The following is a 111,946-nucleotide window of genomic DNA, read 5'->3' on the forward strand; positions in this document are numbered from 1 at the left end:
CAATCGAACTGGAACCGTCTGGAAAGTCGGGCCGCAGTGGGTGACAGCCCCGTACAGGTAGGAAAGATAAGAGACTCGAGTAGGGCGGGACACGTGAAATCCTGTCTGAACATGGGGGGACCATCCTCCAAGCCTAAGTACTCCTACATGACCGATAGTGAACCAGTACCGTGAGGGAAAGGTGAAAAGCACCCCGACGAGGGAGTGAAACAGACCCTGAAACTGGACGCCTACAAGCAGTCGGAGGGCGCAAGCCTGACGGCGTACCTTTTGTATAATGGGTCAGCGACTTCGTCTCTCGAGCAAGCTTAAGCCGATAGGTGTAGGCGCAGCGAAAGCGAGTCTTAATAGGGCGACTGAGTTCGAGGGATGAGACCCGAAGCCGGGTGATCTAGCCATGAGCAGGTTGAAGGTGCGGTAACACGCACTGGAGGACCGAACCCACGTCTGTTGAAAAAGACGGGGATGACTTGTGGCTAGGGGTGAAAGGCCAATCAAACCCGGAAATAGCTGGTTCTCCGCGAAATCTATTTAGGTAGAGCGTCTCGTGAATACCCATGGGGGTAGAGCACTGGATGGGCTAGGGGGTCCCAACGACTTACCAAACCTAACCAAACTCCGAATACCATGGAGTAATGCGAGGCAGACACACTGCGGGTGCTAAGGTCCGTAGTGAAGAGGGAAACAGCCCTGACCGCCAGCTAAGGTCCCTAAGTTATCACTAAGTGGGAAACGATGTGGGAGTGCTTAGACAACCAGGAGGTTGGCTTAGAAGCAGCCATCCTTTAAAGAAAGCGTAACAGCTCACTGGTCAAGCGCTCCTGCGCGGAAAATGTAACGGGGCTTAAGTGATACACCGAAGCTGCGGATTCGATCTTTGATCGAGTGGTAGCGGAGCGTTCCGTAGGCCGATGAAGGTGGACCCGCGAGGGCCGCTGGAGGTATCGGAAGTGAGAATGCTGACATGAGTAGCGATAAAGAGTGTGAGAGACACTCTCGCCGAAAGTCCAAGGGTTCCTGCGCAATGCTAATCAGCGCAGGGTTAGTCGGCCCCTAAGGCGAGGCAGAAATGCGTAGTCGATGGGAAGCAGGTTAATATTCCTGTACCAGTGGGTAGTGACGGATCTCGTGTGTCGTCAGTCCTTATCGGATTGAACTGGCGGCGAAGAGGTCCCTGGAAATAGCTCCCACGTGAGACCGTACCCCAAACCGACACAGGTGGACTGGTAGAGCATACCAAGGCGCTTGAGAGAACTATGCTGAAGGAACTCGGCAAATTGCTCCCGTAAGTTCGCGAGAAGGGAGCCTCTGCATTGGGCAACCAGTGTGGAGGGGCACAGACCAGGGGGTGGCGACTGTTTACTAAAAACACAGGGCTCTGCGAAGTCGCAAGACGACGTATAGGGTCTGACGCCTGCCCGGTGCCGGAAGGTTAAAAGGAGGAGTGAGAGCTCCGAATTGAAGCCCCGGTAAACGGCGGCCGTAACTATAACGGTCCTAAGGTAGCGAAATTCCTTGTCGGGTAAGTTCCGACCTGCACGAATGGCGTAACGACTTCCCCGCTGTCTCCAGCATAGACTCAGCGAAATTGAATTCTCCGTGAAGATGCGGAGTTCCCGCGGTCAGACGGAAAGACCCCGTGCACCTTTACTACAGCTTGACAGTGGTATTAGCGATTATTTGTGTAGGATAGGCGGGAGTCTATGAAACCAGGGCGCCAGCTCTGGTGGAGACATCCTTGAAATACCGCCCTGATAATTGTTGGTATCTAACCGCGGCCCATGAACCTGGGTCCGGGACCCTGTCTGGTGGGTAGTTTGACTGGGGCGGTCGCCTCCCAAAGAGTAACGGAGGCGCGCGATGGTGGGCTCAGAGCGGTCGGAAATCGCTCGTTGAGTGCAATGGCATAAGCCCGCCTGACTGTGAGACTGACAGGTCGAGCAGAGTCGAAAGACGGCCATAGTGATCCGGTGGTCCCGCATGGAAGGGCCATCGCTCAACGGATAAAAGGTACGCCGGGGATAACAGGCTGATGATGCCCAAGAGTCCATATCGACGGCATTGTTTGGCACCTCGATGTCGGCTCATCGCATCCTGGGGCTGGAGCAGGTCCCAAGGGTTTGGCTGTTCGCCAATTAAAGCGGTACGTGAGCTGGGTTTAGAACGTCGTGAGACAGTTCGGTCCCTATCTGCCGTGGGTGTCGGAAAATTGAGAGGAGCTGCCCCTAGTACGAGAGGACCGGGGTGGACGTATCTCTGGTGGACCTGTTGTTGCGCCAGCAGCATAGCAGGGTAGCTATATACGGAAGGGATAACCGCTGAATGCATCTAAGCGGGAAGCCCCCCTCAAAACCAGTTTTCCCTTGAGAGTCGTGGAAGACCACCACGTTGATAGGCCAGATGTGGAAGCGTGGCGACACGTGAAGCTGACTGGTACTAATTACTCGATTGTCTTGATCTTGAAGATGCTCATGTCCGGCGAACGCTTCGTCGAACAAAGCAACACCTCGAAAATACAGATCAGAATGTCTCTTCAATCCTTGGATCTAACGCGCTGACCGGGTGGTTATTGCAGGGGGACCGCACCCGTTCCCATCCCGAACACGGCCGTTAAGACCCCTAGCGCCGATGGTACTGCATCTTAAGGTGTGGGAGAGTAGGTCGCTGCCCGGTCTGCACGCTAGATCCAAGTCCTCCATAACATGATCAAACATAACGCCCCCGCGCCAAAAGCCGGGGGCGTTCTGCTGTCCAAAATCCACTCACATCCCAACAAAACAAACACAAGACCAGCCGCCTGCTGGCCCGTAAGGGCGCAGCCGCACGTTCGCGATGAAACGCAAGCGGGGTCCAAATCGGTCAGAGCGCGCCCTCAGGCCCGTTCACGAAGCCACAGGCTGGCAATCGCCTTGACGCCCTCTTTCACCGGCTCGCCGGCATGCAGGCTGGTTTTCTCGCAGCTGCCATCGGCCGCGACATTGTCGAAGCTCAACGCATCGCCGCGACGGCCGCTCCAGCGCACATCGAGGCGTGGGAAGACGGTATCGCCGCCGGTAAATTCCTCATTCAGCCGGACCAGGCTTGTCGCGATCCGCTGACCGCGCCGGGAGAGGTCCTCGGCGGCGTATCCGCTTGAATCGAGGATGAAGTCGAAATGGGCGCGATACTCGTCTCCAGGCCGATAGACGATCACAGCCAGGGCTTCGCCATGACGGGCGGGGTGGCCGGCGAGGGCAGCCATGCGCGACTTGATGGCCCAGGACACCAGATCCATCGCCTGTTCCGGCATCGGCGCCGTCAGGGAGCTGCGATAGGGATCACGCTCGAGATTGCCCGTCTTCGGGTTGATGATCTGGGCCGGCTTGAGCAGCGGGGCCGCGCCGACCGTGAGGTAGTCGCAGACACTCGGCGCGATCGCGCCCGTCCAGCGTTCGATGCGCGGCGAAGAGTTCAGGCCTTCGCCGCCCGTAGCAGGCCCGGTCAGGGCCGTTTCGATCGCCGCGAGGGTGGCGGCCGCGTCGACCGGCTCGCTGCCTTCTGTGCGGGCTGGCTCGGCCGGTAACTTGGCGCAGCGGGTCATCAGCCCGCCGGCCATCGGGTGGCCCGAATTCGCCAGTCCGGGACCGAGCGTATCGAGGCAGGCAAAGCGGTGGCCGGCTTCCAGCGACTCGCGCATCAGCGCGGCAATGGCAAGACCGGAGCCAGCCTCCCCGGCCTCTTCCAGCCAGGTGTGCCCGGCGGCCGTCCGGCCAGACATGATGGCCAACAGGCCAAGCTCGGTAAGGGCGACCCAGTCGCCGCGCGCGCTGTCGTCAAACCGGGTCGAGAGGGCAGCGGCCCAGTCCGGTCCGGTCGCGCCGAGGCCGGCAGCCCGGAAATAGGCCAGATGGCGATCCCGCATCACGCCACGCGGCGCCGCCTCGAGCGCCTTGCGGGTGCGGGCGGCAATATCGGCAGGCGCTTCCGGCATGCCGCTGAGCTGGACGAGAAGACCCATCGCGGCCTCATCGCCGGTCAGGCTGGCGGCTTCGACGGCGCCAATGGCCTCCTCAAGGCGGCCTTCATGCCAGTCATGGAGGGCCTTGCGGGCGATCTCGCCGGGTGTTTGGGGTGTTGCGGTCATGGCATGAGTTTAAGCCATGCTTTTGATAACAGGCCAAGCGCAGCTATGCTGTTGACCGTACACGGATCGCAGCTTACACACGCGCTCCCGGCACACGATGGTGTCGGCCATCCTGATGCGGGGTGGAGCAGTCCGGTAGCTCGTCAGGCTCATAACCTGAAGGTCGTAGGTTCAAATCCTACCCCCGCACCCAAAGTAACGTTGTTAAATCAACGCATTACGTGAAACGCCCCGAGAGAGTTCTCGGGGCGTTTCTTTTTGCCTCGACACTACCTCAACAAACTGGCGCGGTGTCAGTCCCGGGAGGCCTGGTCCCCGGTGACATGAGACCCTCGGGTCCCTCGTTTATTTCGAGAGTCTGAGCCTTTCATAGTCCATGGTTTGAGATGTGGCGAGCGTGCCGGGAGCGGAGCCCCCGCGTGGCTCGAGCGACCGGCACGCTGCGGGTGTTAGCCCGCCCAGTGATGAGTGAGGCCGGTGGTGGTTATAGTCATGCCGCCAGCGCGCCAGCACCTTGCGGGCATGGGCGAGGCTGTCGAACACCTCTTCGTTGAAGCATTCATCGCGCAGCTAGCCATTGAATGATTCAACGGACCCGGTCTGCTGCGGCTTGCCCGGCGCGGGGTTTTTTCTTGTCTGGTTGCCTGGCGGGCCGCCCTAGTTGCCCTTGCTGGTCAGACCCATTCGTGTCGCGTGCCAGCTGGCTTCGGCGCGGGAGGAGATGCCGAGCTTTCGGTAGATGGACTTGATATGGCTGGCGACGGTGCTCTCGGCGAGGCCGAGATCGGTGGCGACGTCGCTGTTGCGCAGGCCCCGGCCGATCAGACCCAGAACGTCCTTCTCGCGCCCGGTGAGGTCTTCTTCGGGGTCGGCGGCCGGACCGGTGAAGCGGAAATGCTCCATGATGCGGCGGGCGATCGAGGGGGAGAGGGCGGGGGTGCCATCGGCCAGCTGGACCAGCTGCCGGGTCAGCATGCCGGCGGGGTGCTCCTTGAGCAGATAGCCCTGGGCGCCGGCCGACAGGGCCGCGACGATATGGGCGTCATCGCCCATCACCGTGGTCACGATCGGGATGGCCTGCGCATTGACCAGACGCAGGCTGCGCAGCACTTCCAGGCCGGACCCGTCGGGCAGGCCCAGATCAATAAGGGCGATGTCGCAGTCCTGCCGGGCGGCCGCGGCGAGACCGGTCCGCATGCTGTCGGCCTCGATGACCTCGCAGTCGGGGAAGGCCGCCGCGGCGATCTCGCCCAGCCAGCGACGGGTTTCGGCGACGTCTTCGACGATCAGGACCCGGGTCATGCGCTATCTCCCTGCAGGGGCCGGCCTGTGGCTGCTATGGCGGTGTCGGTGCCGGCTGTGGTGATGGCTGCGGTCGCATTGGCGAGCGGGAAGCGCAGCTCGATGCGGGTTCCGGGACCGTCGGTGGTCAGGCTGAGCTGTCCCTTCAGGCCTTGCGCCCGGCTCTGGATATTGGCGAGGCCATGGCCCTTTCCATCACCGGCCGGGTTCAGGCCGCGACCATTATCGGCGAGGATCAGGGTGGCGGTATCGCCCTCGCGGTGCATCGCGATGTCCATTCGGCTGGCGCCCGAGTGCTTGATCGTATTGCTGACCGCCTCGCGGATGATCGATCGCAGCGCATGGGCCCCGCCGGTCGACAGGCTCGGCGCCTGGCCGATATCCATCGACCAGTCGAGTGACATCCCGACAGCTTCCAGACGATCCGCTGTTTCCAGCCGCAGGTCGGCGAGGGTCTCGTCAAGATCAAGCCCGGGCGTGGATGCATTGTTGATGATGTCGCGCAGATCGGTGAGTGTCTCGCGGATCATCAGGTCCTTGCGGTCATGATCGGCCGAGTGCAGGGCACCGAGCAATTGCGCACCGATATTGTCATGCATGTCGCGCGCAATCCGTCCGCGTTCTTCCGCGACCCCGCGGTCGTAGGCATCGCGACTGGCCTCGGCAAGGATCATCAGGTCGATCAGGCGGCGGGCGACGTCGAGTTGGGACGGTCCGAACAGGCCACGCCCGGCCCAGGGGAAACGCAGCACCAGCGCCGGGATGCCGGCTAGTGCGGGCAGGTGGAGGGCCAGGCCCTCCTCGCGGATTTCGGGGGTCTCGACGGGCACGGGGTCGGTGCGGGTCTCCAGCGTGTTGAAGGTCTCGCTGACCAGCTTCGCCCAGCGCTCGGCACGGCGTGGACGGGCCGGCTCGAGCGCGACTTCGACGACTGCGCCGAACAGGGCGTCCTCGCGCAGGCGGCTGCGTGGCATGAAGCGGCGGGCAAGGGCGTCGCGCATCGGCAGATAGGCGAAGGCGACCAGCAGCAGGGACAGTCCGAAGGCCGAGCCCTGTCCGATCGGCAGCGCGAAGATAAGCAGCGCATCAAGGGCGATCAGGACTGCCGTTCCGGCTGAATAGAACAGGATCCGGAAGGCCCACTCGCCGAGTTCGAACAGTCGGAAACGCCGCAGGCCCGCGGCGACCCCGAGATAGATCAGACCGAAGAAGGAGAATGAGTATTCCGCACGCATCAGGACTGGATAGCCGAACGTGCTGGGGATCGCATTGAGGACAATGAAACTGCCCGCCCCGAAAAAGACGGCGAGCCCGAACCAGATCGTGATGGCGTGGGCGGTCGGATCGCGGCGTGTCGCGATGAACTGAAGGCCGACGGCGATCAGGATCCCGAGCATTTCCAGCGTGGTGATCATGTGGACGCTGGCCAGGGCCGGTGGCAGATGGTCCATCAAGGCGAGGGCTGTCCAGAGAGCAAAGAAGAGGCTGATGACCAGGGCTGCGGGGCGTCCGGCTTTGAGATGGCCCGGATACACCAGGAAGAGCGCGATGAAGGTGATGCCGAACACCGAGGCGCCCAGCCCGTTGAGCACCATCAGGACGAATTTGGTGTTGTCGCCCAGCAGGATGCCCTGCACGTCCATCGCACCGGCGGCGAAGGTGAAGGTCAGCGTGGCCAGGCCTGAGAGTGCAAAGAGGCGCGTCGCCAGGTCGCGCGGGCGCAGGGCCCAGACCCATCCGGACAGGATGGTCGCGCCGAGGCCGACAACAAGCTGGGGCCAGAGCCGGATCGGCTGTTCGAAGAGCGGGCGGATGCCGCCATCCGGCTCGGTCGGACGGATGGCCAGCCACAGCACGGCGGCCAGGGCGGTTAGCCCGATCGCGATCACCAGCGACAGCCGGACTGCCGGCGCGGTCAGCGCAAGTCTGGTCTTCATGCCTGTCGCGTCAGAGCGCGTCTGCGCGGTCGTGTTCTCGGCCACCCTGTCCTCGCTGGCTGACTGCCCGTTCCGGTATAGCCCATCAGACGGGCCGCCCCGCTCCCCTGAACGGGGGATGGCTGGACCTAATACAGCGCCATACCGTTTTGAAATCTACCGGGGATTGCCTGCTTGCCTGTCCAGGTCATGCGGGCGCCGTCATGGTGGGCATGGGGGCGCGATTGTCGGCCCGGTGCACACTGCGCATATCCGGTGGTCCAGGCTCTCCGGGCCAGAGCGCCCGACTCGTGTCCCTCACTCGCGGGCGGTCTCATGCCCGGCCTGTGTGCCCTGAAAGACAGGCCGGGACGGACCACCGGATACACCGCCGGTCTGCGAGGGCCGCTAACCGCGGGTCGCGAGAATATGGCTGAGGTCGGCGAGGTCGGCCTCGATATCGCGGCACCGGACCGGTCGTTCGAGAACCGCCTGCAGTGCCGGCGGCAGCGGGACGCTCTTGCCGATCACCGGCTCCACCGTATCGGCAAACTTGGCGGGATGCGCGGTCGCGCCGATGATCCAGCGCCGCTCCGCACGGGCGTCATTGTCCAGCCGGTGCCAAGCCTCAAGCCCGGTCGCGGTGTGCGGGCAGGCGATATAGCCGGTCTCGTCGAAACTTGCCCGGATGCGGTTGCGGATCGCGGCATCGTCAACGCGGACCACGCCGGCAATTTGCCCGTCTGGCAGGCCCGCGAGGCGCTCGAAATTGCTCGGCGCGCCGACATCCATGGCATTGGCCAGCGTGGCGATGGAGGCGCGTCCGGAATACTGGCCGGAGGCAAACCAGTCCGACAGGGTCGCATTGGCATTGGTGGCGAGGACGACCGGACCGATCGGCAGGCCGCAGGCGCGGGCCAGGACAGCGGCAAAGGCATTACCCAGATTGCCGGTCGGGATGATCAGGCCGGGCGCGATCCCGGTCTCGGCGCAGGCGTCCAGTGCGGCGCGCGCCCAATACGTCATCTGCGGCAGGAAGCGGCCAATGCTGATCGAATTGGCAGACGTCAGATTATGGGCGCGGCTGAGCGCCTCATTGGCGAAAGCCGATTTCACGAGCGACTGGCAGGCGTCGAAATCCCCGCTTACCCGCACCGCCTCGACGGGGGCATCCCAGCAGCACAGCTGATGCTCCTGGAAAGCCGAGATCCGTCCGGCGGGGAACAGGATCACCGCGCGCGTACCGGTGACGCCCTCGGCGGCACAGCCGACCGCGCCGCCGGTATCACCGGAAGTGGCGACCAGCACTGTCGCCGGCCCGTCGGTAGACTGCCCGAGGGCTGCAAAGGCGCGGAACAGGAAGCGGGCGCCGAAATCCTTGAAGGCACCTGTCGGTCCGTGGAAGAGTTCGAGAATGTCCGGCGCATCATCCGCCTCGCCCAAGCGGACGCGCGGGCAGGCAAAGTCGAAGGCATCTGCGCATATCCCGGGCAGGGCCGGCCCGATGACGCTGTCGGCAAAGAAGGGGGCCAGAAGGCGCGCCGCCAACGGGGCCAGACCGGGCGTGTCGGTAAAGTCCGCCGCGCTGAAAGCGGGCAGGGTTTGCGGCATGTAGAGGCCGCCATCCGGGGCCACGCCGGCGCGCAGCGCGGATGCGGCATCGACATCGGGCGCGGATCCGCGGGTCGAGGCATATCTCATTCCACCGACTCCACGCGCAGCCCGGCCGAGTCGATGGGCGCGTCATAGGCGTTGGCGTCGCAATCGGCGGCGCGGAAGGCCTCCGCCATTGCCCGTTCGACCGCCGGCAGCTCGTCCTCGAGGGCCCAGGCGAACACGGAAGGCCCGGATCCGGAAAAGGAGCAGCCCAGGGCACCGGCGGCGAGCGCGGCGTTCTGAACCGCTTTCAGTTCGGGAAGAAGGGGCAGGCGCTGCGGCTCGATGAAGATATCGGTCAGGCCGGCCCGGACCAGCTCGAGATCATTGATGGCGCAGCCGGCGACGAAGCTCGCCATGTTGCGGGCATGCTCGACGGCGATGTCCTTGGCGATGGTCGGGGCCAGCAGTTCGCGCGCGCGCTGGGTCTCGACCTTGCGGTCGGGGTGGAAGAGGATGCAGGCGACGCCGGCGGGCAGGGGCATGCGGCGGATCAGCGGCGGATCGATCCGCCCGGCCACGACAAGCCCGCCCATCAGCGCTGCCATGACATTGTCCCAGGGCGGCGGATCGGCCGAGACTTTCTCGCCCTCCATCGCCAGGGGCAGGAGGTCGGACAGGCTGAAGGGTGATCCCAGGAGCGCATTCATGGCCCCTGCCGCCGCGACCGCGGAGGCTGCCGAGCCACCCATGCCGGCGCTGAGCGGAACACCCTTGTGGATGTCGACAACGACCCCGAAGGGTGCCCCGGCCGCCTGCAGGACGGCGTTGGCTGCAGCCAGCGCGCAATTGTCTCCGACGGCGTCCGGCAGGGCTTCGACGAGGCCTGACACGTGGCCCAGCCGGACGCCGGGCGTCTCGTCGCGGCGGACGGTCACGGTGTCGCGCACGGCATCGAAGGCGAGGCCGAGTACGTCAAAGCCGACGCCCACATTGCCGATACTGGCCGGTGCGCTTGCCCGTGCCAGCGATGGTTTTTTCGTCATGCCACAGTCCTCGAGGACATTCGACGGACAGGGCTAAGCGGATTCTCGGCCATGCGCGATTGGGGCTTGGACGGCAGCAGCGTCTCGCGCTGGATATCCATGATATCGGCGAAAATTGCCTCGGATGTTGGCCAGCGACCGGCCCCCTTGCCGAATACGCCGAGCTGGCCGGTTGGCAGGTTGAGCAGGGCGCCATTGCCTTCATTGACCAGGCCAGCCAGCGGATGGTCCGGCGCGAGCGCGCGAATTTCCACGCGGGCCTCGACACCGCCGTCCGCATTGGTCCCGCACCAGGCGACTTGCTTGAAAACCAGGCCTTGTTCATTGACCGCCGCGATCCGGTCTGCGGACAGGTCGCTCAGGCTTTCGCGGCTGATCTGGTCGGGGTGGAGGCCGACGCCGAAGGCATGTCGCACCAGAATGGCGAGCTTGTCGGCCGCGTCATGGCCATCGATATCGGCACTGGGATCGGCCTCGGCAAATCCGAGCCGCTGGGCTTCTGCGACAGCCTCTGCGAGAGGAACGCCCTTGCCCAGCTGGCCGAGGACGAAGTTGCAGGTCCCGTTGAGCACGCCTTCCACCGAGAGCAGGGTCTCGCCGGCGACGACCAGGTCCACCAATTCCAGGATCGGGACCCCGCCGCCGATCGTTGCGGAGTATCGCAATGACCGGCCGGCCGCCTCGGCGAGGTCGTGCAGGCGTTCGAAGTCGAGCGCGAGGACGGCCTTGTTGGCGGTGACCAGGTGGGCGCCCTCGCGCAGGACACTCTGGGACAGGGCACGGGCGAGGGACGTGCCGCCAATCGTTTCCACAACAATGTCCGGCTCTCCGGCCAGCGCCTTGGCGGGGTCGGCGGTGAAGCGGAGCGCTGTCGGAGCGCTGGCCTGGTGATGGCCCGGATCGCGGACCAGGACCGGGTTGAGGGTGAAGCGTCCGGGATGAGCAAGGAGGTGCGAGCACACGCCGGCGCCGACCGCGCCATGGCCAAGCACCGCGACCTTGAGCGGCGCCATCTCGAGCCCGTCGCCTTCACGCTTGGCGACGGCGGCGATCCGCGTCGCATAGGGGCGGCCCAGCGCCGCGACCTCGATCACCACATCCTGTTCCTTGGCCCGTGTGATGGCCTTGTCCTGGACCAGACCCCGGCTGACCTTGGCGGCCTCGTCATAATCGAGCTGGTCCAAACGCTTGGCATTGGCGACCTTGGCCGGATCATCGGTATAGACCCCGTCGACATCCTTGATCAGCCGGACCCGGTCGGCGCCCAGCCAATGGGCGAATTCGACCGCGGTCAGATCCGTGCCACCCCGACCCAGGGTAACCGGTCCGTCCACGCCTTCGCCGAAGAAACCCGGCGCCACGATCACATCGACCGATGCAAAGCGCGCCAGGACCCGTTCGGCATCCAGCCCCGTCAGGTTGGCGTCGAGAGCCTCGCCGTCTGCCTTCAATCCCATCTCGTGAGGGTCCATGACGGCAGCAGGGATGCCCGAACGTTCCAGCGCGAGACCCATCAGGGCCGCCGATTTGAGTTCGCCGCAGCGGACGAGGCGGGCCAGAAGGGCGTCGCTACAGCCCTGGCCGACATCATCGCCAACACCGAACAGGGCATCGGTCTCGCCATCCAGGGCCGAGACCACGGCGACGACTTTCTCGCCGACGCGGACATGCCGGTAGATCTCATGGGCGGCACGGGCATAGTCGTCGGGTTTGAAGAGGACGGAGCTGCCGAATTTGAGCACGCTGAGTTTGAGGGGTCGGCTGGGTTGGTCTGGCAAGGCCATGGGTCGGGTCCTTCGGGTCGGGTCGTGAAACTGTGAGGTCTGGGATGGGTCTGGGTCTGGGTGAAAATCGGGCACAAAAAAACCCGCTCGCCGGACGGGGAGCGGGATGGGTGTGTTGCGGTGATCTGGTTCCGCTACGCCACGCCGGCCGCCCCCCTGGTCCAGGAGGTGGTCATGGTAATCATGGTGGTGGTACCGAGGCCGCCAAGGAGGGCGCAGCCGGTCGTCACCGAACCCGGACGGGTCGGCTGGCGGCGGCTGATCATGTCCATGGCGACGGCCATATCGACTAATCCTCGGAAGCGCGGGGACAGCAAAAATGCTGCGCATGCAAAGTTCACTGACAAGAAATGCGCAAAAATTTCTCTCCGTCAAACCATTTCTGGCATGTTTTCTGTAATTTGCTGCCGGAAGCCCGATGTGCAGGCATGTTTTTCTCCGCACAGGCGAAGCCGCTGCGCCGGTTTCACCAGCCGCCGCGCATCACGAAGCCGGTCTGTCGTGCGGGGTGGCAGGAAGCGGTCAGCACGGGCATTCTGCCCGTCATGGGGCGATCGCGGAAACGGATCCGGGCGCCGGGAGGACGCGTCATGCTCCGTATCATTCTGGCCGTTTTCGGGGGCGTCATCGCCGGCGGTGTTGCAACCGCCTTGCTGGAGGCGCTGGGTTATGTCGCCTTTCCCCTGCCGGAAGGGCTTTTTCCGACGGATCTGAGTGATGGCGACGCTGTCCGGGCGGCTCTGGCGGCGGTGCCCGACATCAATCGTCTCGCTGTGGTGGCTGCCTGGGGCGGGGGCGCCCTTGTCGCCGGCTTTGTGACGACCCTGCTGGCGCGGTCGAGCCATCAAGCTCTGGCCATGCTGGCCGGTGGCGGCTTGCTGTTTGCCGGCCTGAGCAACCTCATCTACACGCCGAGCCCGCTGTGGATGTGGGCCCTGGGGCTAGCTGTCTTCCTGCCGATGGCCTGGCTCGGTTATCGCCTGGCGCCAAAGCGCAGCTAGGTCGTCGGGTCAGACCCAACAAAAAAAAAGCCCCGACCGATGGGCGGGGCTTTCTCGTGTCTGCGACCCGCTGGGGGCTTATTCGGCCGCCGTCAGCTCGCGCACCTTCGGGGCCGCGGCGCGAACATAGGGCGCGACATGGTCTTCGAAGGTTTTGAAGTTCTCGTTGAACATGGCGACCAGCGACGCCGCGCGGGCGTCATAGGCGGCCTTGTCGGCCCAGGTTGAACGCGGGTCGAGAATGCCGGAGTCCACACCCTCCACCGCGATCGGCACCATGAAGCCGAAATTCGGATCCTCACGGAAGGCGGCGCCATTGAGCGAGCCATCCAGGGCGGCATTGAGCAGGGCGCGGGTGGCCTTGATCGGCATGCGATTGCCGGTGCCATAGGCGCCGCCGGTCCAACCGGTATTGACCAGCCAGCAATCGACATCGTGCTGGGCGATCAGCTCGCGCAGCAGGGCCCCGTATTCGGACGGGTGGCGCGGCATGAAGGGCGCACCGAAACAGGTCGAGAAGGTGGCGGACGGCTCGGTCACGCCTTTCTCGGTGCCAGCGACCTTGGCGGTGTAGCCGGACAGGAAGTGGTACATGGCCTGGGCCGGGCTCAGCTTGGCGATCGGCGGCATGATGCCGAAAGCATCGCAGGTCAGCATGATGACATTCTTGGGATGCCCGCAGCGACCGGTCTCCGAGGCGTTCGGGATGGCCGAGAGCGGATAGGCACCGCGGCTGTTCTCCGCGAGGCTGTCATCGTCGAGGTCAAGGACGCGGGTCTGCGGGTCCATGACGACGTTTTCCAGCACCGTGCCCCACATTTTCGTGGTGGCGTGGATTTCCGGTTCGGCCTCGGCCGAAAGGCGGATCATCTTGGCGTAGCAACCGCCCTCGAAATTGAACAGGCCGTTTTCCGACCAGCCATGCTCGTCATCGCCGATCAGCGTGCGGCTGGCATCGGCCGAGAGTGTCGTCTTGCCGGTCCCGGACAGGCCGAAGAAGATCGCGGCATCGCTGCCGTCTTCCTTGGCGTTGACCGAGCAATGCATCGGCATGATGCCCTTGGCCGGCAGCAGGTAGTTGAGAATGGTGAAGACCGATTTCTTGGTCTCGCCGGCATAGGAAGTGCCGCCGATCAGCACCATGCGGCGCTCGAAATCGACACCGATCACGGTTTCCGAACGGCAGCCATGTCGGGCCGGATCAGCTTTGAAGCTGGGCAGGTTGATGATGGTGAACTCGGCCTCGAAACCGGCATACTCATCGGCCGCGGGAACGCGCAGGAGATGGCGGATGAAGAGCGAGTGCCAGGCCAGCTCGTTGACCACGCGCACCGGCAGGCGGTGGTCGAGGTCGGCGCCGCCGAACAATTGCTGGACGAAGAGTTCCTTGCCAGCCATGTGCGCCTGGAAGTCGGTCCACAGCGCGTCGAAATGCTGCGGGCTGATCTCGGCGTTATTATCCCACCAGACCTGGCTTTCGGTCTCGCTGTCGCGGACCGTGAACTTGTCCTTGGCCGAGCGGCCGGTATGGGCGCCGGTCTTGACCACAAGGGCGCCACCTTCGGCGACCTCGGCCTCACCGCGGCGCACCGCTTCTTCATAGAGACGCGGCTCATTCCAGTTGAGATTGATGGTCCCGGCCTGGATTCCCAGTGCGTCGAGACCGCCATCAAGACGTTCGGACTTGGACATGTTTTTTCCTTACCCCAGTGCGCCCGCAACGCTTTGATCGTGCGCTGTCGGGCTGGACACCCGTTCACCCGGAGAGCGCCCCGAAACGGGGCAAGGCCGGGCCTTCCTTCGACGGCGGTCGCAAGTCGCTTGCCAGTCCCGCCAAATGCTCATGGTATGGGGCCGGTAGCAGATCGACCGTGTCCGGAAAAGCCAAAAAGGCACGGTCCAAATTCGCAACAGAGGTGGTTGAAGTTCATGTTATCGCGAACATTATTTCTGGTGATTGCAAATTTTTCTTTTCTTTGCAGCAACATCGCGGAGGCTCAGCCTGTGCCCATCATGCAAGAGCAGAAATCCCATTTTCTTCAACTCGCGCTCGACTGCGTTGACCGCGAATACCCGAACAAGATTTCGCACGTGCTGCAGTCCGACTCGGACGCCCGCACCCCGCGCGACATGCATCCGGCTTTCTATGGTTGCTATGACTGGCATTCCGCCGTGCACGGACATTGGCTGATCGTTCGCCTGTTGCGGGGCGGGCTGGACGCGGACGTAGATGCCGCAGCGACGGCGGCGCTCGACGGGCATCTGAATGCGCAGGCGATCGCCGGCGAGATCGCCTATTTTGACGGTGAGGGGACCGCTTCGTTCGAACGCCCCTACGGGCTTGCCTGGTTGCTGCAACTGGGCCTGGAGCTGCGCGAGTGGGATGATCCGCGTGCTGCGCGATGGTCAGAGGCGCTGGCGCCGCTCGAGCAGGTCGTCGCCGATCGCTATCGCACCTGGCTCCCCAATCTCGCCTATCCGATCCGGATCGGCACACACAACCAGTCGGCCTTCGGTTTCGCCCTGGCGCTCGACTGGGCCCGGACGGTCGGGGATGCGGAACTGGAGACCCTGCTGGTCGAGACCAGCTTGCGTTTCCATCTCGAGGACCGGGCTTGCCCGATCAGCTATGAGCCGTCTGGCGAGGATTTCCTCTCGCCTTGCCTGATGGAAGCCGACCTGATGCGCCGGATCCTGGACCAGGCCGCGTTCGATGACTGGCTGACCGGCTTCCTGCCGGACATTCCGCTCGACGGATCAGCCGACTGGCTGGAACCGGGCATTGTGCTGGACCCGAGTGACGGCAAGCTGGTTCATCTGGATGGCGTCAATCTCTCGCGGGCCTGGAATCTCGAGGCTATCGCTTTTGCGCTGCCGTCGGGCGATGCACGCCGGTACAGCCTGCTCGCCGCATCGGCGCGCCATCTGGAGGTCGGCCTCGCCTCGGTGACGGGGGATGATTATGCCGGTGGCCACTGGCTGGCCAGTTTTGCGACCTATGCCGTGACCGGTCGGGCGGTCGAGTCGCCGCGCTAGACCGGCCTCAGTCCGGCAGCGGAATATGCTCGCTCTCGCCCGGCGGCAGCCGGAAGCGGCCGTCGGCGGGGAAACCGGCCGCGGCCGCCGCGGTCCAGTCCTCGCGGGCCTGCTCGATCGCCTCGCGGCTCGACGCGACGAAATTCCAGTTGATATGGCGCGGGCCGAGCGGGTCGCCGCCGCACAGCATGACGCGGCTGTTGGCCTCGGCGACCAGTCGTCCGCCTGAGTTGTCAGCCAATACCGCCATCTCGCCGGGCGCGATCGGGGCGCCATCGAGCGTGGCCTTTCCCTCGACAAGATAGACGGCCTTTTCGGTGTGTTCGATATCGAGCTCGACCGCGCTGCCAGCCGGAAGTAGGCCGTGCAGATAGAAGATGGGCGAGAAGACCTCGACCGGGGCTTCATGACCCCAGGCGGTTCCCAGGATCAGGTTGAAACGCCCGCCGCCGCGCTCGAACGCGGGCAGGCTGGCGGCCTTGTGGTGGTGGAAGGCTGGCGGCATGTCCTGCAGGCTCTCCGGCAGGGCGACCCAGGTCTGGATTCCGAACATGCGGTGACCGGTCCGTCGTTCGGCATCCGGGGTGCGTTCGGAGTGCACCACGCCGCTTCCGGCCGTCATCCAGTTGACGTCACCTGGACGGATCACAAGGTCCTCGCCGAGACTGTCGCGATGACCAAGGGCGCCGTCGAACAGATAGGTCACGGTCGCCAGGCCGATATGCGGGTGAGGGCGGACGTCGATACCGTCGCCCGGCGCAAACTCGGCCGGTCCCATCTGGTCGAAGAAGATGAAGGGGCCGACCATGCGGCGTTTGGCATAGGGCAGGACGCGGCGGACTTCAAAGCCCCCCAGGTCACGGGTCTTGCCCGCGAATTGATGCTCGATGTGTTCGCCCATCTCCGGGCCTCCGACTGATCATGGCAGCGCGACCTCACAGTCGCGTGGCTTGCGCCCGCCGCTGCGGGCTTCATAGTGTCTGATAAATGTGTCGGGAGGACTTCATGAAATCAATTATCGCGCTCGGAATGACAGTGTTTCTGTCTGCGGAGACACTCGCCCAAGCCTCGTTCGAACTGCCGGCCGACAAGGCTGCGACGGCGCAGGGGCTGGTCGAGACGGCGCTGGAAAGCGACCTCGCCTACGAGATCGTTGAATCGCTGACAACGCAGGTCGGCCCGCGTCTGGCCGGCTCGGAAGCTGAAGCCCGGGGACGGGCCTGGGGCGAAGCGCTCGGGCGCGAGCTCGGTTTCGACCGGGTCAGCATCGAGGAATTCACCATGCCCTACTGGGAGCGCGGCGAGATGGAGATCGTCATGACCGCCCCCTATGAGCAGGCCCTGTACGGGTCGGCCCTCGGCGGTTCGGGACGCTCCCCGCGGCTCGGCGCGGTGAATGCGGAGATCGTCTATTTCCGCAATATCGACGCGCTCACCGCAATCGAGGACGGTGCGCTGGACGGCAAGATTGCCTTTGTCGACGGTGATCCCATGGTGGCGTCGCAGACCGGCGCCGGCTACGGCCCGAGCAACCAGCGCCGCCGGATTGGCTGGCAGCATGCCGAGCGCGGCGGGGCTGATGCCCTGGTGGTGCGTTCGGTCGGTTCGGACAGCCACCGCATGCCGCATACCGGCATGATGAGCTCGATGGATGGCGAATGGGCCGACATCCCGGTAATCGCGATCTCCAATCCGGACGCCGATCATCTGCGCCGCCTGCACAATTCCGGTCAGGACATCGAGATGCGGATCCGCTCCACCGCCGGTTGGCGCGGTGAGGTCAGCAGCGGCAATGTCGTGCTCGACCTGATCGGACGCGAGAATCCCGAGGAGATCGTCCTGATCGGCGGCCATCTCGACAGCTGGGACCAGGGGACGGGTGCGGTCGATGACGGCGCCGGCGTCGCCATCACCACGGCCGCGGCCGCCCTGATCGCGCAGCTGCCCGAGCGTCCGCGCCGGACGATCCGCGTCGTCATGTTCGGGGCCGAGGAAGTCGGCCTGCTGGGCGCGCGCGCCTATGCCGAGCAGCATGCCGATGAAGTCGACAACCACGTCTTGGCCACCGAGTCCGACTTCGGCGCGCGCTCGATCTGGCAGCTGGTCTCGAATGTGTCGGAAGAGGGCACGCCGGCCATTGACGCCGTGGGCGGTATTATCGGCCCGCTCGGCATCATCCGCGGCGGTTCCGATGTGCCCGGTGGCGGCCCCGATATCATTCCTCTGGCCATGATGGGCGTACCCACCGTGCGCCTGAACCAGGACGGGACCGACTATTTCGATCTGCACCACACGCCGGATGACACGCTCGACAAGATCGATCCCGACGAGCTGGCCCAGAATGTCGCCGCCTATGCCGCGCTGGTCTATCTGGCCGCCGAGCTGGACGTCGATTTCCGCACCCGTGACAGCGCCTCCGCAGACGAGTAGCGGTTACACGCCACGGTGAACGTCACGACGAGGCGAGCGGGCTACCGATGGTGGCCCGCTCGTTTCGTTTTGCCCCTGTTTCGCCCAGATTGATCCTGAATTCTCCGCAAACGGTCGCGCTTTCGACGTATTGGCGAACTACCCCTTAACCATTCGGGCGCTGGGGGCGTCGGATGCGAGGGATAACAGCCAACCCGGCCACGGACCCGAAAAGGGATCGGCCGACGGGGGATCTGATGCGTACGACGACCGGCAAAGCCAAGCGGAAACCGTGGTTTTCCTAAATTCTCATCATTGTCGCACTGGCCAGCGTGATCACCCTGTTCAATTCAGGGGCGCTCAATGCCGGCCGTGGCAGCTTCGGCCTGTTCGTCACCGATCTCTTTGATTCCGTCCTGATGGGGCGCGCTGACGCCGAGCCGCAAAATCCGGCTGCCGTAACGCTGGCGGACATTGGCGAGAGTGATGGCCTCTTTATTTCCGGCTAGCCCGCCTATGCCACCGTCAATCTGCCGGTCCTGCGCGATACCGATGTGAGTCAGGTGCGCCTGGTCCTGCAGGGCACGCAGGACCTGTCCGAGAGCGCGATCGCGGCGATGCGTGTCGTCGTCAATGGCGAGCGCGTGCTGGAGCGCGTTCTGGTGCCGGGGACCCGTGAGTTTCGCTGGGTCATCGCCCTTCCCGAGAGCGCCCTGCACGGTCAGGACCTCAATGTCGGTATCCAGCTGCACGGCGATCTGCCGGATGCGCTGTGCCACAATGACCGCTCGATCGGGGCCGTGGTCACCCTTGATGCCCGTTCCGGCATCGAAATGGATCTGAACAGTGCCGTCTCGTCCCTGCGCGATGTGGTCAGCCTGCTGCCGGCAGAAGTGACGATCGCAGTGCCGGCGACGGGTGAGGCCGATTTCGTGCCGCTGGCCATGCGCCTCGGCGCCCGGATGACCCAACGCGGCTATGCCGTGAAATTCATGGATCTGGAGTCGCTGGACCGGTATCGGCTGGCCTCGCGCGGCCTGATCCTGCTGGGCACCGCTGACCAGCTGGCGGCCAGCGGATTTGACCGCTTCGTCGATGACGCCGGTCACGGGGGTGCGGCGACGCTGTGGCGCCAGGGTGATTTCGTCCATCTTGGCCTGACCGAGCCGAACCGCATGGACGTTGCCGATTTCATCACCTCGGACATGCTGCGCATTGCCCGCACGGCTTTCGTCTCGCCCTCGCAATACGTCGAATCCCACGACGATGACCTGATGACGCAATTTGGCGATATCGGGGTCGATACGTCCATCCAGCGCATCGCCGAATCGCGCAGCTGGGATATCGGCTATGGCCTCGCCAGCCTGCCGGAGGGCCGTGTGCCGGATCGCCTGCGCTTGGCCATTCGTCTGCCGGAAGGGCCCGGCGACTTCACCAACCTGGTCCATACCGAGCTCAATGGCGTGCTGGTCGACAGCCGTCACATGGAGACCGGGCGGCTCAACACCTTCACGCTGACCTTGCCGCACGACGTTCAGAATCTGCGCAATGATCTCAACGTGACGGTCCAGCGTCACCGTGAAGCGGGGGCTGCACCATCACGGCGCGTCGCTACCCGGTTCAGTTGCTGCCGGAGTCCGGCTTCCTCTATGACGAGGAAACCGTGCCGCTGGCCGGTCTGGCCGGACTGCCGCACCTGTTCCGCAACCGCGTCTCCCTGCGATTCCCTGCGGGCCTGCTGGGCACTGAACGTCTGGCTGCGCTGAAGCTGGGCGCGGAAGTGGTCGCGAGTTTCGTGCCGCTGACGGCCCAGATCGACTTCGACTATGTCGATCCCTCATCCGGGGTCGCCAATGCCGCCGTCGAGCCTTTCATCGCGATCAACCATGCACCGTCCAATGTGGTGCTGCCGGTTGGTGTCGATGGCGACCGGATCGAGATGCGCAGCACCCGCCGCGTCAACAGCGCCGATATCCGTTCGGTGTCCAATGTCGCCATTCTGCAGGCGGTTACCGCCACGCTGGCGCAACCGGGCCCGGGTCAGATCGACCGTGTCGTGGACGTGCCGGGCCTGGTCGCCCATGCGCTGGGCACGCCGCCCTCTCTGATGCATGCCGCGATCGGCCAGGAGCCCGTGGCCATTGTGCATGATGATGGCGCGGTTCTGACGCTCGACTGACCGTCGCGGCGATCCTGTCGATCCTCGCGGTGACTACTCCGCGATGATGGGTGGCTTCTCGAAGCGCTCGATCCGCTCGCCCTCGGGCACGGCCAGGGGTTTGGGCGGCTCGAAGCGGCGCTCCTTCGCCGAGCCCGGATAGACCAGGGTCAGCGTGGCGCCGAGCGTGTAGTAGGAGCGCAGCAGGCGGAAGGCCATGTAGGCCGGCATGTAGAGGATTAGGTCCGGGCGGCGCCAGAAGGCAACCACCGCGCAGGCCATGATGAAGGGCATGCCGAACATGACCGCCAGCACGGTGGTCAGGTGCGGGTGGTCATAAATCCCGCCAAACAGGAAGAACAGCACCACGCCATAGATGGCCAGTGGTGCCATCATGGCCCGGCGGGCCCCATTCATCAGCGTGAACGGCAGGACCACCGCCCCGGTGATCAGATTGCCCTGGAACAGCATTTCGCGATTGTGGGCGGTGACGTGGTAGAGGCTGCGGAACCAGCGTGTGCGCTGCTCGCGCAGGAAGTCCATGCTGTCGGGAACCTCGGTGCGGAATTTCACCCGCGGGTCGGAGACGGCGCGATAGCCCAGATTGGTCATGCGCAGGACGATGTCGGTATCCTCGCCATTCATCTCCTCGACAATGCCACCAGCCTCCATCAACACGTCGCGGCGATAGATGCAGAACATGCCGGGAATGCCCAGGATTCCGTTGAACGCTCCGAGGGCGACCTGGAAATAGCCATGCCGGTTGAGCACTTCGATGGTGCGGAACTTGTCGAGCAGGCCGGTCTTCTTGAGCGGTAGTGGCAGCCCCCCGACGATGCCAACAGTATCGCTGGCGAAATGCCGCATCGCGATGCGCAGCGATTTCGGATCGATCTGGGTGTCGGCGTCGATGCGGACGACATAGTCCTCGGTGATCAGTTCGAGCCCGTGATTGAGGGCCTTGGCCTTGCCCGGGATGAGGCTCTCGATGACCTCGCCCCGCGCGCACCGACATTTCGCGATGGCCTGACGGGCCCGCTCCGCGGTATCGTCGCTGGAACAGTTTTCCATCAGCAGGATCCGCACGGGCCCGTCATAATGGGCGGCCGCCTCGTCGATCGCGTCGATGGTCTGGGCGATCAGATGGCTTTCATTATGGGCCGGGATCAGCACGGCGACGGGCGGCGAGAAGGCGCGCCGGCGCGACAGGGCGTTTCGCGCCGTGCCGAGGGCGGCCAGCTGCACGGTGAAGAATTGCTGGGCCAGGAAGACACCCGGTCCCATGCCGCCGAGCAGGGCCAGATTGCGCAATTGCTCGACCTCGGCACCGTAGAGCGTGAGCGCAATGACCGCTCCGATTGCCGAGACCAGAGCCGCCAGGCTGACCAGCCAGTACTCATAGTGGCGACCGCGTCGACGGACCGGTGATCCGCAGGGGGCGGGCAGGCGGGCCTGGTTGAGGACGGTGTGCGGGAAAATCGCCAGCCCTGCCAGTCCAACGAGGATCTGCTGGACGGCGACGGGCCAGACGGCATCGGCCTGCTGCCAGGACAGCAAGGCCGCACCGTCGACAATCGCCGCGATCACGCCCAGCTTGAACAGGAAGCTGAAACCGAGCCGGAGCCGGGCGAGGATCGGTCCGTGCGCGTAGGCCGCATAGACCAGAAAGAAGATCACCAGGAAGATGCGGATCGGCAAAACGGCGTTGAAGCGGTCGGCGGTGAAGAAAATCAGGTCGGTCGGTACGCTGCCCGGCCAGCGCGCATTGGCCCACGCAGCCGCGGAGAGGGCGAGCACGGTGAGCGCCAGGAAGCTGATCAGAAAGCCGTCGGTCACCGAGCGGTCACGCTTGACGCTAATCCCTTTCGGGGCGCTGTCGACCGAGCGAAAGAAGTCCGCAGGCCGGGCCGATTTGCCCGGTCTGGAGCGGTCCTGACGATCCTTGCCTGCCATGCCTGCTCCTGCCTCGTCCTGACGCCCGTTTCGAGTTCCGGTCGGACAATGCGGTTGACCGGTCCGACCCCTTCATTGACCAGGACGTGCTGGAGCCGCAGGGCGCGACCGATCTGGTCACCGGCTTTGACAGCAATAACTGGCTGCGGATCGTCAAGTCGGTCGGCGAGGGACGGGTCTGGCGCTTTGAGCAGCAGGCCCGTTTGCGGCGCTATGATGAGCGCGATGATCTCAATTCCTTCCTGCTGACGCCGCGGATCCAGTATTGGGCACCTGTTGGCGAAAACTGGCAGATGCGGGCCAGCGTGGAAGGCTCGGTCCTCAATCGTGATGGCGACCGCCACTACACGCGCCTGCAGGCCGAGGGCCAGCTGCGCTATCGCGGCGATGCGGATCGCGAGACCGTGCTGCGCCTGCGTACCAACCAGTATGATTTCGGGGACCAGGTCGTGGCCGGCCTCGACCAATCGCAATGGCGCGCCGGGATCGAGCAGTATGGCTATGGCGAGCAAAGGCGGTCGGGCTGGTACCTGGCCGGTTTCTACACCATGGCGGACGCCGATGCGGACCGGTTCAGCTTCTCGGAAGCCCAGCTGCGGGCGCGAGCCTGGTGGCCGCTCGACGAGCAGACCCGAGGTGAGCTGCGCCTGGAGGCGTCACAGCGCGATTATGACGGCGTCTTTTCTGCCCTGCAGGCATTCAATCGTGAGGACACACGCTGGCGCGCAACCGGTCGGGTCGAGCACGGTCTCGGCGACCGGGTCACGCTGTTCGGCGAAGCCGGCTATGTCGACAATGATTCGAATATCGCGCTGCGCAGCTATTCCGGCGCGGTCTTCCAGGTCGGTTTCCGGATCGAGAACCGCTAGGGCCGTCTCGGCCTAGCTACCGACAATGCCGTACGCACCGCCACGTTCAATTGCCGCCTTGTAGGCCGGTCGGGCCTGCATGCGCGCGACATAGGCCATGATGTTCGGGTGGCGCGAATCCACCCCGCCGCGTGCGGCTGCCGCTTCCAGCGGGAAGGTGAGCTGGATGTCGGCGCCGGAGAAGCTGTCGCCGGCGATGAACTCGCGGCCTTCGAGCTTGGTGTCGATAAAGCCAAACAGGGATTCGAGCTCCGGATTGACGAAGCTGTCGCGCATTTTCTTGGCAACCTGGCGAATGATCGGCTTGGCGAAGAAGGGGGCTTTAGACTTGTCGATCTGGTCGCTGAGCAACTTGATCAGCAGGGGCGTCATCAAGGAGCCCTCCGGAAAATGCATCCAGTAGACATAATCCCGATGGACGGCGGTGCCGGCCTCCGGCTTCAGGGCCGGGGCGTAGGTGTCCACCAGATATTCCACGATGGCGCCCGACTCAGCGACCACAATCTCGCCATCGGTGATGACCGGTGACTTGCCGAGCGGGTGGATGTCGCGCAGGGCCTTCGGCGCCCGCATCGTCGTCTCATCCCGCATGTACTTCTTGATCTCATAATCAAGCCCGATTTCCTCCAGCAGCCAGAGAATACGCTGGGATCGGGAGTTGTTGAGGTGATGGACGGTGATCATGAAGCTCTACCTAGCTGACGGGACACCCTGCAGACTTAGGTGCCGCTGCCCGAAAGGCAAAGTGCTTAGCGGTTGAAATCAGTCAATCTGCCCGTCGATCGGGTCTGGGGCCGGCGGATGCCAGTCGCCCCGGGGTGTGTCGAGCGCGAGGCCGAGGTGGCTGAGCAGGTGTTCGAGCGCGTCCACCGGCCCCGCTTCGCCGTCTGCAAGATCCAGTAGGGTGAAGCGGGAGAGGGCGATGACATCACCGACATGGGTGTGCCCGTGATCGGCGAGACGAAAGGCGAATTCCATCAAGTGGCGGTGGCGGGCGCATAGCGTGACAACGTCGCGGTCGAGCAAGGGTTCGGGTTTTGGCGGTGCCAGCGAACGCGGCTTGGGCGCGGCGGTCTCGTTATCCCTGCCATCGGCATCCCTGTCATCGGCGAAAAATGCCATGGAGAACCCCATCAATTGCGTGTCTGTCGACATCTGACACAACATATTGTGGGCCGGGTTGGGTGGCCGAGAAATGCATATTCTATGCATCCACCGGGTTTCCCTGTGGAAAACCCGGCATTGGCGGTCAGGCATGCGGGAGAGGTGCGATTGCGGGGTTAGATATCGGTCCAGTGCACCGACACACCGAGACGACGGAAGACCTCGTCCCAATAGTCCTGCAAGGCGCCGTGCTGCTCGGCTTCCCAGCTGTCGCGCGGGATCAGCCGGATCTCGAGGTCAACCCCCCGCAGGGCATCGCCATAGGTGTCACGGATGGCCAGGGCGACGGTGTCCGCGGGCGGGATGCGGGCATCCAGGGCACCGCGGCGGCGGCCATACACCGAGAAAATGTCTGAGTTCTGGAGCATGTCGGAGACCAGGACGATGCGTCGGCCGGGCACGCTCGCATTGAAGCCTGGGTCCTGGGTGAGCCGAGCGAGGGCTTCGATGATGGGGCTCGACGGGGCATCCTTGGGCAGCACCAGATCGGCGAGGGCGTTGTCCAGCGGAGCGGCGAAGAGCGCCTCGTAGCGGGCCTGGATGCGTTCCGGATTCCGATACAGCGGATTGACCTGCTCGCCGGCGCCGGGATTGCACAGCGAGAAGCTGTTGGTATTGCGCAGCTGGCCGCTCTCATTCAGCTCGTAGAGCGACAGGCGTTCGCCAACCGCCAGCGCGTCCCGTTCCGACAGGATCGTCGTCTCGATGCCCTCGGCCTGTTCGGGCGAATAGAGATCGGTCTTGTCGATGACGACAACACGGTGTGGTGGCACGGCGCCGGCTAGACACAGGGTCTGGCTGTCATACTCCTCAGGCGTCAGCGTCAGATAAAGATAGGTGATGCCGCCCAGTACCGCGGCAATGATGGCCAGGTTGAACAAGCCTATGGCGTCGCGTCCGGACATTCCCCGCCCCTTCCGTCGCTAGCAATGTGAACGCGCGCCATCGCGACGCGCGAGGGCAGCTTAGCTGCGCTCGCGCGGCCCGGCCAAGTCCTGACAGATCTCGTCGAGCAGATTTTTTGCCTCGACCAGCTCTTCCAGCTCCGGCTGGGACAGTTTGGAGGCATTCTTCCAGCCCGCTTCCAGCGCTTTCTCAAGGTCGCGTGCCGCGCTTTCGAGGCGGCGTGTGACACCACCATAGCCGGGGATCGCATCATCAAAGGTGCGGCCCTTGAAGGCGGCGATGGCGGCAAAGGTCGTGCCCAGGATGAACAGCAGCAGGGCTTCCAGCGTCTGCAGGCCGAACGGGTTGGCCCGGGCCTCGATCACCGGTGTCAGCACAGTCCCGGTCATTTCGGCACCGCCGAGTGCCAGGGTCGCGGCATTCAGTTCCAACAGGTCACGATAGTGGGCAGCGGTCAGGTTGAGCATGACCAGCACGACTGCGCCGACCACAACGCTCAGACCGGCCAGCCCGGAAATGATCGGGCGGTTGCGGTTGGACATGTGACGCAGGCCGATGAAGCCGATCAGGAAGAAGGCCGCGATCACATTGGTGAAGGAGACCGTGATGGCTTGCAGCCAGCCGCCCAGAAGGCCCAGATCGGAGCCTTTCGAGAAGAAATAGGCATTGGCGAGGCCCTCGAACAACACCAGCGTCGCCAGAACCGAGAAGTGCAGGATGTGCGAGCTCGGATAGATGGCCGCCCGGTCGATCGGCTTGACGTCGGTTTTTTCCGTTCCCGCAGTGTCATTCACCGCACCACCCCAGGTGCGGCGGAATTTCAACAGGTCCTCGCGACGGGCACGGGCAATGGCACGGGTCCGGGCGAGCTGGATGGCGGCTGCGGGCTCGCGGGTCTTGCGGAACTCGGCAAGATCCGGACGCAATTCCAGATCTGTCTCGATAACGTTTTGATCTAAGGGCATGGCCTCCCCCTCATTCGACCAAGCCGGATTGGCTCTGGCATCATGGTTAATGGTCAATTGTGAAGTGAAATGGCTCGGATTGCGGCAATTTTGAGGGCAAAGGGGCCGCATTGCCGAGCTGCGCTATTGAAGTCTGTGCAGGCTGGACGCACTTTCAGGCGCGTACAGGCACCAGGGGGAAAGCATGTCAGACAAGAAAACATCGCGCCGTGACTTGTTGAAGGGCGGGGCCTTGGCCGTCGTCTCTGTGGGCGCAACCGGCGCTGCGATGGCGCGCCAGGAGGCAGACATGGCAACAGCGAACGTGCCGCGAGAGCCGGTCACGGCCCAGACGCTGGAATGCGCCGAGTCGCTGTTCGACGTGTCCTATACGGATGCCGAGCGCGAGATGGTCGTTCAGGAAATCGATGGCTGGATCGACCAGATGACGCGGATCCGGAGCCATGACAAACCGAACTCCCTTTCGCCCGCCACGGTGTTTGATCCGCGTCTGCGCTCGCGCAGCTATCGCGAGCAGGCGGACCAGCTTGTCCCGTCCGGCGCTGATGCCGGTCCGCTGCCGTCGAGTGCCGCGGACATCGCTCTCGCGCCGGTCTGGAAACAGGCCCATTGGCTGCGCAACGGCTCCCTGACCTCGCGGCGGCTGACGGATATCTATCTCCAGCGCATCGAAACCCACGGGGCGGCGCTGGAATGTTTTGTGACGGTGACGCCTGACATCGCCCGCGCCGAGGCCGACCAGGCCGACCGCGAACTGGCGGCCGGGCAGGATCGCGGTCCGCTCCACGGCATTCCCTATGGCATGAAGGACATCATCGATGTCGCCGGCGTTCGGGCGACCTGGGGCGCCACGCCATACCAGGATCGCGTCGCCGAGATAGACGCCACGGTCACGGTCAAGCTGCGCGAGGCGGGCGCTGTCCTGCTTGGCAAGACGACCAATGGGGCCCTGGCCTATGGTGACCGCTGGTTTGGCGGCATCACCCGCAATCCGTGGAATACGCAGGAGGGCTCATCCGGCTCGAGTGCCGGATCGGCTTCGGCTACGGCGGCCGGCCTCGTCGCCTTTGGTATCGGGACGGAAACCCTCGGGTCGATTGTCTCGCCCTCCAATCGCTGTGGCACAACCGGCCTGCGGCCAACCTTCGGGCGTGTGTCGCGACAGGGTGCGATGGCGCTGTGCTGGTCGCTCGACAAGATCGGTCCGATTTGTCGTTCGGTCGAGGATACCGGTTTCGTCCTGTCTGCCATCAACGGCTATGATGGCGCCGATGCCGGTTCGCTCGCCAGCGGGTTGGAGATTGATGCCTCGCGGTCCGTGCGCGGCCTGCGCGTCGGCTATAATCCGGATTGGTTCGAAGCGGGCAGCGCTGCCGACCGTGCGGCCCTGGCCGCGGCCCGGGATGCCGGTGTCGAGCTGGTCGAGATCGAGCTGCCGCAGCTGCCCTATGACGCCCTCCTTGCCGTGGTCGAGGCCGAGTCGGCGGCCGCCTTCGAGCATCTCACCCTGTCCGGCGAGGATGATAGCCTGGTCTGGCAAGTCCCGGCCGCTTGGCCGAACACCTGGCGCCGGGCCCGCTTCATCTCGGCGGTGGATCTGATCAATATTGATCGCTTCCGTCGTGAAGTGATGGAGATGATGGACGGCGTCATGGACGGTCTTGATGCCATGATCGGTCCCAACTTTGCCAACGCCCTGTTGTTGATCACCAACTATACCGGGCATCCGCAACTGGCCATCAAGTCGGGCTATAACGACCTGCAGACCCGGACCATTTTCGGTGATGCAGAGGGCAGCGACACCACCACGCATCGCGTGCCGCAAACCACCAGCCTTTGGGCGCCGCTCTTTGAAGAGGGAACGCTGATCGCGCTGGGGCGCGAAATCGAGCGCCGTTTGGGTGTCGCCGATGATCACCCGCCCGCCTTTCGATAGGAGAGCCTGATGAAATTCTATGACTACAAGGCGGCCCCGAGCCCGCGCCGCGCGCGGATCCTGATGGCGGAAAAGGGCATTGAGGTCGATATTGAGCAGGTTGATCTGGGCATACGGGCCCAGTTCGAGGAACCCTACCGGACGATCAATCCGCGTTGCACGGTTCCGGCTCTGCAGCTCGATGACGGCACCATGCTGTGCGACAATGCCTCGATCGCGCGTTATTTCGAGGAGGTCTATCCGGACCCGCCCATGCTCGGCCGGACGCCGGTCGAGAAAGCCCTGGTCGCCGAATGGCTGGCCCGGGTCGAGGGCGAGGGGCTGCTCGGCGTCGCCGAGGCGCTACGCAACCGCTCGGAATTCTTCAAGGATTCGTCCGTCACCGGCCCCAATCGCTATGCCCAGGTGCCGGAGCTGGTCGAGCGCGGCGCGGCCCGGGCAACTGCCTGCCTGCACGATCTCGACGCTCGGCTGGGCGAGGTGGCCTATCTTGCCGGCGACGCCTTCAGCGCCGCCGACATCGCGGCGTATGTCTTCGTTGACTTCACGCGCTGGATCAAACTGCCCATGCCCGAAGGACTTGATCATCTGGCGCGCTGGCGCGAAGCGGTGGCGGCGCGGCCCAGCATCGAGGCCTGACGCCAGGCCGGATCAGGGCGCTGGCGACGGCCCCTGATCGGTCAGGGCCGGGTCATACGCCTCGAACCAGCGCAGGATTTCCGCGACCTTGGTCAGCAGGCGGCTGGGCCGGGAGTTCGAGATGCCGTGAAAGCTGTCGGGAATGATCACCAGCCGGGTCGGGACGCCGTTAAGGTGCAGCGCCGAGTAATATTGCTCGGTCTCGGCCCGCGGCGTGCGGATATCGGCACCGCCGACCATCATCAGGGTCGGGGTGGTGACATTGCCGACAAGTGAGAGCGGTGACCGGCGCCAGTATTCGTCCGGGTCCTCCCAGGGCGCGCTGGCGAACCAGTAGCGATAGAAAAATTGCGGCAGGTCCGAATACAGCACGAAGCTGGCCCAGTTGATGACCGGTTTGACCGACGCGGCAGCCGCAAAGCGGTCGGTATTGCCGACAATCCAGGCGGTGAGCAGTCCGCCACCTGAGCCGCCGGTCACGAAGAGGCGATCTTCGTCGATGAAGCCGCGGGCCAGCATATGGTCCACCGCTCCCATGAGATCGTCATAGTCCTCGCCCGGATAGGCGTGGTGGATCAGGTTGGCGAACTCATAGCCATAGCTCGTCGAGCCACGGGGGTTCGTGTAGACGACCACATAACCGGCCGCCGCCATCAGCTGCAGCTCGGCCGAAAAGGCCGGTCCATAGGCGGTGAAGGGGCCGCCATGGATCTCCAGGATCATCGGCCAGGTCCGGGCGGGGTCGAAACCCGGTGGGTAGAGCACCCAGCCCTGGATGTCGCGACCATCTGCCGGCGAGGCCCAGCTGATGGTCTCGGCGGGCGACAGGGCGATGCCGGCGAGCGCATCGCTGTTGATGTCGGTCAGACGGGTCTGCACGCCCGTCTGGCTCACCAGGGCAAGCTCGGCGGGGTGCTGGGGTGAGCCGGCGGTGATCGCCAGCCTGCCATCAGCCGAAACCGAATAGTCACCGCCTGTATAGGGGCGCCCGAAAGTGGCACCGATCAGCCCGTCGGCGACGATCCTCAGCCTGCCCTCGAGGTCCAGGAACCCGACCCGCGTGGTTCCCCGATCATCGAACTGGACATAAAGGCCGCTGCCGTCTGACGCCCATTGCGGGTTGCCGACGCTGCGGTCGAGCCCGGCGCTCAGTGAGCGTGCCGGACCGCCCGTTGCGGGCATGATGTAAAGCTCGGTATTGTGATAGCCCATGCGGCGATCATCAAAGCCCAGATAGGCGATCCAGCGGCCATCCGGGGACGGGCGCGGCGACGAATCCGGCCCGACCCGATCTGTCAGCGCCGTCACCTGGCCGTCGGCAATGTCGAGACGGTGCAGTTCGCTGTCAGGCGCCAGTTCGCCGAGCTGTTCGCGCCGGTCGGCCGAGAAGATCAGCGATCGACCATCGCCAGCCCAGGCAAAATCACCCGACCCTCCAAGGGCGTCCTCGCTGAGCGAGGTCACCGCGCCTGTTTCCACATCGACCATGTAGAAGAGCTGTGTGCCCGGTGGGATGGCGCCAGCCCCGTCAAGCCGGAACACAAGCCGGTCTTCAATCTCGGCGCCGGCTGCGCGCTCTGCACCGGCGGCTGCCGTCGGCAGCGCAGCCGCGGTCGGGCGAGGGCGGGCTTGGAAGACGGCATAGGCCAGTCGGTCACCTGTCGGCGACCAGGCCAGTCCGCTGGGGGCGCCCGGCAGCTCGGTGAGTTGGCGATCCTTCCCGTCATGGCTGCGGACATGCAGGCTGACCCCGGATTCCGTCAGCCGGGTATACGCCAGGTTGCGACTGTCCGGCGACCAGCGCGGCATGCCGGTGATGCCGCCGTCCTCGGCGAGCGGGCGATGCTCGCGGCCATCGGGCTGGATGAGCCAGATCGAAGACAGGGTCTGGTCGGACGCGGCATCGTTTGACCGGCGGACATAGGCGATGATCGAGCCGTCCGGCGCAAAGTGCGGGTCGGAAACTGCCTCAAGCTCGAAAACGGTTTCCGGCCGGAGGGGTGTTTCGTTTTGACCCCAGGCTGCACCTGCGAAGGAAAGGGCAAGAATAAACCCCGATATCGGTCTGATCACAAACACTCTCCGTCCTGAATCGCGATTCCATGATTTGCGCGCCATTGGTCCATGTCACACTCGCCCGCCATTTGTGTGTCGCCATTGCAACAGAGTGCCAAAAAGCGCCGATTTTCGAGCGATCGGTGCGGTTTTCCGTGTGGGCTTCGCAGCAACTGTGCTTCACCCGGAGACGCAATTCGATCAAGTTGCGACCACATGATGGGGGCAATCCCACAGTGACGCACCAAAAATGAGCGACGGCCAGATCGTCGTCCCAACGGGAGGAAGTTAGAGTATGTCATCCACCAAGCGCACAGTTCTGTTTGCTGCAGCCTCGGCGATCGCGCTCTCGGGGGCTTCGGCCTTCGCGCAAGAGACCCGCACCGTCGATGTGATCACCGTCACGGCGCAGAAACGCGAACAGGGCATCCAGGATGTCCCGGTCGCTGTCACCGCCTACAATGCCGAGCTGCTTCAGAACGCGGGTGTCCGCGACCTGAAGGACCTCGCCGTCATTGCCCCGGGCATCAACGTGACCTCGACCACGAACGAATTCGTGACGACGGCCCGCATCCGCGGCATCGGCACGGTCGGTGACAATCCGGGCCTCGAGTCCTCGGTCGGTATCGTGATCGATGGTGTGCCGCGCGCCCGCAACGGCGTCGGCTTCAACGACCTCGGCGAGCTCGAGCGCATCGAAGTCCTGCGTGGCCCGCAGGGTACGCTGTTCGGTGCCAACACCTCGGCCGGTATCATCAATGTCGTCACCAAGCGCCCGGAATACGAGTTCAGCTCGCATGCCGAGCTTGAGTACGTCGCCGGCTCGGAAGAGGGCTATGGCGTTTCCGGTGGCTTCACCGGTGGCATTGACGAGAATATCGCGATGCGCGTCTTCGGCGCCTACCGTGAGCGTGACGGCTTCAACCAGGTCGAAACCTTCGGTGGCCCGCGCACGGAAGACCGTGACGGCGACCAGGACTATTACACCCTGCGCACGCAGTTCCTCGTCGACTTCACCGAAAACGTGAACCTGCTGCTCTCCGCCGACTACACCAAGCGCGAAGAGTTCTGCTGTGGCGCGCCGAGCCTGGTTTCCGGCCCGACCTCCCTGGCGATCAATGGCCTGGTTCCCGGCGCCCGTCCGGTTCCGGGTGCGTCTGATCCGTTCAGCCGCGTCATCCAGTCCAACCGTGACACCGGCCAGAACATTATCGACCACGGTTACAGCGGTGAGCTGAACTGGGAATTCGAGAATTTCGACATGACGGCGATCCTGTCGGACCGCAGCTACAGCCTGCGTTCGGGTCAGGACACGGACTTCACCGGTGCCGACATCGTTTTCCGTGATGCCTCGAACAACACGTTCGATTTTGACAACACGACCTTCGAGCTGCGCTTCTCGGGTGAAACCGAGAGCTTCGACTGGATGGTTGGCATGTACTATTCGGACGAGTACCTCGTCCGCGGTGATGCGATCCAGATGGGTTCGGCCTTTGAACCCTATCTCGGCCTGCTCGGTGGCAGCCCGACCCTCGTGACCGATCTCGCGAACGGTCTCGGCACAACCTTCATCCCGGGCTACACGCCGCTGGCCTTCGGGTCGGGCGCGCCGCTCGGTGGCGGTAACCCGCTGGGCGACACCTTCACCCAGGAAGGCGAGAGCCTGAGCTTCTTCACGCACAACACCTGGCGCGTGCTCGAGAATACGGACATCACCTTCGGTCTGCGTCACACCAGCACCGACAAGACGGCAACCTTCGACTTCGCAGAAAGCAATGTTGCTGCCTGTGACGTCTGGGAAGGTGTCTTCGGCGATGCGCTCGACTTCTCGACCCCGACCAACCAGGCGATCCTGGCCGGCTTCTCGCTCGGTTCCGGTGTGCCGGTTGCCTCGCTGGTCCAGTTCGGTACCTTCACCTGTCTGCCGTTCGCCCGTGACGTGTTCGCACAGATCGACAACACGCAGTCGCTTGAAGAGAACCAGACCACGGGTCTGCTCTCGGTCTCGCACCGTATCAATGACGACCTGCTCGTCTATGGTACGTTCTCGCGCGGCTACAAGGCCGGCGGCTTCAACCTTGACCGCTTCTCCCAGTCGGGTTCTGCGGCAGTTGATTTCCAGTCCGTGCTGGCTGACCCGACGAGCTATCCGGCCCGTTTCGATCCGGAAATCGTCGACAGTGTCGAGATCGGCTTCAAGACCGAGTGGCTCAATGACACGGTCCTGGCCAACCTCTACCTGTTCAGCTCCGACTTCGAGACCTACCAGCTGAACACGTTCAACGGCATTGGCTTCTTCGTGACCTCGATCGACGGTGCGTCGACCCAGGGTGCCGAAGCCGAGATCCTGTGGTTCCCGGAAAGCATGCCGGGCCTGACCCTGCAGGGCGGCGTGACCTACGCCGACGCGCGCTACGACAACTTCGCGCCGACCGGTACGGCGGACGTCGATCGTCTCTCCGGCCAGAACTTCTCGCTGGCTCCGGAGTGGTACGCTTCGGGCTCGGTGTCCTACAACGGTAGCCTGGACAACGGCATGAGCTGGCTCGCCCACCTCGACGCCCGTTGGCTCTCCGAGCAGAACACCGGTTCCGATCTGGATCCGGAAAAGCAACAGGACGCCTATGCGATCTTCAACGGTCGTGTCGGCATCAGCGCTGAAGACGAAGCTTGGTCCCTGGAGCTTTGGGGTCGCAACCTGCTGGACGAAGAGTATGTCCAGGTTGGTTTCGACGGTCCGTTCCAGCCGGGTTCGTTCAACGCCTTCCTCGGTGCCCCGCGTACCTATGGCCTGACCCTGCGCGTTCGCAACTAAGAGCGCCCCTACCGACTGCATGGAGGGCCGGAGCGCAAGCTCCGGCCCTTTTTGCGTGAATTGGCACCGCTTGCCCTATGGAGGTGCCTAATCTTTAATGTTATTTCCAAGGTGGACGCAGGCCTTCAATTCGCCGTTTTCCGGTGGTGTGTGGCCGCATTCAATGGATGATTTCATGCTCGACCTCGCCATGACGCCACGTATTCGCAAGACCCTGATGATGTCTGCCGGGCTGGTTGTCCTGGCGGCGCTGATTCTGTTCTCGTTCGGCCCCTTCTCGGTCGGCGCCATCGAATCGCGCCTGGCGGCCGGCGCTCGTGAGGCGCTCGACGGCCGTGGGCATGATTGGGCCAGCGTGCGGATGGATGGCCAGCGGGCGATCCTGACCGGCGCAGCTCCGGACAACGAGGCGCGCGAGGATGCCATTGCCACCGTCCTGGCCTCGACCTGGAGCGGCGGGGTGGTTGCCGGCGGCGTGACGCGTGTCACCGACGAGACCATCGAGGCGCGGCTTCAGTCCGGCTTTGTCTTCCGCGCCGATGTTGCGATCAATGGCCGGGTCCTGATTCGCGGTGATGCGACCGATGCCGGCGCCCGCGACGCGATCGCGCGCTATGCCGACGCCAACTTCCCCGGCGGCGCTGATACCGATCTGACTCTGGTTCCCGGCGGCTCCCGGTCGCCGGACTGGGAGGAGGCGGCCAAACGGCTGCTCGGTCAGCTCGCCCGTCTCGACCGCGGGGCGCTGGTCCTGCGCGGTGAGCAGGGTGCCCTGGTTGGCGATGCCTCCAATCCGCAGATTGCCCAGTCGGTGACGCAGACGCTCCAGGCGATGCCCGAGCCGTTCCGTGCCGCCACGGTCATTACGCCATCGGGTGCGCCGGCCGAGGTGCGTGTCGAGGACGTGGCGGCCTGTTCGGCGGTCATCCTGGCGGCCCAGGGCACCGAAACCCTGCGCTTTGAACGGGCTGGCGCCACGCCCAGCCCCTTTACCTCGGTCGCCTTGCGCCGGGTCGGTCGGATGTTTGCGACCTGTCCCGATAGCGCTGGCCTGACCGTCTCCATTCGCCGCGATCCCAGCAGTGCAGAGCTGGACGCGGCCCGTATCACGGCGGTCTCGGCACTGGTCAGCAACCTGACCGCAGACGACCCGCGGATCTCGGTTGTCCTCGTCGATCGCCAGGACGCCGCCATTTCATTTGCAATATCGACGCTTGAGGGCTGAGGCATGTTTTACCTGATCTGGGAAATGGGGATTTTGCTCCTGCTGGCCGTCGGTTTCGGCGTGTTCGTCGGATATCAGCTATGGTCGGGCGATGCGCGTAGCGCCGAGGCTGATGCGGCGATCGCCGAGAATGCCCGCCTGCGTCAGGAAAATGAGAATCTCGCGCGCCGCCTCGGTGAGGCCGCAAGCCAGTCGCGCAGCGCCGCGCCGGAAGCGGCCAAAACGCATCAGAGCATCGCCGGGGAATCGGTTCCGACCGCCGCCGCGCCGGCGTCGACGCCGGCACCGGCACCAGAAACCAAGTCCGGGACCAAGGCCGCGGCGAGGGCGAGTGCTGACACCAAGGCTGAAGCCAAGCCCAAGGCGAAACCTGCAGCCAAGGCAAAGCCGAAAGCCAAGGCCACCTCGAAATCAACCGCTGTTGCCAAGCCCGCGACATCGGCCAAGGCGGCAGGCGCGAAGACGTCTTCTGCCAAGGTTGCGGTCGCCAAGCCGGCTGCAGGTGAGGATCTCAGCGTGATCAAGGGACTCGGGCCGAAAGCCGCGGCGTCGCTGAAGGCGGGTGGAATCACCTCCGTGGCGCAGATCGCAGCCTGGACCGAGGCCGATATCGAGCGCTGGGATGTCGCCATCAATGGCCGGGGCCGGATTGTCCGCGACGACTGGGTCGGCCAGGCCAAATCGTTCGCCGGCTAGCGCCGGTGGACCGCGATCGGTTCAACCGTTTCTGTCGCGGGCTGACCGCGACCTCCCATGTGGTTCAATGGGGTGGCGCTGATGTCTGGAAGGTCGGTGGCAAAGTGTTTGCGGTGGCCGGGTGGTCGGATCGGGCTTACGCCGGAATTTCGTTCAAGGTGACGCCGCTTTCCTTTGAAATCCTTCAGGAACAGCCCGGGCTCCGTCCGGCACCCTATCTCGCCTCGCGGGGCATGAGCTGGATCCAGCATTACCAGCCCGATGGCCTGTCCACGTCTGATCTGGAAGCCTATCTCGAGCGATCGCATGCGCTGGTCGCTGCGGGCTTGTCGAAGAAGAAGCAACGCGAGCTCGGCTTGCTGGTCGATTGACCGTCCTGGCCGCTCGGGCGGTTTAGTGCCCGGCTGCGTTCGCCAGCACTTCGCGCGCGTCATAGGCGCGGCCGTCTGACGGGCGCGGTCCCGACCGGACAAGGATTTCGAGCGAGACCGATTTCTCTCCCGCTGACGCGTCAAACCGCAGGCCGATACCAGCACCTCGCGAAGACCAGCCGCGCGAGCCTGACGACACGCTCACACCGGTTGAGACGCCGACAGGATTGCGGTCATTGCCACTCGACTGGCGGTTCGTGACCAGAAACCAGTCTGCGCCCTGTTCCAGCGTAACTTCGGCGGCACGGCGCAGGGCCATCAGCTCGACCTCGTCGAAGTCCATATCGGCGCCCGCCGCGAAGCGGATGCGGTAGCGGTCCTGCTCGATCCGGGTCTGCGAATAGCCGCGATCGCTGCCGTCCGCCGGCCCGTAAGACGTCGGGCCGGAGCTGCAGGCCGCAAGTGAGGCGGCAAGGGCGAGCGGGATCAGAAACAGGCGCATTCAGACCTCCATGACAGATGCCGGTCGGGCATAAGACATGATCCTGCCACAACCGGCCTGACAGGTCGATCAGTCGGCGTCGGCCGCGTCGATCTCCATGCCCATGCGTTCCAGAAGTACCAGCGCACTGTCGGCGATGACGGTGCCGGGCGGGAAGACGGCGGCGGCGCCCATCTGGCGCAGGACGGGCTCGTCATCCGGCGGGATCACGCCGCCGACGATGACCAGGATGTCTTCGCGGCCGCGCTCGCTCAGCGCATTGCGCAATTCCGGGACGAGGGTGAGGTGGCCGGCCGCCAGCGAGGAGGCTGCGGCGGCGTGGACCTTCTCGGCAACCGCCAGCTCGGCGGCTTCCTCCGGCGTCTGGAAGAGCGGGCCGACGACGACGTCCCAGCCCAGATCGGTATAGGCGGAGGCGACGACTTTCTGGCCACGATCATGGCCGTCCTGGCCCAGCTTGGCGATGAGGATTTTCGGTTTCTCGCCGAAGCGGGCCTCAAAGGCGGCGGCGACCGAGCGAGCCTGTCTGACCCGGTCATCATCGCCCGCAGTCTGGCCATAGACCCCTTTTACCGTCTGGATCTTTGCAACGTGACGGTTGAAGGCCAATTCCATGGCGTCGGAGATCTCGCCGACGGTGGCCTTGACCCGGGCGGCATCGACGGAGAGGGCGAGCAGATTGCCATTGCCCGTGCGGGCAGCCTCTGTAAGCGCGTCTAGCGCGGTCTGTACGGCCTTTGGGTCACGCTCGGCGCGCAGGCGCTCCAGCTTCTCGATCTGCTGCTTGCGGACGAGGTAATTGTCGACCTTGAGGACGGGGACATCCTCTTCCTCATCGAGGCGGAACTTGTTGACGCCGGTGATGGTCTGGCGACCGCTATCGATCAGGGCCTGGGTCCGGGCGGCGGCTTCCTCGATCCGCAGCTTGGGAATACCGGCCTCGATCGCCTTGGCCATGCCGCCGAGTTCGTCGACTTCGGCGATATGGTCGAGCGCGCGGGCGGCGAGGTCATGGGTCAGCCGCTCGATATAGTGGGATCCGCCCCAGGGATCGATGGCGTCACAAAGATGCGCTTCGCCCGCAAGAAGAAGCTGGGTGTTGCGCGCGATGCGGGCCGAGAAATCGGTTGGCAGGGCGAGCGCTTCATCAAGCGAATTGGTGTGCAGGGACTGGGTGTGACCATCAACGGCGGCAATGGCTTCCAGTGCCGTGCGGCCGACATTGTTGAACACGTCCTGTGCCGCCAGCGACCAGCCCGATGTCTGGCAGTGCGTGCGCAGGCAGATCGACTTGTCCGACTTCGGATTGAAGCGCTCCTTCACCAGCTTGGCCCAGAGCAGGCGCGCGGCGCGCAGCTTGGCGATCTCCATGAAGACATTCATGCCGATGCCGAAGAAGAAGGAGAGACGCGGCGCGAAGGTGTCCACATCCAGCCCGGCTTCGATACCCGTCTGGATGTACTCCAGCCCGTCGGCGATCGTATAGGCCAGCTCGAGATCGGCCGGAGCACCGGCTTCCTGCATGTGGTAGCCGGAGATCGAGATCGAGTTGAAGCGCGGCATGTGCTCGGACGTGTAGGCGAAAATGTCCGAGATGATCCGCATCGAGGGCAGGGGCGGGTAGATATAGGTGTTACGAACCATGAACTCCTTGAGGATGTCGTTCTGGATCGTCCCGGACAGCTGCTCCGGTTTCACGCCCTGTTCCTCGGCGGCGACGATATAGAGCGCCATGATGGGGAGGACCGCGCCATTCATGGTCATCGAAACCGACATCTGGTCGAGCGGAATGCCGTCGAACAGGGTGCGGGTGTCATAGATCGAATCGATCGCCACCCCGGCCATGCCGACATCACCGGCCACGCGCGGGTGATCCGAATCATAGCCCCGGTGTGTGGCGAGGTCGAAGGCCACCGAGAGGCCCTTCTGGCCGGCAGCGAGGTTGCGGCGATAGAAGGCGTTGGAGTCCTCTGCCGTCGAGAAACCGGCATATTGCCGGATCGTCCACGGGCGCTGGCCGAACATGGTCGGATAGGGGCCACGCACAAAGGGCGCCGCGCCGGGCACGGAGCCGAGGAAGTCGATCCCGTCCGAGTCCTCATGTCTGTACTGCGACTTGACCGGAATGCCCTCAGCGGGCGTCCAGGGGTCACGGGAGCCCGTGCCGGGGCTGCGGGCGTCGCCAAGGTCGATCGCGGTGAAATCGGGAGACTGGGTCATTGGGCGGCCTCCTTGCTGGTCTCGTAGCCGGCGGCGAATCGCACCGCGGTGAGGGCAGTCTCCGGTGCATCCGGCTCGGGCCATGTCCCCTCCGTCTCAACGGCACGCGGATCCGGGTCGACATATTGGGTGATGCCGAGAATGGGGGTCTGGCCGCTCTCGATACGAGCCAGATAGGCGGCGCGGGAGCGGGCAATCTCGCCCTGCAGCCAGCCGGAGGCAAAGGCTTCGGCCAGACCGCCGCGGCGCTCGATCTCCTGGAATTGCGCCCAGGCAGACTGCGCCAGGCTGTCGGCCAGTGTCTCGTGCAGATAGGATCCGGCGGCCGGGTCGGTGACGGTCCCCAGATGGCTCTCCTCGGCGAGCAGGATGTGGAGATTGCGCGCGACCCGGCGGGCAAAGCCGGTCGGGCGGCCAATCGCCTCGGTCATCGGGCGGACCGTGATGGCATCGGCGCCACCGGCAGCCGCAGCAAAGCCGGCGCAGGCATTGCGGATCAGATTGGTCCAGGCATCGCTGGCCGACAGCATCCGGCGGGCCGTCGTCACGTGCAGGGTCAGGCGACGGGCCTCGCCTGTCGCGCCAAAACTCTCGGCGATGCGGGCAAAGATGCGGCGGGCAGCGCGCAGCTTGGCGATGGTCAGGTGGATGTCGGCATCGGCCGCCAGTCGGGCCTCGACGGCCTTTGCGGCGCTGTTGGCGTCGAGACCGGTCTCCATCATCAGCCGCATATAGGTCGCTGCCGAGGCCGCCATGATGGCGAGCTCCTGGCTCTCGCTCGCGCCCGCCTCGAACATGTGGGCGGCGTCACAGCGGAAGATCTTGAGATTGGGGAAGGCCGCCTGGGCCAGCTCGGTCAGCGCCTTCGCCTTCGGGAAGCACTGGTCGTCCAGCGCAACGCCCTGGCGCGCCGCGCGTTCGACCGGGTGCAGGCCGAGCCCGCCCTCGACCGTCTCACCATCGATGCGGCGCCGCGCGAACAGCGTCAACAGCAGGTGGGCGTGGTGACCCTGGCCGCCAAGGCTGTCGAGATGGATCGGCGCTATGGTCAGATCGACGCCCTTGAGCGCCGCGTCCAGCAGCTCGATCTCATTGGCCTTGAGGCCGAATTGTCCGGTCGGATCGAGCCGCAATTCAAGCTCTGACACCCCGCCCATCAGATCGTCCAGCGCGGCGGCGTTGGCGCGCTCGGGACCCGCTTCCACGAGGGTCTGGCGAATCCCCCAGGGCAGGTAGAGATCCCGTGGTGCTGCGTCGACCGCATGCGAGCCGTCCGGGCGGGCGAAAAAGACCGGTCCGCGGGGCAGGCCGTCAATTGTGGTCCGGCCCAGCGTCTCGTCGAGGTCGGCACCGCGCAGGGCCTTCTGCGCCAGAGCGGCCCAGCTGTCCGGCGTTTGTGACGGGAAATCCCCGGCGAGCGTGCGGATAGTGTCAGTCATGCCCGGTTTTCCTCGACCAGCCTGTTGTCATTCTGCGCGGGAGAAAAAGCGCGCACGGCGCGTGCGTCAAGTGCACCGATCAAGCGAGGACAGTGCGAATGCTTATCTCCACCCGCCCATCTTGCCACAGACTGGCGGGCCAGCGAGGAGAAAGCCCATGTCCCAGATCAGTCCGACCCTTGAGCTGCCGCTTGTCATGCCGGCCCAGGCGCAAAAGCACGTCACGGTGAATGAAGCGCTGCTGCGGCTTGATGCCCTGGTCCGAACGGTGGTCGAGAGCCGGATCGAAGCTGTTCAGCCGATCAGCCCGGGCGAGGGGGAGGCGTGGATCCTTCCGGAAGGCGCCAGTGGCGATGACTGGTCGGGCTTCGACGTCGGTGACCTTGCTGTCTACCGCGATGGCGCCTGGACCCGCTACGCGCCGCGCGATGGCTGGCGGATTCATGTCCGCGATGAGGCCTGTGAGGTCGTCTGGGCCGCCCTGTCCGGCCACTGGCGCGCGGCGCCGCCGACACATGTCCTGGCCGCAGGGAGCCATGGTGCGGCGACAGAAGCCATCGTGATCGAGCAAACTGTCTCCGACCTCTCCGGAGCGAGCGTGGTCAGTCCGATCGTGATCCCGGCGCGGTCCGTGGTGTTTTGCGTCTCGGTCCGGACCTCTGAGGCAATCAGCGGGGCCAGCGCGTTCGATTGTGGAATCGCCGGTGAGACGTCCAAGTTCGGTGGCTCGCTGGGCGTCGCGACCGGTGCCGTCAATCTGGGGGTGATCGGGCCGACCGCCTTTTATGCTGATACGCCGATTGTGCTGACGGCCGTGGGCAGTGATTTTACCGGTGGCAGCGTGACGCTGGCCATTCACGCCTGGAGGCCGGTCGCTCCAACCGCCTGATCAGCGGATGCGACCGCTCACCCCGTCCATCAACCTGTTCAGCTCGAGCTGGGTGGCTTCCGTCATCCCGTGACCATTGACCGGCACAAGCCGGAAATCAGCATGCGGGCAAGCCTCGGCCAGATCGAAGGCGCTGCGTGCCGGACAGACCATGTCATAGCGCGAATGCAGGATCGCCATCGGGATGTCGCGCAGACGATCGGCCTTGGCGTAAATCTCGCCATCAGCGAGGAAGCAGGCATTGGCGAAGTAGTGCGCCTCGATCAGCGAGTGCGCCGCGAGGAAATTACGGCCGCGCGGGATCAGGCCGGCGCGCACGGCCTCCGGCGGATTGTCGAGATAGGAGAGGCGGTCCTCATACTCGGTCCAGCGATAGACGGCGGACCGACGCAAGGCGTCCAGCGGCGTCGCGGGGTCCTCGAAGCCAGCCAGGTCGGGCAGTCCGGTCGCGATCTCGTCCTGCATGGCATCCAGATACCAGTTCGCGATGGCCTGTGGCGTTGCGCGGTTAGGGGCGGGGACCGGCGCAATGAAAGTCCTGAAGGCGTCCGGGAAGAAACGGGGCGCCCCGTCCGCGCCGTGCCACCAGTCCAGCTCGTCCCGGCGGGCCGTGAAGACGGCCTCGACGATCAGGGCGCTTACAGCCTGCGGATGGGCCTGGGCATAGACCAGTGCCAGCGTGGAGCCCCATGAGGGGCCGAACACCATCCAGCGGGCGAAACCGAAATGCTGGCGCAAGGCTTCGATGTCAGCGACCAGGTGTGCCGTGGTGTTGGCGTCCAGCGACAAATGAGGTGTCGAGCGCCCCGCCCCACGCTGATCAAACAGGATGAGATCGTAGCGGTCCGGGTCAAACATGCGCCGGAATTTGGCGGACAGGCCCGAGCCCGGGCCGCCATGCAGGAAAACCAGGGGCAGGCCATCCGGATTGCCGCAACGCTCCCAGTACAGGGTGTGGCCGTCGCTGACCGGGAGATAGCCGGTCTCGCGGGGAGGGGTTTCAGCGAAAAAGGCCGTCATCGGGCTGAGGTGACCAGCAGGGCTCCGACTTCCAGGGCGATGGCGTCGAGGGCATCCGGTGCCTGCGAGGGCGCCGCATGGGCTTCCTGGGTATGGGACTGGCCCTGATAGCTGACCCGGATCGTCCACGCGCAGGATGACGTCGCTTGGCCGGTACCGACTGCGATCTCGGCCGAAAGCTCGTGCAGCAGAACTTCCGGTCCATCGGCGAGCGGGCTGTATTCGAGTTGATGACCGGTCTGCGCGAATCCTGATTCGATCTGCTCACGCACTCGCGCCAGATCCAGCGGACAGGCCTGCCGGTCGGCCATGCGTTCAGTCATGTTGATGATCGTGTAGACGACCGGTTCAGCCGCCGCTTCGGTCGGCAGTGGTGATTTCGCCGCCACCAGGGCCGCGGCTCCGGCGAGAGACACCACCAGCGCCGCGGTGGCGCGAACCCAATCAGATTGAAAGACGTGCAATGCCCGGTCCCGCTTCAAGTCCCCAAGGCCTCGCCCCCGCGCGACCCGTTCCCCGCAGGCAATAGCAGAACAATCCGGGACGACAAGCCTGTCGGCGGAAATCGATAGGTGTCGGAGATGGGAAGTAATGGTGCCGCTAGAGTGAATTGAACACTCGACCTCTCCCTTACCAAGGGAACGCTCTACCCCTGAGCTATAGCGGCGCCGGGTTGCCTTTCGGCGAACGAGAGCCGGGCATATAACGCAAGCCTGCCGCCACGCCAAGAGTGTCTTGACGTGATGTGCAGCGTTCGACATGACCAATGACATGAACACGCCCACCAATCCCCCCGCCAAGCCGCCGCGCCCGAAGCGTGAGCAACCGGACCCGAACTCCCGGGAGGCGCGTCTGGCCGAGGCTTTGCGCGCAAACCTCCGGCGCCGCAAGGCAGCGGCGAAGGCGGCCCCGAAGGACCAGCCGGAAAATGACAGTGACGCTGCACAAAGCGCCTCAGAAAAGCCCGCCGACTTGTCATAATGCCGCCCGCTTCGGGCCGTGGGATGGTGCACACCCCGTTTCGGGCATCAGTGTCTAAGGAGTTCACATGGACCGTATTGTCATCCAGGGCGGCGCGCGCCTTGAAGGCCGTATCGATATCAGCGGAGCCAAGAACTCTGCCCTGAAGCTGATGGCCGCTGCGTTGCTGACAGATGAGCCGGTCACGCTGACCCGCATGCCGTTGCTGGCGGACAGCCGCTTTCTCGGGAATTTGCTGGAAAAGCTGGGTGTCGAGGTGTCCGATGGTTCCAACGCCGAGCTGCGTCTGCACGCGGCCAGCATCGCCGATACCTTTGCGCCCTACGATCTCGTGCGGAAGATGCGGGCCAGCTTCAACGTTCTCGGCCCCCTGCTCGCGCGAGAGGGGCATGCCCGCGTCTCGCTGCCCGGCGGGTGCGCGATCGGGGCCCGGCCGGTAGATCTTCACCTCAAGGCGCTCAAGGCGCTGGGGGCACAGATCGAGATTGCCGAAGGCTATGTCTCCGCCAGGGCGCCGGCTGGCGGTCTTGTCGGCGGCGAGATCGACCTGCCCTTCGCATCCGTGGGTGCGACCGAACACGCCATGCTGGCGGCGGCGCTGGCCCGCGGCGAGACGGTGATCGAGAACGCGGCGCGCGAGCCGGAAATCGGTGACCTCGCTGATTGTCTGACGGCGATGGGGGCCACGATCGAGGGGGCCGCTACCTCGACCATCCGCATCCAGGGGCAGTCGCGCCTGTCCGGTGTGACCCACCGGGTGGTTGCCGACCGGATCGAAACCGCGACCTATGCCTTGGCAGTGGCTGCCGCCGGTGGTGACGCGGTGCTCGAGGGCGCTGTGTTTGGCCACAACAAGGCGCTGTGGTCGGCCATGCATGAGGCCGGTGTGACCGTCGAGGCGGTGACCGACGGGGTCCGCGTCGCCCGCAATGGCAGCAAGCTGGACAGCGTCGATATCGAGACCCAGCCCTTCCCGGGTTTCCCGACCGATGCACAGGCGCAATTCATGGCTTTGATGTCGCTGGCCAACGGCTCTTCGGTTATTCGCGAAACGATTTTCGAGAACCGCTTCATGCATGCGCCGGAGCTGGCCCGTCTCGGTGCCGATATCACCGTGCATGGCAATGAAGCGGTCGTTCGCGGCGTTGAGCGCTTGCGCGGGGCGCCGGTAATGGCAACCGACCTGCGCGCCTCGGTCAGCCTGGTTATTGCGGGCCTTGCCGCTGAGGGGGAAACCGTGGTCAATCGGGTCTACCATCTCGATCGCGGTTTCGAGCGCCTGGAAGCCAAGCTGTCGGGCTGCGGGGCCCGGATCGAACGGCTCCCGGACGGGGCCTGAACCACAGGACACGGTGCAATGACGGCTCCCCTACGGCTGACGGCCCTCGATGAGCAGGATCTGGAGGTGATCTCCGCCGCGCTCCAGGACGCGGTCGCCCTGCTGGGTGACTTCGAGTACTCCCGGCGCCTGCGCAGTTTCACGATGGGCTTCAACCGGTTTTGCTGGGAGGCCGGTCGCCGCGACCGCCGGGTCCGCAGCGGCCTGCAGATCGGGCATGTCACAGCGGCCCGCTCCCAGAATATCCGTCAGGGTGCCGAGGATGCGGTGGTCAACCTGCTCGCGATCCGGTTCGAGCCGGGCGAACTGCCGTCGGGACAGGTGATTTGCACATTTTCCGGTGGCGGAGAGCTCCGCCTTGATGTCGAATGCCTGGATGTTGTCCTTGCCGACCTGTCGCGTTCCTGGCGCGCATCGGCCCGGCCGGAGCATGACCTTGCCGATCTCGGCGACACGGATGGGGAAACGCGGACACGATGAGCCAGCCCGGAGACAAGATTGTCCGTATCGATCTCGATGGCGTCAGTATCGGGCCAGGCGATGTCAATGCCGACCATGAACGTCGCGTCGCGATCGCCGACCTGCTGGAGGGCAACAGCTTCCGGCCGGATGGCGAGGTCGATGGCCCGTTTGCCTTGCGCTTGGCGATTGAAGACGACCGGCTGGTCTTTGACGTCCGGCTTGAGGATGACACGCCGGTTCGTGGTTTCGTCTTTGCGCTGGGGCCGCTGCGCCGGATCATCAAGGACTATTTCCTGATCTGCGAGAGCTATTACGAGGCTGTCCGTGATGCCCCGCTCGAGCGGATCGAGGCCATCGACATGGCGCGCCGCGGTGTTCACAACGAAGGCTCGACCCTGTTGCGCGAACGGCTCGCCGGCAAGATCGATGTCGATTTCGACACGGCCCGACGTCTGTTTACCCTGATCTGCGCCCTGCACCGCCGGGCCGCGTCATGATCCCGCCTTCAGTCCTGTTCGTGTGCGGTCGCAATGCGATCCGGTCGCCCATGGGCGCAGCCCTCTGGCAGCTTCGTTTCGGCACCGATGTCTCGACCCGGTCCTGCGGCGTTATTCCCGCCGCCTTTGTCGATCCCTTCATGGTCGCCGTGATGCTGGAGAAGAAGGTCGATCTGGAAGACTTTTCGCCGATCGCCCTCAACGGGGTCGGCGAGCCACCGGCGGAGCTGATTGTCTCGCTCTCGACGGCGGCGGATCGCATGGCCCGGGAGTATGCGGCACGCACCGGGGCCGAGTTCCAGGCCTGGCCTATCCCCGATCCCAGCGAGACCGGTGGCAATCGTGACATGAAGATCGCAGCCTACCGCGAGACCCGCGATGCCATAGCCGCCCGCATCGCGCAGTGGCAGCCGACGCCAAAAAGCGCCTGAACACTCGACTTTTGCCCGCAAGGGGGAGTATACACCGCGCTCCGGTGCGCTGGCCGCTTGGCGAGTCGGTGAGAACACCCAGAATTATGAGCCCCCACAGGGTCAGACCCCAGGGTCAGAAACGAGGAGCCGCATGGCTAAAGAAGAACTGTTGGAGTTTCCGGGCGAAGTCACGGAACTGCTTCCGAACGCGACCTTCCGGGTCAAGCTCGAGAATGAACACGAAATCATTGCCCACACTGCGGGCAAGATGCGCAAGAACCGTATCCGCGTCCTCGCCGGCGACAAGGTCCTGGTCGAGATGACGCCCTATGATCTGACCAAGGGCCGGATCACCTATCGCTTCAAGTAAGCTCCGTTCAGGCGTGGTGACGCGATGACGCTTGCCGACCCGGCAAATCCCCGCCCGCGCCTGATTCTGGCCAGTGCCTCGCCCCGACGCTTCGATCTGCTGAGCGGGGCAGGGCTGACCCCCGACGCGGTCGAACCCACTCATATCGATGAGCACGAGATACCCGGCGAATTGCCCGGACCTCTGGCCCTGCGCCTCGCGCAGGAAAAAGCCATGGCCCATCCCGGCGCCGCCGATGCCTTTGTGCTGGCCGCCGATACCGTCGTCGGTGTCGGACGTCGGGTCTTGCCCAAGACCGAGGTTGAGGCCGAGGCCCGGCATTGCCTGGCGCTTCTGTCGGGCCGCAATCACCGGGTCTTTACCGGTATTGCCGCGCGCGCTCCGGACGGCCGTTTCGCGGCACGGGTTGTCGAGACACGGGTCAAGTTCAAGCGCCTGTCCAAGCCCGAGATCGACGCCTACATCGCGTCCGGCGAATGGCGCGGCAAGGCGGGCGGCTATGCCATCCAGGGCCGGGCCGGCTGTTTTGTGATCAATCTGATCGGCTCCTTCACCGGCGTTGTCGGCCTGCCGCTCTACGAGACCGCCAATCTGCTGACCGGGCTGGGCTATCCCGTCACGGCGCGGATCGGCGAGGGAGGTTCCGCATGAACCGGCAAATCCTGATCGAGGAAAATATCGGTGAGACCCGGGCTGCCGTGGTCGAGAATGGCCGGATCGTGGAGCTCCATCTCGACCGCTGGTCGGAAGCCGGCCAGCGGGCTATCGAGGGCGAGGTCTTCCGCGGCCGCATCCGCCGTGTCGAACCGGCCCTGAACGCTGCTTTCGTGGACCTCGGTGTGGGTGAGGAGGGCTTCCTGCCCTTCGGCAAGGCCGGTCGCCCCAAGGGGCTGCACGAGGGCGCCGCCATCGGCGTGCGGGTTGCCCGCGAGGCCTATGCCGAGAAGGGCCCCAATCTCAGCCTGGTCGAGGTCGACGCGGGCGAGGCGCCCGATTGCCTCGAGCCGGCGGAAATTCTCGCCCAGCGTCTGGTCCGCACCTTTGGCGATGCCGAGGCACAATGGGCCGATGAGACCGACTACGATCTCGAAGCCGCCTTCGATGAAGCGCTCGAGCCGAAGGTCGCCATTCCCGGCGGTGGCTCGCTCTATATCGAGACGACGCGCGCCATGACGACGTTCGACGTCGATGCCGACGGACGCAAGGGGCAGGGCAATGCCGCCCAGCTCGCCATCCAGCTCAATAATTCCGCAGCCAAGGAAGCCGCCCGCCAGGCCCGCATGCGCGGAATCGGCGGCATCCTGGCCATCGATTTCGTTCACATGCGCGGCCAGCCGGATCGCAAGGCGGTCGAGCAGACCCTGCGCGGCGCCTTCCGGCGCGATCGCGCCAAGGTCGACGTTGCGCCGCTGTCGCAATTCTGTGTCGGCGAGATCGCCCGCCAGCGTCGTGGCCGGACCCTGTCCGAGATCATGCTGGAGCGCGATGGCCGTCCCACGATCGAGACCGCCGCGCTGGCCGCGCTGCGCCGCCTCGATGCGGAAGCCCGCTCGGATCGTTCGCGCAAGCAGCGCCTGACAGTGGGGCCTGAAGTCTTCGCCTGGCTCGAAAGCGACACCATCGCCTGGCGTGCTGCGCTGACAGAGCGCATGGGCGCGCGCTTTGAACTGGGCGAGAACCCGGACTTGCCGCGTGACGCCTGCCGCGTCAGTCGTGCCTGAGCCGTCCTGAACCCGACTTCTTTCCAAACGACCTCCCCAAAAAGGAGCTATCGCCATGAAATGCCCGATCTGCCGTCAGCCGGCCCATCCCGACTTCAAGCCCTTCTGCTCAAAACGCTGCGCCGATGTTGATCTGGGCAAGTGGGTCAGCGGCTCCTACGCCATCCCGGGCGAGCCCGCCGATGTGGCCGAGGACAACCCGCCGACCGAAGAAGACCAGTAGCCGGGCGCAGCCTCGTCGGGGCAGGTGTGGGCGAGCACTGCCGCCGGTTGTGAATTCGCTGAAAAGGGTCATGGACACGTCTCCATGCCCGACCTATAAACCGCGCTCTCGATTGTCGCCGCGGCGATGGATCGGCCCGGCGCCCGGGTAGCTCAGTTGGTAGAGCAGCGGATTGAAAATCCGCGTGTCGGCAGTTCAAATCTGTCCCCGGGCACCATTCTCTCTCTCACGGCCATTCGCTGTCCTCACGCTTCCGACGGGGCGGCTCGCTTGGCGCGCCGGACTCTCGGGGAGGAACTCGCATGACCAGCTGGATGGGAACAGGTTTGGCGGCCCCGTCGCTGGTTTTCGCGCCGGCAGCAGCGTGGGCCAGCTGTACCGGTGATTGTTTCAGCGATTGTTACGACACGTTCGGTGACCAGCTCGGGACGCCTCGTGGCAATCTCGAGTGCGGGCAATGCCTGGACTATTGCAATGAGTGGTGCTTGCCGATGAGCGGGCTCTGAGTTGAATTGGCCGGGCGCCTTGGCGCCCGGCCTCACCCTGCTTCCCCGGGCGGTCCCCAACCGGGTTTGCCCGATCGACACCCTGAAATCCGGGCCGTGGCGGGACAGACCGATGTGCGGCTATCAGGGGCCTGATTGAACTCAGAAGTGGTGTGCGGGTTCCTGCAGCTAGAATGGTCCAGTGTCGATGAGGCTCTCACTCGTGCTTCACATGACCTCCTGCGAGGCCTTGAGTGCCTATACGCCTCCGGTAGAGGGCCGGTGTTTTTTGAAACCCGTGTCGGAAGTTTCAGTGCCTATGAGGAAGTGGTCTCGGCGTCCGATCCGTCGGAGGTGGTCACGCGCTGGTATCTGGCCCCGAGCCATGATGCACCGGTCGGCGACCGACGTGGCTATGACCGCGAGCGCCTTGCTGGCCTACCTGATCAGTCAGGTTCTTGTCTCCGTCTGGGAGATCCCCGTGCTGTTTGACGTCAGCCCCACAGCCGTCGCGCGGGCTGCCGGTATCGGGGCGGGCCTGATCGCCGGAGGCATACCGGCCTGGCGTGCCGCCAATGCCCATCCGGCTCTTGCGGTGAGGTCGTGAGCCGGCGCATGCAGTGCCAGCTCACGACTCCAAACCACTCTGACCCGTGTGCCTAGACGAGCTCTTTCAGCGCTTCGGCGCTGAAGTCTTCCAGCTCATCGAAACGTCCGTCTCGGACCTTGGCCGCCCATTCGGGGTCGGAGATCAGCGCACGACCGACGGCGACAAGGTCGAACTCGCCCTTTTCCATCCGCTCGATCAGCCCGTCCAGCGAGGCGGCGGGCGAGTTCTCGCCCATGAAGGCGCCGATGAAGTCGGAGTTGAGGCCGACCGAGCCGACCGTGATCGCCGGCTTGCCGGTCAGTTTCTGGGTCCATCCGGCCAGGTTGAGATCGGAGCCTTCGAACTCCGGGATCCAGAAGCGGCGGGTTGACGCGTGGAAGATGTCGACGCCGGCATCGGAGAGCGGGCCGAGGAATGCGCCCAGCTCATCCGGCGTTTCAGCCAGCTTGGCGTTGTAGTCCTGCTGCTTCCACTGCGAATAGCGCAGGATGAGCGGCAGGTCGGCCGGGATTTCCTTGCGGACCGCCTTGACGATCTCCTGCACGATCGTGGTGCGTTCGGTCAGCCCGCCGCCGAAGCGGTCATCGCGCTGATTCATGCCGTCCCAGAAGAACTGGTCGAGCAGATAGCCATGCGCGCCATGCAGCTCGATGGCGTCGAAGCCGATCTCTGCAGCCGCCTTGGCCGCCTTCGCAAAGGCGGCGATGGTGTCGGCGATGTCTTCCGCACTCATGGCCTCGCCGACCTGCTTGCCGCCCGGCATGATCCCGGACGGGCTGTCGGATTTGGCCTCCGGGTGCGGACCGGTTCCCGGTTTGCGGGCAAGGCCGACATGCCAGAGCTGCGGTGCGATCTTGCCGCCGGCCGCGTGGACGGCGTCCACCACCTTTTTCCAGCCGGCAAGCGAGTCCGGTTGATGAAAGTTCGGTATGGCCGGATCAAAGCTGGCGCCGGGGCGATCAACTGTGGTGCCCTCGGTAATGATCAGCCCGACCGCGTTCGCCGCGCGGCGACGGTAATAGTCCACAACTGGCTGGCCGGGCACGCCGCCCGGGCTCTTCGAGCGCGTCATCGGGGCCATCACGATACGGTTGGGCAATTCCAGCGAGCCCAGCGAGAAGGGCTTGAAGAGCGCGTCAGTCGAAGTCATTCGGGTATCCTTGAGAAACAAAGCTGGCACCACAGGTAAGGATGTTCGTCGGGAAATCGACCCTCGGGTATGCATTTGCCCCATACATTTTGTGGCGATGCAGCATGGCGCGGCGATCGGGCAATCGGAAGGGGCTCGCAAAGCTGCGCTTTTCCCGCCTGCCGAGAGCAGATAAAAGGCGCCATGCCGTCCTGCTCCGCCTCCGATACCCGTCCTTTCAACGCCCGCCTTGTCGACCAGGTGTGTGCCCGGCGCGGCTGGCACTTCATCGACCTTGACGGAGGCGAGGGGTATCTGTTCGCGGCCGAGGCGGGTGGACAACGCGTTCTGTCCGGCGCCGGCGCGATCTGTGCCTATCCGAGCAACTCAGCGACCGCGCACACCATTGCCCGAGACAAGGCCTTCACCCATTCCGTGCTGGTCTCCGCAGGCCTGGCGAGCGTGCCGACGGAGCTGGTGTTTCTGGAGACAGCCCGGCAACACCTGCGGGCGCCGGGGCGCGAGGGGCAAGACTTGCTGGCGCGATCCGGGTCGCTGTCCTTCCCGGTCTTCGCCAAACCCAATCGCGGCGCACATGGTGATTTCGCCGAGCGCATCGATGGCCCGGCCGAGCTCGAGGATTATCTCCGCCGGGCGGCCCGACGCCACGACCAGATCGTGATCCAGCCGGTCGTGTCGGCACCGGAATACCGGGTCCTGGTTGTCGGCGGGAAGGCGCGATTCCAGTATTGCAAGGCCGAGGGCGGTCTCGTCGGAACCGGCGAGGGCAGCTGGCAGGCGCGGTTCGAGTACATGAATGATCGCCTGCGCGCCGATGCGCTGAGTCCGATCCCCGAGGCCGGCTTCGTCCAGGCGCTTCTGGCGGCGGGGATGAAGGCCGGTGATCTCGCACCCAGCGGCGCCTGGCTGCCCCTGCCGGGCCGGCGCAACCTCGCGATCGGCGGCCAGCCGCTCGATTTCCGGACGTCCGTCGATCCGCACCTGGCCGAGTTGGCCTGCGCCGCCAGTGCGGCTCTGGGGCTGGATGTTGCGGGAATTGATCTTTTCCAGCCTCCGGGGCAGACGCCGGTCGTGCTCGAGGTCAATGGTAATCCCAGTTTCGCCTCGCTCGAAGCCATCGGCCGGACCGATCTCGCCCTGCAGATATGGGAAGACATTCTGGTCGCGGCGCTGGGAGGGGCGGCATGAAACGGACATCGCTGAGTTTGCCGCGCTTCGGGCAGGGGATCGGACTGGCCCGCACCGCAAGGCTTGCCGGGCAGCTCGGTCTTGATCTGTCCGCCCTTGGCAAACGCGCCATCGTCATTACCGGCAGCAATGGCAAGGGCAGTACGGCCAGCATGCTGACGGCGCTCCTCGGCTTTGCCGGCGAGCGGGTCGGCACGTTCACATCCCCGCATCTCTTTCGTTTCAATGAGCGCGTCCGGATCAATGGCGAGCCCGTGGATGACGCGGCCCTGCTGGCAGCCGAGGCCCGGGTCGCGGCGGCGATTGAACGGGATCGGCAGAACCATCCCGATGACGGCTTTGGTGAGTTCGAGGCTTGGTTCCTCGCTGCGCTGTACCTGTTCGAGGCTGAAGGTTGCGAGCGCCTGGTCATCGAGGCGGGGATTGGCGGCCGCTATGACCCGACGCGCCTGCTGCAGGCGCCGCTGGCGGCGATCGTCAGCGTGGATCTGGAGCATACAGCCCTGCTCGGAGCGACGCGGCGCGAGATTGCCCTCGACAAGCTGGACATTGCGCCGCCGGGCGGACGCGTATTGGTCGGGCGCGGACTTGAGGCGGAGTGGGACAGTCTCGCCACGGTCGCTGCCCTGAAACGTGTGCGCATCGAGGCGCCGCACCGGGTGTTCGGACCGGTCACAAGCGAGGACCGTCTGAGTGGTCACTCGATCACCCTGCAACATGACGGGATGGGCCTGATCCGCGTTGAGACGGGGCTGCACGGTGCCAAGCAGGCCGACAACCTGGAGCTGGCAATCGCCCTCGCGAGCATCGCGCGGGACGATGTCGCGCCGTCGCGCTGGCCTGGCCTGATTGCCGACGCCTTGGCATCGGCGCGCTGCGAGGGCCGGCTTGAAGTTCTGCCGGGATCGCCGTCTTTGCTGATCGATGTCGGGCACACGCCGGACGCGGTCGAGGCCGCAGTCACCGCAGCGGCGGAATTGACGCGGGATGTTGCCGCCATTCTGCTGCTGGGGATGTCACACGACAAGGATATCGACGGCATGTTGTTGCGCCTGCTTCCGCATTTTGACCGGGTCATCATCGGGCAGGCCTACAAGGGCCTGCCGTCCGATCAACTGGCGGCCCGCGTGCGCGCCGTCCGTCCGGAAATCGCAATTCTGGACGTCTGTGACGACGCCGACCACGCGCTCGAGGCCGGACGGCGGCAGCTTCCGGCGGAGGGTGTCCTGGTCGGCCTTGGCGGCCTGTTCTGGGCCGGTGCCCTGCGGGCGAGTTTCACGGGCCAGTCGCTCGACGCCCTTGATTTCAGTTGAGCGGCTTTGCGTCAGGAGTGGCGCAGCAGCCCGCACCACGACAGCAAACTCTTGCACTGACCAGAAAACGGTGTTCACTTTTCCAACGCCGCTGAAGAAGCGGTATGGAGGAAGCATGTCCGATCCTGATTTCGATGTTCTCATTGTCGGTGCCGGCATTTCCGGTATTGGCGCCGCCTATCACCTGCAGACCCGGTGCCCGGGGCGCAGTTATGCGATCCTTGAATCGCGCGATGCCATCGGCGGGACCTGGGACCTGTTTCGCTATCCCGGTATCCGCTCCGACAGTGACATGTACACGTTCGGCTATGCCTTTCGTCCGTGGACCGGAGGCAAGGCCTTCGCCGACGGCCCCTCGATCCGTCAATATGTCCGCGATACCGCGACCGAGAACGGGATCGACCGTCATATCCGCTTCAACCACCGCGTCATTGCCGCGGATTGGGACAGCCCGACAGCACGCTGGCGGATTACCGCGACAGACGCCTCCGGCGCGGAGCAGGTCCTGACGGCGCGCTTCTTGATGATGTGCTCGGGCTATTACCGGTATGAGCAGGGCTATGTGCCCGATTTCGCCGGTCTCGATGAGTTCAGGGGGCGGATCGTTCACCCGCAATTGTGGGATACCGAACTCGACTATGCCGGCAAGAAGGTGGTGATCATCGGGTCGGGCGCGACCGCGGTCACGCTGGTGCCGGCGATGGCCGAAACGGCGTCACACGTCACCATGCTGCAACGGTCTCCGACCTATATCGCGGCGCGCCCGTCGACCGACAAGGTCGCTGAAGCCCTTCGCAAGGCGCTTCCCGCCCGTCTCGCCTATCTGATGTCCCGCATCAAGAATATCGGCCTCTCGATCTATATCTACCAGCTCTCCAAGCGCTGGCCGAATGTCGTCAAGAAGGCCGTGATCAAGGCAGTCAAGGATGAGCTGGGTGAGGGTTTCGACGTCGAGAAGCACTTCACGCCGCGCTATAACCCCTGGGACCAGCGCTTCTGCCTGGCCCCTGACGGGGATTTCTTCGAGACGCTGAAGTCCGGCAAGGCGGATATCGTTACCGATCATATCGAGCGTTTTACCGAGACCGGTATCGCCCTCAAGTCCGGGGCGTTCATCGAGGCGGATATCATTGTTCCGGCGACCGGGCTGGAGATGCAGCTGGCGGGTGGCGCACAGATTTCGCGCGACGGTGCGGTGCTCGATACGGCTGACCTCTATACCTATCGCGGGATGATGCTCGGCGATGTTCCGAACTTCGCGCTCGCGTTCGGCTACACAAATGCTTCCTGGACGCTGAAGGTGGATCTGACCTGCGAACGGGTCTGCCGCATGCTCAATCACATGAAGAAGACCGGCACCGATGTCGCCGTGCCCAACGTGCCTGCGGATATCCAGCCCGAGCCCTTGCTCGATTTTTCGTCCGGCTATGTCCAGCGTGCGATCAAGCACCTGCCCAAGCAGGGCGACCGGGCACCGTGGAAGACCTATCAAAACTACGTCCAGGACATGCTGACCATCCGTTTTGGCCGACTTGAGGATGGCTATATGACTTTCACCAAAGCGCCCGACCCCGTCCGCGACACACAAGTCCGGGAGGCGGCGGAATGAGCGGGCGTTTCGAGTATGCCGGCCGGACCGCGCTGATTACCGGCGCTGCGAGTGGTATCGGTGCGGCCCTGGCCGCCGACCTCGCCGGACGGGGCGCTCATCTCATCCTCGTCGATGTCAATGCCGACGGGCTTGAGGCCATCGCGCAGCCCTTGCGGGCCGATGGGCGTTTGGTGTCGACCTATGTGGTCGATATGGCGGATGCTGCCGCGATCCGTCAGCTGGCGCGTGACGTTGAGGCGGCGGGCGAGCCGGTTCACCTGCTGATCAACAATGCCGGGATCGCACTCGGCGGTCTGTTTGAGCAGGTCGAGCAGGCGGATTTCGAGCGGCTGATCGACATCAACCTGCATGGCGTCATCCGCATGACGCGCGCTTTCCTGCCGCAGCTTCGCGCGGTGGAGGAAGCCCATATCGTCAATATCTCGAGCATATTCGGGATTGTCGCGCCGGCCGGCCAGGCCGCTTACAGTGCGGCCAAGTTTGGCGTGCGGGGCTTTTCCAATGCGCTGCGCCACGAGCTGGCGGGGAGCCCGATCGGCGTGACGACGGTTCACCCCGGTGGCGTGGCAACCCGGATCGCGTCCAGCGCCAAGCCGCCTCCCGGTGCTTCGCCGAAGGATATTGCGGCCGCGCAGAAACAGACCGAGCGTCTTCTGGTCATGCCGCCCAGCGAGGCCGCGCGGATCATTCTGGCCGGTGTGGCACGCAAGAAACCCCGCATCCTGGTCGGGCGCGATGCCCACATCATGATGTGGATGGAACGGATTTTCCCGACCCGCTACTGGTCGCTCATGCAGTCAATGGTTGGCGCGCGACGCAAGTCCTGAGGGGGCATCATGCTCAGTATCATTCTGGCCATCTTCGGCATCGTCATCCTGGGGATCATCATCGCTCTGGTGGTTGCCTGGCGGTTCAGTCACATGGTCGCCGGCAAGGCCGCCAAGGCGCTACCGCCAAAAGGTCACTTCACCGAGGTCCGCGGCGGGCGGCTGCACTGGGTCGAGATGGGCGAGGGGCAACCGGTCGTGATGATCCACGGCCTGGCCGGCAATCTGCACAATTTCACCTACGCCATGACCAAGCGCCTCGCGGCGGCCGGCTATCGCGCCATTGCCATCGACCGGCCCGGGTGCGGCTGGTCCGAGCGTGACAGCGATGAACAGGCCCGCATCCCCGAGCAGGCGCGCATGATTGCGGAGATGCTGGAGAAGGAGGGGATCGAGACCCCGCTTCTCGTGGGGCATTCGCTGGGCGGAGCGGTCTCGCTGGCGCTGGCGGTCAATCATCCCGAGCGGGTTGGCGCCCTGGCGCTGGTCTCGGCCCTGATCAAGGCGCCGGACAAACCGGCCGCCGCCTTTGCCGGTATTGATATCGCCAATCCGGGCATGCGCCGCTTCGTGGCGGAGACCATGGCCGTACCGATGTCGATCCGCAATGGCGCGAAAACCCTGGCGTTCGTGTTCGGGCCCGACGCGGTGCCGGATGATTTCCGGGTCAGGGGCGGCGGCCTCCTGTCCTTGCGGCCGGACGCCTTCTATGGCGCAGCGACGGACCTTCAGGCTGTTGCCCTCGACCTGCCGGCGATCACCGAGCGGATCGGAGAGATCAGCCATCCGGTCGGTCTCTTTTATGGCATGGGCGACCGTATCCTGTCGGCACCGGAGCAGATCGAGGCCCTGCGCACGGCTTTGCCCGAGGCCGATATCGAAACGATGGATGAGCGTGGTCACATGCCGCTGGTCATCGAGCCGGAGCGGCTTGAAGCCTTCATTGTGCGGATGGCGCAGCGCCGCGCCTGACTTGCACTTGGCGGCTCGCAGGGCTCATTATCGGTGTCTGCCCTTGATGCAGGATGGGAGTGTATTGGCGGTGAGATAGGATGGCAGAGGCGGTCAGGCGACGTATTCTGACAGGGACGACGATGCTCAGGGTCATAACCGGCCTGCTCTGGTTCCGTGCCTGCTGGGCATTCGGCCTCTTTCTCTTCTTCATGGCCTACAGGGCCGGCATGCCCGGCTTTGGATTGGTCGGCGAGTCACTTGCGGCCTTCGTTCATGCCCGTCCAAACACGTTCTTCGCGCTTTGGGGCCTCTATGTTGCCGGCTATCTGCTCGCGGCGATCTTGTTCCGTCAGCGGCCCTGGATGGCCCTTGGTGTCTACCTTCTTGCCGCGCTCATCGACTTCGCGCTCTGGCTGTCGATGTCGCTGAGTGTCGAATACCAATACCTGATCGAGGGCTGGGCGCGTGCGCTCGACGGAGCCTTCAACGCGATCGACCTCATCCTGGTCGGGGCGCTGTTGGCGTTTGCCCTTCGCGGTGTGAAGCCGGGTCCGGACTAGCCAGGTTCGAGCACAGCCACCGAATAACCGGAATAGCCGGGACCGACACAATTAATCCCGCTCACCCACGGGCCGCAGGCGCACACCGCACCATAGACCCCTTGCCGAGACCTCGCCGTATCCGGTTCTTCAGGTCAAGGGCCGCAAAGCGGCCGCTTCGTGGTCTCACCCTTGAGCTGAAGAGCCGGATACCGCCTGCTGGCTGACAAGGAGTTTATGGAGGCCTCCGCGCAACGCGCCGGAGGCAACGTGATGCGTTCCCTCTCCCCGGGAAGAAGGGCGCCCGCACCCGTGCTCACTCTACCACAGCCAGCAGGTCCTTGGCATCAACCTGGGCGCCGGCGCTGACCGGCAGGCGTTTGACCGTGCCGGCCTGGGGGGCGGTGATGGAGGTCTCCATCTTCATTGCCTCCAGCGTCATCAAGAGCTCGCCAGCCTTGACCGTTTCGCCTTCCCTGGCGGCGATGGTGGCGATCATGCCCGGCATGGGCGCGGGAATATGCGCGGTGTTGGCCATGTCGGCCTTTTCATTGACCAAGGCCGTCGAGGCCACGGACTTGTCGTTGACGCGAACGACGCGGGGCTGGCCGTTGAGCTCGAAGAAGACTTCGCGCGCGCCATGATCGTCGGGTTCGCCAATCGCCATCATGCGGATATTGAGCGCCTTGCCGGGGTCGATATCGACCGAAATCTCGCCGCCAGGCTCCATGCCGTAGAAGAAAACCGGCGTCGGCAGCCGGTCGACGCGGCCGAACTCGCGGCGATGGTTTTCGTAGTCGGCGAAGACCTTGGGATACATGACCGCCGAACAGACATCATTCTCGTTCACCGGGCGCTCGCCATGGCCCTTGATCGTCTCACGGATCGCGTCGAAATCGACCGGGTCAAGATGTTTGCCTGGACGATCGGTGCGCGGTTTCTCGCCCTTCAGTGCCTTGGCTTGCAGCGCCGGCGGCCAGCCACCGGGCGGCTGGCCGAGGTCACCACGCAGCAGGCCGATCACGCTCTGCGGGAAGTTGATCTCGGTCTTCGGGTCCTGCACGTCTTCCGGCGTCAGGCCGGAGGAGACCATGTAGAGCGCCATGTCGCCGACCACCTTGGAGGACGGGGTGACCTTGACGATATCGCCGAACATCATGTTGACCGCGGCGTACATCTTGGCGACCTCGTGCCAGCGCTCGGCCAGGCCCATCGAGCGGGCCTGTTCCTTGAGATTGGTGAACTGGCCGCCGGGCATTTCATGCAGATAGACTTCTGAGGCGCCGGCCCGCAGGTCCGGCTCGAAGGCCGCGTATTGCGTGCGGACATCTTCCCAGTAATCGGAGAAGCGGCGGATCACCGCCGGGTCGATGCCGGTATCGCGCGGGGTGTCGCCAAGGGCGGTGATGATCGAGCCGAGATTGGGCTGGGAGGTCAGGCCGGAGAAGCTGTCCATCGCCGCGTCGACCGCATCGACCCCGGCTTCGCAGGCGGCCAGGACCGTCGCCGCCGCTATGCCGGAGGTATCATGGGTGTGGTAGTGGATCGGCAGGCCGGTCTCGTCCTTGATCGCCTTGACCAAGGTCCGGATCTGGGCCGGGCGGCACAGGCCGGCCATGTCCTTGATGCCGATGATGTGGGCACCCGCCGACTTCAGCTCGCGGGCCAGGCCGACATAGTAGTCGAGCTGGTATTTGGGGCGGTCGGCATGACCCAGATCGCCGGTATAGCAGATCGCCGCCTCACACAGCCGGTCGGTCTTGAGCACCGACTCCATCGCAACCTTCATGTTCTCGGCCCAGTTGAGGCTGTCGAAGACGCGGAAGACATCAATCCCGGTCTCGGCCGCCTGCCTGACGAAGAGATCGACGGCATTGTCGGGGTAATTGGTGTAGCCGACTGCGTTGGACGCCCGCAGCAGCATCTGGAGCATGACATTGGGCATGCGCTCGCGCAGGTCGGCGAGCCGGTCCCAGCTGTCTTCCTTCAGGAAGCGCAGCGCGACATCGAAGGTCGCGCCGCCCCAGCACTCGACCGAAAAGAGCTGGGAGAGGTGTTCGGCATAGGCGTCCGCCACGGTGACCATGTCGTGCGAGCGCATGCGCGTCGCCAGAAGGGACTGGTGTCCGTCCCGCATCGTGGTGTCGGTGATCAGGACCCGCTGCTGGGCCAGCACCCAGTCGCGGAAGCCCTCCGGGCCGAGCTGGTCGAGCCGTTGTTTGGTCCCGTCGGGTGCCTTGCCGCTGCTGGCAGGCGGGACGGGGGTCACGGCATGGCTCGGGGGAAGCGGCCGGCCTTCGACTTCCGGATTTCCATTGACCGAGACATCGGCAATGAAGGCGAGCAGCCGCGTGGCGCGGTCGCGTCGCTTGGGGAAATCGAACAGGGACGCGGTCGTGTCGATAAAGCGCGTGGTGATGTTGCCCGAGACAAAATCGGGGTGGTTGATGACGTTTTCGAGGAAGGCGATATTGGTCGAGACGCCACGGATACGGAACTCGCGCAGGGCCCGGTCCATCCGTCGGACGGCTTCTTCCGGGGTGGCTGCCCAGGCGGTGACCTTCTCCAGCAGGCTGTCGAAATAACGTGTGATCACGGCGCCGGAATAGGCGGTACCACCATCCAGGCGGATCCCGAAACCGGTGGCGCCGCGATAGGCCGTAATCCGCCCGTAGTCCGGCGTGAAGTTGTTCTGGGGGTCTTCCGTGGTGACCCGGCATTGCAGCGCGTGGCCGTGCAGGGCGATATCCGCCTGCGCGGGCACGCCGGTCTCGCTTTCGACCCCGATATGGCCACCGCGGGCAATCTGGATCTGGGCCCGCACAATGTCGATGCCGGTGACTTCCTCGGTCACGGTGTGCTCGACCTGGACGCGCGGGTTGACCTCGATGAAGTAGAATTTCCCGGTCTCGGCATCGAGCAGGAATTCAACCGTGCCGGCGCCGCAATAACCGGCATGGCGCACCAGGCGAAGCGCCGCCTCGCAGATCGCGGCACGGGTCTCTGTATCCATGTCCGGTGCCGGCGCGCGCTCGACGACTTTCTGGTTGCGGCGCTGGACCGTGCAGTCACGCTCGAAGAGGTGAACCAGATTGCCATGGCTGTCGCCGAGGATCTGGACCTCGATATGGCGCGCCTTGCGGATCAGCTTCTCCAGATAGACCTCGCCATTGCCGAAGGCGGCCTCGGCCTCGCGGCGCCCGGCCCTGGCCTGGTCATGCAGTTGGCTGGCGTCCTCGATCACCCGCATGCCGCGGCCCCCGCCGCCCCAACTCGCTTTCAGCATGAGCGGATAGCCGACGGCCTCCGCCATGCTGTCCCAGTCATCGGACCCCTCGGGCAGGGGGCCGGTTGCCGGTACAACCGGGACATCGGCTTCGACCGCCATGTTCCGCGCGGCGACCTTGTTGCCGAGCGACTTCATGACTTCAGGTGAGGGGCCGACAAAGGTCAGGCCGGCGGCCGCGCAGGCTTCGGCGAAATCCGGGTTTTCCGACAGGAAGCCATAGCCCGGATGGATCAGGGTCGCGCCACACTTCTTGGCGATGGCGATGATGCCGTCGATGTCCAGATAGGCCTTCACCGGCCCCAGGCCTGCGCCGACCCGATAGCTTTCATCGGCCTTGAACCGGTGCAGGGCCAGCTTGTCCTCCTCGGCATAGATCGCAACCGTGCGCAGGCCGAGCTCTGTGGCGGCGCGCATGATGCGGATAGCGATTTCGCTGCGATTGGCGACGAGGAGTTTTTCGGTGGGCAAGGGGCGTCTCCGGTGTGGCGATCGGGAGCGCGTGGTCATTCGCGCGCTGGTAACGTTATCATGAAACCCGCTTGGGGGCGGGGATGGAAGCGATTTGTTGCATTGCGAAAGGGCAGGGGCGCGCGTTTACGCCCCGACTTCAACCGGCAGCCCGGGCCGGGTCATGTGGGCCGGTCGGGCCTCGCCGGCCTGTGTGCCCGCACATGCTAGGGCCTTTTGCAGGGTGTCATAAAGGTAATCAAAAATGGATTTGTTGTTTTGCTGTGCGTGCCAAGTTGTATGGTTGCTTGCATTTGCTGGCATAATATGTAATTAGATTATTACATATGGTGGTGATATGATGTCTCCGGACACGATGGATGCGGTTTTTCAGGCGCTCGCCAGCGCGACACGGCGGGAGGTGCTCGACATCGTCCGCAACGAGCCGGGGTGCTCCGTCGGTGCGGTCGCGAGCCGCTTCGATGTCAGCCGGATCGCGGTGATGCGCCATCTGACTGTGCTGGAGGAGGCGGGTCTCATCATCTCGGACAAGCGGGGTCGGACCCGGCATCTCTACATGAATGCCGTCCCGATCCAGATGATCCACGACCGCTGGACCAGCGAGTATTCCGCCCTTTGGTCAGGCCGGATGCTGGATATCAAGTGCCTCGCCGAAAGCCGCCGCGCTCGTGACGGTGAGGCGGACGGTGAGCCAGGACAGGGTGCTCGGGATAAGGGGAGCCATCATGAATGAGCCAAGTTTGAAAAGACTCCCCGGGGAGATCCGGACATCGATGTATCGTGTCCTGATCCGGGCGACGATCGACCAGGTCTGGTCGGAGCTGATCCGCACTGACCGGCCAATGCCGTTTTTCTTCAACGGCCAGTACGACACGCCTGGCCTGAAAGACGGGGCGGCTTTCGCCATGCGTACGCCGGACGGCAAGCACACGCTGGTAATGGGCCGTGTGATCGAATTCGAACCGCCTTACCGCTACGCCCACACCTTCCGCTTTACGACATCGGAGGATCCGGTCTCGATCGTTCGCTATGTCCTCAGGGAGGTCGATGACGGGGTCGAGTTCACCCTGATCAACGAGCATGCGGCAATCGATCCGGTTTCCAAATCCGAAAAGCAGATGGCCCAGGGCGCCAAATTCATCTGTGAGAACCTCAAGGCTCTGGTCGAAACCGGCAAGGCGACAACCGGCGGACGCCTGATGTTGTTCATGTTTTCCCTGATGGCGCCGATAACGCCCAAGTCGGCGCTGAGTGAACACTGGCCGCTCGATCGGGCTCCGGGCCTTGAGCCGTATTCTGAAACCGAGGAGGCTTGATCATGGCTCAGTCACCGGAAGACATGGCGCGGACCATGATCGCCAATATGCCGGCCAAGACCGGCAAGTCACTCGATGAATGGGTCGCCATCATCAACGCGAGCGATCTGGAAAAGCATGGCGAGATGATCAAGCTGCTCAAGACCGAACATGGCATGACACATGGCTTTGCCAATCTGGTCGGGCATGCCGCGCGAGGCGGCGTCACGCTGGACGCGGCACCGTCGCCGGACCTTGTTGAAGCCCAGTATGCGGGGCCCAAGGCTGGTCTGAGACCGATCCATGACGCGCTGATTGCGGCTGTTTCAGCCTTCGGAAATGATGTCGAGCTTGCGCCCAAGAAGGCCTATGTGTCCTTGCGCCGCACAAAGCAGTTCGGCCTCGTCCAGCCGTCGACAAAGACCCGCCTCGATCTCGGGCTCAATCTCAAGGGAGTTGCCCCGAACGGGCGGCTGGAGGCCTCCGGTTCCTTCAATGCCATGTGCACGCATCGTGTCCGCCTCGAGAGCGTGAGCGCGGTCGATGCCGAGGTGATTGGCTGGCTTCGGGAGGCTTATGACGCCGCCTGATATTGTTTGGCCTCCCGTTTAAGGACTGGACAGACCGTTCGGGCAGGCGCATGGTTTGGGTTGAATATTGTTTGAGCGAGGCGTTATGCGCCATTTGACGGGTAAAAACGTGCAGGCAGGTCGGATGGCGCAATGCGTCACGCCGTCGCTTTGCGCGCGCCGTCTTTCGTCCCTTTCGATTATCACCGTCATAGCGCCGATCGGAGCGATGACACCCACGACCTGACCCCTTATCGGTTTCGTGCAGTTTCACCCCGCTTCCGGCAACAGGAGCGGGGTTTTTTCTGTGCGGTGTTCTGGAGACTGTCCATGTCCCTGCCTGCCCCTTCGCCTGACTTCAAGGCCCAACCGTCCCGGCGGGAGACCGCCCTGACGGCGGCTTTCGCTCATGTCGACCGGCTGCGAGCGTCCGGTTTCGGGGGAATTTTGCGCGCACCGATGATCGCGGCTCCGGGCCTGTCACAGGCGGCCGGGTGCGATCTGCATGTGAAGCTTGAGAACCTGCAGGTCACCGGATCCTTCAAGGAGCGCGGGGCCTATGCCCGGATGGCGGCGTTGAGCTTCGAGGAGCGCGGACGGGGTGTCGTGGCGGCATCGGCGGGAAACCACGCGCAGGGCGTCGCGCGCAGTGCGGCAGCCATGGGCGTGACCGCCCGTATCTTCATGCCGACCGGCACGCCGATGGTGAAAGTGCATGCAACCCGCGCGCTCGGGGCCGAGGTCGAGATCGCCGGGGCGGACTTCGATGCCGCCAAGGCCCTGGCCCTGACCCAGGCCGAGACAACCGGCGCCGTCTTCATCCATCCCTTCGATGATCCGGTGGTCCTGGCCGGGCAGGGGACGCTGGCGATGGAGATGCTGGAGGACCAGCCGGACCTCGACGTGCTGGTTTTCCCGGTCGGTGGCGGCGGTCTGGCCGCCGGCGCCGGTCTCGCGGCGCGACGCATCAATCCGGACATCGAACTGGTCGGGGTGCAATCCGACCTCTTCCCGTCCTTTGCCAACCGGTTTCGCGGTGAGGACCGGCCCATTGGCGGGTTTACCCTCGCCGAGGGGATCGCCGTGCGCGAGCCGGGTGGTCTGACCGGCGACATCCTGATGGATCTGCTGGATGAGGTTCTGCTGGTCGATGAGCGCCAGATCGAGCGCGCGCTCAACCTCTTCATCTCGCAGATGCGGGTCCTGCCCGAGGGGGCGGGCGCGGTCGGCCTGGCGGCGGTACTGGCCAATCCCGCGCGTTTCGCGGGCAAGAAGGTCGGCCTGGTACTCTCCGGCGGCAATGTGGACACCCGGCTGCTATCGTCCCTGCTGCTGAGGGATCTGGCCCGGTCTCACCGGCTGGCGCGTTTCAGGATCGAGCTGGTCGATGTGCCGGGACAGCTCTCGGCCGTCTCCGACCTCATCTCCCGCGCCGAGGGGAATGTGACCGATGTCGCCTATCACAAAACCTTCTCGGACCTGCCGGCCAAGGTGACCTATATTGATATCTCGCTGGAGGCGCAGGATGCGGCTCATATGGACCAGATCCAGGCGGCGTTGCAGGCGGCCGGTTTCCGGGTCGAGCTGGCAGGATATTGATTTCGCCTGCCCAACAGGCTTTGAAATGTAAGATCCGGTGGTTACCGGTAACCTAGTCCGTCCGAACCGACCGCCAGCGAGGAGCGCATCATGAAATTCTTTGTCGATACCGCCGAGACGTCCGAGATTGCCGAACTGGCCGAGGCCGGCCTCGTGGATGGCGTCACCACCAACCCCTCGCTGATCGCCAAGTCGGGTCGTGATTTCCTGGAAGTGGTGAAGGAAATCTGTGATCTGGTTGATGGACCTGTCAGTGCTGAAGTAACGGCGCTGGAAGCTCCGGCGATGATTGCCGAGGGCAAGACACTGGCGAAGCTGGCCGACAATGTCGTGGTCAAGCTGCCGCTGACCTTTGAGGGGCTGAAAGCCTGCCAGGCGCTGACCGCAGAGAATATCCAGACCAATGTGACGCTGTGCTTCTCGGCCAATCAGGGGCTTCTGGCGGCCAAGGCCGGAGCGACCTATGTCTCGCCCTTCATCGGCCGTCTCGATGATCTCGGCGTCGACGGCATGGAGCTGATCGCCAACCTGCGCACCATTTTCGATAACTACCTGTTCGACACACAGATTCTGGCCGCCTCGATCCGCTCGGCCGACCATGTCCAGCAATGCGCCCTGCTCGGGGCCGACGTCGCGACCGTCCCGCCGTCCGTGTTGAAGAACCTGGTCAAGCATTCGCTGACTGACAAGGGCCTCGAGGCTTTCATGAGCGATTGGAAAAAGACCGGCCAGAGCATCCTCTGACCGGTCCGGGCTTCAGGCGAATGGACAGGTATCAGACCTTGACGCTGACCCCGTCGCGCGGTGCGGCCTTGCCGTCAAGCAGGGCGCGATAGGTGGCCAGCGCACCGGCGCTGCCCTCGACCGTGCGGAAATCGAAATAGTTCGACGCGGCCTCGGCGAAAGTCCGCCAGGCGGCCTTGTAGCGCTGGTCGAACGTCTCCGGGCCCCAGCTCTTAATCAGGGTGCGGGCGGCGTCCGGAGCGAAGAAGAATTGCGGCTTGGGTGGCGGCAGGTCGCGCGGTGGCGCGGACTGGTCCCAATGGGCGCCACCGACCCGGATATTGCCGACCAGCTTGCCCGCCAGATGCTCGTGCAGGCTGCGATTGACGCGAGAATCGCCGGCGAAGTCGACGATCACGGCCGGCCCGGACGGGGCCAGCTGATCGATCGCGTCATAAGCGGTGACCGAGTCATAGAGGCCCAGGCCCGACACGAAGTCCGCATTGCCAGACGAAGTCAGCCCGATGGCGTGACGGCCGCCACCCTGACGCAGCGCGAAGGCGAGGGCGATGGCGGTCTTGCTCGAGGCACTGGTCAGGATGACCGGCGCCTCGGTGAAGCCATTGGCCGGGTCGCGCAGGAAGAAGTCGAGCAGCCAGGCGGTGATGAAAAGCGGTTGCAGCACCATCTGGGCGGCCTCGCCGCCGGAGGTGTAGCCCGGGTCGGTAGCACAGCGCACATAGGCGTTGTAGGCCGGTGGCAGCTCGGCACGGTGGGCGCTGGTATCGACAAAACCACCCGGCGTGATCCTGCCCGGACGGGTGATCAGCTCGGACGCGGCCGGGAAATAGCCGTAGACCCGCTCGCCAACCGGCAGATCGTCGACGCGGCTCTCGGCAATGTCAGCAAAGCCCCAGACCGGCAGGCGGCAACGACCATCGGCCCCCGGGAAGAAATCCCAGTAGCGCATGGCATCGCCGAAGGCGGCATAGGTGATGTTGTTGGCGGTCAGCGCGAAACTGTTGATGGCCAGACGAATCTCGCCGGCCTCCAGCGGCCGTTTGGCCTCCTCGACAATGGTCACGTCTGTGATGGTCTTGCGGTCAATGGACAGGGCCCAGCTCATCGATATCTCCCGTTGGCGGTCGTCTTGGCGACCTGTTGGAACCAGAGTTGACGGGTTCCCGGCCCGGATCAAGCGTCGATCCCTCCGTGATTTCCGGAGGGTGGGGCCGGATGGGTGGTTTCGCCGCGACAATTTGTCGTGTTAGCCTCGACTTCTGGGTGTGGCGATGAGTCGAGCCGCTGCGCGCGACAAATTGCCATAGATATTTTGTGGGGAACTGCGCTACACCCGACATACAAAGCCAAGCCGGGGGCGCACATGATATCCGCTCAAGGGCTGAAACGGGCCGGTTCCGACCCCTCTACAGCCATCGTTCTTCTCATCACCGTTCTGGGTGCCATGTGGGCGCTGTTTGCAGCGGCCTATGCACCTGACGCCGCCATGAAGGGTCAGTCGTGGCTGATCCTCGGCGGCTTCCTCACCGGCATCATCCTGCTGGTCGGCGCAATCGCCGGCGGCGGGGTCATCACCGATGAGCGCGAATACAATGAAAACCTCATCAAAGCTGGGGTAATCGCCTCGCTATTCTGGGGTGTGGCCGGTCTGCTGGTCGGCGTTGTGATCGCTTTTCAGCTCGCCTTCCCGGTGCTTAACCTCGAAGATTTCGGCTTTACGAATTTCGGTCGCTTGCGGCCGCTGCATACCTCGGCGGTGATCTTCGCTTTCGGCGGCAATGTGCTGATCGCGACGTCCTTCTATGTCGTCCAGCGTACTTGCCGGACCCGTATCGCGGGCGGCATCTGGCCGTGGTTCGTGTTCTGGGGCTATCAGTTCTTCATCCTGATCGCCGCCTCGGGCTATCTGATCGGGATCACGCAAGGCAAGGAATACGCCGAGCCGGAATGGTATGCGGATATCTGGCTGACCCTGGTCTGGGTGGTTTATCTGCTCGTCTTCCTTGGTACGCTGTGGAAGCGCAAGGAACCACATATCTATGTGGCGAACTGGTTCTACCTCGCTTTTATCGTCACGATTGCCGTCCTGCACGTGATCAACAATCTGTCGATGCCGGTCTCCTGGCTGGGTTCGCGCTCCTACTCGGCCTTTGCCGGGGTGCAGGATGCACTGACCCAGTGGTGGTACGGCCATAACGCGGTCGGCTTCTTCCTGACCGCCGGCTTCCTCGGCATCATGTACTACTTCATCCCCAAGCGGGTGAACCGGCCGGTCTATTCCTACCGCCTGTCGATCATCCACTTCTGGTCGCTGATCTTCATCTACATCTGGGCCGGTCCCCACCACCTGCACTACACGGCGCTGCCGGAATGGGCGCAGACGCTGGGCATGACCTTCTCGATCATGCTGTGGATGCCGTCCTGGGGCGGGATGATCAACGGTCTGATGACGCTGTCGGGCGCCTGGGACAAGCTGCGGACCGATCCGGTCGTGCGCATGCTGGTGATGTCTGTCGCCTTCTACGGCATGTCGACCTTCGAAGGCCCGGTGATGTCGATCCGCGCCGTCAACGCCCTGTCCCACTATACCGACTGGACCATTGGCCACGTGCACTCCGGTGCGCTCGGCTGGGTCGGCTTCGTCTCCTTCGGCGCCCTCTATTGCTTGGTTCCCTGGCTGTGGAAGCGCAAGGGCATGTACTCCAAGGCCCTGGTCGACTGGCACTTCTGGATCGCGACCATCGGCATCCTGCTCTACATCACCTCGATGTGGACCGCAGGCATCCTGCAAGGCCTGTGGTGGCGGACCTACGACGCGCTCGGCTTCTTGGAATACTCCTTCGTGGAGACCGTGGAGGCGATGCATGTCCCCTACATCATCCGGGCTGTCGGTGGCGTACTCTACCTCGTGGGTGCCCTGATCATGGTCTACAATGTCTACCGCACGGTTCGCGGTGATGCGGTCGAGGACGACGAGAATGTTGTCGACCAGCCCGCTCTCGAACCGGCGCAATAGGAGGTCGCAATGTCAGGGAACAAAACCCGCTGGAGCGATCTGCACAAATCGCTCTTCGAAAAGAACTCGCTCATCCTCACGGTCGGCGTTCTGGTCACCGTCTCGATTGGCGGCATCGTCGAGATCGCCCCGCTCTTCTACCTCGACTCAACCATCGAGGAAGTCGAGGGGATGCGGCCCTACACCCCGCTCGAGCAGCTGGGACGGGACATCTATATCCGCGAGGGCTGTTATAATTGTCACTCGCAGATGATCCGCCCGCTGCGCGACGAGGTGGAGCGTTATGGCCACTACTCGCTGGCGGCCGAGAGCATGTATGACCACCCCTTCCAGTGGGGCTCGAAACGGACCGGGCCGGATCTGGCCCGGGTCGGGGGGCGCTATTCGGACGAGTGGCATCGCGATCACCTGCGCCGGCCCCAGGCCGTGGTGCCGGAATCGGTGATGCCGGCCTATCCCTTCCTGGAGACCTCGGAGCTGGCCTTCACCAATGTCGAGGCCAATTTGCGCGCCCTGCGGCGTGTCGGTGTGCCCTATAGCGACGAGATGCTCGCGGCGGCGGTGTCCGATGTGACGACCCAGACCGATCCCTTTGCCGAGGACTATGACGGCTTCCAGGAACGGTATCCTGACGCCGTGATGCGGGACTTCGACGGCAATCCGGACCAGGTGACCGAGCTCGACGCGCTCATCGCCTATCTCCAGGTCCTCGGCACCATGGTGGACTTCTCCACCTATGAGGCCGAAGCCGACGAGAATCTGAGGTAGGGCGATGTACGCGATACTCTCAACCTTCGCCCAGACCTGGGGCCTGCTGATCTTCGTGGCGCTGTTCGGCGCAGCGCTGGTCTATGCCCTGTGGCCGCGCAACCAGGCCCGGTTCGATGCCGCGGCCAGTGCGCCCCTCCTTGACGATGACAAGCCGGCGGCTGCCGCCGAGACTGAGGACGAGACCCATGTCCGAGCATGATCACAACCGCGAAACCGACGCCCATTCGGGCACCGAGACCACCGGCCATGAATGGGACGGCATCAAGGAGCTCGATACGCCCTTGCCGCGCTGGTGGCTGTACATCTTCTACGCCTGTATCGCCTGGGCAGTCGTCTACTGGGTCTTCATGCCGGCCTGGCCGGCCTTGCCGGGCCTGGCCGGGGAGAGCGACCACACCCGCGGTCTGCGCAATCACTCAGAACGCGCCAATGTCGCTGCCGCCCTCGACGAACTGGCGGCCCAGCGCGCGGATGGCTTTGCGGCCCTGGAAGGGGCCTCGATCGCCGAGATCGAGAGCGATCCCCAGTTGCTCGGCTTCGTCCGGGCGGCCGGCGAGGCGTCCTTCGGCGCCAATTGCTCGACCTGCCACGGCGCCGGCGCACAGGGCTTCATCGGCTATCCAAACCTGAATGACGATATCTGGCTGTGGGGCGGGTCCTATGACGATATCCGCACCACGCTGCGGGTGGGCATCCGCTCGGAACACCCCGACACCCGCTTCTCGCAAATGCCGGCCTTCGGTCGCGATGAATTGTTGACGCGGGCCCAGATCGGGGATGTGACCGATTATGTCCTGTCGCTGTCAGGCCAGGCCGGTGATGCTGCGGCGATCACCCGCGGCGAGGCGATCTACCAGGCCCAGTGCGCGAGCTGTCATACCCCGGCCGGCACCGGTGACCGGGCCCAGGGTGCGCCCAGCCTGGTCGATCAGGACTGGCTTTACGGCGGCACGCGTGACCAGATCATGGCCACCATCAATCGTGGACCCTATGGCGTGATGCCTGCCTGGGAATCACGCCTGGATGAAGCCACCATCGATGCGCTCGCGGCTTATGTCTTCCTGCTCGGTGGCGGCGAGGATGCGACAGCTCGTCCCATGGGGGACTAGGTCGCATCGCAACGCCATGAAAGTTCCGGTTTAACCCCGTCATGTCCAATCCAGCCGACAAACGAATGGCCGCGCCGGGGATCTCCCGGTCCAAGGCGGAGGCCGTCAATGCCGCCGAGACCCGCGAGCTCTACAAGAAGCGCGAGCCGATCTATCCCAAGCTCGCGCACGGCAAGTTCCGTTTCGTCAAATGGGTGATCCTGGCGCTGGCCCTGGGGGTGTATTATCTCATCCCCTTCCTGCGCTGGGACCGGGGGCCGGGCGCGCCGGATCAGGCGGTTCTGGTCGATTTTGCCCATGGCCGTTTCTATTTCTTCTTCATCGAGATCTGGCCGCAGGAAATCTACTACATCACCGGCCTGCTGATCATGGCGGCGCTGGGGCTGTTCCTGGCCAGCGCGCTCTTTGGCCGGGTCTGGTGCGGCTACGCTTGTCCGCAGACGGTCTGGACTGATCTCTTCATCATGGTCGAGCGCCTGTTCGAAGGCGACCGCAATGCCCGGATGAAGCTTGACCGTGCGCCATGGAGCCTTGGCAAGGCCTGGCGCAAGGTCGGCAAGCATGCGGTCTGGTTGGTCATCGCCTTTGCCACCGGCGGGGCCTGGATCCTCTATTTCCACGATGCCTGGGACACGCTGGCGCATTTCTTCACCGGCACCGCCGAGCCCTCCGCCTATGTCTTTGCCGGCGTTTTGACCTTCACGACCTACACGCTGGCCGGCACCATGCGCGAGCAGGTCTGCACCTATATGTGCCCCTGGCCGCGCATCCAGGCGGCGATGACCGACCGCGACGCCCTCAACGTCACCTACCGGATCGACCGCGGCGAACCCCGTGGCGCCCACAAGAAGGACGATAGCTGGGACAATCGCGGCGACTGCATTGATTGCAAGCAGTGTGTGGCGGTCTGTCCGATGGGGATCGATATCCGCGACGGCGCGCAGCTGGAATGCATCCAGTGCGCCCTGTGCATCGATGCCTGCGACGATGTGATGGGCAAGGTCGGGCGGCCGACCGGTCTGATCACCTATGAGACTGACGACAATGTGGATCGCTATGTGGCGGGCGAGAAGCCGGTCTACCGCTTCTTCCGGCCCCGGACCATGGTCTATGCGGTGTCGCTGGCCATCGTCTCGGCCCTGATGCTGGGCGCCTTGCTGACGCGGACCGAGCTGGAACTCAATTCGCAGCGCGACCGCAATCCCAATTATGTTCGCCTGTCCGATGGCTCCGTGCGCAATGGCTATACGGTGAATGTCATCAACAAGGCCAACGCGTCCCGGGTGATGAGTCTCGCGGTCGAGGGCGATCCGGCAATCGGTGTCCGCATCCTCGGTGTCGAGGCGGCCAGTCCCGACCAGATCCTGATCGGTCCTGACCGGTCCCAGGATTACGTCGTCTACCTGACCCTGCCGGCGGATGCGATCGATGGCCCGCGCGAGGAAATCGCGTTCCGGGTCACCGATACGGTCACCGGCGAGAGCGCGACCACACCGTCCATGCTGATCACCGGAGCCGAATGATGCGCAACCCCCTCAACCCGCTGCGTGGCTGGCACGTTCTGGTGATGATCATTGCCTTCTTCTCGGTGACCATCGGGGTCAATGCGACCTTCATCACGCTGGCCCTGCGCACCCATCCGGGCGAGGACGTTCCGCGCTCCTATGTCCAGGGGCTCAGTTACAATGACACGTTGGATCGCCGCCGGGCCCAGGAAGCGCTGGGCTGGACCGCACGCGTCAACCTGGTCGACCGCAACATCCTCGTGGCCATCGCGGCCGAGGACGGGGCCCCCATCAGCGGGTTGAACCTCGCCGGCACGCTGGTCCATCACGCCGATACCTCCCGCGACTGTCCGCTGGTATTCGCGGAATCCCGCCCCGGCGTGTATGCTGTCGCCTTGGCGTGCGGGGGGCGCGGTGACTGGCGACTCGAGGCGCACACCGTCGAGGGTCCCCCTTTCGAAATGGTCAGTGAATTATGGCTTCCCTAGATCTTGCGACGACTGGCGCGGCCTATCCGGGCGGCGCTGACCCGCAGGCTTTCGTCCGATCACACGACGGCGTGTCCCGGCTCGATCTCATCGTGCGGGGGGCAACCTGCGCCGGCTGTATTGCGCGTATCGAGGGCGGGCTGAAAGCGGATGAGCGGGTCGCCGAGGCCCGGCTCAACCTCTCGACCGGACGGCTCGCCCTGAGCTGGCGCGGGGGGGGGGCGCTGGCGTCGCACTATGTCCGCCTGCTCGGTCGCCTCGGCTATCCGGCCACGCCCTATGAACCCGAGGGCAACGCCAACCCCAATCGTGACGAGGAAAAGCGCCTCTTGCGCGCGATGGCCGTTGCCGGCTTCGCGATGATGAATGTCATGCTGCTATCGGTATCGGTCTGGTCCGGCGGGCTGGAAATGACCGACGCAACCCAGGCGCTGATGCACCGCATTTCCGCGCTGATTGTCCTGCCCGCAGCCGCCTATGCCGGACAGCCTTTCTTCCGCTCGGCCTTTGCGGCTCTGCGCAGCGGGCACGTCAATATGGATGTGCCGATCTCGCTCGCCGTGCTGCTGGCCTGTGGCCTGTCTGTCTGGGAGACCTTCATCGGTCACGGCCAGACCTATTACGACGCCGCGGTGATGCTGCTCTTCTTCCTGCTGATTGGTCGTTTCCTCGACATGCGCCTGCGGGCCCGGGCCGGTGATGCCGCTCGTGGCCTGGCTGCGATGCAGGCGGCGACCGCAAACCTGCTCGAGGCCGATGGCCGCATCCGCGCCATTCCGGCCCGCGATGTGAAGGCCGGCGATCATCTCGTGCTCGCTGCCGGTGACCGTGTTCCGGTCGATGCCCGGATCCTGGAAGGCGAGGGCGCGCTGGACGGTTCTCTTGTGACCGGTGAGACCGCTCCGGTGACCGCCAGGCCGGGGCTGGACGTTTTCTCCGGCATGCTCAATCTCGACGGCAAGCTGGTGCTCGAAGCGCGCAGCGATCGTGACAATTCCCTTCTGTCCGAGATCACCCGCCTCGTTGAAGCCGGCGAACAGTCGCGTTCGCGCTATGTGAAGCTGGCGGATCGGGCGGCCCGGCTCTACGTGCCGGTAGTGCATGGCCTGGCGGCGCTGACCCTGGTCGGCTGGCTGGTCATCGGGGGCGAGGCGCGTCCCGCCATCATCAATGCCATTGCGGTCCTCATCATCACCTGCCCCTGCGCGCTGGGGCTGGCCGTGCCGGCCGTCCAGGTCGTCGCCTCGGGCCGGCTCTATCGCGAAGGTGTTCTGGTCAAGTCCGGCGACGCCATGGAACGCTTTGCCGAGGTCGACACCGTGGTCTTCGACAAGACCGGCACCCTGACCGAAGGGCGTCCGCGGCTGGTCAATCAGGACAGTTTGCCCGAGGGCGCGCTGGAGCAGGCCGCCCGGCTGGCGCGAACCAGTCGCCACCCGCTTTCGCGCGCGATTGCCGACGCCGCGGGCATGGGTGATGCGGCGGCCGACGTCCGGGAAGTTCCCGGTGGCGGGCTCGAGGCCCGCGTCGATGATCTGTTGATCCGCTTCGGCGCGGCCCGCTGGCTCGGCATCGAGGCCAAGAGCGATCCGCACAGCGAGTCCTGGCTGCAGGTCGGTGAGGCGGAGCCGGTCCGTTTCTGTTTCGAGGACCGTTTGCGGGCCTATGCAGAAGCCGTCATCGCCGGCCTTCGGGCCCGCGATTGCCGGGTCGTTTTGCTGTCGGGCGACCGGACCGGTCCGGTTGAACAGGTTGCCGCGCAACTGGGTATCGAGGACTGGCATGCCGAGATGCATCCGCAGGACAAGATCGCCCGTCTCGAGGCGCTGAAAGCCGACGGCGCCGTGGTGGCGATGATCGGTGACGGGATCAATGATGCCCCGGCGCTCGCGGCGGCCCATGTCTCGGTATCGCTGGCCTCGGCCGCCGAGATCTCGCAGGCCGCGGCCGATTTCGTGTTGCAGGGTGACAAGCTGGCGGCCTGTCTCGTCACGCTCGACGTCTCGCGCGGGGCCCGTCGCCGGGTGCTGGAGAATTTCGGACTGGCTGCAGCCTATAATGCGATTGCGGTGCCGATGGCGGTGGCAGGTCTGGTCACGCCCATGATCGCGGCCATCGCCATGTCGGCCTCGTCCATCCTGGTTACGCTGAACGCGCTGCGCCTGGCGCGAAGGAGAGGCTGATGTCGGTCCTGATCTGGCTTATCCCTGTCGCGCTTGCCATGGGCGCGCTCGGCCTTGTCGGCTTCCTGTGGAGCCTGCGCAACGGCCAGTATGACGACATGGATGGCGCTGCCCAGCGTATCCTGATGGATGATGACGCACCCTTGCCGCCCAAGCGCGAGCAGGACGCCGACTAGCCGTATCTGACGCCTCCGGACCGTCAGGCCGGCGGAAGGAAGTCGCGATAGGCGTGCCAGGTCGCCAGTGCGATCCAGGGGAAGGCGACGGCGATACCAATGCCGAACAGCGCGCTGCCGGCGCCCATGACAAAAGCAATCAGCCAGGCCCAGGTCAGCATCACGAACGGCTGGGTCATGACTGCCTTGAAGCTTGTCGCCAGCGCCGTGATGGCATCAATGTCGCGGTCGACGAGGAGCGGAAAGGATAGCGCCGATATGGCGAAGGCCAGGGTCGCCAGCGCGGCGCCGAACACCGTGCCGACGGTCAACAGGGTCAGGCCCGCACTGTCCGTCAGAAGGTAGTTCAGGAAGGCGGGGGCCTCGAGTGGGCTGTCCGGCGCAAGCACGACAAGCAGGATCTGGGCGACCCGGAACCAGAGCAGGAGCAGCAGGGCCAGCAGGATGCTGAGAAATCCGATTTGCGAGATGCGGTCGGGAAAGCGCGAGATGATGACCCGGAAACGGGGTGTCTCGCCGCGCTCCAGCGCCCGGCTGACCTGATAGATACCGACTGCGAAGGCGGGGGCAATCAGGGCAAATCCGCTCAGTGCCACAGGGATGGAGGAGGACAGGCCGGTTGCCTTCAGACCGAGGATGATGATCGCGCCGATCAGCACGAAAATGCCGCCATAGGTCAGGCTGACCCGCGGCGCCCGCATGAGGTCCTGCCACCCGGCTCGCAGCCATTTCCAGGGGGCGTCGCGGCGGACATGGTTGAGTGTCATCATGATGGTCTCCCCGATCGTTCTGCGTCGCCCGGTCCGGGTTCGACGTGGCCGGCCTGCATTGCGGCTCTGTTGAGGACCAGTGTGGCCCGGCTTTGCGTCACTACGCCACACTTTTTTTGTGGCCTTCCCGCCTGCATGACAGTGGCCTGATCGCCACCTGTCTGGCAAGGATGCCGGAATGACCACGACCGCACTTTCCGAGCTCAGCCTGGCAGGCGGTGTTCTGGCCGGTTTCGCGTCCAGCCTGCACTGCGTCGGCATGTGCGGCGGCATCGCGGCCAGCCTGACCATGACCTTGTCGCCCTCCGCTGGCAATGCTGATCGAATCCGGACCCTGATGCTGGCACAGCTGGGCCGGATCATCGCCTACACAGCGGCAGGGGCCGTGCTCGCGGCAATCGGTTCGCAAGTCTATTTCGGTTTCGATCGCGGCGAGGCGCATCAGGTGTTGCGTTGGGTTGGCGCGTCGGTCCTCGTCTATATCGGACTGTCCGTGCTCGGCTGGGCGCCAAGCCTGGCGGGGCTGGATCGGGTCGGGCAGCGCGTGCAGGCCTTTGCCGGCGCGCGCCTGGGCGGGGGGCTGCAGGCGGGCAGCCCGCTTCTCGCGGGGCTGGTCTGGGGACTGCTTCCCTGCGGCATGGTCTATGCCGCGCTCTTCTACGCCTTGTTGTCCGGCGGACCGGTTTCGGGCGGCCTGATCATGCTGGGTTTTGGTCTGGGAACACTGCCTGCCGTCACGGCAGCGGCCTTTGGCATGAGCCGGTTCATGGGGCTGGCCCGGTCGACGGGTACACGCTGGCTGGTCGGCGGCCTGATTATTGTGCTGGGCTTCGCCTCGGCGGCCATTCCCTGGCGCCATATCGCGGCGCTGTGCGGCCTGCCATCGGGCTGAGACCGGCTGTGAGCGGTTCGGTTGCGCCGGTCGGCGCTGCCCGCGCCACCAAAAAACCCTAATATTTCGCAAGGTTTGTGAGTGCTTTCACGCGCGCCTTGGCCTATGCTGTCGATCACGTCGACAGGGGAGAACGGGTGATGGCAAAACGGTATTCGATCTGGCTTGCGGGCGCGCTTGCCCTGGCAGTCGCAGCCTGCTCCGGCGGATCCGACACGGTCACCGAGTCGGGGCCACAGCTGGAAACCCGGGCCGCCGATGCACCCCGCGCCGAGGCCACCACGTCGAGCCAGTTCGCCTTCCTGCGCTATTCCATCGAGGTCGATGCTGATGCGCCGCGCCTGTGTCTCGGTTTCACCCAGCCGCTTGATCCGGCGACCGATTATGCCTCCTACGTCGCCATCTCGCCGACCCGTCCCATCGCCCTGGATGCCGACGGTCAGACCCTGTGCATTGGCGGTCTGGGCTTTGGTGACGGTCAATCGGTCACCCTGCGCGCCGGTTTGCCGGCGGCCAGTGGCGACGGCCTGCTCGTCGATGAGACCATCGAGATCGATTTCGGGGATCGCCCCGCCTATGTCGGCATCGCCGGCGATGGCGTGATCCTGCCGCGCCTCGACGCCGACGGGCTCGCCATCGAAACCGTCAATGTCGACACCGTCGCGGTGACCCTGCGCCGGATCAATGACCGGGCACTGGCGTTCCGTTCAATCACGTCCGGCGCCAATATCGCGGCGGGCGAGTATTACTGGTCGGACCAGGACGAGGATCCGGACGCGGTCGGCGAGATCATCTGGCGCGGCGAAATGGATACCGCCGGAGCGCTGAACACGCCGGTCACCACCGTATTCCCGATTGCCCAGGCGATCGGAACCCTGACACCGGGCGCCTATCACATCACTGTTGTCGACGCCGCAGAGGCCGATAATGACACCCGCAATCCGGCTCGTGCCAATCGCTGGCTGGTCATCACCGATCTGGCCCTGACCGCCTATCGCGGCAATGACGGTGTCGACTTTATGGTGCGCTCGCTGCAGACCGCCCAGCCTGCCGCCAATGTTCGGGTCGAGCTGATCGCCCGCTCCAATGAAGTGCTGGGCAGCGTCATGACCGATGCCAGTGGCCGGGCCCGTTTCGACGGCCCTCTGACCCGCGGCGAAGGCCCGATGGCGCCGCGTCTGCTGACCGCCTACGGTCCGGACAATGATTTTGCCGTGCTGGATTTCCAGCGCAATCCGGTCGACCTGTCCGGTCTGGACACCTCGGGGCGTCAGCGCCCCGATGGCGCTGACGGGTTTGTCTATCTCGACCGGGGCATCTACCGCCCCGGCGAAGCGGTGCAGGTCTCGGCCCTGGTCCGCGATGCCGAAGCGCTCGCGATCACCGACCGGCCGATTGACCTTACCGTGTTCGGTCCCAACGGGATCGAGGCGGCCAATGTCCGCTTCCCGGCCGCACCGGATGCCGGCGGTGTCAGTTGGACCTGGGATATCCCGCGGTCGGCCGCGCGTGGCGAATGGCGCATCGTTGCCGATGTCGATGGCTATGGCCGTGTCGGCCAGGTCCGCTTCTCGGTCGAGGACTTCGTGCCGCAACGTGTCGGTCTGACGCTCGACGGCGATGACGAGACCCCGATCCGGGCCGGCGAGGCGCGCGACATCGAGGCCAATGTCCGCTTCCTCTATGGCGCTCCCGGTGCCGGTCTGGTGGTCGAGGGGCGTGTCCGCATCGAGACCGACCCGAGCCCGTTTGCCGACTATCCCGACTTCCGCTTCGGCCGCAGTGACGAACCCTTCCGCGAGTTCACCAGCGATCTTGCCGACACCGTCGCCGATGGTGCCGGGCGCGCTGTGCAGACAATTGAGCTGGGCCAGGCTGGTCGCGATGCGAGCCAGCCTCTGCGCGTTCGTGCCGTGATCTCGGCAATTGAACCGGGTGGCCGTCCGGTTGCCGATGACCTGCGCATTCCGTATCGGCCTGCCGATCTCTATCTCGGCCTCAAGCCGCAATTTGACGGCCGTGCAGAACGCAATAGCGAGACCGCGATCGACGTGGTGGCGCTGGACCCGTCCGGCGCCCTTGTGGCGGCCTCGCTGGACTGGCAGCTGGTCCGCGTGGACTGGCAGTATGACTGGTATCGCGTGGGAGATGGACGCTGGCAATGGCGTCGCACCCGCGAGATCGTGCCGATCGAGCAGGGTGTGGTGACCGGTGCGCTGGATGGCCCGACGCGGATCGGTATCCGCGCGCTCGACTGGGGCAGCTATCGCCTTGTCGTCACGCACGCCGAAACCGGCCAGGATGCCTCGACCGACTTCTGGGTCGGCTGGGGATCAACCGCCGAAGCGGGTAGCGAAGCCCCGGACCGGGTCGCCCTGTCGACCCCGGACACGCCGACCGCGGTCGGTCAGCAGGTCACGCTCAGCCTGTTGCCGCCTTATGCGGGTGAGGCCGAGATCGTGATCGCCAGTGACCATGTCATCGAGACCCGTTCGGTCAGCATTCCCGAAAACGGTATGGAGCTGTCCTTCCAGGTGACCGAGGAATGGGGGGCGGGCGCCTACGCCATGGTCTCGCTCTTCACTCCGCGTCATCCGGTTGACCAGCCGGCACCGCGCCGGGCTGTCGGGATCGCCTATCTGCCGGTCGATATGGGCCGGCGCACCTTTGAGCTCTCGCTCGACGCGCCGGAGCGGATCCGCCCGCGCCAGACCTTCGATCTGGGTGTCACGCTGGACGGACCGGTTCGTGAGGGGGCGTGGCTCACTGTTGCTGCGGTTGACGAGGGCATTCTCGCCCTGACCCGCTTTGCCTCTCCGGATCCGGTCGACTGGTTCTTTGGTCAGTCGGCGCTGGATGTGGACCTATACGATGATTACGGGCGTCTGCTCGATCCCAATCAGGGCGCAGCCGCAGCGGTGCGCTCGGGGGGCGACCAGATTGGCGGCGCCGGTCTGACCGTGGTGCCGACCCGCACTGTGGCGCTGTTCTCCGGACCGGTTGCCGTTGACCGCAATGGTCGGGCCACCGTCAGTCTTGATATCCCCGACTTCAACGGCGAGCTGCGTCTGATGGCGGTCGCCTGGAGCGCCAGCGGTGTCGGCGGGCTGTCGCAACCCCTGACCGTTCGCGACGATGTTCCGGCCGAACTGATCCTGCCGCGCTTCCTCGCTCCGGGGGATGTCTCGACCGCCACGCTGACCATCGACAATGTCGACGGACCGGCGGGGGATTATGTCACCACGGTGAGCGCCGAGGGCGCGGTGTCGGCGATGAATACCGACACCATTCCTCTGGCTCAGGGCGAACGAGCCGATCGGCGCTATGCGCTGTCTGGCGAGGATGCCGGTATCGGATCGGTCGGCCTCGATGTCGACGGTCCCGGTGATTTCGTGGTCGGGCGCAGCTATCCGATCGAGGTTCGGTCGGCCTGGCTGCCGTCATCGACGGTGATCCGCGGTCGCCTGTTGCCGGGGGAAAGCTGGACTTTGGGTTCGGACGCGCTGGCCGCCTATCTGCCGGGCAATTCCGATGTCACGCTCAGCTTCTCGCCCACCCCGCTTGACGAAGATGCGCTGCTGCGCTCGCTCGACCGCTACCCTTATGGCTGTACCGAGCAGATCACCAGCCGGGCCCTGCCGCTGCTGATGGCAGACCCGCTGGCCTCTGCTGCAGGTGTCGAAGGGATCGAGGGCAGCCGAGCGATCATCCAGGACGCGATTGCGACCCTGCTCAATCGCCAGGCGAATGACGGCGCGATCGGACTGTGGCGGATCGGTGATCGCGACAGCCGCTCCTGGATCGGGGCTTATGCCGTCGATTTTCTCGGCCGGGCCAAGGCCGCTGGCTATACGGTGCCGGACGCTGCCCTCGAGCGCGCCTATGGTGTGCTCGAGCACATCGCGGCGCAGGAGTCCTGGCGCGCCAGCGGCTATGACAGCGACATCTATGTGTGGCGTGGTCAGACCGATACCGCCGAGCGCCTGTCGGATCGCAGCGCCGCCTATGCGCTCTATGTGCTGGCTCGTGCCGGGCGGGTCGATCGCTCGCGCCTGCGCTATATGCACGATGAACGTCTCGATCAGATCGACAGTCCGCTTGCCCTGGCCCAGCTGGGCGCTGCGCTTCACCTGATTGGTGACCGGGCGCGCTCGCAGAGCGCGTTTGACGCGGCCGAGGCGGCGATCGGTTATGAGAACCCGGGTGACTGGTATCAGTCCTCGCGTCGCGATCTCGCTGGTCTGGTCGCCTATGCGGCAGAAGTCGGTGATGCCGACCGCGTCGCGCGGCTGGCGGAACGCGTCGTGGCAGACCTGCCCGAACCGGCCCGCCTGACCACCCAGGAGAAGGCCTTCCTGCTGATGGCAGCCCAGGGCCTGTCCGGCGGGGCCGACGCGATTGTCATCGACAGTCCGCTCAGTGCGGTGGATGGCGAGCGTCCGGTCTTCCGTATCGCGCCCGACATGCTGGATGAACCGCTTGTCTTCACCACGTCCGGTACAGGCCCGGTCTGGGTGACGCAGCTGGCTCATGGCGAGAACCGGCAGTCGCCCGGTGAGGCCGCGGAAGGATTGTCGGTGCAAAAGCGCGTTCTGGCGCTCGACGGCAGCCCGGTGGATCTGGAAGCCCTGATCCAGGGTGACCGCCTGATGATCGACATCACGATCTCGCCGCATGAGCAACGCCTGATCCCGGCCATTCTGGTCGATCTCCTGCCGCCCGGCTTCGAGATCGAGGCAGAGATCGAGCCTGGCGATGCTGCGCCGCGCGGGCCTTATGACTGGCTGGGCACTGTGGTTTCGCCGTCGATGAGCGAGACCCGCGATGACCGCTACGCCGCGGCCCTCGATCTGACCCAGCGTCGCCCGCGCCGCCTGGCCTATATTGTCCGCGCCGTGACGCCAGGGACCTACACCCTGCCCGGGGCCGTCGTGGAGGACATGTATCGCAGTGATGTCTACGCCCGCTCGGAAACCCGTCGCATCGTGATCGCACCGCGCGACTGATCATGTTCGGACTGGGGCGGTCATACTGGCTCATCCTGACGCCACTGGTCGCTCTGGTCGGCCTGCTGGCGCTGGACCGGGCCTTGCCGCCGCCTTTGCCGGCGCCGGGGGCGGTGTCGGCGGTGGTGCGCGATCATGAGGGGCAGGTCTTGCGGGCCTTCCCGGTCGAGGGCGGGCGCTGGCGTTTGCCGGCTGATCTGGACACGCTCGACCCGGATTTCGTGACTGCGCTTCTGGCCTATGAAGACGAGCGCTTCTTCCGGCATTGGGGTGTTGACCTGCCGGCGCTTGTGCGCGCCAGCCGGGACAGCCTGATGGCGGGGCGAATCGTTTCCGGCGGGTCGACCATCACCATGCAGCTGGCCCGGCTGATCGAGCCGCGCGACCGGACCTTCGGTGCGAAGCTGATCCAGATGGCCCGGGCGTTTCAGCTTGAGCTGCGGCTGAGCAAGCCGGAGATCCTTGAGCTCTATCTCACGCTCGCCCCCTATGGCGGCAATCTTGAAGGGGTAAGGGCGGCGAGCTGGGCCTATTTCGGACGCGAGCCGAACGATCTCACCATAGACCAGATCGCCATGTTGATTGCCTTGCCGCAATCGCCCGAGGCGCGGCGTCCGGACCGTCGTCCGGACAATGCCGTGCGTGCCCGCAGTCGCGTGCTCGACCGGTTGGCCAGTGTTGGCCTGGCCCGGGCGAGTGCCGCCGCGGAGGCTGCCGCAGATCCGGCACCCGGGCGGGGGGCCTTCCCCTCCGACGCCTGGCATGTCGCCGACAGTCTGCGCCGGGCGCGCCCGGAGGCTCGCGACCACGTCTCGACCATTGACCGACGTCTCCAGCTCATGTTGCAGGACAGCCTTGCCGCAGAGGTTTCCCAGACTGATGAGGCCGTCCAGTTTGCAGCGCTGATCATCGAGACCGGGAGCCGGTCCGTGCGTGCCCTCGCGGGCTCGGCGAGCCGGTCGAGGCCGGGCGGCTGGATCGATCTGACGGACCGGCCCCGCTCGCCTGGCTCGACGCTGAAACCTTTCATCTACGGCATGGCCTTTGACGACGGGATCGCGGCGCCGGGGACACGCATCGCTGACCTTCCGCGCCGGTTCTCGGGCTATCAGCCGGACAATTTCGACCGCCGCTTCCGGGGCGATGTGACGATAGCGGAAGCGCTGCAGCATTCCCTGAACATTCCCGCCGTCACGACGCTCGACGGTGTCGGCGCGCGCCGCTTCAATGCAGCGCTGGGCTTTGCCGGCGCCAGTCCGCTGCGGCCGCGCCAGGCCGGGCAGGACAGTGGTCTCGCGGTGGCCTTGGGTGGCGCCGGCCTGACCGTGCGCCAGGTCGGCACGCTCTACGCAGCCCTCGGTGATGGTGGCGCTGCGCGGCCGCTGGTCTGGTTCGAGGACGAGCTGGCCGCGGAGCAGGAACCGGTCGGTGAGTTCCGGATCCTGTCAGCGGAATCCGCCGCGGACATTCTTACCGTTCTGCGCCGGGCCCCTCATCCGGGTGGACGGATGCCGGCCGTGCTGGCCCGCAATGCACCCGATATCGCCTTCAAGACCGGAACGTCCTACGGGTTTCGCGATGCCTGGGCTGCCGGTGTCGCCGGCCGTTACACGATCGTGGTCTGGTCCGGTCGCGCCGATGGCGCCCCGCGAGAAGGGGTGACGGGACGCGAGGCGGCGCTGCCCGTATTGTTCCGCCTCGCGGACGGGATCAGCCAGCTCGAGCCGGATGCGGATATGGAGGTCGACAGCCTCGAGGCGCTCGATGCGCAGACACCGCAGACGATGACGGAGTTTCGTCAGGACGCCGCGCCGCACATCCTGTTTCCGCCGGACGGCGCCGAGGTCTGGTCAGACCGGGCCGGGCGCGGCTTCATTCTCGCCGCCCAGGCACCGGGCCCGGTGCGCTGGTATGCCGATGGCGCTGCGGTTCCCGTCAATGTGCTGGGCGAACCGGTCTGGGTGCCTCCGGGGCCGGGCTTCTACGCCGTCAGCGCCGTCGATGAGCGTGGTCGCGCATCCCGGGTCCGGGTCAGGGTCCGTGGGGCTGCGCCGCGCGGGGACTGAGCCGCAGGCGCGCCGCACGCTCTTGTGATCGCCTTGTGTCCGGACAATCCGGCCGTCATCGCCTAGTGTGCCCGCCTCAGGAGAGGACGCGTCATGCTGGCAATGCTCGTGATGTCCCTGGCCGTTGCGCTCGGCTTGGTGGGTGAAGGAGAGGACCGGGTTATCGGGCGCAGCACCGATTTCCATACCAGCCTCATCGCGCTGTCGGGTTCTGACTTCCACGGTTTGCAGATCACGGTTCGCAACCATCGGCCCTGTCAGGTCCGCGCCTTCTTCCAGGACGCACCGCCCCGGGCCGCACAGTATTGTTCCGGTCGCGTCACCCGCCGTCATATGGCCGATGCCGGGCTGGCGCGGCTGGGGCCGGGCGAACGGGTCAACGGAATTGCCGCCTGTCTGGCCGAGAACGAGCGAATTGGCGCCGTCCGGCTGTACGCGTTTTCCGATGAGGCCGTCACGGCGCGAGCGGGAGCGTGCATGACCGAGTTTCGGACGGTCTGGTGCCCGCGCGGCTGGACGGTTCAGGGCCTGCAGCTCTATTTCGACCGCCCGGCAGGCGGGCTCTCGCATGCCAGCCTGGTCGGTCTGCGGCCACTTTGCGTCCAGTCGGCCTGATCGACCCTCTTGCCAGCACCGCGCGCGCGCGGGAACCTGCTGCCAAACCTGAGGGGAGACTGACATCATGCTGCGTTATCTGATCCCGGCCGCTCTGGCGGCCAGTCTTGGCGGTCTGGCACCGTCTGCCGACGCCCAGTCCGAAGCACCGTCGCAGGGGCATTGGGCACTCGTGGTTCACGGTGGCGCCGGTGTGATCGAGCGCGGCGCAATGACGCCGGACCGTGAAGCCGAGTACCGTGCGGCCATGGCTGCCGCATTGAGCCGCGGCGAGGCTGTCCTCGAGTCCGGCGGGACGTCTCTCGACGCGATCGAGGCGGTCATCCACGGCATGGAAGACGATGTCCTGTTCAATTCCGGACGCGGGGCGGTCTTCACGGCCGCCGGTCGCAATGAGCTTGACGCCTCGATCATGGACGGCGCGACCCTGAGCGCTGGCGCCGTGGCCGGTGTCACCCAGGTCCGTCATCCGATATCGCTGGCCCGCGCAGTCATGGATAATTCGCGTCATGTGATGCTGCAGGGCGAGGGTGCCGAGACCTTTGCCCGCGAGCAGGGGCTGGAGATTGTCGAGCCGGCCTATTTCTTCACCGAGCGGCGCTGGGCCGCTCTCGAGCGCACGCTGATCAGCCTCGGGCTCGAGATCCCGCCGCGTCCTGAGGGCGCTCCGGCGCCGACCGGGGTCGATCATGGCGAGCTCGATCGCGATGCCCGCGAGCACCGTTTCGGGACCGTTGGCGTTGTGGCGCTGGACCGGGCCGGTAACATTGCGGCGGGAACCTCGACCGGTGGGACAACCGCCAAGCGGTGGGGTCGGGTTGGCGACAGTCCGATCATCGGCGCGGGAACCTATGCCAGCAATGCCAGCTGCGGCGTGTCTGCCACCGGGACGGGCGAGTTCTTCATCCGCCTGACAGTCGCCAGCCGGATCTGCGCCCTGGTCGAATTCCAGGGTCTGGACCTGCAGGCGGCGGCCGACCAGGTCATCATGGACGAGCTGACGGCCATGGACGGCGATGGTGGCGTTGTGGCGCTGACCCCGCAGGGTGATATCGCCTGGAGCTTCAATACGCCGGGCATGTACCGCGCCCGGCTGAGCGAGGGCGGCGAGCCGGTCATTGCGATCTACGGCGACGAGGGCTGAGACGGGCCCGGACAGGCCCGTGCCTGGCTAGAGGATGGACGGTTCGCCGCGGCTGAAATACGCCGCGTCGGCCTTCATCTGCGCAATGATGTGGTCAAAGGCCGCCCGAACCCGGGCGCTCTTGCGGACAGTTTCGTGCGCCACGACCCAGAGGTCGAGTGAACTTTCGAAATCGGGCAGGATGCGCTCGAGCTCACCGCTGTTGCGGGCGATCCGGTGCGAGGTGACCCCGACGCCAAAACCCGCTTCGAGCCCTTTGACATGGCTGGCCGGGCTGTTGGTCTTGAACGAGACATGCCGCGGCAGGACCGGGGCCCCGGCCTCTGTTGACGGCCACCCGAAATAATCGCCGAGCGACCAGCCGACACCGGAGTGATCGGCGAGATCCTCGACCACGGTCGGTCGGCCGTGCGTCTCCAGATAGGCACGGGAAGCGTACAGGCCTGCGCCGACGGTCGCGCCGCGGCGGCCGACCAGGCTTTGCTGGGTCCCCGGGCCGTTCCAGCGCAGGGCAATGTCGGCTTCGCGATCGGCCAGGTTGGCGGAGTTGTTCTTGATCGTGATGTCGATGCCGATACCCGGGTTGGCGATCTGGAAGCTGACCAGAGCCCGCGGCAACCAGTCAGCGCCCAGGCCCTCGGATGCCGATACCACGACCAGGCCGGACAGGGACTGGTCCTGGGCCATGGCCGCGCGCTCGATAGCCGAGGCTTCGTCGCGCATCCGGGCTGCGTGCGCCGTGACCTTCTGGCCCAGTGGCGTCAGACGGGTCTGACCTTGCTCGCGCTCGAACAGGGGCTCACCGAACCGGGCTTCCAGCGCCTGCAGGCGACGCGTCACAGTGGGTTGGCTGACGCCGAGCTCTTGCGCTGCGGCGGTCAGGCTGCCCGCTTCGGAAACGGCGAGGCAGACGAGATAATCAGACCAGTCATCCATACGAATTTGTATTCTGAGGATGATGATATCGTCAATTCCATTCGCAGAACTTCGTTCTAAAGATAAACAGTGTTTACCGAATTGTTCGCGTCAAAGGGATCGTCCATGCGTACTGTCATCCTTGCGACCGCTTTGGCGGCCGCCATCTCCCCCCTGTCTTTCGCCCAATCCTGCGCCTCCGAGCCGACCATGGCAGGGCACCGCACGGCCAATGGTGCCGTGCGCGCCCAGTACAACGCGGTCGAGCGTGGCGAGTGGGCGAACGTGCTCCACATCGGCGAAGGCCTTGTTGGCGGCGGTCAATCGGCCCGTGACCGCACCGCGACCTATTCCAATCTGTGCGCCGGCTATGCCGCGACCGGAGACACTGACGCCGCAATTGCTGCCTGCGACATGGCCCTTGAGCTGCGCGACAATGCCTGGCGCGCCCTCAACAATCGCGGTGCTGCTCATTGGCTGGCCGGCAATCGTGAGGCCGCCGCGGCCGACTTCCGGGCCGCTGAGGCGGCGTCGTCCGGTGAGGACGAAGTGACCGCCAACCTCGCACTGATCACGTGCACCTCGGCAAGCTGATCCTCCCAGACTGTTTGCATGTTGCACCACCTAGCGGCCGGGACAGGTTTGTCCCGGCCGTTTTTTATGGCGCCGGTCAGGCGGTCCCCGGCACAGGCTGCGGTGTCGGGTTCTAAATGGTTTCGATTGCAACTAAAACGGTATGAACACTGTGACCGGCTGGCTTCTGTCAGCGCGACACTGAGGGGACACGCCAAGATGATCCGCCCGCCTCAGCCCTTGCTGGAGGGGTATCGCGAGTTTCGCCGCGACGCCTACAAAATGCAGCGCGCGCATTATGCAGAGCTGGCCAAGGGACAGAATCCGCACACGCTTATTATTGCCTGCTCCGATAGCCGGGTGGACCCGGCCGTGGTGTTCAACGCCCGGCCCGGCGACCTGTTTGTGGTCCGCAATGTCGCTAACCTGGTGCCGCCGATGGACGATGACGGCGGGCGCCATGGCGTGTCAGCCGCCATCGAGTTCGCGGTCAGCGCACTGAGGGTCGACCATATTGTCGTGATGGGGCATGGCCAGTGCAGTGGCGTGGCAGCCTGCGTTGCCGGCGTTGATACCACCGCGTTCAAGTATCTCGGGCCCTGGCTCGAGCCTCTGGAACCCGCTCGGGCAGAAGTCGTTGCGGGTCATGCCGGCGCGGGTGAAGACGCCTTGTGCGCCGCGCTCGAGCTCAACTCGATCCGGCATTCTCTCGATCGGTTGCACGAGTTTCCCTTTATCGAACAGGCGATCCGCGACCGTGGCCTTGGTCTGCACGGGGCCCGTTTCTCCATCCATGACGGGGTTCTGGAGTGGATGGGGGAAGACGGCCAATTCGATCCGGTCTAGCCTCATTTTCAGGTTCCGGCTCCGTCAGATCCTGATCCGGTCAAACGTCACAGGACACACCCTTGGCAGACATGTCCGTCTCTCCAACGCTTCGTTTTCCCGACGCGGTCGATGCGCAAACCCGGTCCGTCCGCCTGCGAGATGTGACGCGCGAGAGTCTGGCCGCAGCCGCGTTTCTTGATGATCGCTGGGATCGTACCGGATGCGCCGCACACTCCGTGCCGCTGGCCAAGCTGGTGCCCGACGGACCGGGCGCGCGGCCGGTCTTCATCTGGCATTCGGCGTTCTGCTGCTCGACCCTTCTGGCGCGCTGTCTCGACAAGCCGGGTCGCAATCTGAGCCTGCGCGAGCCGGCCGCCTTGATGGAGGTTGCCAATATCAAGCGTCGGGACGGGGTGGCGGTCTCGGACCTCTGGCTGCGCGGGCTCCTGCCGTCGCTTGCGGCCAGTGCGGGGACGGATGCCTGTGTCACGATCAAGCCGACCAATACGGTCAATAACCTGATCGCCGACCCGGCGCGGCTATTCCCGCAGGCACGGCATCTCTTTCTGACGTCGAGCCTGCGCGGCTTCCTGACCTCGCTGGCCAAGAAGGGCGAGGCGGGCCGGTCCTTTGCGCGCCGGCTGTTCACCATCTTTGCGATGGACGGGCACCCCGTGGCCCGGTCCGATCCGCGCCAGTTGATGCAAATGTCCGATCTGCAGATCGCGGCCATCGTCTGGCACATGCAGATCGCAACCCTGCAGGCCGCGTTGGCACAGGGACCGGCGGCGGCCTTCGCATCGCTCGATGGCGATGCCTTCGTCGCCGCACCGGCGGCCGCGCTGACGGCAGTTGACGAGTTTTTTGGCCTTGAGCTCGGTGCCGCGCATATCGCCGCGACGGCCGACGGGCCGTTGTTCAGGCAGGACGCCAAGCATGCCGGGCAGGCCCACGGTGCCGAGCGCCGTCGCCAGGAGGCGGCGGCGATTGCTGCCAGCCTGGGTCCGGAACTCGATGCCATCATTGAATGGAGCCATGGGCTGTTCCCGCAATCACCGCGGGACGGACGCCTGCCCAATCCGCTAATCTGAACCGGCCGATAACAGGCCGGCCCCACACTCGATGCACAGGGAAGAAACAGGATGAAACTCGCAACGCTGAAATCCGATAGCCGGGACGGTCGCCTGGTTGTGGTCTCGAAGGACCTCGCCTGGTGCGCAGATGCCCATCAGGTCGCGCCGACCCTGCAGGCGGCGCTGGACGACTGGGAGCGCTGCGAGCCGGCCCTGCGCTCGCTGTCTGATGAACTCGAGCGCGAGACCATTCCGCGCGAACGCTTCCATGAGCGCGAGGCCCTGTCGCCTCTGCCGAGGGCGTTTCAGTGGGCCGACGGCTCGGCCTATGTCAATCACGTCGAACTTGTGCGCAAGGCGCGCAGTGCCGAGATGCCGGACACGTTCTGGACTGATCCGCTGATGTACCAGGGCGGCTCCGACGCCTTCCTCGCACCCCGCGGCGATATCCCGCTCGGTGACACGGCCTGGGGCTGTGACATGGAAGGCGAGATCGCGGTGATTACCGGTGACGCACCGGCCGGTTGCTCAGTGGATGAGGCGGCGAAGACAATCCGTCTTGTCATGCTGGTCAATGACGTCTCCCTGCGCGGTCTGATCCCGGGTGAGCTGGCCAAGGGCTTCGGCTTCTTCCAGGCCAAGCCGCCGAGCGCCTTCTCGCCGGTCGCCGTGACCCCGGACGAGCTCGGCGAGGCCTGGGACGGCAAGAAGCTGCATTTGCCGCTGCTGGTGAAATACAATGGCGAGATGTTCGGCAAGGCCGAGTGCGGGATCGACATGACCTTCGATTTCCCGCAACTGATCGCCCACCTCGCCAAGACGCGTCCGGTCACTGCTGGCACGATCGTCGGCTCGGGAACGGTCTCCAACAAGCTTGACGATGGTCCCGGCAAGCCGATCTCGGAGGGCGGGGTCGGCTATTCCTGCATTGCCGAGATCCGGATGATCGAGACCATCAAGGACGGCAAGCCGGCGACACCCTTCATGCAATACGGCGACACGGTCCGGATCGAGATGAAGGACAAGGCCGGCAAGTCCATCTTTGGCGCCATCGAGCAGGAAGTGGTCAAGGCATAAGCGGCGCCCTGACCGACCGGCTTCCATACCGGACCAACGATCACTAGACTTCAATGCAATATCAGAGGGGCGGGGTGGCATACCTCGCCCCCGATTTTGTCGGGGAGCCCGGTTGATCCGGTGATCATGCCATGTCTGCCATCCAGGCCTATGTCCAACGCGAGTTCGGAACCTTCTCGGACCTGGTCGCCCTGCAGGCTGCTGCGCGGCCGGATCATGATGCGATCCGTTGCGGTGACGCGCGTCTGGATTATCGCGCCTTCGATGCGCGGGCCAACCGGATTGCCGCACGCCTGCAGGCGGACGGGGTGGAGCCGGGCGGTGTGGTCGCGATCTGCGCGGCCAGCCATGTCGACTACATGGCCGTATTCCTTGGAACCCTGCGCTGCGGCGCCGCCATCTCACCGCTCTCGCCTTCGGCAACGCCGGCACAGCTGGCGGCGATGATCCGCGATTGCGGCGCCAGCCATGTCGCGCTCGACGCGGCGGTTTCGGCTCACCTGTCGGACGAGCTGGCCGGACTGTCTGCGCGTCCGCTGGCGCTCGAGGCGGGCGCTGCAGGCGCGGCTCTCGATGACTGGCTTGGTGACGCCGCAGACCCTCCGGCGGCGGTCGAAATCACGCCCGAGATGGCGTTCAACATCATCTACTCCTCCGGCACCACGGGCACGCCCAAGGGGATCGTCCAGTCGCACCGCATGCGCTGGCCGCACAACCATCTGACCGATCCGGTCGGCTTCGGTCCCGGCGCGGTCACGCTCTGCTCGACGCCGCTCTACTCCAACACCACGCTGGTCAGTGTGCTGCCGACCCTGGCCGGCGGCGGCACGCTCGTCCTTATGCCCAAATTCGAGGCGCGCGGCTTTCTGGAGCTGGCGCAACGGCACAAGGCGACCCATTCCATGCTGGTGCCGGTGCAGTATCAGCGCATCCTCGCCGTGCCGGATTTCGATGCATTCGACCTCTCGGCCTATCAGCTCAAATTCTGCACGTCGGCGCCGTTCTCGGCGGAGCTGAAAGCCGAAGTCCTGGCCCGTTGGCCGGGCGGCCTGGTGGAATATTACGGCATGACCGAGGGTGGCGGCTCCTGTGTCCTCGTCGCGCATGAACATCCCGACAAGCTGCATACGGTCGGCAAGGCGATGCCGGGCCATGATATCCGCGTCATCGATCCGCAGGGGCAGGAATGCGCAGCGGGCGAAATTGGCGAGGTGGTTGGGCGTTCGGGGGCGATGATGACTGGCTATCACGGCCAGCCGGAAAAGACGCGCGAGGCGGAATGGCATGCGCCGGACGGCGCCCGCTTTATTCGCACGGGTGACCTGGCCGCGAAGGATGCCGACGGCTTCTTCACCATTGTCGGCCGGGCCAAGGACATGATTATTTCCGGCGGCATGAACATTTATCCCGCCGATCTGGAGGCGATCCTGCGCGCGCATGAAGCCGTCGCGGATGTCGCCGTGATCGGCGTGCCGTCACGCGACTGGGGCGAAACACCGGTCGCTTGTGTGGTCCTCGAAGCCGGCGCTGAGGTGGCGCCGGACGCGCTGCGCGCCTTTGCCAATCAACAGCTTGGAAAGATGCAGCGCATCAGCGCTGTGAGGCTGGTCGATGAGCTGCCGCGCAGTGCGATCGGCAAGGTGCTCAAGCGTGAGCTTCAGGACGCCTGGACGAAAGCGGGCTGAGGCCGGTCATCGCGGCACTAGTGCGCCTGGTCGGGGGCTGTCTTGAGCTGGTAGCGCGTGCCATCAAAGCCCTCAAAGGCCTCGGCAATTTGCGGGTGCTCGACCGGTCCATTCTCGGCATCGGGCAAAAGGTTGCCCTCCGAAACATAGGCGCCGTAATAGCTTTCATCATTCTCGGCGAGCAGGTGATAGAAGGGCTGGTCCTTGGACGGGCGGACCTCCTTGGGAATGGACTCATACCATTCCTCGGTATTGGCGAACTCCGGATCCACGTCCACCACGACCCCGCGAAAGGGGAAGAGGCGGTGGCGTACCACATCGCCGAGTCCGAATTTGGCGTTGCGAATGATCATGCTGTCTACTCTGTCACAAATTGCTGGGCGCGGACCATCCTCGCGCGACGCCCCATATTTAGGGTGTTTCGCGCAATAAGCCACGGCTCGAGCTGCCAGACGTCACGCATCCTTGCAGGTCCGGCGCATCCTTGTATCCTGCAACCAACATTGAGATGAGCCCGAATCGAGACGCGCCTCCCGGACCCCGGATGCGGCGCACCGGTCGGCAAGAGGTATATCATGGCGGAGCCATCGCCCCGGGGCACACCGGGCAGTGAGGCCGCCGCACGCAAGCGGAGAGGGGGCAATCGCGCTCCGTCTCCCGTGTACGGCGCGATCGATCTGGGGACCAATAATTGCCGCATGTTGCTGGCGCAGCGATCGGGAACCAGCTTCCATGTCGTCGACGCGTTCTCGCGCGTTGTTCGTTTGGGTGAGGGGATCACCGGATCGGGTGCGCTGTCGCAAGGCGCCATGGACCGCGCCGTCGAGGCGCTGAAGGTCTGCGCTGACAAGATCCGCCGTCAGAATGTCGTCAAGCACCGCTCCATCGCCACCCAGGCCTGTCGCATGGCCGACAATGGCGCGGAATTCCTGGAGCGCGTCGAGCGCGAAACCGGCCTGACCTTCGATCTGATCTCGGCCGAGGAAGAGGCGCGTCTCGCCGTGCATGGCTGCGTCGATCTGCTCGATGAGGAGAAGGATGCGGCCCTGGTGATCGATATCGGCGGCGGCTCCACCGAGCTGTCCTGGGTCGATCTCGCCGAGTGGCGCAACCGCGGGGGGCGCGCGTCGGGTGGTCGTCCGCCGATGAAATCCTGGACGTCGACGCCGGTCGGTGTGGTCACGCTCTCGGAGCGCTTCCCGGAGCGCGAGGACCGGGCCGAATGGTACAACGACATGAAGTCCTATGCCCGCGACCTGATGAAGACGCCGCGCGGCGCCAAGGCGATGCGGCCGCTGTTTCGCGATGGCCGCGCGCATCTGGTCGGTACGTCGGGGACGGTCACCTCGATGGCCGGCGTCCATCTGCGGCTGCCGCGCTATGACCGCTCCAAGGTCGACGGTTTGTGGATGACCGGTGATGAGGCCCTGGACGCCTGCAAGCGCTTGCGTGAGCTCGATTTTCATGGCCGTTCCCAGGAGCCGACCATTGGCGCCGACCGGGCAGAACTGGTGCTTGCCGGTTGTGCCATCTACGAGGCCGTCGCCGAAATGTGGCCGGCCGAACGACTGCGTGTGGGGGATCGCGGCTTGCGCGAAGGCATGTTGCTCAATCTCATGCGAAAGTCCAAGAAGCGGCGACGCCGTCGCAAGACGGGCAGTGGCAAGACGCAGGCCGAGGCAGGATCGGGCGAATGAGCGACGACGACAAGACGCCGGAAGACGACGCGCCGAACGGTGAAGCGCCGAACGATGAAACGGCGAGCGATGAAACGGCCGGGGGTGATACGCCAGACGGTGAATCACCCCGGGAAGGCCTGCCTGGCTGGGGCAGTAGCGATGAGCGCCGCCGCCGTGTCTCCGGACCGATGAAGAAGGGCGGGGATGCCCGCGCCGCCAAGCAGATGTTCGAACGGGTCAAGACCGCGCGCGGTCGCAAGACCTCCTCGACCCGCTGGTTGCAGCGACAGCTCAATGATCCCTACGTCAAGAAGGCGCAGATGGAGGGCTATCGCTCGCGCGCGGCCTACAAGCTGCTGCAGCTCGACGAGCGTTTCAAATTGCTGCGTCCGGGGATGCGGGTTGTCGATCTCGGCTCGGCGCCGGGGGGCTGGGTGCAAGTAGCGCTCAAGTCCGGCGCCTCTGAAGTGGTCGGTATCGACTTGCTGGAAATCGAGCCCATCACCGGCGCGACCCTGCTGGAAAAAGACTTTACCGATGACGACGCGCCCAGCCTCGTGAAGGCCGAGATGGGCGGCGCGGCCGATGCCGTTGTCTCCGACCTTGCCCCGTGGACAACCGGTCACAAGACCACGGATCACCTGCGCATTGTCGCACTCGCCGAACTGGCCGCGCATTTTGCAGTCGAGACGCTGAAACCCGGCGGTTTCTTCATCGCCAAGGTCTTTCAGGGCGGCTCGGACGGGGCTCTGCTCGATCTCCTGAAGGCGAAGTTCGAAAAGGTTCGTCACTTCAAACCGGATGCCAGCCGTTCCGAAAGCGCCGAGACCTTCGTGGTCGCGATGGGCTTCCGGGGCTAGGGCTTATTCTTGTGCTCGGGCTCTCTGGATCGAGACCGGCACGCCATTGGCACCCATGTCGTCCCAGATCCGCACCACAATGCCATGGCTGCTCTCGTCATCGACTTCCAGCAGCACGGCGCTGTCAGGTTGTTCGGCGCGATGGCGGTTGATAGCGGCCAGCACCCGTTCCACATCGGTCCGGTCGCCGTTGACGAAGACATTGTCGTCCGCATCGAGCTGAACCACGATCGGCGGCGGGCCCGTTGTGGGGCATTGCGGGCCCTCACATTCGGGCGGCGGCCGCAAGTCGACACCTTCCTCGGACAGGAAGGTGGCGGTGACGATGAAGAAGATGAGTAGGATGAACACGATATCCAGCATCGGGGTCATGTTGACCTCGGCCTGGTCGTCGCGTCGGCGATTGCGCTGTCTCATTTTGGCCTCCCCATTGGCCGTTTTCACGCGTCGGCCTCACCCGACGCCCTGTCACTCCAGCCGCGCCGCGAGGCGATACGGGGGAGGCGGGAAGGTCATTTTCGGGCGAGAATGGGGCGGGTGGCAGGCGGTCAGTTGGCGTCGTCGAGCAGGACCGCCAGAGCGCGATCCGTATCGACAAGGCGGCGTTGAGCCGCCAGCTCACGCAGCATACGCGCACGCAGGACCGGCCAGTGGGTACTGGCAACCAGCGGGGCCAGTAGCGGTGACGTCTCGATCCAGCGCACATCGCGCCAGCCAAGGTCGATCGCCTCGCCGAGGCGCCGGGCAGCGATGTCGATGCGGCCCGACTGGGCGTCGATCGCTGCAAGGCTGATGCGCAGGTCAGGCCAGCTCTGCCCATCGGCAAGGGCCTCGTCGATCATGGCGTCCAACCCATCAGCGGCGTTGGCAGTTCCTTGCATGGCCGACAAGGCCAGGCGCTCGTTGTAGGCGGCGTCTCCTGCTGCCGTGAGCGCCGCCTCGGCGGCGTTCGCATCGCCGGCCCGCAGATGCGCCAGACCGGCCAGGCGCTGCAGGCGCGCCGTATCGCGAACTTCCGGGCGCGCCTCGTCAAGGCGCGCGAGCGCGTCCTGCGGCCGCGCGGCGCGAAGATCGTCTTCCATACGGGCCGCCAGCATGACCGTTTCGCCGGCGCCGCCGGTCATCGCCCGGGCCCACCAGACCTCGGCGGCCGGGTGGTCGAGCAGGCTGAGACTGGTGGCAATCTGGACCGGTCCGTAAAGGGTCGGCTGTCCCGAGGTGATCGCCCGGGATTCCAGGACGAGCGCGTCATGCAAGCGCCCGCGGACGCGCAACAGGTAGGCCGCGCTCGACATGGCGGCGACATCATTCGGATTGAGCGTAAACGCCTGCTGGTAGGCGGCAACGGCCTCGTCCAGCCGGCCGTGCGCATCCAGGGTGTAGGCGAGGGCATGCCAGGCAGCGGCGAAGGTCTCGTCGTGTGCGATCAGGTCGCGGGCCAGGTTTTCAGCGCGGTCGACATCGTCCGGACTGGGTGTGAATTTTGTTGCGCGCGTGGTCAGGGCAAAGCTCAGGACGAGGCGGACCTCGGGGTCGTCGGGATGGTCCGCGAGAGCTGTCTCCAGCAGCTCGATAGCGGCCTCGGTTTCCGCCGGCTGGTGCAGGTCCAGCAGAGTGCGGGCGCGGTCGATCCTGATGGCAAGGGCGATATCCGTTGGTGCGCTAGCGATCGGGTCGCCGGGGGTGTCGGCAGGCCTTTGTGAGCTGCCGGAGAACCAGAACGATCCCATGCCGGCCAGGACCAGGATGGCCAGTGCCACAATCCCGACAAGTCCGGGGCCAACGCGTCCGGATCCAACGCGTCCGGGTGCGATAAATCCGGTACGAAAGCCGCGTCTCACGGTCGATGTCTCGATCACCGACTCGGGTGCCGGAACCAGAGCGTAGCCGCGATGGCGCACGGTGCGGACGTAGCGCGGGTGCCGCGCCTCATCGCCGAGCGACCGACGCAGCAGGGCGACGCGCTGGGTGATGGTGTCCTCACTGACATGGTCGACATGCCATATCGTCCGCGCCATCTCGCCCGTGTCCATCGGGTCGGGATGGCAGCCAGCGAGCGCGACCAGCAGGTCAAAGCTCAGATCCGGGACATCCAGTCTTGCATTGGCCCGCCACACCTGCCGCGCGCGCGTGTCGACTTCGAGGTCGTCAAGGCAGAAGCGGGGAGGCAGGGGGGCGGTCATCTCGGAACGGGTCGCATTTCAGCTTTCTTCACCTGACTTCACGTGACCGCATTGCTGGCCGCGCGCAAGGGGGGGAGCTCATTTGCCCTGCGGAGATCACATCCATGTCCCTGTCCAACTCGCCTTTCGCCCTCCTGTTCGCGCTGGCTGCCATCGGCACTGCCTGCGCCCCGGCAGACTCCCAGGAGCTGCATTTCGGGAGCGATGAGGCGCGCGCGCTCAATGCGGCTGTCGAAGCCGGTGATTATGGCACCGTCACCAGTGTCATGATCCTGGCCAATGGCGCGCCGCTCCACGCGGCCTGGTTCAACGGCGCCGATGAGGCAATGCTTCACGATACACGCTCGGTGACCAAGACGGTCACCGGAATGGTGGTCGGTGCCGCGATCGCAGAGGGTTATCTGCGTCTCGATACCGAGGTCGCGAGCTTCTTCCCCGAGCTGATGCCCTTTCCCGCCCCGGACCCGCGCAAGCTGGCAATTACCGTGGAAGACCTGCTGACAATGAGTGGTCCGCTTGAGTGCAATGACTGGAACGAGTTTTCGCGTGGCAATGAAGAGCGCATGTATCTGGTCGAGGACTGGAGCGCCTTTTTCTGGGCCCTGCCGATCCGCGGCTTTCCAAGCTGGCAGCCCACGCCGGAAGCCAGCCCCCATGGGCGGGCCTTCTCCTACTGCACGGCGGGCGTGCAATTGCTCGGCGAGGTCGTTGAACGGGCCGTTGGCCAGCCCTATACCGATTATGCCGAGACGCGCCTGTTTGACCGGCTGGGGGTCGAGCAACTGGAATGGCCGCGCAACGGGCTCGGCCAGGCCCATCTGGGCGGCGGTCTGCGGCTGACCACCGAAGCCTTGGCGAGCTTGGGCGAGTTGCAACGGCTAGGCGGCGTCATCGGCGGCGACCGCCTGCTTCCGCAGGACTGGACGGACGCCTCAATCGCGCACCAGGCCGCGATCCCGAACACCCCGGGTTGGGGGTATGGTTATCTGTGGTGGCTGATGCCCTATGAGGTAGAGGGCGAGACGTTCTGGGCCGCGGGCATGAATGGCAATGGCGGCAATCGGGTCTTTATCCTGCCGGACTTCGGTCTGACCGTCGTCTTCACCAATACCGACTACAACACGCCGACCATGCACCAGAATGCCTCGGCTTTCCTCCAGACAGAGATCGTGGCGCGATTATCGCTGGAGTAGTCGGCGCCGGTGTGACGGTCGAGGGCCGGTCTCGCGGGCCGGCCCACTACGATTGCGCGGCGGTACGCTCTGGGAGAGCCGATGCGAACCCCGATTGCGACATTTCAGTCGCAACCCGCATCCATCCCTTGCCACATGCCCGAATCCATTCTATTGCCGCGCCGCAAGCAGCTTAGAGGAGTCTCCCATGGAGATTCGCGAAGGTCTCACCTTCGATGACGTGCTCTTGCAACCGGGTCCGTCCGAAGTTCTTCCCGCCGATGCCGATGTCACCACGCACGTGGCCAGCGACGTTGCGTTGAAGATTCCGATGCTCGCCGCCGCCATGGACACCGTGTCCGAGAGCGGTATGGCGATCGCGATGGCACAGGCTGGCGGCCTCGCCGTCATCCACCGCAATCTCACCATCGCCGAACAGGCCGAGGAAGTGCGGCGGGTGAAGCGCTATGAGAGCGGCATGGTGGTCAACCCGGTGACGATCTCGCCGGACGCGACCCTGGCCGAGCTCCGCGCGCTGATTGCCCAACACCGTATCTCCGGCATTCCGGTGGTGGAAGGCGCGACCAATGCCCGTCCGGGCAAGCTGGTCGGCATTATCACCAATCGCGATGTCCGCTTTGCCGACGACCCGAACGAGAAGGTCGGCAATCTGATGACCCGCGACGTGGTTACGGTCAAAGAGGGCGCCTCGCAGGACGAGGCCCGCGTCAAACTTCACAAGCACCGTATCGAGCGCCTGCTGGTTGTTGATGATGAAGGCCGCTGTATCGGCCTGATCACGGTCAAGGACATGGAGAAGGCCCAGGCCTTCCCGAGCGCCGCCAAGGACGCCCAGGGGCGTCTGCGCTGCGCTGCGGCGACCACGGTAGGGGATAGCGGCTTCGAGCGCTCGGAAGCGCTGATCGACGCCGGCGTGGACATCGTTGTGATCGACACCGCCCATGGTCAGAGCCAGTCGGTTCTGGACCAGGTCACCCGGGTCAAGAAGGCTTATGGCAATGCCCGCGTCGTGGCCGGCAATGTTGCCACCTATGACGGTGCGAAAGCACTGATCGAGGCAGGTGCCGACTGCATCAAGGTGGGGATCGGCCCGGGTTCGATCTGCACCACGCGCATCGTCGCCGGTGTCGGTGTGCCGCAGCTGACCGCGATCATGGATGCCCGCCGCGCTGCGCAGGGCTCGAATGCCTGCATCATCGCCGATGGCGGGATCAAGTTCTCCGGTGACATGGCCAAGGCGATCGCCGCCGGCGCCGATTGTATTATGGTCGGCTCGCTGTTGGCCGGGACCGAGGAAGCCCCGGGTGAGGTGTTCCTCTACCAGGGCCGCTCCTACAAATCCTATCGCGGTATGGGCTCGCTGGGCGCCATGGCGGCCGGCTCTGCCGACCGCTATTTCCAGAAGGATACCGAGCGCATGAAGCTGGTACCGGAAGGGATTGAGGGCCAGGTCCCCTACAAGGGGCCGGTCGGTCCGATCCTGCACCAGATGGTCGGCGGGCTGCGGGCGGCCATGGGCTATACCGGGTCACGGACGATTGCCGACCTGCACCAGCGGGCGCAATTCGTGCGGATCACCAATGCCGGTCTGCGTGAAAGCCATGTCCACGACGTGAAAATCACGCGCGAGGCCCCGAACTATCCGACCACCAGCTGATCAGGCAGAGCACAAGGGCAAGCCGCCATCTTCGCATGGAGGCCATGTCCGGGTCGGGATTGCAGGCGCGTGGCGGGGGCGATACCCCGCCATGGTCCGGCAAAATGGATCCGGCCCAGCAGGAGAGACCCGATGAGTGATGCGCTGTTCTACCCCGTCCTGATGCAGGTCGGCCTGACCCTGGCCCTGGCGATTGCCACGGGCCTGATGCGCTTTCGCGCGATCGCGTCGGGCCAGGTCAAGCCGGGCGATATTGCGCTCGGGCAGGGCGCCTGGCCGCGCCGCGCGCAGCAGGTCTCCAACGCCTACCAGAACCAGATGGAAGCGCCGGTCCTTTTCTATGCCGGTGCGCTTTTTGCGACGCTTCTCGGTGTCACCTCGACGGCGCTGGTCGTGCTGGCCTGGGTCTGGGCGGTGTCGCGCCTGCTCCATGCCTTCATTCATGTGACCAGCAATCATCTGCGCGCGCGCTTCATGGCCTTTGCCGCGGGCATGCTGTGCCTGATGGCCTTCTGGGTTGTCCTCGTGGTGGGAGTCGTGACGCAATGATGCAGGATCAGCCCGTGATCGAGACCGGCAAGGATACGCTCTTCCTGCTCACCGGAGCCTGGGATGACGCCGATGGCGGCCCGTGGCTGTGCGCCGATTGCTGCACCGTGGAGGGTGCGCTCACCGTCAATCCGCATTGGGGTGACGCGATTACCCTGGTCCGTGTCGAGTATGCACGTCCGCGGGCCGAGATCGTGGCGCTGCTGGATGCTGACCACCAGAACGCCCCGACGCTCATACTCGCCGACGATACGCCTGCCCATGTCGAGCCGGAGGCGGTCGTGAACGGTCGGCGGCTCTACACCGACCCCAAGGCCATCTGCCGCCAGCTGGCGGCGTGCTATACCGGCGCCCAACCGAAATAAACCGCGCCCGAGTGCGCCCTTGCAAGACGGATATCCGACATGAGAGACGGCGCACGCATTGCCGCAGCCATCGAGATTCTCGACACGCTCCAGACCCAGCACCAGCCGGTCAAGGATGCCGTGCGGGACTGGGGCAAGGCGCACCGCTTTGCCGGTTCCGGCGACCGGGCCTGGATCGGCGGTCTCGTGCTTGACGCGCTGCGCCACCAGGCCTCGACTACCTACGCCATGGGCGAGGGCTCCCCGCGCGCCCTGGCGATCGGCACGGTCGGACGGATCTGGGATGTCGAGGCGGATGCCATTGACGCCATGTTCGAGGGCGATGACCACGCCCCGGATGCGCTGACGGCAGCCGAGCGCGCGGGTCTGGCCCGCGACATCTCCGACGCACCGCTGCACATCCGCGGTGACGTCCCGGAGTGGCTGGAAGCCAGCCTCGTTCGCGCCTTCGGTGATGCAGCCGCCGAGGAGGGCTCCAAGCTCTCATCGCGGGCACCCGTCGATCTTCGCGTAAATGAAGTGAAGGTCGATTTTGATCGTGCTTTCAAAGAGGTATCGTCGAAACTGAAAGCGGCAGAAAATAGCCCCTTGGTTCGCTCAGGTATTCGGATTCCGCAGCGTGATCCGCGTGGCAAGGCCGCCGCGGCCGAAAGTATTCCGGCTTATGGCAAGGGCTGGGTCGAGGTGCAGGACATGGGCTCACAGCTCGCCGCGCTCGCCTCTGGCGCCCGTTCGGGCCAGCAAATACTGGATTATTGCGCGGGAGCCGGCGGCAAGACGCTGGCCCTCGCCGCCCTGCTGCACAATACCGGACAGGTTCACGCCTGGGATATCGACTGGCGCCGCCTGCGCGCCATCTGGCCGCGCCTCAAGCGGGCCGACGTGCGCAATGTCCAGGTCCATGACGATAGTGAAGACAAGGCGTTGGGCGAGTTTGTTGAGAAAATGGATGTCGTTTTCTGCGACGCCCCCTGCACCGGAACCGGCACCTGGCGCCGTCGTCCCGACGCCAAATGGCGCCTCAAGCCCGCAGCCCTCGAGCGCCGCATCAAGGAGCAGGACCTCGTGCTGGAACGCGGTCACCGATATGTGAAGCCGGGCGGCCGCCTGGTCTATGTCACCTGCTCGGTGCTGCCGGAAGAAAACGGCGACCGGATCGATGCCTTCCTCGCCAAGACACCCGGCTTCAAACCGATCCCCGTGATCGAGGTCCTGACGGCCACCGGCGGTCTCGCCGTCGATGCCGAGAGCCTTCTGGAGCCCTGCGTGACAGATCACGGCGCGCTCCAGCTCTCGCCGGGCCGGACCGATACGGACGGGTTTTATATCTGCGTGATGGAGCGGGTGGGCGGCTAGCGTCGCCGCCGCTGCGAGCGATCTCGGCCAACCTCGCCATAGCCCAGCTCCATCAGCCGCTGCCGCGTCGCTGGTGAGACCTGGGCATCAAGGGCCGCCCCCGCCCCCACACGCCGCCGGGTCAGCGGCTGGTTGATCAGGGGGGCGCTGTCCAGTTCCAGGCCATGCAGGGCGATCGTGCGGGTTGCGTAGTGCAGCTGGGCCGGTTCGAACTTGAGGCCGAGGTAGGTCATCAATTCGGTGATGGTCGCCTTTGGCCGGATCACGAGATCTTCATAACGGACGCGACAGATCCGTCCGTGTAGCCGGCGTTCGGCGGCGAGGCCGATCCCGGTCAGGTCGGTCCAGTATTTCAGGGCGGCCTGCGGATCGCTGACATGGGGGAAGGGGCGACCCTGCGGGTCGCGCCAGTCGCGGGCGAGCAGGGAGTTCGCCACGTCGCGGCCATCACGCACGACATGGATGAAGCGCGCCTGCGGCAGCAGTCGGGCGAGCGGCTCGAAGGCTGCGACATTGAGCGTGGTCTTCTCGACCAGCACCTTCACCTCCGGCTGATCCAGGGGCGTGCCGATCATGCCTGTCAGGAGGTCGGCCATGGTCCGGCGCATGTCGTCGGTACCGAGGTCGAAGTCGCGTGCGTGCAGCGGCCCCAGCTCGCGGGCGAAATTCTGCCACTGCATGGCGATCGAGGGCGGCAGGCCCGTATCCGGTCCGCAATGCACCCGGCTATGCGGTTCGATGAGGCGGCGCAGCACGGTCAGGCCCGAGCGCGGACAGCCACCGGCGAAAACCAGTCCCGCCCCGTCGCGGCGCGCAGTTCCAGAGTTGGGGACCGGGCCTGACTTTGGATCCGGGCCTGAATTTGGATCCGGGTCGGTATCAGGCATATCCGAGGTCTGCGAGGTGCTGGCCGGCGATGCGCATCACCGCCTCGCGTTGGGTACCATCGAGATCCCGCTGCCAGCGACCGATCGCTTGCCGGTCAATCGGGCGGGCGACCCGCTCGGCACTGGATTCGGCCGTGCCTGCTGTGCGGTCGAAGTGCCGCGCATGGTCGAGTGCCCGGGCCTTGGCCTCGTCGCTCTCGCCCAAGGCGTCGAACAGCCGGTCGATGGTGGCGGCCGGATCGCCGACCAGCGCCTCGTATCTCAGCTCGAAATACTGGGCGTCCGAGCGCATGCGGCGGCCGGCATCAATGCTGGCGCACCACAGCCGGGCGGCGGCTTCGGCATCCCGCGTGATGGCCATTGGCTGCCCGGTCCGGCCGTCGGTCCAGTCCATCGACAAAAGCGAGGCAACAACATCGCGACCATCCCGGACCACGCCGATCAGGGGGCTGTCCGGGAAAATCCGGCGCAGGCGTGCGAAGTGGAGGATATTGGCCGGTGTCTTTTCGGCGACGCGGGCACCGGAGCGGGCATGTAGCGGAGCGAGCAGCGTATCGATGGCCCGCGCAAAGCGGTCATTCATCGCCTGTCGGTCGAGGCCGTAACCCTGCTCGAGGATATCGGCCTGACCCGTGTCGATCTGTTCGGCCAGATGGCACAGCGCCGGGATGACCCGCATCTCCGGTCCGCACACGATGTTGCGGCTGGCATTGACCATGGCGCGCAGCAAGGTGGTGCCCGAGCGCGGCGAACCGCCAATAAAGATGGGAGACTTGCCGACGGCGTACTGCATGACGGACCCGGAGTGACGTGAAGCCGGTCACAGGTAGCAGTCGTCGGTCCGTGTAATTAGTTACAATAATTCAATATGTTAAATATTATTCATGCGGCGGACATGCTGGCGGCAAAGCGTCGCGGGGCTGTCAGGCCTATGGCCGGTCGGGCGCAGCGACCCGGCGAATCCAGGCCTTGCCCGTGGCCAGCAGGGGTTGCTCCAGGAAACGGTGCACCAGGGCGCCCAGGATCAGGCTGGCGGCCAGTCCGAGGCCGAACAGGAGCAGGGTCGCGGGCAGGCCTTGCGGCAGCAGCATGGCGAGCACACGTCCGAGAACGCTGATCGCCAGCAAATGGCCCAGATAGATCGCGTAGGACCAGTCGCCGATCGCGGTCACCAAGTGCGGCCAGCGCGGCTGCCAGGCGAGAATCGTCCAGACCAGTCCAACCGCCATGGGCAGGAAGATCAGCGCGCGCCGATCACTGTCTGCCAGGCCATCGAGGCCGAAGCTGGCGGTCCAGCCGATACCGAGCGCGACGCCGGCCAGGGCCGTTGCGCCGGCCAGCCAGCGCGTCGCCGGCAAGTGCTGGCGCCACTCGGCCAGCACGATCCCGGCCAGGAATTGCAGGTTGAACCCGCTCAGAGCCAGGCGTTCCCAGGGCGTGTCGGGCTGGATGATGTCGGCCATGGCAAGGCCTGTGAGCCCGGCGAGGCTCCCGGCCGCAACCAGGCGCCAGCGGCGCGGCAGAAACAGGGCGAGCCCGTAGACGAGGTAGAAATACAGCTCATGCGTCAGCGTCCAGCCGACCAGCAGGAGCGGCGGTTGCCCGGTTGGCAGCAGGGTCAGGCTGCTGACCCAGTCGAGCTCGCCGAACGCTCGGGTCAGGCTGTCGCCCATGACCAGATAGCCCAGCACGGCGAGGCCGGTGAAAATCCAGTAGAGCGGGAAGATCCGGTTGAGGCGCTTGAGCGCAAAGCCAAGGCTCGGGCCGGATGCCGAGCGATAGAGCGTATGGATGATGAAGCCTGAGATGACGAAAAAGACGTCAACACCGCCAAACCCGACATAGCCTGCTCCCCCGAGCAGGTCCGCGCCTGTGAAGCGGCCGCCGGCCTGGTGCAGATGACCGACCACGACCATAAGCACGGCCAGCGCCCGCAAGTATTGCAGTTCGACGATTTCGGCGTGGGGACGGGCGGTCGGCATCGAATCTCCGGGCGGTCAGCCTGATCATCCGGCGACCGGCTGCGACGGTGCAAGCTTGGCGCGTCGCGCCGACGCCGGCCAGTCAGATGCTCAGCCGCGTGTGAAGAGGAGCGAGAAGCTGACCGGCGAGACCGGCGTGATCGACGGCAGGCCGGCCAGTTCCTGCAGGGTCGCGAGACCGCCCGCCAAGCCGAAATCCTCGACATGCACCATCACCGGCGCCCGGCTTTCCACCAGGACCTGGCGGCCATCGATATCGGTAACGGTGACGTCCGCCTCGAGGTCGAGTCGCATGCCGTGCAGATCGAGCACCGCCGGCAGCGTCAGCGACCGGCGCTCGCCGACACCGAGATCAGCCAGCGCAGCAAGATCCAGCGTTGTGGTCACGCGGGCGGTGGCAAAGCGGTCGGCCTGGAAGAGATGCTCGCGCATCCGCTCATTGCGGATATCGATCCCGGTTTCCACAGTGTCGAGATCAATGACCAGCTCTGCGCGGCCGTCGGTTGTGACCGATCCACTCAAGCCGGAAAAACTGTGAGCCTCGGCAATCTCGCCGGACTTGATGGACACGAAGGAGAGGGTGGAGCGCTCGGTGTCGAGTTGCCAGTCCCCGCTCGCGACCGGCGCTGAGCAGGCGGCGACGAGGCTGAGGCAGGCGAGGATGGCGGGCAGGCGCATGACAGACTCCTTGGGACTGATATGCCCGGAACCTGCGCGCCCTGTCGCCGGTGTTCAAGGCCAAGCCGTGGAAAATCGGGAAAATCCTGTGAAAGCGCAGATCAGGGCCCGCTCGGGACTGGTCAAGCGCGATGAACCGCGCTATCGGGCCGCATGCTGACAGATGTTTCTGCCATCTCCCTACAATTTGACCTTCGGGACACCCGTGCGCGCGGGTGCGAACGCCCATGACCGATCAACACGACAAGCTCCTCATCATCGATTTCGGCAGCCAGGTGACCCAGCTCATCGCCCGCCGTGTCCGCGAGAGCGGAGTGTTCTGCGAGATCCACCCGTATAACCGGGCCGATGCCGCCTTTATCGATGCCTATGATCCCAAGGCGATCATCCTGTCGGGCTCGCCCCATTCGACGCATTGGGAGAATTCCCCGCGGGCGGACGCTTCGGTCTTCACCCGCGGTCTGCCGGTGCTGGGCATCTGCTATGGCGAACAGACCATGTGCGCGCAGCTTGGCGGCCGGGTCGAAGCTTCCGAGGAACGCGAATTCGGTCGCGCGGACATCAAGCTGGTCACCGACAGCCCGCTCTTCGCCGGTTTTGGTCCGATCGGTCACGAAGAACGCGTCTGGATGAGCCATGGGGACCGCGTTGCCGCGCTGCCCGAGGGTTTCGAGGTCATCGCGACTTCCGGCCATGCGCCTTACGCGGCCATTGCCGACGAAACGCGGAAATTCTACGGCGTACAATTCCACCCGGAAGTGGTCCACACGCCGCGCGGCGCGGCCCTGTTGCGCAATTTCACGCACACCATCGCCGGTCTCACCGGTGACTGGTCGATGGCCAATTTCAAGGATGAGGCGATCGCCAAGATCCGCGAGCAGGTCGGCGACAAGCGTGTCCTGTGCGGCCTGTCCGGCGGCGTCGACAGCTCGGTCGCGGCCGTGCTGCTGCACGAGGCCATCGGCGACCAGCTGGTCTGCGTCTTCGTCGATACGGGCCTGATGCGCCAGGGCGAGGCCGACGAGGTCGTGACCCTGTTCCGCGAGCACTACAATATCCCGCTCGTCCATGCCCAGGCCGAGGACCTTTTCCTGACGGCGCTTGAAGGCGTCGATGACCCGGAGAAGAAGCGCAAGATCATTGGCAGCCTGTTCATCGATGTCTTTGACGAGAAGGCGAAAGAAGCCGGCGGCGCCGATTTCCTCGCCCAGGGCACGCTCTATCCCGACGTGATCGAGAGTGTCAGCTTTGACGGGGGCCCCTCGGTCACCATCAAGTCTCACCACAATGTCGGCGGTCTGCCGGCGCGCATGAAGATGAAGCTGGTCGAGCCGCTGCGCGAACTGTTCAAGGACGAGGTCCGTGCCCTGGGTCGCGAGCTCGGCCTGCCGGACGCCTTTGTCGGTCGCCATCCCTTCCCGGGGCCGGGCCTCGCCATCCGCATTCCCGGCGCCGTCTCCAAGGAGAAGGCGGATATCCTGCGCAAGGCCGACGCCATCTATATCGAGGAAATCAAGAAGGCCGGCCTCTATGACGAGATCTGGCAGGCTTTCTCGGTCCTGCTGCCGGTCAACACGGTCGGTGTGATGGGTGACGAGCGCACCTATGACGCCGTGCTCGCCCTGCGCGCGGTGACCTCGGTCGACGGGATGACGGCGGACTACTACCCCTATGATCACGACTTCCTGGGCCGTGTCGCGACTCGAATCATCAATGAAGTCCGCGGTGTGAACCGGGTGGTCTATGATGTGACGTCGAAGCCGCCGGGAACGATCGAGTGGGAGTAGGGGGCAGACCTGCTGCTACTCACATTTGGTGGGGTCGGACCGAATTGTCTTGCTAAAGGCGCAATAAGAGCGCATACAGTGGTCACTCGATCTTGATTGCCGAATCTTCTGGGCGCGACTTGTCGCCTTCCTGACGCTCTTCCCTTCAAATTTCGACACATGGGCACTGTGCGGCACTCGGCCGTGCGGACCCAACTCTACGTGACTGATTGAAAGGAAATCGTCATGACTACTGGTACCGTTAAATTCTTCAATACCTCCAAAGGCTTCGGCTTCATTCAGCCGGAAGATGGCTCGACCGACGTTTTCGTTCACATCTCTGCCGTTGAGCGCTCCGGCCTCAGCACGATCACCGAAGGTCAGAAGCTGAACTTCGAAATCGTCCAGGACAAGCGCTCTGGCAAGAACGCTGCCGAGAATCTGGAAGTCGCGTAAGCACTTCCCGCGTGGCTGCGACCTGGATCACCGGGGCGCGGGCATGCGCATGAAAAGGCCGGGCCTAAAAGCCCGGCCTTTTTGTTTTTCTAGCCCGTTTCAGACCTGCTACCGGAAGGAATACCCGATGACGACACCCCTTTATGGCGAATTCCTGCGTGTCACCCAGCCCGCCGCAAAGTCCCGGGCCGAGATCACCGACAGCACCGTCCGCACACTGCTTGCCGAAGAAGCCGGCCAACGCTTCGCCCAGCTCCAGAAGCTGAAGAAGGCGCGCCTGGCCATGGAAGCCAAGGCTGCAGCCGAAGCCAAACCGGTTGCGCCCAAAAAGCGTCGGGCACCCCAGCCGAAATTTGCCGGCTGAACCCTAGAGCAGGGCCTCAATCTCGTCGCGGATCGCCTCCGGCTTGTCGCCGGGGCCGAACCGCTTGACGATCCGGCCCTCGCGGTCGACCAGGAATTTGGTGAAATTCCACTTGATGGATTTTGACCCCATCAAGCCCTTCGCTTCGCTCTTGAGATAGTCATAGAGCGGGTGCGTACCGGGTCCGTTGACCTCGATCTTGGCGAACATCGGAAAGTTCACATCGTAGGTGAGCTTGCAGAAATTCGCGATCTCCGCCGCGTCGCCCGGCTCCTGCTTGCCGAACTGGTTGCAGGGGAAGCCGAGGACCGCGAGACCCTTGTCGGCCAGATCCTCGTGCAGCCTCTCCAGGCCCTCGTATTGCGGCGTGAAGCCGCATTTGCTGGCCGTATTGACGATCAGCATCACCTTGCCCTTGTAGTCCGCCAGTGACACCTCGTTGCCGGCGATGTCCGTGGCGGTGAAGTCATGGATCTGGCTCATTTCGGGCTCCTCGCTGATGATACCTCATACTTGGGCTGAACGCCGGACAGGACAAGGCGTTGTTTTACGCTAGTTTGCCGGCCAGCCTAATCGGCGCAGGCCAAGGTGGTAGCAAGGCAGGGAGGCAGATTCATGATCGATACATTGCAGGCCCGGATCGAGGCCCTCGAGATCCATGTCGCCCATCAGGACAAGACGGTGGAGGATCTCAACGCTGTGATCCTCGATCAGCGTGAAACGCTGGACCGGCTAACCCGCCGGGTCAACATCATGCTGACCCGCCTGGAAGAGCTGGAAGCCGCCGCGCCGGCGCCCGAGGTCAAGAAACCCCCGCACTACTGAGCGCGTCCGGTCTCCGCCAGGGCGTTGCGGACGGCCGGCATGATCCGGCGGCTGACCGGGACTTCGGTTCCGTTGCCCAGGACAAGCCGGCCGGTGCCGCTGGCTTCCCGCTCCAGGGCCGAGACGAACAGCGTGTTGACGATGTGGGAGCGATGGACGCGGAGAAAGGCGGGCGGCAGCTCGCTCTCGAGTCCCGCCAGCGTGCCGGTATAGAGCGTGATCGCCCCATCCTCGAAATGCAGCTCGACATAGTCGCCTGCCGCCTTGAGCTGCACGATCGCGTCGGTGGACACGTAATCGACCCGGCCGGCGCTCACCAGCTGGATCTGGGCCGGCGCCGATTTCTGTCGTGCCTGGGCGAGGGCGGTTTCCAGCTGGAGTGCCCGTCGGGTTTCAAGCCGCCGCTGCTGGCGTTCGCGAACGAGTGACTGCGCCTGCTGATAAAGCAGAAAGGCGAGCGCGCCGGCACTGGCCCAGAAATACCACCGGTTCAGGAAGAGCGAGCCGGAATAGAGCACGGCAATGAGGCAGGCGAGCATGAGGGCGCAGACCGAGCTGGCTCCGGGCTTGCGCTTGGCCATCCAGAAGGCGGATGCGCCCAGCCCGGCGACGATTGCCACCAGCAGAACGCCCGCCGTCTTGCCATCGAAGCCCGGTGTCACCGCAATGACCATGGCCATGACAAGGCCGACGAGGCTCAGGCGGGCGCACCGCGAACGCCAATCCAGGCTGGTGAAGCGCAGCAGAAGGACGGACAGCAGGCTGACGCTGAACCCGGCCGCACAGGCCGTAATCAGGACCAGCCGCAGATCGTGAAAGGGGTAGGGGTAGGCGACCAGGCCGCGCGCCGATTCGACGAGGAGCTGGATGCCGGCAAAGGCCGCGGCGGCCGCGAGGCAGGCCGAGGCTTCCCGGTCTTCATTGCGCCAGGCCAGGGCACCAAAGGCGACGAAGCCGACCAGAAAGACGCCGAAGGTTATCAGGCTGGGCCAGTAGACGGTGCTCATCAGGCGTGTGGGGTTCTCGTAGCGCCCCAGCATGATCGCCTGAATGGGCGAGGCCAGCCGAAGAAAACCATGCTGCGCCGACATCCGGATATCGACGGTATTGTCACCGCTGCGGAGGAGGGTATGCGGCACGAACAGGCTGGCATCGATCCGGCCGACTATCTCGCCGGCGCGGGTGTCCGCAGGTTGGCCGTTAGAGCCGATACGGCTGCCATTGATGAAGACCTCGCTCGACATTTTTCCCATGACGGTGAGGCCCAGGGGGCCGGCCTCTCCGCCGGGTGTCTGGGCAAGGGGCAGTCGCATCCGTACCCACACATGCCGGCCCTGTGGATCGACGTTGTGGATCGAGCGGGTCTCGCAGTCTGCCGCGGCGAAGTCCGGCGGCGCCGTGTCGCCATCACGGGCCGGGCAGACGCGAACCGGCTCGAAGGCGACATGCACGCTCGGCTGGGCCATGGCCGGCGCGAGCAGGACCAGTGAGGCCAGGGCGGTCAGGAGTGCGGAGCAAAGGCGGGCCGGCAGGGCGGGGTGAGTGGTCATGTCCGGCAGTTTAGCGGCAGGTCGGCAAATCGTCCCGCCGCTCAACGGTCGGTGACTGCCGTTGATCGAAAGCGGGGTGCGCAGAGGCCGCGTCACGGCTTTGCTGGGCGTGTGCCGGGGGGCACGTCAGAGCGGAGCCTGTTTCATGACACTGACCTCAATCGCCCGTGTCGGCCTGTTGGCCGGCAGCGTTTTTCTCTCGGTCCCGTGCGGGGTCGGCCTCGCACAGCGCGCCGGAGAAGAGCCCATCATCTTTACCGCCCAGAACGGTGAGACCGCCGATGCCTTCCGCGGTCAGTTCCTGGTACCCGAGAACCGCGCCGACCCGGACAGCCGGATGATCACCATCAGCTATGTCCGCTTTGCCGCGACCGGCCCACAGGCCGGGCCGCCAATCATCTATCTTGCCGGCGGGCCGGGCGGGTCCGGGTCCGGTACGGCGCAGGGACGCCGCTTCCCGCTCTTCATGGCGATGCGCGAGCACGGCGACGTCATTGCCTTCGATCAGCGCGGGACAGGCTCATCTGAGCGACCGCCGACCTGCGTCAGCAGCCAGGTGCCCGATCCAGCCCGGCCGACAAGCGATCTCGACGTCACCGCCAGCTATCGGGCGGCCCTGGATGAGTGTGTCGGCTTCTGGCAGGCCGAGGGAGTGGATCTGTTGGGCTATACAACGCGACAGAGCGTCGCCGACCTGTCAGACCTGCGGACGCATCTGGGAGCGGACAGCGTGGTGTTGTGGGGCATCTCCTATGGCAGTCATCTTGCGCTGGCCGCCCTCAATGAGCGACCTGACGAGATCGACCGGGTAATCATTGCCAGCGCCGAGGGACTGGATCAGACCGTCAAACTGCCGGCCCGGACGGACGCCTACATCGGCCGCCTGCAGGCGGCGGTGAATACTCAGCCCGAAGCACAGGCCCTCTATCCCGACATTGCCGGTCTGATGCGTCGGGTCCACGCCCGCCTCGAGGTCGAGCCGGTCTTGCTGGATGTTCCATCCAGCGATGGCAGCAGCCAGCCGCTCCTGCTTCAGCGTCCCCACCTGCAGCAGCTTTCATCGGCGCTGATTGCCGATCCGTCCAGCGCCGCCATGCTGCTCGACCTCTATGGTCGGCTGGATCAGGGCGATCCGTCGCTGGTTATCGCGCTGCTGAGCTATTTCGGTGGCGTCGGCGAGCCGGTCTCGCTGCGCGCCATGCCCACGGCCATGGACATGGCATCCGGCATCAGCGCCGAGCGGCGCGCCCTGTTCGACAGCCAGGCGCCGGACGGCCTGATAGGGCGCTATCTCAACTTCCCCATGCCACAGCTTGACAATGCTCTGCCCGGACTGGACCTCGGGCCCGACTTCCGGCGCGGCCCGGTCGGCGACACGCCGCTTCTCCTGCTGACCGGTACCCTGGACGGGCGAACCTATCCCGAGGGTCAGAGCGAGGCTGTCGCTGGCCTGACCGGCGTCACCCAGGTCATGGTCCGCAATGCCGGACATAATCTGTTCATGACGTCGCCGGAGGTCGCCGAGGTGATGGCCGACTTCATGCGCGGTGATCCGGTGCGTACCCGCGAGATCGTCGTGCCGCTGCCGGACTTCACCCATCATCCGATGCAGCGCTGATCCGGCGACGGGACGGATTGAGCAAGTGCGGGACCGCCTGCACTTGCCGTCCGGGCTAGACCGGCATCATGGTTGTCAACGAGGGAGAGAGACCATGATGCCGGAGAGCCGCGCGCGCCATGCCGAACGGATAGACCGCGTTCTTGCCCATATCGAGTGCGCCGATGAAGAAAGCGATCTGACGCTTGAACGCCTGTGTGCGGTGGCGGCCATGTCGCCCTACCACTTCCACCGCATCTTCCGCCTGATGACCGGCGAGACGCTTGCCGAGACCGTCCGGCGCGTGCGTCTCGCGCGCAGCCTGCCGGACCTGGCAGACAAGACCATCCCCATAACGGTCGCCGCCGGGACGTCCGGCTACGCGACCAGCCAGACCTATGGCCGCGCCCTGCGCGCAACGACCGGCGGCACGGCAAGCGATATCCGCGCCGGCAAGCCCGGCCTCATTGACGCCTTGCTGAGTCCCGCTGCGCTCGACCCCGCCGGCCTGTCGGCGTCGCCGCTTTCGATCGAGATTGTCTCCACCGCGCCGCTGCGCCTGTTGGCGATCCGCAATATCGGTGCCTATAGTGAACTCAACACCGTCTATGAGCGCCTTTTCGACAGTGTGTTCAGCCAGCATCCGATGGACGCCCTCGTAGGCATTTACGGGATCTGGCACGAGGATCCGCGCTTTGCCGATCCGGCCGGACTTCACTTTGATTGTGCGATCAGCGTCGGTGATCTGCCAGCTGTTGACGGCGTGGAGGTGATCGCCATCCCGGCAGGCCGCCATGCCCGGCTGCGTCATGTCGGAGACTATGACAGCCTGCATGTCTCCATCGATCGCCTCTATGCGGCAGCGATCGAACAAGGGGCCGGCGAGCTGGCCGACCGACCGCTTCGCGTCCACTATATCGATGACCCGGAAACTTGCCCTCCCGCGCAATGGCGTTCGGATATCTACCTGCCCTTGACGCCGGGCTGATGTCTGACATCGCCCGTGAAATAAATTGCATCGGTGCGCATCCAAACCGGGTCGCGGCGGCGACACAGGAGCGAAGGCCTGATGAGATGAGGGCCGATCCGGGATTGTTGGACAGGAGATCGATGCGATGACCGAGATTTTTCAGGGCTATTGGTGGCTGCTCTTCCCGCTGGGCTTCTTCATAGCCGCAGGCTGGGGCAGTTTCATGCGTTACAAGCGGACTCAGGCCAAAATTGATCTGCTCAAGGCCTATGCCGCCTCCGGCAAGGAGCCACCCGCAGACCTGATTGCCAGTCTCGATGGCGATCAGGATGATGATCACGAGCATGATGGCGGCCGCGGCCATCGCAGCGGTGGTGGCCAGGTCTTTCTGGTCTTCCTGTTTGCCGGCTTGTCGGCCGTCTTTGCCTATGCCGGCTGGTCAGGAATGCTCGGA

101 protein-coding genes, 3 tRNA genes, 2 rRNA genes and 1 pseudogene (2 of these 107 running past the window's edge) are annotated in these 111,946 nt (G+C 64.9%); 71 read left to right on the forward strand and 36 right to left on the reverse strand.

Annotated elements, in window-relative coordinates:
• Window positions 1–2,461 (forward strand): 23S ribosomal RNA (locus tag AAA969_RS05130) (it extends 331 nt beyond the left edge of the window).
• A gap of 97 nt (window positions 2,462–2,558) precedes the next feature.
• Window positions 2,559–2,673 (forward strand): 5S ribosomal RNA (rrf, locus tag AAA969_RS05135).
• A gap of 199 nt (window positions 2,674–2,872) precedes the next feature.
• Here rrf and AAA969_RS05140 read toward each other — a convergent pair.
• Window positions 2,873–4,123, reverse strand: a complete 1,251-nt coding sequence (locus AAA969_RS05140; RefSeq protein ID WP_338244302.1) for a prolyl hydroxylase family protein — start codon at window positions 4,121–4,123, stop codon at window positions 2,873–2,875.
• A gap of 116 nt (window positions 4,124–4,239) precedes the next feature.
• Between AAA969_RS05140 and AAA969_RS05145 the strand changes: the two genes are divergently transcribed.
• Window positions 4,240–4,316 (forward strand) — tRNA-Met (locus AAA969_RS05145).
• 152 nt (window positions 4,317–4,468) lie between these two features.
• On the opposite strand, the pseudogene AAA969_RS05150 reads toward AAA969_RS05145, so the two are convergent.
• The 7 genes and pseudogenes from AAA969_RS05150 to AAA969_RS05180 all read right to left on the reverse strand — a co-directional run.
• A pseudogene (locus AAA969_RS05150) lies at window positions 4,469–4,744 on the reverse strand (integrase core domain-containing protein); the annotation flags it as partial.
• Between the two features lie 36 nt (window positions 4,745–4,780).
• Window positions 4,781–5,425, reverse strand: coding sequence for a response regulator (locus AAA969_RS05155; RefSeq protein WP_338244304.1), 645 nt, complete (start codon window positions 5,423–5,425; stop codon window positions 4,781–4,783).
• Window positions 5,422–7,362 carry a sensor histidine kinase gene (locus AAA969_RS05160; protein ID WP_338244306.1) on the reverse strand — a complete coding sequence of 647 codons (1,941 nt, stop codon included), beginning with the start codon at window positions 7,360–7,362 and terminating at the stop codon, window positions 5,422–5,424. Before AAA969_RS05160 ends, AAA969_RS05155 begins: the two co-directional genes overlap by 4 nt.
• A gap of 387 nt (window positions 7,363–7,749) precedes the next feature.
• The gene (thrC, locus tag AAA969_RS05165) at window positions 7,750–9,042 is read right to left on the reverse strand and encodes a threonine synthase (protein WP_338244308.1); all 1,293 of its coding nucleotides are present in this window, start codon (window positions 9,040–9,042) and stop codon (window positions 7,750–7,752) included.
• Window positions 9,039–9,983, reverse strand: a complete 945-nt coding sequence (locus AAA969_RS05170) for a homoserine kinase (RefSeq protein ID WP_338244310.1) — start codon at window positions 9,981–9,983, stop codon at window positions 9,039–9,041. The genes thrC and AAA969_RS05170 overlap by 4 nt, the downstream gene beginning before the upstream one ends.
• Complete coding sequence (locus AAA969_RS05175) at window positions 9,980–11,767, reverse strand: homoserine dehydrogenase (protein WP_338244312.1); 1,788 nt, start codon at window positions 11,765–11,767, stop codon at window positions 9,980–9,982. The genes AAA969_RS05170 and AAA969_RS05175 overlap by 4 nt, the downstream gene beginning before the upstream one ends.
• A gap of 134 nt (window positions 11,768–11,901) precedes the next feature.
• On the reverse strand, window positions 11,902–12,039 hold the full coding sequence (locus tag AAA969_RS05180; RefSeq protein ID WP_338244315.1) for a hypothetical protein: 138 nt from the start codon (window positions 12,037–12,039) through the stop codon (window positions 11,902–11,904).
• Between the two features lie 318 nt (window positions 12,040–12,357).
• On the opposite strand from AAA969_RS05180, the gene AAA969_RS05185 reads away from it, so the two are divergent.
• A complete protein-coding gene (locus tag AAA969_RS05185) occupies window positions 12,358–12,768 on the forward strand; it encodes a hypothetical protein (protein ID WP_338244317.1) in 411 nt (136 codons plus the stop codon).
• A 78-nt stretch (window positions 12,769–12,846) separates the two neighbouring features.
• Here the strand turns inward: AAA969_RS05185 and AAA969_RS05190 are convergent, their stop codons facing one another.
• Window positions 12,847–14,460: a phosphoenolpyruvate carboxykinase gene (locus AAA969_RS05190; RefSeq protein ID WP_338244319.1), complete on the reverse strand. Its 1,614-nt coding sequence runs from the start codon at window positions 14,458–14,460 to the stop codon at window positions 12,847–12,849.
• 321 nt (window positions 14,461–14,781) lie between these two features.
• Here AAA969_RS05190 and AAA969_RS05195 point away from each other — a divergent pair, with 321 nt between their 5' ends.
• The gene (locus AAA969_RS05195; RefSeq protein ID WP_338247218.1) at window positions 14,782–15,804 is read left to right on the forward strand and encodes a DUF2891 domain-containing protein; all 1,023 of its coding nucleotides are present in this window, start codon (window positions 14,782–14,784) and stop codon (window positions 15,802–15,804) included.
• 7 nt (window positions 15,805–15,811) lie between these two features.
• On the opposite strand, the gene AAA969_RS05200 is transcribed toward AAA969_RS05195, so the two are convergent.
• Window positions 15,812–16,705, reverse strand: a complete 894-nt coding sequence (locus tag AAA969_RS05200; RefSeq protein ID WP_338244321.1) for a pirin family protein — start codon at window positions 16,703–16,705, stop codon at window positions 15,812–15,814.
• Window positions 16,706–16,809: 104 nt separating this feature from the next.
• On the opposite strand from AAA969_RS05200, the gene AAA969_RS05205 reads away from it, so the two are divergent.
• The 4 genes from AAA969_RS05205 (at window position 16,810) to AAA969_RS05220 (ending at window position 20,392) form a co-directional block, all read left to right on the forward strand.
• Window positions 16,810–18,234, forward strand: a complete 1,425-nt coding sequence (locus AAA969_RS05205; RefSeq protein WP_338244323.1) for a M20/M25/M40 family metallo-hydrolase — start codon at window positions 16,810–16,812, stop codon at window positions 18,232–18,234.
• 311 nt (window positions 18,235–18,545) lie between these two features.
• Window positions 18,546–18,722, forward strand: coding sequence for a hypothetical protein (locus AAA969_RS05210; RefSeq protein ID WP_338244325.1), 177 nt, complete (start codon window positions 18,546–18,548; stop codon window positions 18,720–18,722).
• 45 nt (window positions 18,723–18,767) lie between these two features.
• Window positions 18,768–19,979, forward strand: a complete 1,212-nt coding sequence (locus tag AAA969_RS05215; protein ID WP_338244326.1) for a hypothetical protein — start codon at window positions 18,768–18,770, stop codon at window positions 19,977–19,979.
• Window positions 19,877–20,392 (forward strand): hypothetical protein, encoded by a 516-nt coding sequence (locus tag AAA969_RS05220; RefSeq protein ID WP_338244328.1) that lies wholly within the window; start codon window positions 19,877–19,879, stop codon window positions 20,390–20,392. Before AAA969_RS05215 ends, AAA969_RS05220 begins: the two co-directional genes overlap by 103 nt.
• A gap of 33 nt (window positions 20,393–20,425) precedes the next feature.
• On the opposite strand, the gene AAA969_RS05225 is transcribed toward AAA969_RS05220, so the two are convergent.
• Complete coding sequence (locus AAA969_RS05225; RefSeq protein WP_338244330.1) at window positions 20,426–22,324, reverse strand: glycosyltransferase family 2 protein; 1,899 nt, start codon at window positions 22,322–22,324, stop codon at window positions 20,426–20,428.
• Window positions 22,325–22,410: 86 nt separating this feature from the next.
• Here AAA969_RS05225 and AAA969_RS05230 point away from each other — a divergent pair, with 86 nt between their 5' ends.
• Window positions 22,411–23,193, forward strand: coding sequence for a hypothetical protein (locus tag AAA969_RS05230; protein WP_338244332.1), 783 nt, complete (start codon window positions 22,411–22,413; stop codon window positions 23,191–23,193).
• Between the two features lie 12 nt (window positions 23,194–23,205).
• Here the strand turns inward: AAA969_RS05230 and AAA969_RS05235 are convergent, their stop codons facing one another.
• The 4 genes from AAA969_RS05235 to AAA969_RS05250 form a co-directional block, all read right to left on the reverse strand.
• The gene (locus tag AAA969_RS05235) at window positions 23,206–23,877 is read right to left on the reverse strand and encodes a glutathione S-transferase family protein (RefSeq protein WP_338244334.1); all 672 of its coding nucleotides are present in this window, start codon (window positions 23,875–23,877) and stop codon (window positions 23,206–23,208) included.
• A 78-nt stretch (window positions 23,878–23,955) separates the two neighbouring features.
• Window positions 23,956–24,315 carry a hypothetical protein gene (locus AAA969_RS05240; RefSeq protein WP_338244336.1) on the reverse strand — a complete coding sequence of 120 codons (360 nt, stop codon included), beginning with the start codon at window positions 24,313–24,315 and terminating at the stop codon, window positions 23,956–23,958.
• A 158-nt stretch (window positions 24,316–24,473) separates the two neighbouring features.
• Window positions 24,474–25,262 (reverse strand): hypothetical protein, encoded by a 789-nt coding sequence (locus AAA969_RS05245; RefSeq protein WP_338244338.1) that lies wholly within the window; start codon window positions 25,260–25,262, stop codon window positions 24,474–24,476.
• 60 nt (window positions 25,263–25,322) lie between these two features.
• Entirely contained in the window at window positions 25,323–26,228 is a 906-nt protein-coding gene (locus tag AAA969_RS05250) for a hypothetical protein (protein WP_338244340.1), read from the reverse strand.
• 184 nt (window positions 26,229–26,412) lie between these two features.
• Between AAA969_RS05250 and AAA969_RS05255 the strand changes: the two genes are divergently transcribed.
• A complete protein-coding gene (locus AAA969_RS05255; RefSeq protein ID WP_338244342.1) occupies window positions 26,413–28,164 on the forward strand; it encodes an amidase in 1,752 nt (583 codons plus the stop codon).
• A gap of 9 nt (window positions 28,165–28,173) precedes the next feature.
• Window positions 28,174–28,803, forward strand: a complete 630-nt coding sequence (locus AAA969_RS05260; RefSeq protein ID WP_338244344.1) for a glutathione S-transferase family protein — start codon at window positions 28,174–28,176, stop codon at window positions 28,801–28,803.
• 12 nt (window positions 28,804–28,815) lie between these two features.
• Here the strand turns inward: AAA969_RS05260 and AAA969_RS05265 are convergent, their stop codons facing one another.
• On the reverse strand, window positions 28,816–30,876 hold the full coding sequence (locus AAA969_RS05265; protein ID WP_338244347.1) for a S9 family peptidase: 2,061 nt from the start codon (window positions 30,874–30,876) through the stop codon (window positions 28,816–28,818).
• Window positions 30,877–31,153: 277 nt separating this feature from the next.
• Between AAA969_RS05265 and AAA969_RS05270 the strand changes: the two genes are divergently transcribed.
• The 4 genes from AAA969_RS05270 (at window position 31,154) to AAA969_RS05285 (ending at window position 35,965) form a co-directional block, all read left to right on the forward strand.
• Window positions 31,154–33,673 (forward strand): TonB-dependent receptor, encoded by a 2,520-nt coding sequence (locus AAA969_RS05270; RefSeq protein WP_338244348.1) that lies wholly within the window; start codon window positions 31,154–31,156, stop codon window positions 33,671–33,673.
• Window positions 33,674–33,836: 163 nt separating this feature from the next.
• On the forward strand, window positions 33,837–34,898 hold the full coding sequence (locus AAA969_RS05275; protein ID WP_338244350.1) for a hypothetical protein: 1,062 nt from the start codon (window positions 33,837–33,839) through the stop codon (window positions 34,896–34,898).
• Between the two features lie 3 nt (window positions 34,899–34,901).
• Window positions 34,902–35,594 (forward strand): hypothetical protein, encoded by a 693-nt coding sequence (locus AAA969_RS05280; RefSeq protein ID WP_338244352.1) that lies wholly within the window; start codon window positions 34,902–34,904, stop codon window positions 35,592–35,594.
• Between the two features lie 5 nt (window positions 35,595–35,599).
• Window positions 35,600–35,965 carry an MmcQ/YjbR family DNA-binding protein gene (locus AAA969_RS05285; RefSeq protein ID WP_338244354.1) on the forward strand — a complete coding sequence of 122 codons (366 nt, stop codon included), beginning with the start codon at window positions 35,600–35,602 and terminating at the stop codon, window positions 35,963–35,965.
• A 22-nt stretch (window positions 35,966–35,987) separates the two neighbouring features.
• Here AAA969_RS05285 and AAA969_RS05290 read toward each other — a convergent pair whose 3' ends face one another.
• The 3 genes from AAA969_RS05290 to AAA969_RS05300 all read right to left on the reverse strand — a co-directional run bounded on the left by AAA969_RS05290 (window position 35,988) and on the right by AAA969_RS05300 (window position 40,126).
• Window positions 35,988–36,467: a CC0125/CC1285 family lipoprotein gene (locus AAA969_RS05290; protein ID WP_338244357.1), complete on the reverse strand. Its 480-nt coding sequence runs from the start codon at window positions 36,465–36,467 to the stop codon at window positions 35,988–35,990.
• A 69-nt stretch (window positions 36,468–36,536) separates the two neighbouring features.
• Window positions 36,537–38,687 carry a methylmalonyl-CoA mutase gene (gene scpA / locus AAA969_RS05295; protein ID WP_338244359.1) on the reverse strand — a complete coding sequence of 717 codons (2,151 nt, stop codon included), beginning with the start codon at window positions 38,685–38,687 and terminating at the stop codon, window positions 36,537–36,539.
• Window positions 38,684–40,126 (reverse strand): methylmalonyl-CoA mutase family protein, encoded by a 1,443-nt coding sequence (locus AAA969_RS05300; protein WP_338244361.1) that lies wholly within the window; start codon window positions 40,124–40,126, stop codon window positions 38,684–38,686. Before AAA969_RS05300 ends, scpA begins: the two co-directional genes overlap by 4 nt.
• A 157-nt stretch (window positions 40,127–40,283) precedes the next feature.
• On the opposite strand from AAA969_RS05300, the gene AAA969_RS05305 reads away from it, so the two are divergent.
• Complete coding sequence (locus AAA969_RS05305) at window positions 40,284–41,015, forward strand: DUF2793 domain-containing protein (RefSeq protein WP_338244363.1); 732 nt, start codon at window positions 40,284–40,286, stop codon at window positions 41,013–41,015.
• Here AAA969_RS05305 and pip read toward each other — a convergent pair whose 3' ends face one another.
• The 3 genes from pip to AAA969_RS05320 all read right to left on the reverse strand — a co-directional run bounded on the left by pip (window position 41,016) and on the right by AAA969_RS05320 (window position 42,702).
• On the reverse strand, window positions 41,016–42,035 hold the full coding sequence (gene pip, locus AAA969_RS05310) for a prolyl aminopeptidase (RefSeq protein WP_338244365.1): 1,020 nt from the start codon (window positions 42,033–42,035) through the stop codon (window positions 41,016–41,018). It abuts the gene before it with no gap.
• Window positions 42,032–42,499 (reverse strand): hypothetical protein, encoded by a 468-nt coding sequence (locus tag AAA969_RS05315; RefSeq protein WP_338244367.1) that lies wholly within the window; start codon window positions 42,497–42,499, stop codon window positions 42,032–42,034. The genes pip and AAA969_RS05315 overlap by 4 nt, the downstream gene beginning before the upstream one ends.
• Before the next feature lie 128 nt (window positions 42,500–42,627).
• Window positions 42,628–42,702: transfer RNA gene (locus tag AAA969_RS05320), tRNA-Thr, on the reverse strand.
• A gap of 381 nt (window positions 42,703–43,083) precedes the next feature.
• Between AAA969_RS05320 and murA the strand changes: the two genes are divergently transcribed.
• The 11 genes from murA to AAA969_RS05375 all read left to right on the forward strand — a co-directional run bounded on the left by murA (window position 43,084) and on the right by AAA969_RS05375 (window position 49,133).
• Window positions 43,084–44,355, forward strand: coding sequence for a UDP-N-acetylglucosamine 1-carboxyvinyltransferase (gene murA, locus AAA969_RS05325; protein ID WP_338244368.1), 1,272 nt, complete (start codon window positions 43,084–43,086; stop codon window positions 44,353–44,355).
• A gap of 18 nt (window positions 44,356–44,373) precedes the next feature.
• The gene (locus AAA969_RS05330; protein ID WP_338244369.1) at window positions 44,374–44,835 is read left to right on the forward strand and encodes a DUF2948 family protein; all 462 of its coding nucleotides are present in this window, start codon (window positions 44,374–44,376) and stop codon (window positions 44,833–44,835) included.
• Window positions 44,832–45,314, forward strand: coding sequence for a UPF0262 family protein (locus tag AAA969_RS05335; protein WP_338244370.1), 483 nt, complete (start codon window positions 44,832–44,834; stop codon window positions 45,312–45,314). Before AAA969_RS05330 ends, AAA969_RS05335 begins: the two co-directional genes overlap by 4 nt.
• A complete protein-coding gene (locus AAA969_RS05340; protein ID WP_338244371.1) occupies window positions 45,311–45,745 on the forward strand; it encodes a low molecular weight phosphatase family protein in 435 nt (144 codons plus the stop codon). The genes AAA969_RS05335 and AAA969_RS05340 overlap by 4 nt, the downstream gene beginning before the upstream one ends.
• A gap of 133 nt (window positions 45,746–45,878) precedes the next feature.
• Window positions 45,879–46,097, forward strand: coding sequence for a translation initiation factor IF-1 (gene infA / locus AAA969_RS05345; protein ID WP_011643070.1), 219 nt, complete (start codon window positions 45,879–45,881; stop codon window positions 46,095–46,097).
• Between the two features lie 24 nt (window positions 46,098–46,121).
• The gene (locus AAA969_RS05350; RefSeq protein WP_338244376.1) at window positions 46,122–46,748 is read left to right on the forward strand and encodes a Maf family nucleotide pyrophosphatase; all 627 of its coding nucleotides are present in this window, start codon (window positions 46,122–46,124) and stop codon (window positions 46,746–46,748) included.
• The gene (locus AAA969_RS05355; protein WP_338244378.1) at window positions 46,745–47,818 is read left to right on the forward strand and encodes a ribonuclease E/G; all 1,074 of its coding nucleotides are present in this window, start codon (window positions 46,745–46,747) and stop codon (window positions 47,816–47,818) included. Before AAA969_RS05350 ends, AAA969_RS05355 begins: the two co-directional genes overlap by 4 nt.
• A 55-nt stretch (window positions 47,819–47,873) precedes the next feature.
• A complete protein-coding gene (locus AAA969_RS05360; protein ID WP_338244380.1) occupies window positions 47,874–48,041 on the forward strand; it encodes a DNA gyrase inhibitor YacG in 168 nt (55 codons plus the stop codon).
• Window positions 48,042–48,182: 141 nt separating this feature from the next.
• A tRNA-Phe gene (locus AAA969_RS05365) sits at window positions 48,183–48,258 on the forward strand.
• Between the two features lie 85 nt (window positions 48,259–48,343).
• Window positions 48,344–48,547 (forward strand): hypothetical protein, encoded by a 204-nt coding sequence (locus AAA969_RS05370; protein ID WP_338244383.1) that lies wholly within the window; start codon window positions 48,344–48,346, stop codon window positions 48,545–48,547.
• A 388-nt stretch (window positions 48,548–48,935) separates the two neighbouring features.
• Window positions 48,936–49,133 (forward strand): hypothetical protein, encoded by a 198-nt coding sequence (locus AAA969_RS05375; protein WP_338244385.1) that lies wholly within the window; start codon window positions 48,936–48,938, stop codon window positions 49,131–49,133.
• Window positions 49,134–49,185: 52 nt separating this feature from the next.
• On the opposite strand, the gene AAA969_RS05380 is transcribed toward AAA969_RS05375, so the two are convergent.
• On the reverse strand, window positions 49,186–50,286 hold the full coding sequence (locus AAA969_RS05380) for an NADH:flavin oxidoreductase (RefSeq protein WP_338244386.1): 1,101 nt from the start codon (window positions 50,284–50,286) through the stop codon (window positions 49,186–49,188).
• A 183-nt stretch (window positions 50,287–50,469) separates the two neighbouring features.
• Here AAA969_RS05380 and AAA969_RS05385 point away from each other — a divergent pair, with 183 nt between their 5' ends.
• The 6 genes from AAA969_RS05385 to AAA969_RS05410 all read left to right on the forward strand — a co-directional run bounded on the left by AAA969_RS05385 (window position 50,470) and on the right by AAA969_RS05410 (window position 56,740).
• Window positions 50,470–51,474, forward strand: coding sequence for an ATP-grasp domain-containing protein (locus tag AAA969_RS05385; RefSeq protein WP_338244388.1), 1,005 nt, complete (start codon window positions 50,470–50,472; stop codon window positions 51,472–51,474).
• Window positions 51,471–52,787: a bifunctional folylpolyglutamate synthase/dihydrofolate synthase gene (locus AAA969_RS05390; protein WP_338244390.1), complete on the forward strand. Its 1,317-nt coding sequence runs from the start codon at window positions 51,471–51,473 to the stop codon at window positions 52,785–52,787. Before AAA969_RS05385 ends, AAA969_RS05390 begins: the two co-directional genes overlap by 4 nt.
• Before the next feature lie 115 nt (window positions 52,788–52,902).
• The gene (locus AAA969_RS05395; RefSeq protein WP_338244392.1) at window positions 52,903–54,396 is read left to right on the forward strand and encodes a flavin-containing monooxygenase; all 1,494 of its coding nucleotides are present in this window, start codon (window positions 52,903–52,905) and stop codon (window positions 54,394–54,396) included.
• Entirely contained in the window at window positions 54,393–55,226 is an 834-nt protein-coding gene (locus tag AAA969_RS05400; RefSeq protein ID WP_338244394.1) for an SDR family NAD(P)-dependent oxidoreductase, read from the forward strand. Before AAA969_RS05395 ends, AAA969_RS05400 begins: the two co-directional genes overlap by 4 nt.
• 9 nt (window positions 55,227–55,235) lie before the next feature.
• Window positions 55,236–56,198: an alpha/beta fold hydrolase gene (locus tag AAA969_RS05405; RefSeq protein ID WP_338244396.1), complete on the forward strand. Its 963-nt coding sequence runs from the start codon at window positions 55,236–55,238 to the stop codon at window positions 56,196–56,198.
• A gap of 122 nt (window positions 56,199–56,320) precedes the next feature.
• Window positions 56,321–56,740 carry a hypothetical protein gene (locus tag AAA969_RS05410; RefSeq protein WP_338244397.1) on the forward strand — a complete coding sequence of 140 codons (420 nt, stop codon included), beginning with the start codon at window positions 56,321–56,323 and terminating at the stop codon, window positions 56,738–56,740.
• A gap of 295 nt (window positions 56,741–57,035) precedes the next feature.
• Here AAA969_RS05410 and AAA969_RS05415 read toward each other — a convergent pair whose 3' ends face one another.
• Window positions 57,036–60,476: a pyruvate carboxylase gene (locus AAA969_RS05415; protein ID WP_338244400.1), complete on the reverse strand. Its 3,441-nt coding sequence runs from the start codon at window positions 60,474–60,476 to the stop codon at window positions 57,036–57,038.
• A gap of 337 nt (window positions 60,477–60,813) precedes the next feature.
• On the opposite strand from AAA969_RS05415, the gene AAA969_RS05420 reads away from it, so the two are divergent.
• The 5 genes from AAA969_RS05420 (at window position 60,814) to fsa (ending at window position 64,683) form a co-directional block, all read left to right on the forward strand.
• Window positions 60,814–61,209, forward strand: coding sequence for an ArsR/SmtB family transcription factor (locus tag AAA969_RS05420; protein WP_338244402.1), 396 nt, complete (start codon window positions 60,814–60,816; stop codon window positions 61,207–61,209).
• Between the two features lie 40 nt (window positions 61,210–61,249).
• Window positions 61,250–61,792 (forward strand): SRPBCC domain-containing protein, encoded by a 543-nt coding sequence (locus AAA969_RS05425; RefSeq protein WP_338244404.1) that lies wholly within the window; start codon window positions 61,250–61,252, stop codon window positions 61,790–61,792.
• A 2-nt stretch (window positions 61,793–61,794) separates the two neighbouring features.
• Entirely contained in the window at window positions 61,795–62,361 is a 567-nt protein-coding gene (locus AAA969_RS05430) for a DUF4287 domain-containing protein (protein ID WP_338244406.1), read from the forward strand.
• A gap of 309 nt (window positions 62,362–62,670) precedes the next feature.
• Window positions 62,671–63,939 (forward strand): threonine ammonia-lyase, encoded by a 1,269-nt coding sequence (locus AAA969_RS05435; protein WP_338244408.1) that lies wholly within the window; start codon window positions 62,671–62,673, stop codon window positions 63,937–63,939.
• A gap of 90 nt (window positions 63,940–64,029) precedes the next feature.
• A complete protein-coding gene (fsa, locus tag AAA969_RS05440) occupies window positions 64,030–64,683 on the forward strand; it encodes a fructose-6-phosphate aldolase (protein WP_338244410.1) in 654 nt (217 codons plus the stop codon).
• A gap of 31 nt (window positions 64,684–64,714) precedes the next feature.
• Here fsa and AAA969_RS05445 read toward each other — a convergent pair whose 3' ends face one another.
• On the reverse strand, window positions 64,715–65,788 hold the full coding sequence (locus tag AAA969_RS05445; protein WP_338244412.1) for a DUF2855 family protein: 1,074 nt from the start codon (window positions 65,786–65,788) through the stop codon (window positions 64,715–64,717).
• A 258-nt stretch (window positions 65,789–66,046) separates the two neighbouring features.
• Between AAA969_RS05445 and ccoN the strand changes: the two genes are divergently transcribed.
• From ccoN to ccoS, 8 genes are all read left to right on the forward strand, one after another.
• Window positions 66,047–67,699 carry a cytochrome-c oxidase, cbb3-type subunit I gene (ccoN, locus tag AAA969_RS05450; RefSeq protein WP_338244414.1) on the forward strand — a complete coding sequence of 551 codons (1,653 nt, stop codon included), beginning with the start codon at window positions 66,047–66,049 and terminating at the stop codon, window positions 67,697–67,699.
• 9 nt (window positions 67,700–67,708) lie between these two features.
• Complete coding sequence (gene ccoO, locus AAA969_RS05455; RefSeq protein ID WP_338244417.1) at window positions 67,709–68,467, forward strand: cytochrome-c oxidase, cbb3-type subunit II; 759 nt, start codon at window positions 67,709–67,711, stop codon at window positions 68,465–68,467.
• Window positions 68,468–68,471: 4 nt separating this feature from the next.
• Entirely contained in the window at window positions 68,472–68,669 is a 198-nt protein-coding gene (locus AAA969_RS05460; protein WP_338244419.1) for a cbb3-type cytochrome c oxidase subunit 3, read from the forward strand.
• The gene (gene ccoP / locus AAA969_RS05465; protein WP_338244421.1) at window positions 68,656–69,579 is read left to right on the forward strand and encodes a cytochrome-c oxidase, cbb3-type subunit III; all 924 of its coding nucleotides are present in this window, start codon (window positions 68,656–68,658) and stop codon (window positions 69,577–69,579) included. Before AAA969_RS05460 ends, ccoP begins: the two co-directional genes overlap by 14 nt.
• Before the next feature lie 65 nt (window positions 69,580–69,644).
• Window positions 69,645–71,102: a cytochrome c oxidase accessory protein CcoG gene (gene ccoG / locus AAA969_RS05470; RefSeq protein WP_338244423.1), complete on the forward strand. Its 1,458-nt coding sequence runs from the start codon at window positions 69,645–69,647 to the stop codon at window positions 71,100–71,102.
• The gene (locus AAA969_RS05475; RefSeq protein ID WP_338244425.1) at window positions 71,102–71,572 is read left to right on the forward strand and encodes a FixH family protein; all 471 of its coding nucleotides are present in this window, start codon (window positions 71,102–71,104) and stop codon (window positions 71,570–71,572) included. Before ccoG ends, AAA969_RS05475 begins: the two co-directional genes overlap by 1 nt.
• On the forward strand, window positions 71,560–73,755 hold the full coding sequence (locus AAA969_RS05480) for a heavy metal translocating P-type ATPase (protein ID WP_338244427.1): 2,196 nt from the start codon (window positions 71,560–71,562) through the stop codon (window positions 73,753–73,755). Before AAA969_RS05475 ends, AAA969_RS05480 begins: the two co-directional genes overlap by 13 nt.
• Window positions 73,755–73,931: a cbb3-type cytochrome oxidase assembly protein CcoS gene (gene ccoS / locus AAA969_RS05485; protein WP_338244429.1), complete on the forward strand. Its 177-nt coding sequence runs from the start codon at window positions 73,755–73,757 to the stop codon at window positions 73,929–73,931. Before AAA969_RS05480 ends, ccoS begins: the two co-directional genes overlap by 1 nt.
• Before the next feature lie 23 nt (window positions 73,932–73,954).
• Here the strand turns inward: ccoS and AAA969_RS05490 are convergent, their stop codons facing one another.
• Window positions 73,955–74,701: a DUF2189 domain-containing protein gene (locus AAA969_RS05490; RefSeq protein WP_338244431.1), complete on the reverse strand. Its 747-nt coding sequence runs from the start codon at window positions 74,699–74,701 to the stop codon at window positions 73,955–73,957.
• Window positions 74,702–74,879: 178 nt separating this feature from the next.
• Here AAA969_RS05490 and AAA969_RS05495 point away from each other — a divergent pair, with 178 nt between their 5' ends.
• The 5 genes from AAA969_RS05495 to AAA969_RS05515 all read left to right on the forward strand — a co-directional run bounded on the left by AAA969_RS05495 (window position 74,880) and on the right by AAA969_RS05515 (window position 84,424).
• Window positions 74,880–75,593 (forward strand): sulfite exporter TauE/SafE family protein, encoded by a 714-nt coding sequence (locus tag AAA969_RS05495; RefSeq protein WP_338244433.1) that lies wholly within the window; start codon window positions 74,880–74,882, stop codon window positions 75,591–75,593.
• Between the two features lie 140 nt (window positions 75,594–75,733).
• A complete protein-coding gene (locus AAA969_RS05500; RefSeq protein WP_338244435.1) occupies window positions 75,734–80,599 on the forward strand; it encodes an alpha-2-macroglobulin family protein in 4,866 nt (1,621 codons plus the stop codon).
• Between the two features lie 2 nt (window positions 80,600–80,601).
• The gene (gene pbpC / locus AAA969_RS05505) at window positions 80,602–82,665 is read left to right on the forward strand and encodes a penicillin-binding protein 1C (RefSeq protein WP_338244437.1); all 2,064 of its coding nucleotides are present in this window, start codon (window positions 80,602–80,604) and stop codon (window positions 82,663–82,665) included.
• A 93-nt stretch (window positions 82,666–82,758) separates the two neighbouring features.
• Entirely contained in the window at window positions 82,759–83,280 is a 522-nt protein-coding gene (locus tag AAA969_RS05510) for a hypothetical protein (RefSeq protein ID WP_338244439.1), read from the forward strand.
• A gap of 67 nt (window positions 83,281–83,347) precedes the next feature.
• The gene (locus tag AAA969_RS05515; RefSeq protein WP_338244441.1) at window positions 83,348–84,424 is read left to right on the forward strand and encodes an isoaspartyl peptidase/L-asparaginase family protein; all 1,077 of its coding nucleotides are present in this window, start codon (window positions 83,348–83,350) and stop codon (window positions 84,422–84,424) included.
• 27 nt (window positions 84,425–84,451) lie between these two features.
• Here the strand turns inward: AAA969_RS05515 and AAA969_RS05520 are convergent, their stop codons facing one another.
• Window positions 84,452–85,360, reverse strand: a complete 909-nt coding sequence (locus tag AAA969_RS05520; protein ID WP_338244443.1) for a LysR family transcriptional regulator — start codon at window positions 85,358–85,360, stop codon at window positions 84,452–84,454.
• Between the two features lie 105 nt (window positions 85,361–85,465).
• Between AAA969_RS05520 and AAA969_RS05525 the strand changes: the two genes are divergently transcribed.
• The 5 genes from AAA969_RS05525 (at window position 85,466) to AAA969_RS05545 (ending at window position 90,575) form a co-directional block, all read left to right on the forward strand.
• On the forward strand, window positions 85,466–85,933 hold the full coding sequence (locus tag AAA969_RS05525; protein WP_338244445.1) for a hypothetical protein: 468 nt from the start codon (window positions 85,466–85,468) through the stop codon (window positions 85,931–85,933).
• 198 nt (window positions 85,934–86,131) lie between these two features.
• Complete coding sequence (locus AAA969_RS05530; RefSeq protein WP_338244447.1) at window positions 86,132–86,758, forward strand: carbonic anhydrase; 627 nt, start codon at window positions 86,132–86,134, stop codon at window positions 86,756–86,758.
• A 62-nt stretch (window positions 86,759–86,820) separates the two neighbouring features.
• Window positions 86,821–87,831, forward strand: coding sequence for a hypothetical protein (locus AAA969_RS05535; RefSeq protein WP_338244449.1), 1,011 nt, complete (start codon window positions 86,821–86,823; stop codon window positions 87,829–87,831).
• Window positions 87,832–87,882: 51 nt separating this feature from the next.
• Window positions 87,883–88,890 carry a fumarylacetoacetate hydrolase family protein gene (locus AAA969_RS05540; RefSeq protein WP_338244451.1) on the forward strand — a complete coding sequence of 336 codons (1,008 nt, stop codon included), beginning with the start codon at window positions 87,883–87,885 and terminating at the stop codon, window positions 88,888–88,890.
• 131 nt (window positions 88,891–89,021) lie between these two features.
• Window positions 89,022–90,575 carry a class I adenylate-forming enzyme family protein gene (locus AAA969_RS05545; RefSeq protein WP_338244452.1) on the forward strand — a complete coding sequence of 518 codons (1,554 nt, stop codon included), beginning with the start codon at window positions 89,022–89,024 and terminating at the stop codon, window positions 90,573–90,575.
• Window positions 90,576–90,592: 17 nt separating this feature from the next.
• Here AAA969_RS05545 and hspQ read toward each other — a convergent pair whose 3' ends face one another.
• On the reverse strand, window positions 90,593–90,928 hold the full coding sequence (gene hspQ / locus AAA969_RS05550) for a heat shock protein HspQ (protein ID WP_338244454.1): 336 nt from the start codon (window positions 90,926–90,928) through the stop codon (window positions 90,593–90,595).
• Window positions 90,929–91,150: 222 nt separating this feature from the next.
• Here hspQ and AAA969_RS05555 point away from each other — a divergent pair, with 222 nt between their 5' ends.
• Both AAA969_RS05555 and AAA969_RS05560 read left to right on the forward strand, forming a co-directional pair.
• Window positions 91,151–92,272 (forward strand): Ppx/GppA phosphatase family protein, encoded by a 1,122-nt coding sequence (locus tag AAA969_RS05555; RefSeq protein WP_338244456.1) that lies wholly within the window; start codon window positions 91,151–91,153, stop codon window positions 92,270–92,272.
• Window positions 92,269–93,114 carry an RlmE family RNA methyltransferase gene (locus AAA969_RS05560; protein ID WP_338244458.1) on the forward strand — a complete coding sequence of 282 codons (846 nt, stop codon included), beginning with the start codon at window positions 92,269–92,271 and terminating at the stop codon, window positions 93,112–93,114. The genes AAA969_RS05555 and AAA969_RS05560 overlap by 4 nt, the downstream gene beginning before the upstream one ends.
• 3 nt (window positions 93,115–93,117) lie before the next feature.
• Here the strand turns inward: AAA969_RS05560 and AAA969_RS05565 are convergent, their stop codons facing one another.
• Window positions 93,118–93,531, reverse strand: a complete 414-nt coding sequence (locus AAA969_RS05565) for an ExbD/TolR family protein (RefSeq protein WP_338244460.1) — start codon at window positions 93,529–93,531, stop codon at window positions 93,118–93,120.
• Window positions 93,532–93,662: 131 nt separating this feature from the next.
• Window positions 93,663–95,297: a winged helix-turn-helix domain-containing protein gene (locus AAA969_RS05570; RefSeq protein WP_338244462.1), complete on the reverse strand. Its 1,635-nt coding sequence runs from the start codon at window positions 95,295–95,297 to the stop codon at window positions 93,663–93,665.
• A gap of 104 nt (window positions 95,298–95,401) precedes the next feature.
• On the opposite strand from AAA969_RS05570, the gene AAA969_RS05575 reads away from it, so the two are divergent.
• The 5 genes from AAA969_RS05575 to AAA969_RS05595 all read left to right on the forward strand — a co-directional run bounded on the left by AAA969_RS05575 (window position 95,402) and on the right by AAA969_RS05595 (window position 100,417).
• Window positions 95,402–96,490 carry a serine hydrolase domain-containing protein gene (locus AAA969_RS05575; protein ID WP_338244463.1) on the forward strand — a complete coding sequence of 363 codons (1,089 nt, stop codon included), beginning with the start codon at window positions 95,402–95,404 and terminating at the stop codon, window positions 96,488–96,490.
• A gap of 187 nt (window positions 96,491–96,677) precedes the next feature.
• Window positions 96,678–98,147, forward strand: a complete 1,470-nt coding sequence (guaB, locus tag AAA969_RS05580) for an IMP dehydrogenase (RefSeq protein WP_338244465.1) — start codon at window positions 96,678–96,680, stop codon at window positions 98,145–98,147.
• Window positions 98,148–98,279: 132 nt separating this feature from the next.
• Entirely contained in the window at window positions 98,280–98,696 is a 417-nt protein-coding gene (locus AAA969_RS05585) for an MAPEG family protein (RefSeq protein ID WP_338244468.1), read from the forward strand.
• Window positions 98,693–99,061, forward strand: coding sequence for a DUF3088 domain-containing protein (locus tag AAA969_RS05590; RefSeq protein ID WP_338244470.1), 369 nt, complete (start codon window positions 98,693–98,695; stop codon window positions 99,059–99,061). The genes AAA969_RS05585 and AAA969_RS05590 overlap by 4 nt, the downstream gene beginning before the upstream one ends.
• Window positions 99,062–99,100: 39 nt before the next feature.
• Window positions 99,101–100,417: an RsmB/NOP family class I SAM-dependent RNA methyltransferase gene (locus AAA969_RS05595; protein WP_338244472.1), complete on the forward strand. Its 1,317-nt coding sequence runs from the start codon at window positions 99,101–99,103 to the stop codon at window positions 100,415–100,417.
• Here AAA969_RS05595 and AAA969_RS05600 read toward each other — a convergent pair.
• The 4 genes from AAA969_RS05600 to AAA969_RS05615 form a co-directional block, all read right to left on the reverse strand.
• Complete coding sequence (locus AAA969_RS05600) at window positions 100,414–101,304, reverse strand: sulfotransferase family protein (protein WP_338244474.1); 891 nt, start codon at window positions 101,302–101,304, stop codon at window positions 100,414–100,416. The two genes, AAA969_RS05595 and AAA969_RS05600, sit on opposite strands and share 4 nt — an antisense overlap.
• Complete coding sequence (locus AAA969_RS05605) at window positions 101,297–102,097, reverse strand: sulfotransferase family protein (protein ID WP_338244476.1); 801 nt, start codon at window positions 102,095–102,097, stop codon at window positions 101,297–101,299. The genes AAA969_RS05600 and AAA969_RS05605 overlap by 8 nt, the downstream gene beginning before the upstream one ends.
• 136 nt (window positions 102,098–102,233) lie before the next feature.
• The gene (locus tag AAA969_RS05610) at window positions 102,234–103,286 is read right to left on the reverse strand and encodes an acyltransferase family protein (RefSeq protein ID WP_338244477.1); all 1,053 of its coding nucleotides are present in this window, start codon (window positions 103,284–103,286) and stop codon (window positions 102,234–102,236) included.
• A gap of 90 nt (window positions 103,287–103,376) precedes the next feature.
• On the reverse strand, window positions 103,377–103,964 hold the full coding sequence (locus AAA969_RS05615; RefSeq protein WP_338244479.1) for a YceI family protein: 588 nt from the start codon (window positions 103,962–103,964) through the stop codon (window positions 103,377–103,379).
• A gap of 227 nt (window positions 103,965–104,191) precedes the next feature.
• On the opposite strand from AAA969_RS05615, the gene guaA reads away from it, so the two are divergent.
• The 3 genes from guaA to AAA969_RS05630 all read left to right on the forward strand — a co-directional run bounded on the left by guaA (window position 104,192) and on the right by AAA969_RS05630 (window position 106,550).
• A complete protein-coding gene (guaA, locus tag AAA969_RS05620; RefSeq protein WP_338244482.1) occupies window positions 104,192–105,751 on the forward strand; it encodes a glutamine-hydrolyzing GMP synthase in 1,560 nt (519 codons plus the stop codon).
• A gap of 225 nt (window positions 105,752–105,976) precedes the next feature.
• Entirely contained in the window at window positions 105,977–106,186 is a 210-nt protein-coding gene (locus AAA969_RS05625) for a cold-shock protein (protein ID WP_338244484.1), read from the forward strand.
• A gap of 127 nt (window positions 106,187–106,313) precedes the next feature.
• A complete protein-coding gene (locus AAA969_RS05630) occupies window positions 106,314–106,550 on the forward strand; it encodes a hypothetical protein (protein ID WP_338244486.1) in 237 nt (78 codons plus the stop codon).
• Between the two features lie 3 nt (window positions 106,551–106,553).
• On the opposite strand, the gene AAA969_RS05635 is transcribed toward AAA969_RS05630, so the two are convergent.
• The gene (locus AAA969_RS05635) at window positions 106,554–107,033 is read right to left on the reverse strand and encodes a glutathione peroxidase (protein ID WP_338244488.1); all 480 of its coding nucleotides are present in this window, start codon (window positions 107,031–107,033) and stop codon (window positions 106,554–106,556) included.
• A gap of 132 nt (window positions 107,034–107,165) precedes the next feature.
• Between AAA969_RS05635 and AAA969_RS05640 the strand changes: the two genes are divergently transcribed.
• Entirely contained in the window at window positions 107,166–107,375 is a 210-nt protein-coding gene (locus AAA969_RS05640) for a SlyX family protein (protein ID WP_338244490.1), read from the forward strand.
• Here the strand turns inward: AAA969_RS05640 and AAA969_RS05645 are convergent.
• On the reverse strand, window positions 107,369–108,925 hold the full coding sequence (locus tag AAA969_RS05645) for a LytTR family DNA-binding domain-containing protein (protein ID WP_338244492.1): 1,557 nt from the start codon (window positions 108,923–108,925) through the stop codon (window positions 107,369–107,371). The two genes, AAA969_RS05640 and AAA969_RS05645, sit on opposite strands and share 7 nt — an antisense overlap.
• A gap of 145 nt (window positions 108,926–109,070) precedes the next feature.
• On the opposite strand from AAA969_RS05645, the gene AAA969_RS05650 reads away from it, so the two are divergent.
• The 3 genes from AAA969_RS05650 to AAA969_RS05660 form a co-directional block, all read left to right on the forward strand.
• The gene (locus AAA969_RS05650; RefSeq protein ID WP_338244494.1) at window positions 109,071–110,543 is read left to right on the forward strand and encodes an alpha/beta fold hydrolase; all 1,473 of its coding nucleotides are present in this window, start codon (window positions 109,071–109,073) and stop codon (window positions 110,541–110,543) included.
• Window positions 110,544–110,637: 94 nt separating this feature from the next.
• A complete protein-coding gene (locus tag AAA969_RS05655; protein WP_338244496.1) occupies window positions 110,638–111,510 on the forward strand; it encodes an AraC family transcriptional regulator in 873 nt (290 codons plus the stop codon).
• 127 nt (window positions 111,511–111,637) lie between these two features.
• Window positions 111,638–111,946, forward strand: partial view of a hypothetical protein gene (locus AAA969_RS05660; RefSeq protein WP_338244498.1) — the 5' portion only. The gene runs 105 nt beyond the window's last position; only the first 309 of its 414 coding nucleotides appear in the window; its start codon is at window positions 111,638–111,640; its stop codon lies beyond the right edge, outside the window.

The organism is Maricaulis maris (genome assembly GCF_036322705.1).
In the GTDB taxonomy this organism is placed as follows: Bacteria; Pseudomonadota; Alphaproteobacteria; order Caulobacterales; family Maricaulaceae; genus Maricaulis; species Maricaulis maris_B.

What these genes read in the sequence shown, in the direction of transcription:
- AAA969_RS05370 (WP_338244383.1), top strand. Translation starts at nt 48,344, where the DNA reads ATGACCAGCTGGATGGGAACAGGTTTGGCGGCCCCGTCGCTGGTTTTC.
- AAA969_RS05200 (WP_338244321.1), bottom strand. Translation starts at nt 16,705, where the DNA reads ATGGGCGAACACATCGAGCATCAATTCGCGGGCAAGACCCGTGACCTG.
- AAA969_RS05630 (WP_338244486.1), top strand. Translation starts at nt 106,314, where the DNA reads ATGACGACACCCCTTTATGGCGAATTCCTGCGTGTCACCCAGCCCGCC.
- AAA969_RS05640 (WP_338244490.1), top strand. Translation starts at nt 107,166, where the DNA reads ATGATCGATACATTGCAGGCCCGGATCGAGGCCCTCGAGATCCATGTC.
- AAA969_RS05515 (WP_338244441.1), top strand. Translation starts at nt 83,348, where the DNA reads ATGCTGCGTTATCTGATCCCGGCCGCTCTGGCGGCCAGTCTTGGCGGT.
- AAA969_RS05275 (WP_338244350.1), top strand. Translation starts at nt 33,837, where the DNA reads ATGGATGATTTCATGCTCGACCTCGCCATGACGCCACGTATTCGCAAG.
- AAA969_RS05155 (WP_338244304.1), bottom strand. Translation starts at nt 5,425, where the DNA reads ATGACCCGGGTCCTGATCGTCGAAGACGTCGCCGAAACCCGTCGCTGG.
- ccoS (WP_338244429.1), top strand. Translation starts at nt 73,755, where the DNA reads ATGTCGGTCCTGATCTGGCTTATCCCTGTCGCGCTTGCCATGGGCGCG.
- pip (WP_338244365.1), bottom strand. Translation starts at nt 42,035, where the DNA reads ATGACGGCCTTTTTCGCTGAAACCCCTCCCCGCGAGACCGGCTATCTC.
- AAA969_RS05300 (WP_338244361.1), bottom strand. Translation starts at nt 40,126, where the DNA reads ATGACTGACACTATCCGCACGCTCGCCGGGGATTTCCCGTCACAAACG.
- AAA969_RS05545 (WP_338244452.1), top strand. Translation starts at nt 89,022, where the DNA reads ATGTCTGCCATCCAGGCCTATGTCCAACGCGAGTTCGGAACCTTCTCG.
- AAA969_RS05570 (WP_338244462.1), bottom strand. Translation starts at nt 95,297, where the DNA reads ATGACCGCCCCCCTGCCTCCCCGCTTCTGCCTTGACGACCTCGAAGTC.
- AAA969_RS05400 (WP_338244394.1), top strand. Translation starts at nt 54,393, where the DNA reads ATGAGCGGGCGTTTCGAGTATGCCGGCCGGACCGCGCTGATTACCGGC.
- AAA969_RS05445 (WP_338244412.1), bottom strand. Translation starts at nt 65,788, where the DNA reads ATGAGCTGGGCCCTGTCCATTGACCGCAAGACCATCACAGACGTGACC.
- AAA969_RS05355 (WP_338244378.1), top strand. Translation starts at nt 46,745, where the DNA reads ATGAACCGGCAAATCCTGATCGAGGAAAATATCGGTGAGACCCGGGCT.
- AAA969_RS05260 (WP_338244344.1), top strand. Translation starts at nt 28,174, where the DNA reads ATGAAATTCTATGACTACAAGGCGGCCCCGAGCCCGCGCCGCGCGCGG.
- AAA969_RS05380 (WP_338244386.1), bottom strand. Translation starts at nt 50,286, where the DNA reads ATGACTTCGACTGACGCGCTCTTCAAGCCCTTCTCGCTGGGCTCGCTG.
- AAA969_RS05290 (WP_338244357.1), bottom strand. Translation starts at nt 36,467, where the DNA reads ATGCGCCTGTTTCTGATCCCGCTCGCCCTTGCCGCCTCACTTGCGGCC.
- AAA969_RS05555 (WP_338244456.1), top strand. Translation starts at nt 91,151, where the DNA reads ATGGCGGAGCCATCGCCCCGGGGCACACCGGGCAGTGAGGCCGCCGCA.
- AAA969_RS05600 (WP_338244474.1), bottom strand. Translation starts at nt 101,304, where the DNA reads ATGCCTGATACCGACCCGGATCCAAATTCAGGCCCGGATCCAAAGTCA.
- AAA969_RS05655 (WP_338244496.1), top strand. Translation starts at nt 110,638, where the DNA reads ATGATGCCGGAGAGCCGCGCGCGCCATGCCGAACGGATAGACCGCGTT.
- AAA969_RS05280 (WP_338244352.1), top strand. Translation starts at nt 34,902, where the DNA reads ATGTTTTACCTGATCTGGGAAATGGGGATTTTGCTCCTGCTGGCCGTC.
- fsa (WP_338244410.1), top strand. Translation starts at nt 64,030, where the DNA reads ATGAAATTCTTTGTCGATACCGCCGAGACGTCCGAGATTGCCGAACTG.
- AAA969_RS05390 (WP_338244390.1), top strand. Translation starts at nt 51,471, where the DNA reads ATGAAACGGACATCGCTGAGTTTGCCGCGCTTCGGGCAGGGGATCGGA.
- hspQ (WP_338244454.1), bottom strand. Translation starts at nt 90,928, where the DNA reads ATGATCATTCGCAACGCCAAATTCGGACTCGGCGATGTGGTACGCCAC.
- AAA969_RS05625 (WP_338244484.1), top strand. Translation starts at nt 105,977, where the DNA reads ATGACTACTGGTACCGTTAAATTCTTCAATACCTCCAAAGGCTTCGGC.
- AAA969_RS05610 (WP_338244477.1), bottom strand. Translation starts at nt 103,286, where the DNA reads ATGCCGACCGCCCGTCCCCACGCCGAAATCGTCGAACTGCAATACTTG.
- AAA969_RS05645 (WP_338244492.1), bottom strand. Translation starts at nt 108,925, where the DNA reads ATGACCACTCACCCCGCCCTGCCGGCCCGCCTTTGCTCCGCACTCCTG.
- AAA969_RS05605 (WP_338244476.1), bottom strand. Translation starts at nt 102,097, where the DNA reads ATGCAGTACGCCGTCGGCAAGTCTCCCATCTTTATTGGCGGTTCGCCG.
- guaB (WP_338244465.1), top strand. Translation starts at nt 96,678, where the DNA reads ATGGAGATTCGCGAAGGTCTCACCTTCGATGACGTGCTCTTGCAACCG.
- AAA969_RS05270 (WP_338244348.1), top strand. Translation starts at nt 31,154, where the DNA reads ATGTCATCCACCAAGCGCACAGTTCTGTTTGCTGCAGCCTCGGCGATC.
- AAA969_RS05240 (WP_338244336.1), bottom strand. Translation starts at nt 24,315, where the DNA reads ATGGCATTTTTCGCCGATGACAGGGATGCCGATGGCAGGGATAACGAG.
- AAA969_RS05490 (WP_338244431.1), bottom strand. Translation starts at nt 74,701, where the DNA reads ATGATGACACTCAACCATGTCCGCCGCGACGCCCCCTGGAAATGGCTG.
- AAA969_RS05160 (WP_338244306.1), bottom strand. Translation starts at nt 7,362, where the DNA reads ATGAAGACCAGACTTGCGCTGACCGCGCCGGCAGTCCGGCTGTCGCTG.
- AAA969_RS05175 (WP_338244312.1), bottom strand. Translation starts at nt 11,767, where the DNA reads ATGGCCTTGCCAGACCAACCCAGCCGACCCCTCAAACTCAGCGTGCTC.
- AAA969_RS05225 (WP_338244330.1), bottom strand. Translation starts at nt 22,324, where the DNA reads ATGGCAGGCAAGGATCGTCAGGACCGCTCCAGACCGGGCAAATCGGCC.
- AAA969_RS05425 (WP_338244404.1), top strand. Translation starts at nt 61,250, where the DNA reads ATGTATCGTGTCCTGATCCGGGCGACGATCGACCAGGTCTGGTCGGAG.
- ccoP (WP_338244421.1), top strand. Translation starts at nt 68,656, where the DNA reads ATGTCCGAGCATGATCACAACCGCGAAACCGACGCCCATTCGGGCACC.
- AAA969_RS05250 (WP_338244340.1), bottom strand. Translation starts at nt 26,228, where the DNA reads ATGCCCTTAGATCAAAACGTTATCGAGACAGATCTGGAATTGCGTCCG.
- AAA969_RS05140 (WP_338244302.1), bottom strand. Translation starts at nt 4,123, where the DNA reads ATGACCGCAACACCCCAAACACCCGGCGAGATCGCCCGCAAGGCCCTC.
- AAA969_RS05340 (WP_338244371.1), top strand. Translation starts at nt 45,311, where the DNA reads ATGATCCCGCCTTCAGTCCTGTTCGTGTGCGGTCGCAATGCGATCCGG.
- AAA969_RS05520 (WP_338244443.1), bottom strand. Translation starts at nt 85,360, where the DNA reads ATGGATGACTGGTCTGATTATCTCGTCTGCCTCGCCGTTTCCGAAGCG.
- ccoO (WP_338244417.1), top strand. Translation starts at nt 67,709, where the DNA reads ATGTCAGGGAACAAAACCCGCTGGAGCGATCTGCACAAATCGCTCTTC.
- AAA969_RS05585 (WP_338244468.1), top strand. Translation starts at nt 98,280, where the DNA reads ATGAGTGATGCGCTGTTCTACCCCGTCCTGATGCAGGTCGGCCTGACC.
- AAA969_RS05410 (WP_338244397.1), top strand. Translation starts at nt 56,321, where the DNA reads ATGCTCAGGGTCATAACCGGCCTGCTCTGGTTCCGTGCCTGCTGGGCA.
- AAA969_RS05510 (WP_338244439.1), top strand. Translation starts at nt 82,759, where the DNA reads ATGCTGGCAATGCTCGTGATGTCCCTGGCCGTTGCGCTCGGCTTGGTG.
- pbpC (WP_338244437.1), top strand. Translation starts at nt 80,602, where the DNA reads ATGTTCGGACTGGGGCGGTCATACTGGCTCATCCTGACGCCACTGGTC.
- infA (WP_011643070.1), top strand. Translation starts at nt 45,879, where the DNA reads ATGGCTAAAGAAGAACTGTTGGAGTTTCCGGGCGAAGTCACGGAACTG.
- AAA969_RS05650 (WP_338244494.1), top strand. Translation starts at nt 109,071, where the DNA reads ATGACACTGACCTCAATCGCCCGTGTCGGCCTGTTGGCCGGCAGCGTT.
- AAA969_RS05350 (WP_338244376.1), top strand. Translation starts at nt 46,122, where the DNA reads ATGACGCTTGCCGACCCGGCAAATCCCCGCCCGCGCCTGATTCTGGCC.
- AAA969_RS05235 (WP_338244334.1), bottom strand. Translation starts at nt 23,877, where the DNA reads ATGATCACCGTCCATCACCTCAACAACTCCCGATCCCAGCGTATTCTC.
- AAA969_RS05590 (WP_338244470.1), top strand. Translation starts at nt 98,693, where the DNA reads ATGATGCAGGATCAGCCCGTGATCGAGACCGGCAAGGATACGCTCTTC.
- AAA969_RS05560 (WP_338244458.1), top strand. Translation starts at nt 92,269, where the DNA reads ATGAGCGACGACGACAAGACGCCGGAAGACGACGCGCCGAACGGTGAA.
- AAA969_RS05180 (WP_338244315.1), bottom strand. Translation starts at nt 12,039, where the DNA reads ATGGACATGATCAGCCGCCGCCAGCCGACCCGTCCGGGTTCGGTGACG.
- AAA969_RS05565 (WP_338244460.1), bottom strand. Translation starts at nt 93,531, where the DNA reads ATGAGACAGCGCAATCGCCGACGCGACGACCAGGCCGAGGTCAACATG.
- ccoN (WP_338244414.1), top strand. Translation starts at nt 66,047, where the DNA reads ATGATATCCGCTCAAGGGCTGAAACGGGCCGGTTCCGACCCCTCTACA.
- AAA969_RS05245 (WP_338244338.1), bottom strand. Translation starts at nt 25,262, where the DNA reads ATGTCCGGACGCGACGCCATAGGCTTGTTCAACCTGGCCATCATTGCC.
- AAA969_RS05595 (WP_338244472.1), top strand. Translation starts at nt 99,101, where the DNA reads ATGAGAGACGGCGCACGCATTGCCGCAGCCATCGAGATTCTCGACACG.
- AAA969_RS05530 (WP_338244447.1), top strand. Translation starts at nt 86,132, where the DNA reads ATGATCCGCCCGCCTCAGCCCTTGCTGGAGGGGTATCGCGAGTTTCGC.
- AAA969_RS05185 (WP_338244317.1), top strand. Translation starts at nt 12,358, where the DNA reads ATGCTCCGTATCATTCTGGCCGTTTTCGGGGGCGTCATCGCCGGCGGT.
- AAA969_RS05335 (WP_338244370.1), top strand. Translation starts at nt 44,832, where the DNA reads ATGAGCCAGCCCGGAGACAAGATTGTCCGTATCGATCTCGATGGCGTC.
- AAA969_RS05540 (WP_338244451.1), top strand. Translation starts at nt 87,883, where the DNA reads ATGAAACTCGCAACGCTGAAATCCGATAGCCGGGACGGTCGCCTGGTT.
- AAA969_RS05255 (WP_338244342.1), top strand. Translation starts at nt 26,413, where the DNA reads ATGTCAGACAAGAAAACATCGCGCCGTGACTTGTTGAAGGGCGGGGCC.
- AAA969_RS05480 (WP_338244427.1), top strand. Translation starts at nt 71,560, where the DNA reads ATGGCTTCCCTAGATCTTGCGACGACTGGCGCGGCCTATCCGGGCGGC.
- AAA969_RS05205 (WP_338244323.1), top strand. Translation starts at nt 16,810, where the DNA reads ATGAAATCAATTATCGCGCTCGGAATGACAGTGTTTCTGTCTGCGGAG.
- AAA969_RS05395 (WP_338244392.1), top strand. Translation starts at nt 52,903, where the DNA reads ATGTCCGATCCTGATTTCGATGTTCTCATTGTCGGTGCCGGCATTTCC.
- AAA969_RS05195 (WP_338247218.1), top strand. Translation starts at nt 14,782, where the DNA reads ATGCAAGAGCAGAAATCCCATTTTCTTCAACTCGCGCTCGACTGCGTT.
- AAA969_RS05460 (WP_338244419.1), top strand. Translation starts at nt 68,472, where the DNA reads ATGTACGCGATACTCTCAACCTTCGCCCAGACCTGGGGCCTGCTGATC.
- AAA969_RS05435 (WP_338244408.1), top strand. Translation starts at nt 62,671, where the DNA reads ATGTCCCTGCCTGCCCCTTCGCCTGACTTCAAGGCCCAACCGTCCCGG.
- AAA969_RS05500 (WP_338244435.1), top strand. Translation starts at nt 75,734, where the DNA reads ATGGCAAAACGGTATTCGATCTGGCTTGCGGGCGCGCTTGCCCTGGCA.
- AAA969_RS05420 (WP_338244402.1), top strand. Translation starts at nt 60,814, where the DNA reads ATGATGTCTCCGGACACGATGGATGCGGTTTTTCAGGCGCTCGCCAGC.
- murA (WP_338244368.1), top strand. Translation starts at nt 43,084, where the DNA reads ATGGACCGTATTGTCATCCAGGGCGGCGCGCGCCTTGAAGGCCGTATC.
- AAA969_RS05430 (WP_338244406.1), top strand. Translation starts at nt 61,795, where the DNA reads ATGGCTCAGTCACCGGAAGACATGGCGCGGACCATGATCGCCAATATG.
- AAA969_RS05360 (WP_338244380.1), top strand. Translation starts at nt 47,874, where the DNA reads ATGAAATGCCCGATCTGCCGTCAGCCGGCCCATCCCGACTTCAAGCCC.
- guaA (WP_338244482.1), top strand. Translation starts at nt 104,192, where the DNA reads ATGACCGATCAACACGACAAGCTCCTCATCATCGATTTCGGCAGCCAG.
- AAA969_RS05190 (WP_338244319.1), bottom strand. Translation starts at nt 14,460, where the DNA reads ATGTCCAAGTCCGAACGTCTTGATGGCGGTCTCGACGCACTGGGAATC.
- AAA969_RS05525 (WP_338244445.1), top strand. Translation starts at nt 85,466, where the DNA reads ATGCGTACTGTCATCCTTGCGACCGCTTTGGCGGCCGCCATCTCCCCC.
- AAA969_RS05170 (WP_338244310.1), bottom strand. Translation starts at nt 9,983, where the DNA reads ATGACGAAAAAACCATCGCTGGCACGGGCAAGCGCACCGGCCAGTATC.
- AAA969_RS05330 (WP_338244369.1), top strand. Translation starts at nt 44,374, where the DNA reads ATGACGGCTCCCCTACGGCTGACGGCCCTCGATGAGCAGGATCTGGAG.
- AAA969_RS05475 (WP_338244425.1), top strand. Translation starts at nt 71,102, where the DNA reads ATGCGCAACCCCCTCAACCCGCTGCGTGGCTGGCACGTTCTGGTGATG.
- AAA969_RS05385 (WP_338244388.1), top strand. Translation starts at nt 50,470, where the DNA reads ATGCCGTCCTGCTCCGCCTCCGATACCCGTCCTTTCAACGCCCGCCTT.
- AAA969_RS05615 (WP_338244479.1), bottom strand. Translation starts at nt 103,964, where the DNA reads ATGCGCCTGCCCGCCATCCTCGCCTGCCTCAGCCTCGTCGCCGCCTGC.
- ccoG (WP_338244423.1), top strand. Translation starts at nt 69,645, where the DNA reads ATGGCCGCGCCGGGGATCTCCCGGTCCAAGGCGGAGGCCGTCAATGCC.
- AAA969_RS05575 (WP_338244463.1), top strand. Translation starts at nt 95,402, where the DNA reads ATGTCCCTGTCCAACTCGCCTTTCGCCCTCCTGTTCGCGCTGGCTGCC.
- AAA969_RS05405 (WP_338244396.1), top strand. Translation starts at nt 55,236, where the DNA reads ATGCTCAGTATCATTCTGGCCATCTTCGGCATCGTCATCCTGGGGATC.
- AAA969_RS05305 (WP_338244363.1), top strand. Translation starts at nt 40,284, where the DNA reads ATGTCCCAGATCAGTCCGACCCTTGAGCTGCCGCTTGTCATGCCGGCC.
- AAA969_RS05635 (WP_338244488.1), bottom strand. Translation starts at nt 107,033, where the DNA reads ATGAGCCAGATCCATGACTTCACCGCCACGGACATCGCCGGCAACGAG.
- scpA (WP_338244359.1), bottom strand. Translation starts at nt 38,687, where the DNA reads ATGACCCAGTCTCCCGATTTCACCGCGATCGACCTTGGCGACGCCCGC.
- AAA969_RS05495 (WP_338244433.1), top strand. Translation starts at nt 74,880, where the DNA reads ATGACCACGACCGCACTTTCCGAGCTCAGCCTGGCAGGCGGTGTTCTG.
- thrC (WP_338244308.1), bottom strand. Translation starts at nt 9,042, where the DNA reads ATGAGATATGCCTCGACCCGCGGATCCGCGCCCGATGTCGATGCCGCA.